Genomic DNA, 105,387 nt, shown 5'->3' with positions numbered 1-105,387 from the left:
GACGACGTGAGGTTGAGTTTCGGGTGGGGGTGGGTGGGGGGGGGCGGCGCGGGGATTTTACGCCCCCGCCGCCCCTACCCGTCCCATCCCTGGGGGCTGCCGCCCCCAGACCCCCGCTTCGGCCCCGAAAGGGCCTCGTCCTCAAACGCCGGACGGGCTGAGACATAGCGGCCGGCGTTTGAAAGGCGCCGGACGCGGGCTCAGTTTGTGCACCCTGATCACCGACGCACCGTCGGCAAAGGTGCCCCTGAGGCGGGCGTAGCGTAGACGGCATGACGACGTACGGATCCTTTCCCGGCTCGCGCCCCCGGCGGCTGCGGACCACCCCCGTCATGCGACGCATGGTCGCGGAGACCCGGCTGCACCCCGCCGACTTCATCCTCCCGGCGTTCGTGCGGGAGGGTGTCAGTGAGCCGGTGCCGATCTCCGCGATGCCCGGGGTCGTGCAGCACACGCGGGACAGTCTGAAGAAGGCGGCTGCGGAGGCGGTGGCGGCGGGGATCTCCGGGATCATGCTGTTCGGGGTGCCGGAGGAGAGCAAGAAGGACGCGCTCGGGACGGCGGGGACCGACCCGGACGGGATTCTGCAGGTCGCGCTGCGGGACGTGCGGGCCGAGGTCGGGGACGAGCTGCTCGTCATGTCCGACCTGTGTCTGGACGAGACCACCGATCATGGGCATTGCGGGGTGCTTGATGAGCTCGGGCGCGTGGACAACGACGCCACCCTTGAGCGGTATGCCGAGATGGCTCAGGTGCAGGCCGACGCGGGTGCGCACGTCGTCGGGCCGAGCGGGATGATGGACGGGCAGATCGGGGTCGTCCGGGACGCGCTCGACCAGATCGGGCGCGAGGATGTCGCCATCCTCGCCTATACCGCCAAGTACTCGTCCGCGTTCTACGGGCCGTTCCGCGAGGCCGTCGGTTCCTCGCTCAAGGGGGACCGCAAGACGTACCAGCAGGACCCGGCCAACGTACGGGAGTCCCTGCGGGAGTTGGCGCTCGACCTGGAGGAGGGCGCCGACATGGTGATGGTCAAGCCGGCCGGGCCCTACCTCGACATCCTCGCCAAGGTCGCCGAGGCCGTGGACGTGCCCGTCGCCGCCTACCAGATCTCCGGCGAGTACTCGATGGTCGAGGCCGCCGCCGAGAAGGGCTGGCTGGACCGGGACCGGGCGATCTTCGAGACCCTGACCGGGATCAAGCGGGCCGGGGCGCGGAACATCCTGACGTACTGGGCGGTGGAGGCGGCGCAGAAGCTGCGCGACTGAGACGCCGGGGTGCGTTGGTGGGGGCCCGGCCCTCGGCCGGGTTGTCGTTCCCACCCGCACCACCCGTGACGGGTTCGTCCCGTCGGTCGGCAACGCTTCGAGATCGGTCCGGCGTCGGCATGATCTCGGTTCGGGGTGTGAGGGGGCGCTGGCGCGAAATCGCCGGTGATCATGGGTGGTTGTGCCCCGAAAAGCCTGCTTGTGTCGCGTACTTATGCGAATTTGACGCGTCCGCATCAGTGTCCTTACCTTCTGCGCCTGGCCTGATCCGTTCCGGACGGTCTGGACGTCGATCCCTGGGGGACACCATGAGCTGGTTCGTAGAGGTGCTCAAGAAGTACGCGGTATTCAGCGGGCGGGCGCGCCGCAAGGAGTACTGGATGTACGCGCTGTTCGTCGTGATCATCTACGCCGTGCTGCTCGGTATCGGCATCGCGATCAAGGCGCCGGCCATCGCGATCGTCTTCTACGTCGCGATCCTGCTGCCCAGCCTGGCTGTTGGCGTCCGTCGACTGCACGACATCGGCCGCTCCGGCTGGTGGCTGCTCTTCGGCATCGTGCCGCTCGTCGGCGGCATCACCCTGCTGGTCTTCGCCTGCACGGACAGCCAGCCGGGCGCCAACCAGTACGGCCCGAACCCGAAGGAAGCCGACGCGGTTCCGGCGCACGTCTGATCGCACGCGCTACAAGGCCCGTCAGGGCGTGGACCCCGTTGAGGCGGGGGTCACGCCCGACGGGCCTTCGTCGCGTACGCCCATGCCGTCCTTGCAGCCCGTGAGCAGGAGCGCGGCGAGTACGGCTGCCGCGGTCGCCAGGATGCGGATGCGGGTGGTGCGGACGGGCATGGGTTCCCCCTGTCGAAGCGAAGCGTCATCGGGTGCAGCTTGGGCGGTCGCGGGGTCCGGGCGCTACGGCCGACGCGGGATTCGGGACGCCGGAACCGTCCCGTAGGCGCTGACCTGCGGGGATGTCGTCCCTTCCGGGCACGTCGCGGGACGCGGGGAAAGCGCGGTCACCTGTCCCCGGGACTTGGGCACCATCAAGTCCCGGCGGGAGTTAGGTTGTTGACCACTGCCCTGGTTGTCCGTTGAATGACCCACTCTTCTGGGAGACGCGCATGCCCGGTGACGCCCTCAGTCAAGATCCCGCCGAGCTGCGAAGGAGGATCGACAGCACCAAGGCGCACCCGGCCCGCGTCTACGACGTCTTCCTCGGCGGCAAGGACAACTACCCCGTCGACCGCGAGGCCGCCGCCGCAGCGCTCGCCGCCAACCCGCGCGGCTACCTCGACGTACGGCACAACCGGGACTTCATGCGCCGCGCTGTGACCCGGCTGTCGCAGGAGCACGGTGTCCGGCAGTTCCTCGACATCGGCACCGGGCTGCCCACCGCGGAGAACGTGCACCAGATCGCCCAGGGCATCGAGCCCGAGTCGCGGATCGTGTACGTCGACAACGACCCGGTGGTCCTCGCGCACGCCCGCGCCCTGCTCACCAGCAGCTCCGAGGGCCGTACCGACTACATCGACGCCGACCTGCGCCGCCCCGACGACATTCTCGAACAGGCCGCCAAGACCCTCGACTTCAACGAGCCGATCGCCCTGCTGCTGGTGGCGATCCTGCACTTCGTCGAGGACGAGGAGGCGTACCCGCTGGTGCGCGAGCTGGTGGATGTGTTGCCTGCGGGCAGCCATCTGGTGCTCAGTCATCTCACCGACGAGATGCATCCGATCCCGACCCGCGCGGTGCAACGGACGTACACGGAGCGGGGGTTCACCTTCGTGTTCCGTACCAAGGACGAGGTCGAGCGGTTCTTCACCGAGACCCCGGGCATCACCCTGGACGAGCCCGGCGTGGTCCCCGCCCACCAGTGGCACCCCGGCCCGGCACCGGCCCCGCCGACGGTGGACCAGGCGTACTTCGAGAGCCTCGACGACATCGAGAAGATCACCTACCGGGACATCAACGACGTGACGGACGACGACATCAACGTGTACGGGGCGACCGGTAAGAAGGCCTGACCCGCCGGGGGCCGTCCGGATCGCGGAAACCTGCCTGTAGGTGGCACGCACCTTCCTAGGCTGGTGGCATGACCGTCACCGAGCCCGTCCCCGCCCCTGCCCACGCCCCTGTGCCGCCGCTCGCCGCGCGGGCCCGCTCGATCGGCGGTTCGCCGGTGCGGGACATCCTCGCCGTCACCGCCCGCCCCGAGGTGATCAACTTCGCGGGCGGGCTCCCGGCCCCCGAACTCTTCGACGCCGCCGGTATCGCCGCCGCCTATCAGGCGGTCCTCGCCGAGACGCCCGCGCGGGCGCTCCAGTACGCGACGACCGAGGGCGAGCCGGGGCTGCGGGAGGCCCTCGCCGAGCGGACCTCGGCGCGCGGGCTGCCCACCGGGCCCGACGACCTTCTCATCACCACCGGTTCGCAGCAGGCGCTCTCGCTGCTCGCGACCGCGCTGCTGGAGCCGGGGGACGTCGTCCTCGTCGAACGGCCCTGTTATCTGGCGGCACTTCAGGTCTTCGCGTTCGCCGGGGCGCGGATCGTCGGTGTGCCGGGGGACGCGGAGGGGGTCGATCCCGAGGCGCTGGGCGAGCTTGTCGTGCGGGAGCGGCCCAAGCTGTTCTACACCGTGCCGACCTTCCAGAACCCCACCGGCCGTACCCTGCCCGCCGACCGCAGGGCCGCGGTCGCCGCCGTGGCCGCGCGGCGCGGGCTGTGGATCGTGGAGGACGATCCGTACGGCGAACTCCGCTTCGAGGGCGAGCGGTTGCCGTGGATCGCGGCTCAGGAGGGTGCGGCCGACCGTACGGTTCTGCTCGGGTCCTTCTCCAAGGTGATGGCCCCCGGGCTGCGGCTCGGCTGGCTGCGCGCGCCCGGTGAGCTGCTGCGGGCCTGTGTCGTCGCCAAGCAGGCCGCCGACCTGCACACCCCGACCGTCAACCAGCTCGCCGCCGCACGGTACTTGGCGGACAACGACCTCGACGCGCATGTGGCCCGGGTGGCCGCCGTGTACCGGGAGCGGCGGGACGCGATGCTCGGGGGGCTTGCCAACTCGCTTCCCGAGGGGTCCAGTTGGGAGCGTCCCGAGGGCGGCATGTTCCTGTGGGCCCGGCTTCCGGAGTCGTACGACACGACGGAGCTGCTCGGACAGGTGGTGGAGCAGGAGGTCGCGTACGTCCCCGGTGCGCCTTTCTACGCCGGGGAGCCCGACCGGTCGACCTTGCGGCTGTGCTTCGTGACGCAGACGCCGGCGGAGATCCGGGAGGGGCTCAGGAGGCTGAGGGAAGGGCTGAGGGCAAAACCCTGAACCTCCTTGGTAATGGGTCGAGTTGACCTCTGGAATACTTGATCACGCAAGAATAGAGTTGATCGCCACAGCGCTGCTGATGTCATCACCCTCTGGAAGGAAGTGCCATGGCACCGGTGCTCGTCGGACGCGAAGGTCTGCTGGCGGGAGAGCGCATCCCGATCGTCGACACCCGCGTCACCTTCGGACGCAACGCGGGGAACACGGTCGCCATCGCCAGCCCGAGTGTCTCGCGCTTCCACGCGGAGATCGTCTTCGACCAGGACACGGGATACGTCCTGAGTGACCTCGGCAGCAGCAACGGCACGCAGGTCAACGGCGAGGAGGTGGAGTCCCGGCTGCTCCAGCCCGGTGACGAGATCACCATCGGGGACCAGGAGTTCCGCTTCGAGGTCGCCGACGCCATGCAGACCCTGATGGCGCTCAACCTGCCCCGGTCCGTGACCCACCCGGAGGAGAGCGACGGCTCCGTGCTGCGGGTCACCGTCGTGGGCGGGGGTCCCGTCGGGCTGTCCATGGCGCTGCTTCTGGAGCACTTCCTGGGCGCCCAGGTGAAGGTCACCGTCTACGAGGGCCGGTGGCGCAGGGCGGGCCGTACCGTCGTCTGGAAGAGCCAGGAGGAGGGCAACGTACGGCGCCAGCAGGTGGTGACCGTGCAGAGTCGCCAGTACCTCGCCTGGCCGCAGTACGTCCAGGACCGGCTCTTCGACCCGGAGCACTACACCGAGATGTGGCCGTCGGGCCCGGACTCGATCGGCGACCACCACCCGCGCAACATGCGGATCGCCTACATCGAGGACAAGCTGCTGGAGCTGGCCAACGAGAAGCGGGACCGCATACGGCTCATACCCGCCAAGTTCGACCCGGCCGAGCAGCGCGACGAGCTCGCCTCGCAGCACGTCCTCGCCATCTGCGACGGCGGGCGGTCCCGCACCCGGGACCACTTCGCAGGCCGCTTCGGCAAGGCCGACGAGTCCATCTACTCCCTCGACGGCGTCCATCTGCGGGACGTGGTGCTGGGGTTGAGGGTGAAGTCGGAACTGCCCGACCCCATGGCGATCCTGCTGACGGTGGCTCAGAACCGGTTCCTGCTCAACTCGTTGCGCGGCGAGGGCTTCCTCAACATGCGGCTGACCGACGCCGAGTTGACGGAGGTCATCGGCATCGACCCGGTCCGCCGCGTCTTCGAGGAGTGCATCGCCTCCCGGCCGTGCCTGATGAACCGCGACGAGCACGGCGACTTCCAGTGCGCCACCCACGGCACGCTGTTCCTGCCCGCCCTGATCAAGGGCTCACCCCTCTGGAAGCGGGTGCACGAGGGGCTGCGGCTGTTCGACGTCTCGGACCAGGACCTGAGCGCGGTCACCAGTTTCCGCCTGGACATGGTGCAACGCCCGCGGTTCTCCGCCGAGTTGCTGCCCCCGACGGTCAACTCGCCCGGCACCTACGGCTTCCTCCTCGGTGACGCGGCCAACGCCATCCACTTCTGGCCGGGCCGCGGCCTCAACAGCGGCCTCGCGTCGGCGATCTCGCTCGCCCGCTCCCTCAACAGCGCCTGGAACGGACGGCCGTTCCGGGACGCGGACTTCCTACGGCACGAGGCCGCCATGTCGATGCTCCAGTACCGGCACAAGAGCCGCGCGTGGAAGGCGATGGTCACCACCGACGACCAGGGCGTCACCTGGGCGATCAAGGACATCATCGACCACGGCATCGACGGGATCACGGAGGAGCCCGACCGTGAGGCGGACACCGCGACCCTGCTGGAGCGCATGGGTGCCATCCGCGACCGGCTCGCCCCCCGCCTCCCCGGAATGCCGGACGATGAGGCGATCCTCGAACGCCTCCGGACCCTGGAGTCCCGCACCCTGCGCATGCTCGTCCTCAGCGGGGCCTGGGACACCCTGACCATGGGCGGCGAGGAGGTCGACATCGACATCTTCTACGGCCAGGACTCGTCGGCGGCGGCAGCGGCCGTGGAGGCACTGGAGCCGGCCACCCAGCAGTGACCGGGGTGCACCCGGTGATTCCGTAGGGTGGGGGCATGTCCGACAGAGATGCCTTCGACCTGGACTCCTACCTCGCGCACATCGGCTGGGAGGGGGAGCGGCGGGCCGACACGGCGACGCTGCGCGGTGTGCACCTCGCGCACATGCGGGGCATCCCGTTCGAGAACCTGGACGCGCTCCGGCGTACGGCTCCCTCGCTCGAACTGCCGGACCTGATGGCCAAGTTGGTGCACAGTCGGCGCGGCGGCTACTGCTACGAGCAGAACACCCTGCTCGCTGCCGCGCTGAGGGCGCTGGGCTTCGGGGTGACTCTGCTGACGGCGAGGGTGGTCGTGGGCGCGGACCGGATCGAGAGCCGCCCGCGCACCCACATGGCGCTCCTCGTGGAGGTGCCGGGCGACCCGCAGCCGTATCTGGCCGACGTCGGCTTCGGGGCGATCGGCGCGCTGCTGGAACCGGTACCGCTGCGGGTCGGCGCCGAGTTCGAGGGCGCGGGGCGCCGGCACCGGTTCGTCCGGGCTCCGCACAAGGGGCCGCTGGAACTGTGGGTGCTTGAGGCGTACGGCAACGGCTCCTGGGCAGCGCAGTACGCCCTCACCCTGGAGCCCTTCGAGCACGTCGACTTCGACGTCATCAACTGGCACATCGCCACGAACCCGCGCTCCCCCTTCACCCAGCGCCTCTTCGTCCAGCGCGTCACCGCCGAACGCCATCTCCTGCTCCACGGACGCGTGTTGACCCAGACGCGGGCCGACGGTGCGGTGAGTGAGCGGGAGTTGACGGACGAGGGGGAGGCGCGGAGGGTGCTGGAGGCGGAGTTCGGGATCGAGGCGCCGGAGGGGATGACGCTGCTGAGCTGAGCCGACGGCTCAGCTCTGGGTGGTCTTGCGTCGGCGTACCGGCAGGTTCAGCAGGTCCGTGCCCAGCATCATCGGTCCGCCGAAGCCCGCCGTGCGGGCGCTGTCGCGGAGCAGGCTTCGCCAGGTCGTGTCGGAGACCGCGGTCGACTGGCCCGGGCTGATGTGGGTGGCGAGCAGCGTCCGGACTCCGGCCTCGGCGGCGATCCGGCCGAGATCGGCGACGTCCGTGTGGACCGAGAGGATGTGGTCGATCAGCGCCTGGGGCAGGCCGAGAACCGCGAGCCCCGCCGGGTACAGGGCCTCGTGCACCAGGACGTCCGCCCCTGCCGCGAGCGTGATGATGTTCGGGGTCGGCGCGGTGTCTCCGGAGAAGACGACGCTGCCGTGGTCGGTGTCGAAGCGGTAGGCGTAGGCGGGGAACACCGCGCCGTGCGGGACCAGGACGGCGGTGACCTTCATGTCGTCGTTCTCCATGACGGTGAACGGCGCCATGGCCGGCGCGGAGTTCGTCGCCGAGGCGCCGACACCCGACGGCGGCAGCACGTCGTGGACGTTGAGCATGGTCGCCGGGTCGATGCCGGCGTGCTCGGTCATGAAGAAGGTCGGTGAGGCCGCGTACGCCTGACCGGCCAGCTTCGTCATCTCGACGGTGCCCGGCAGGAGTCCGGGAGCCCCGGCGACGGTCGAGGCGATACCTGCGGAGCCGGGGCCGTACACGTCGATCGGGCTCTGGAAGCCCTGCACGCCCGCGACGCCCGCCGACAGCATCGGGAACGAGTAGTAGTCGACGATGTGGTCGGCGTGCAGGTGGGTGAGGAAGATCCCGGACAGGGCCGGCATGGACAGTCCGGCGCGCAGGTACTGGGTCACCGCTCCGCGCCCGCAGTCGACCACATACGTCTTGCCGTTGACCGTCAGCGCCGACGCTATGCCGTACCGGGTCGCCAGGGGCGGTGGGCCGCCGTTGGTGCCGAGCAGGGTCACGGACAGACCCGTCGAGGAGGCCGTCGTCGACGTCGCCGCGGCAGCCGGCGAGCTGCTCAGCAGCGGCACGGCGGCGGTTACGGCGGCTGCCGCGGCCGCGACCGCCAGCACACTCCTGCGGGATGTCGACGTGGTGGTGGATTCGCTGGTGCAGTTACACATGACGGGTAAGTCCCTTTGTCGCTCGGAGGGTTGTGCGTGATCTGCTCGGTGACGGATGCTGTCCTGGCGATCAGCCGTCCGTGTCGCAGTAGATGTGTGCGGTGTCCGCGTTGCCCTTGGTCACCAGGCGGACAGTGACGCGTGCGATCTTGTTCTTCTCCTCCTTGCGCAGGAGGCCGAGCGTGTGGGTCACCGCCAGGGCGCCCAGGTCCTGGACCGAGTTGGACACGGTCGCCGAGAACTTCCCGCTCTTGAGCGCGGCGAGCCCCGGATCGGTCCCGTTGGCGGTCACGATCTTCACGCTCTGCGCGCCCGCCGCGTCGAACGCCTGACGCGCGCCGAAGGCCATGTCCTCGTTGGCGACGAACGCGTACTGGATGTCGGGGTGGGCCTGGATCAGCTTCGCTGCGGCGGCCTTGGCCGTCGGCTGGTTGTACATGCCCAGCTCTTCCCCCACCACCTGCACGTTCGTCGGCAGGTTCTTGGTGAATCCGGCGACCATCATGTTGGACGACGTACTCCCGTCGCCGGAGATGACACCGGCCTTGACGGACTTGCCGGCGGCGTCGTCGCCGACCCATTGGGCGTCCAGCTTGCCGATACCTGTCAGGTCGCCGACGGCGGCGCCGAGGATCTTGCTGTCGTCCGCGGGCATCAACGCGATCAGGAAGATGGGTACGTGCGCCTTTCGCGCCGCGGTGATGTCGGCGTTCAGGGCGCTGGCGTCCACGCTGATCAGGATGATGGCGTCGACCTTGTCCGCGATCATGCGCCGCACATTGCTCAGTTCCGCCGACTTGCTCCCGTGCGAGTTGGCGGTCACCACTTTCGCCAGGTTGTTCTTCGTGGTCGACGTGACCGCCGTCTGCAGGCAGGTGTGGTACGGGTCGGTGCCTCCGTTGATGAACCCCAGGACGGTGGGTCCTTTGGAGGAGACGGTGTTGTCCTGGACCAGGGAGCATCCGGTGGCCAGGAGGGCGAGTCCTAAGGCGGCGGTGAGAACAGGTCTGCTGGATCTGGGCATGCGAAAGGAGCCTTTCTGCCGTGCGCGACGTGGAAGTCGGGACCGGTACCGCCCTGATGCGCAGCCGTGCTCACGAGGCTCACCTTCATCGGCGTCGTGTCCGTCACGCTACTGGATCGTTTTAGTGGAGAGCGGGGAAATCCTATGACGCATGCGGGACTTGAGGATGCGGAAGTGCAAACTCTGTGTTCGTTCCCTGCGCGCTCGCGTCAGGACAGCAGCTGCTGTCCGCCGTCGATGTCGTACGTCGCGCCGGTCAACGCCTCGTTGCGCATGATGTGTACGGCCAGAGCGGCGACGTCCGCCGGGCCGACGACCCGGCCGATCGGCAGCGAGGAGCGGAGCTCTTCACGCCGTGCGTCGATCTGGTCGCCCAGGAGGGAGGCGGACAACGGGGTGTCGACGAATCCGGCGGCGATGAGGTTCACGCGGACCGGCGCCAGTTCGAGGGCCAGGTTCGCGGTGAGGGCGGGAAGCGCGGCGGTGAGCGCCGCGGTGACGGACCTGCCGATGCCGGGGCGACGGCCGCCCGTGCCGCCGATGAACAACAGGGTTCCCGCGTCCCGGACCCTGCCCCGGCTGTACTTGGCGATCCCGAGCGTCATGGCGAGGCGTTCGCCGATGTGCCGGCTGGTCTCCGCCACGTCCATGTCGGCCAGGGGCGCGTACAACGGACCGCCGGCCGTGGAGATGACGTGGTCGACCGTGAAGGGCAGGTCACCGAAGAACTGCTGGAGCCGGTCCGTGTCGGCGGCGTCGAAGGTCGCGGTGCTCCGCGGCCGGACCTCCGCAGCGGCTCGCTCCAGCCGCTGCGGATCCCGCGCCACCATGACCACCTGGCCACCGGCGGCCCGGACCTGACGCGCGGTTTCGAGTCCGATTCCCGAGCTCGCGCCTATCACCACGACGGTCTGGTCGGCCAAGTCCAGCTGTGGGGTTGGGTTCTTCGGCTCGCTTCCGCTCATCCTCGCCTCCGGTGGGCTGTGTCTCCCCGGTGCGTCAGACCCGTGATCGCCCGCCGCGCAGTTGTGGATACCTTTCCCGCAGGGCGTTCGAAAGGCCGTTTCGAACGTACCCCGGACGGCTGTCCCCCACCACCTGGACTGCGGCTACGTCTTTACGTCGCAGGTCAGTCCCACCAGAAGGACCAGACCCGCTGGTTGAGCACCTCGTGCTGGGCGTACGCACGCAGTATGTCGTCATCGCCCTGGGTGATGTTGTCGGGGCAGAAGGCGAAGTGCTCGACGGCCACCGCCTCGGCCTCCTCCTGTGTTGTCGGCGGGGCCGCCACCGACAGCACCAACTGGTCGAAGGTGAGGGCCACGACCCGTATGCCGAAGCGGTCCTCCCAGGAACGCAGCACGGCGCACAACCGGGCCACGTCATCCTCGTAGTTGACCGGACCCGACCAGCCGATCGCCGCCGGGATGTCCGCACTGCGGCGGGCCGGTACCAGCGCGAGGCGCGGTTCCTTCAGCCAAGTGCCGCTGTCCGCGAGGGAGTCGGCGATCTCGGCGGCGCGGGCGTCGGGGTCGACCGCGGGCTCCTGCTCGGTGGCGGGTGCGAGTCCCGGCCACTCATGACCGTAGTCCTCATCCGGGGCGAGTTCGTCCGGCGCGTACTCCTCCCAGAACTCCTCCAGCACCTCTTCGGCGTCGTGATCGCCGGGATACGACACCTCGTCGGGCCGCAACTCCCATTCGTCCAGGCCGCCTTGGATGCCGCCCACGTCCAACAGCACCGGGAGCAGCCCCGCGGCCCGGCGTGCGGGCCGGAGCGCGTCGTAGTCACCGGGCCTCGCGGGACCGTCCGCGCACCACAACAACGGTTCGTCCGACGGGCCTTCGGCGGTCACGTCGATCAGTCTCCCGGCAGGGAGTTCAAGCCCGAGCGTGCTGCCACTCGGGTCGGCCGCCAGCTTCGGCAGCGGGTTGGGAAGGGTCGCCATGACCGTGACTTTAGAGGCGACCACTGACACTCACCGACTGGCGGTGAACGCGGCCCAGGCGGTGGGGGTGAGTTGGAGCGTGGGTCCGCCGGCTTCCGGGTTCTTGGAGTCGCGGATGTGGATGGTGTGGGGGCAGGCGGCTACCTCGACGCACTGGCCGCCCTCGCTGCCGCTGTAGCTGGACTTCCGCCAGGTGTAGGCGACTTCGAGGCAGGCGCCGCCCTCGCTGCCGCTGTAGGTCGACTTGAACCACTGAAGTGCGGTGCTCATCGGTCTCCTAGCGGGTGGCCGAGTGAGTCGTGAACGCGGTCCAGGCGGTGGGTGAGACCGTGAGGGTGGGGCCGCTGGTTTCGGGGTTCTTGGAGTCGCGGATGTGGATGGTGTGGGGGCAGGTGGCGACCTCGACGCACTGGCCGCCCTCGTCGCTGCTGTAGCTCGACTTCCGCCAGGTGTAGGCGACTTCGAGGCAGGCGCCGCCCTCGTCGCTGCTGTAGGTCGACTTGAACCACTCAAGTGCGGTGCTCATTGATCTCCTAGCAGACGGTCCAGCAGGCCCCTGGACTCCTGAGGTGACAGGGCCTGTGACCGCAGCATCGCATATTTGCGCGCCAGGATGGACACCTCATCCAGGTCGGAAACCCACTGGCTTCCGCGTTGGCCCTCGGTGTACGCCAAGTGCTGGTGGTCCGGTGTCTCCAGGAGAATGAAGGGGCCTGCCAGCCCCGCATGCGAGGACGCATTCATCGGCAGGATCTGGAGTGCGAGGCCCGGGAGTTCGGTGCACTCGCGCAGGAATCGGAGCTGCTCGCGGCGGGCCTCCGGCGTCCCGATGCCGAGGTGCAGCACCGGCTCCCAGATGACGAAGCTCATCGTCGGCGGACACTTGCGTTGCAGGATCTCCTGCCGTTCGATGCGGCCCGCGAGCTTCGCCGCGATCTCGTCCTCGTCGTAGGCCGGAATGCGTTCCGCCAGGACCGCGCGGGCGTACTCCGTGGTCTGGAGCAGGCCCGGGATGACCGCGTTGTCGTACCAGGACAGGGAGATGGCCTCCCGTTCGTGCAGCATGTACTCCTCTGCGTAGAGCGGGAATTGGTCGATCTCCGGCAGGTTGTCGACCCCCGCCTCGAACGTCCCCTTCGTATCGAGGGTGACGTCCAGCGACCTGGCGAGATTGACCATCAGCCGTCGCCTGCCCTGTTCGATCGACGCGATGGTCTCCTCGTCCACCATCGCCAGCTCGGCGAGTTGCCGCTGGGTGTAACCGGCCGCCGTACGGGCCGCCTTGAGCTGTGCACCCAACATCCGCATCGTCGAGCGGTTCTTCTTGGAGTTCATGCTGTGGTGCTCCCCACATCCACCCGTTTCGGACCCCGCACGGACCCGTACTCCACCCGTACAAAATCGGGTGCAGGGCTCACGCCCTGTCAACACTAGTGACGCTACGCAACTCTTGTCCCGTGAACCCGAGTGAGAAGTTCTTCCGGCGCGAACGCCGGTCCGTTCCCGCCGCCAGGCACTTCGCTCACGCGTTCCTGGTCGAGTGGGGACTCGCCGACGTGGAGCGCAGCGGCGATGTGCTGTTGTGCGTAAGCGAGTTGGCGACCAACGCGTTGGTCCACGGGGTGCCGCCGGGGCGGCAGTTCCGGGTGTTCCTGCGGTACGACGGCCAGGTACTGCGGGTCGAGGTGCACGACAGCGGCGGCGGCAGCCCGCATGTCGGTGCCGCCGACGACGGTGACGAGGGCGGGCGCGGGCTGCTGCTCGTCGCGGCGCTGGCCGACAAGTGGGGTGTGGCGGAACGGGACTTGGGCAAGGTGGTGTGGGCCGAGTTCTGTCAGTGACGTCCGCCGGTGGTCAGCCGGAGGGCGAGGTCGTGGGCGGTGGCGCTGGTGAGGTCGCCGACGAAGGCCCCGACGATTTCGAGACGGCCGCCGGTGAGCGAGGAGGTCACGCTGGGGTTGCCCCAGAGCTTGCCGTCGATGACGATGGCGAATTCGTTGCGCGGGGGCGGGGCCGAGGCGATGGAGCCGGTGAGGGCGGCGAAACGGGTCCGGTCGGCGGAACCGAGGGTCACGTCGACCTGCCAGGTGCCGTCGAGGGTGCTTCTACCGGCCTTCGCGGAGGCGACACGGACGTCGGTCATGCCCCTGGCCCGGTCGGCGTGGATGCAGTACGCGGGGTGGGTCGCGCTCGCGTCCACGGTGTAGCCGCCGCTGCCGCGGGTGCAGGTGGACTCCGTGGACGAGGTGACCGGCAGGATGGAGAGCAGGGCCACCTTCTTGGTGTTCCCCGTGTTCCCTGTGGCGGGCTGAACCACGTGCGCGCGCTGCTGGGTTGCGCCGTCCGCGACGGCGACCGCACCGACGGCGACCACAGCGGCGACGGCGACGCCGGCTCCGGCGCGGGCCAGCCGTCGCCGCCGCCGGGCGACCCGCAGTGCGCCGTCGGCCAGGCCGACCAAGTAGGGACCGGTGGCGGTACCGCCGTTCTCCCGGACGTGAGTGTGCAGGGCGTCGTGCAACGACGTTTCGTGCGGCGGGTGTTCGGTCGAGTCGTTCATGCGATGACGCCCCTTCCGGAAGCGGGGGAAGAGGTGGTGGCCGACTGCTCCGCCTCGGCGAAGGCGGCGCGGAGGGATGCGAGGGCCTTGTGGGTCTGGCTGCGGACCGTCCCCTGGGCGACGCCCAGGATCTCGGCGATCTCGTGGTCCGGCCGGTCCTCGAAGTAGCGCAGCACGATCACCGCGCGCTGGCGCTTGGGCAGTCTCCGCAGCGCGGCCATGATGTCCTGCCGCTGGATCACGATGTCGGCCCAGTCGACGGTCTGCCCGGGCGGGTCCGGCAGCCTGTCGGTGACCGTTTCCTTGCCCCAGCTGAGCAGCCGGAAGCGGTCCACCTGGGCGTGGTACATCGCCCGGCGCACATAGGTCTCCGGCTGCTGCCGGTCGCGCAGCCGTGACCAGCGCCGGGCGGTGGATGCGAGCGCGGTCTGGACCAGGTCGCGGCCCTGTTCCCAGTCCCCGGTCAGCAGGTAGGCCGTGTGCAGCAGCGATCTCGACCGCGCTGCCACGAACTCGCGGAACTCGCGTTCCTCGTCGGCGTTCAATGCGCCCTCCCTCGTTCCCCCGTAAAGACGGGTACGGAGGGGGGTTCGACTGCCCTGCCGGTCGGACTTTCTCGACCGGACTCGGGCAGGGGGATGTCAGTAGCGGGCCCTACAGCCCCAACCACCGCCGTACCCGCCGCACTTGGCGGTTGTCGGCCACCGAGTCGACGGCCCGGCGTCCGCCGCCGGCCTCGTACGCCGGGCCCTCCAGGCGGAGCACGGTGCCGTCGCGGACGACGGCGTACGCGAGCGGGTTGGCCGTCTTCGGGAGGTTGACCGGGTGGCGGCCGGAGGGGAGCTTCAGCCGGGCGGGGAGGCGGAGTTGAGCTGTCGTGGTCCCGGGGGCCGGGAGCAGTTCGGCTTCCGCTCCCTGGGTGGCCACGGTGACCTTCAGGCGTACGGGGGTGCCGTCCGCCGTCGCCGCCAGGTACGGCAACGGGAGTGAAGTCCCCTCGCCCCGCTCGGCGTTGGCCACGGCAGCGGCCTGAATGTCCTGTCCCAGCTTGCGCTGCCGCTGGTCCACGTCCAACGCCAGCTGACCGCTGCCGGTCCAGTACGGGAGCACCAGCCTGCCGCCGGTCAGTGCCGGACCCGCCGCCGGGCCGCCCGCCGTACCGTCGCCCGTCACGCGCACCATCCGGTCCACGCCCAGGAGTTGGACGTACGCCCACACGTCGTGGACCCCGCGCTCCAGCGGACGCCCGCCCGCCAAGTGCTCCGGGTCCAGGCGCAGTTGTCCGGAGGCGACGACCTGCGAACGGCCGTCCCCGAGGGGCCGTAGGCGCATGTCGAGGTCGCCCTCCGGGTACCACCAGTCCTCGCGGTCCCGGTCCTTGACCACCAGCTCCGCGTACGCCAGCCGGAACGGGTCGGGGACCTCCCAGCCGTCCTCGGTCTCCGGCACTCCGGCCAGCAACTCCGGGTCCAGGTACTGCTTTCCGTCCCGTTCGACGAGGACGAGCGGTTCGCCGTCCCCGCGCAGCAGGTCCAGCGTGACGTCGGCGACCAGGCGGCCGTCCTCCCAGCGCAGGTCGCTCACCTCGCTGTGGGCCTTCACCTCGCGGACGCGCTCCGCGAGCGCCACCGCGCCGTCGAAGTCGCCGGCCTCCAGCAGCTCGGCGCGCAGGCGGGACACCGCGGGCAGGCCCTCCCGTACGGCCGCCGGGAACTCCTCCCGGGCCACTTCCCGGGCCGCCTCGAAACGCTGCCGCTGCTCGGCCGGGTCCTCGCGGAGGATCTCGGGCTCACGGGTCCGGGAGAGGATTTCCACGTGGTAGAGGCGGTGCAGGAGGCGGTTCTGGAGCGCGTCGATGTCGTCGGACGGGGTCGTGCCGTCCTTGATCTGGCGGGCGATCGTGCGGGTGTTGGCCCAGAAACCGTGCTTCGGGTTGAAACGGTGCTGGGTGTTGTTGCCGCCGTCGTCGCGCTTCATCCAGTAGTAGACGGGATAGTCGGCGAGGACCGAGATCCGCTCCGCCTTCAGATAGGCGGCGCTGACGAAGGCCAGGTCCTCCAGGATCCACGGCCCCTCGGGGAAGCGCAGCCCGTGCTCCTCGACGAACGCCCGCCGGAACATCTTGTGCGGCGACATGCTCTGCATCAGCTCGTCGTTCTCGATCGTGCAGGCGTCCACGGTGTGCCGGAACAGGCGTCGGGGCCGCACCATCGTGCTGGACATCTTGCCGAGGACGACGTCGGCGTCGTTGCGCTTCGCGTGCTCGTACAGCCGCTCCAGTGCCTCCGGCCCGAGGGTGTCGTCGTGGTCGACGAACTGGATGTACTCGCCCTTCGCGTGGCGCATGCCGAGGTTGCGCGGGGCGCCCGGCCAGCCGGAGTTGGGCTGCGTGTGCACCTGGACGTTCGGGTGCCCGGCGGCGATCTTCTCCAGCCGGTTCAGTGTGTCGTCCGTCGAGCCGTCGTCGACGTAGACGACCTCGTACTCGTCGGCGGGCAGGCTCTGCCCCAGCAGGGACGGCGCGCACTCGTCGACGTACTTCCCGGTGTTGTAGACGGGAACGATCACGCTGACTTTGACTCGGGGCATTCCAGGACCCTACACAGCTATCTCACACGCCCGTCAAAACATTCCTTTCTTCCGCCCGCCGCGGGCTGGAGGCAGGCCCGGACCACGGTTCCCGGGGCGGTCACGGACATGAGCGTGTAGACGTACGACTCCGCGTCCACGGCACTGCCCACCTCGGCCCCGTGCACCCCGCCCACCCGGCCGGGCACGCTCATCTCGATCCGGTCCCCGACCCGCCCGCCCCAGGTGCGCGCCCAGGTCGTCCCGCACTCCCTGCTGTGCCGCAACTCCATCCACGCCCCCGAGGCCATCCGGTGCCGCGCCACAGTGTCCGGCTGCGGGGCGCAGCGCATGCCGATGGGACTACGCCCCTCACAGGCCGCACCGTGACAGCCCGGACCGGGGGAGGTGACGGCGGTCGGGGCCAGCGGGGTCGAGGAGTGGGATTCGGGGAGCAGCAGCAGAGCGACGACCACAGCACTCACGACCACGGCACAGACGGAGGCGAGGACCGCCAGGGCAGCTACGGTGCGGTGCTCTGGGAGGGGCGGTGGGGTGGCGGCGGGGGTCGGCTGGGGGGAGATGCGCGGGGTTGTCTGTGGGGAGGCTGCCGGGGCCATTTGTCGGGAGGCGCCGGGGGCCGCTTGTCGGGAGGTGCGCGGGACTGCTTGTGGGGACGTGCCCGGGGCCGCCTGTCGGGACGCGCGCGGGGCGGCTTGTCGGGACGCTCCCGGGACCAACTGTGGGGAGGTGCGTGGGGTTGTCTGTGGGGAGGCTGCCGGGGCCGCCTGTCGGGATGCGACGGGGGTCGGCTGTGGGGAGGTGCGTGGGGTTGTCTGTGAGGAGGTTGCAGGAGCCGCTTGTGGGGTGGCGCCCGGGGCCGCTTGTCGGGAGGTGCGCGGGACTGCTTGTGGGGAGGCGCCCGGGGTCGCTTGTCGGGACGCGCCGGGGGCGGCTTGTTGGGAGGTGCGCGGGACCGGCTGTGGGGAGGCTGCCGGGGCCGCTCGTCGGGACGCGCCCGGGGCCGCCTGTCGGGAGGTGCGCGGGACTGCTTGTCGGGACGCGCCTGGGGCGGCTTGTCGGGAGGTGCGTGGGGTTGTCTGTCGGGAGGCTGCCGGGGTCGCCTGTCGGGACGCGCCCGGGGCCGGATGCGGGGAGGCCCCCGAGGCCGGCCGTGAGGAGGTGGCCGGGCAGGGTGTCGGCGCGGATGCCGACCGGCCGCTCGTTTCCGCCTCCGCGAGTTCCCACAGCGCCACGCACCTGCCCGCCGGCTCCCCGGCGAGGCGGCACAGCTCCTCCACCGCCTCCCGTGGCGGTAGTGTCCTGCCGTTGAGATAGCGCTCCCAGGACGACTTGCTGTACGGCGTCTTCGCGGCCAGGCCCGCCATGCTCAGACCGGTGGCGGCCCTCAACTCCCGTAGCGCGGCAGCCAGTTGCCTCATCCCCTGAGTGCCTTCCAGGTGTGCGGTCCGACCATGCCGTCCACGACGAGACCGGCCCGCTTCTGGAACTGCTTCACCGCGTGCTCCGTCAGCGGACCGAACATCCCGTCGATACCGCCCGGCGAGATCCCCGCCCGTCGCAACAGACACTGCGCCTCGGCGACATCGGGCCCGGCGTTCCCCACGGCCAGATTCTCCTGCTGGGTACGGCTGTTGCCCGCATACCAGCGCCCGTCGACCCGCTGCACCCGACAGGCGTACGCCGACTCGGACGCCGACGCGGCGAGCGGCGCCGTCGACGACCGTGCCGTACGGCTACCGCTGTTGCCGCCGTCCATGATGCGTACCGTCACCAGCACCGCCGACGAGACCGCCAGCACCAGGGTCACCGAGCCCGCCACGAGCGCGATGCGCAGATAGCGCCGACCGGGTGGCCCCGGGGGTGCCTCCGCCAACAGGATCTCCGGCCCCGGGTCCAGCTCCGGGTCCGGCTCCGGGTCCCGTACGGTCGTCCACGCCTCGGCCGCCACCTCGCGCAACGCCAGCAGCCGCACCGGATCGTCGCCGGCGATCCGGGCCAGCGCCTCCACGGCCGCCGCGGGCGGCAGCGAACGGGCGCCCAGATATCGCTCCCAGGACTTCGGGCTGTACTCCGTGCGTGCCGCCAACTGCCGCACGCTCAGCCCGCTGTGGTCCTTCAGCCGACGCAGGCGCACCACCAACTGCCGTACACGCGGATCGAGTTCCGCGGGCAGCACTTTCCAACGCGACATGTGTTCCCCCCACTTCGCGTTCAGGGACCGGGGTCAGCGGTCCCTGCCGCGTCGCATTCTGCATCACCGACCCCTTCTCGCACGGCTATTCGGTTCCAGAGCGTGAAGAGAATCGGCCAAGGTCCACAACGGACGGCCACACGTCCCGTCCCACCGTCACCGGCACCCGTGTCCCCGCAGCTCAGAGGGGGTGGCGTCCCGTCGGGACGTCACTTGTACGCCGACGGTGGCGGGGCGCCCCGAGCGGACCGCAGTCTCGTTCCAGCACGCCGACCGACTACCCGAAAGAGGAACGCATGCGACCGAATGTCGTGGCCAGGACCCTCGTCAGCCTCACCGCCGTCGCCGGCATCGCGGTCGGGGGCGTCGCGTTCGCCGCCCCCAGCTTCGCCGCGCCGGCCGCCTCCGTACAGGCCTCCGACGTCTCGATCCAGGCGGTGGAGAACTTCGGCCTCACCACCGCCGAGGCGAAGAAGGTGCAGACCTGGCTCAAGACGTACTGGAGCTACACCGACACCATCGACGGGCAGCTCGGCCCGAACAGCTGGAAGGCGTTCCAGCGCAACCTCAAGACCTACTGGGGCTACACCGGCGCCATCGACGGCGACCCCGGCGTCAACACCATCAAGGCCCTCCAGCGGCTGCTGGCCAACAGCTGGGGCTACACCGGAGCGATCGACGGCGACGCGGGCTCGGGCACCAGGGCCGCGTTCGAGCGGTTCGCCAATGGCTGACGTCAACGGCTGACGTCAACGGCGTCTGAAAAACGGTGTGTTGACGACCGCGGCCCGTCCTCTCGGGGGAGAGGACGGGCCGCGGTGCGTCACCTTGAGCGCTTGAGCGAGGGTGCCTACAGCTTCTCGGGCGTCCTGATGCCCAGCAGGTCCATTCCCCGGTGCAGGGTGCGGGCCGTCAGGTCCACCAGGAGCAGCCGGTTCTCCATCTGCTCCGGCGTCTCGGCCTTGAGGACCGGACACTGGTCGTAGAACGTCGTGAGCAGGGACGCCAGGTGGTACAGGTACGCCGTCAGCTTGTGCGGCGCGTACTCCTTCGCCGCCTCCGCGATCACCTCGCTGAACTGGTCCAGCTGCAGGCCCAACGCCCGCTCCGCCGGGGCCAGTTCGAGCTCCGGGTGGGCCAGCGGCCGGGCCTCGCCCGCCTTGCGGAGGATCGACTGGATACGGGCGTACGCGTACTGGAGGTACACGGACGTGTCGCCGCTCAGCGACACCATCTGGTCCAGGTCGAACTTGTAGTCCCGCACCGCGGACGTCGACAGGTCGGCGTACTTCACCGCGCCGATGCCGACGTACCGGCCGTTCTCGACGATCTCCTGCTCGGTCAGGCCCACCTTCTCGGCCTTCTCCCGTACGACCGCGGTCGCCCGCTGCACCGCCTCGTCGAGGAGGTCCTCCAGCTTCACCGACACGCCCTCACGCGTCTTGAACGGCTTGCCGTCCTTGCCGAGGATCGTGCCGAAGGCCAGCTGGAACGCCGTCACGTCGTCGTTCAGCCAGCCCATCCGGCCGGCCGTCTCGAAGACCATCTTGAAGTGCAGGGACTGGCGGACGTCCACCACGTACAGCAGCGAGTTCGCCTTGAGGTGGAAGACCCTGTCCCTGATCGCCGACAGGTCCGTCGCCGCGTAGCCGTAGCCGCCGTCCGACTTGCGGACGATCAGCGGGACGCGGTTGCCGTCAGGGCCCTTGATGTCGTCGAAGAACACGCACAGCGCGCCGTCCGAGATCTCCGCGACGCCGGACTCCTCCAGCAGGCGGCACGTCTCGTCCAGCATGTCGTTGTAACCCGACTCGCCGACGATGTCCGCGTCCCGGATCTCCATGTCCAGCTTCTCGAAGACGGAGAAGAAGTAGATCTTCGACTCGTCCACGAACTTCTGCCAGGCCGCCAGCGTCTTCGGCTCGCCCGCCTGGAGATCGACTACCCTGCGCCGGGCCCGCGTCTTGAACTCCTCGTCGGAGTCGAAGAGTTTGCGCGCCGCCTTGTAGAGACGGTCGAGGTTCGACATCGCCTCCTCGCCGGTGACCTCCGCGTCGGCGTGGTCCAACTCGCCCGGGTGCTCGTCCAGATACTGGATGAGCATGCCGAACTGGGTTCCCCAGTCGCCGATGTGGTGCCGCCGGACCACCGACTCGCCGGTGAACTCCAGGAGTTGGACGAGCGCGTCGCCGATCACCGCGGAGCGCAGGTGGCCTACGTGCATCTCCTTCGCCACGTTCGGCTGGGCGTAGTCGATGACCGTCGTGCCGGGGTGCGCGGCGAGGGGGACGCCGAGGCGGGCCGCGTCCGCGTGGCGCTCCGCGAGGTTCCGGGTGATCGCCCCGTCGCTGATCGTGATGTTCAGGAAGCCGGGGCCGGAGACCTCGATGTCCTGGATCACGTCACCGGTCGTGATGTGCGAGACGACCTGCGTCGCCAGCTCCCGGGGGTTGGCCTTGGCCTTCTTGGCGAGGGCGAGGATGCCGTTCGCCTGGAAGTCGGCACGGTCACTCCGTCGCAGCAACGGGTCCGCGTCCGCCTCCGGCAGGGTGGCCGAGAGGGCGTTCGCGAGGTGCTGGTGGACTTGGTCGGTGAGCGACGTGACCGGAGCCATGGGGTGGGAGCCGTTCTCCTCGTGGGTTTGGTAGACACGGTCAGTATCCCACGGGGGGTGAAGCGGTTTTTTGGCCGCGGGCCGGTGGGGGCTGGTCGCGCCCCGCGGCGGAGCCGCATATCGATACAGCCCCGCGCCCCTTGAAGGCGGCTGCGCCGCCATCCAAGGCTCAGCCCCGCGTCCCTGAATAGGCGGCTGCGCCGCCTATCAGGTCTGGGACAATGTAGGTGTCAGTCGTGCGACCGTACCGGCTGCCCCGTGTCAGAAAGAAGGACGTGCCGATCGTGGCTCAGAGCACCGAGACCACCGACTGGGTCTCCCGTTTCGCGGATGAGGTCATCGAGGAGTCGGAGCGTCGAGCCCCGGGCAAACCCGTCGTCGTCGCGTCCGGGCTGTCCCCCTCCGGTCCCATCCACCTCGGCAACCTGCGCGAGGTCATGACCCCGCACCTCGTCGCCGACGAGATCCGCCGCCGGGGGTACGAGGTCCGGCATCTGATCTCCTGGGACGACTACGACCGGTACCGCAAGGTGCCGAACGGGGTGGAGGGGACCGACGCGAGCTGGGCCGAGCACATCGGGAAGCCGCTGACCTCCGTACCGGCCCCGGTCGGATCGCCGTATCCGAACTGGGCCGAGCACTTCAAGGCCGCGATGGTCGCCTCCCTCGCCGAGCTGGGTGTGGAGTTCGACGGGATCAGCCAGACCGCGCAGTACACCTCCGGGGTGTACCGCGAGCAGATCCTGCACGCCATGAAGCACCGCGGCGACATCGACGCGATCCTCGACCAGTACCGCACCAAGAAGGCCCCGCCGAAGAAGCAGCAGCAGAAGGCCGTCGACGCGGCCGAGTTGGAGGCCGAGGCGGGTTCCGGCGCGGCCGAGGAGGACGACGGCAGCTCCGGTTCCGCCGGCTACTTCCCGTACAAGCCCTTCTGCGGCAGCTGCGGCAAGGACCTCACCACCGTCACGGCGTACGACGACGACACCACCGAGCTGACGTACGTCTGCACCGAGGACGGCTTCACCGAGACCGTCCTGCTCAGCGAGTTCAACCGCGGCAAGCTGGTCTGGAAGGTCGACTGGCCGATGCGCTGGGCCTATGAGGGAGTGATCTTCGAGCCCTCCGGTGTCGACCACTCCTCTCCCGGCTCCTCGTTCCAGGTCGGCGGGCAGATCGTCGGGATCTTCGGCGGCGAGCGGCCCATCGGGCCCATGTACGCCTTCGTCGGCATCAGCGGCATGGCCAAGATGTCCAGCAGCAAGGGCGGGGTCCCCACCCCGGCCGACGCGCTCCAGATCATGGAACCGCAGCTCCTGCGCTGGCTCTACGCCCGCCGCCGCCCCAACCAGTCCTTCAAGATCGCCTTCGACCAGGAGATCCAGCGCCTCTACGACGAGTGGGACAAGCTGGACGGGAAGGTGGCGGACGGGTCCGCCCTCCCGGCCGACATCGCCGCCCACTCCCGTGCCGTGCGCACCGCCGCCGGTGAACTGCCGCGCACACCCCGCCCGATGGCGTACCGGACCCTCGCGTCCGTCGCCGACATCACCGCGGGGGACGAGGACCAGTCGCTGCGCATCCTCAGCGAACTCGACCCCGCCAACCCGCTGTCCACCCTCGACGAGGTCCGGCCCCGGCTCGACAAGGCCGAGGCCTGGATCAACACGCACGTCCCCGCCGACCAGCGGACCATCGTGCGGGACGAACCCGACACCGACCTCCTCAAGTCCCTCGACGAGGCCGCCCAGCAGTCCCTGCGCCTGCTGAGCGACGGACTCGCCGACCACTGGTCCCTGGACGGCCTGACCCACCTCGTCTACGGCGTTCCCAAGGTCCAGGCCGGCTTCCCCGCCGACGCCACGCCCAAGGAACTCCCGCCCGAGATCAAGGCCTCCCAGCGGTCCTTCTTCGCGCTCCTCTACCACCTGTTGGTAGGACGCGACACCGGCCCGCGCCTGCCCACCCTGCTCCTCGCGGTGGGCCAGGAAAGGGTGCGCAGGCTGCTCGGGGAGTAGATCTGGACCCGGTCGGCTCTACGACGACGGGGGCGCCCGGTGCTCAATGGCACCGTGCGCCCCCGTCGTCGTAGGAGAAGCGCTTACGCGATGTGGTCTTCCTGGAGTTCCGCGGTGTGACGGTTCGTGAAGCGGTTGGCCATGCGGTCGGCCTCGCGCTGCGGGAGCAGGATGCCGTACGTGGCCTCCACGTCGCCCCTGAACTGGCCCCCGGTCGGATAGCTGCCGTCTATCGACTTCTTGAAGATGAGGTAGTAGTCGTCCTCGGTCGGCTCCGTACCGCCGCCCGCACCCAGCTCACGGGTACGACCCGGGCCGGCCGGGATCGGGAAGGTACCGGTGTCCTCCGGCGAGGGCTCCGGCTCGGCGACCGGCGGCTCCTCGTACTGCTGTTGCTGTTGCGGGAACTGCTGCTGCTCGAACCGCCGTTGCTGCTCGAACCGCTGCTGTTCCTCCTCGTACTGCTGGAACTGCTCGGCCTGCTGCTGCTCCGCGTACCACTCCCGGTACGCCGAGTCCGGGTCGTACGTCGGGTCGTAGCCGCCCTGGTACGCGACGGTCTGGGGGTCCCGGGCCTGGAGCCACTGGCTCTGCTGCTCGGCGAAGCCCGGCTGCCCGGGGGGCTGGTTCGCCCCGGGAGCGGGAAGCTGCTCCCGGGCCGGTGCCGGGTTGTTCTGGAGGGCGGGTGCCTGCTGCTCCGGTTCGCGGGCCGGCTCCAACTGCGGGGCGGGGGGCAGCAGTACGGGTTCGATGCCCGCCGCGGCCAGGCCCGAGGGGGCCGTTTCCGCGAGGGGGACGCCGTAGCGGGCCAGGCGCAGCGGCATGATCGACTCCACCGGGGCCTTGCGGCGCCAGGCGCGGCCGAAGCGGGAGTGCAGGCGGGCCTGGTAGACGAGGCGGTCCTGCTCCAGCTTGATGACCTGCTCGTAGGAGCGCAGCTCCCAGAGCTTCATCCGGCGCCAGAGCAGGAACGTCGGGACGGGGGAGAGCAGCCAGCGGGTGAGGCGGACGCCCTCCATGTGCTTGTCGGCGGTGATGTCGGCGATCCGGCCGATCGCGTGCCGGGCGGCCTCCACCGACACCACGAACAGGATCGGGATCACCGCGTGCATACCGACACCCAGCGGGTCCGGCCAGGCCGCGGCGCCGTTGAACGCGATCGTCGCGACCGTCAGCAGCCACGCCGTCTGGCGCAGCAGCGGGAAGGGGATCCTGATCCAGGTCAGGAGCAGGTCGAGGGCGAGCAGGACGCAGATGCCCGCGTCGATGCCGATCGGGAAGACGTAGGCGAAGTTCCCGAAGCCCTTCTTCAGGGCGAGTTCGCGTACGGCGGCGTACGAACCGGCGAAGCCGATACCGGCGATGACGACCGCACCGGAGACCACCACGCCGATGAGCACCCGGTGCATACGTGTGAGCTGAATGGGCGCGGACACCCGGACTCCCCTCCCCTTACATGTTGTTGCGCGCAACAGGGTGGCACATGTGTGCGGCGTCCTGGGTGCCGGTCTGCCAGGAGCCCGGTCCGCGAAGGGACCGGGCTCCGTCAAAACGCTTCACTGACCTGCGAGTTGAGGCTCGAACGTGACTTGTATGTGACGGTCAGCTCTTCTTTGTGGCCGAGGGGGAAGGAGAGGCGCTCGCGCCCTTGGACGCCGACTTGGAGGGGGTGGGGGAGGAGGGGGAGGCGGAGGCGGAGGTACTGGGGGCCGTGGTGCCCCCGCCGCCGGTGCCGTTGGCCGACGTGACCGCCGCCACGACCTCCTTCACGGCCTTCTCCGCCGCCTTCGTCAGCGTGTCCGCGCTCGGCGCCTTCTCGCCCGCCAGACCCGCGCCGTTGTAGTCGAGCGTGACGACCACGTTCTCCACCCGCGCCACCACCGTCTGCTGCTTGAAGGCGCCTTCCTTCTTCTTCAGGTCGTAGCGCACCGCCGTGGCCTCGTCGCCCGCGCCCGCCACCGGCTCCGACTTGGCGTTCTTAGCACCGGCGACGGACTGCGCCTCCCGCACCTGCTTCGTGTAGTACGCCGCGGCCAGCTTGTCGCCCTCGCCCTGCGTCTGCGACGAGTCGAACCGCAGCAACGACACGTTCAGCCAGCGGAACTGCGACCCCTTGACCCCGTTGTTGTCCAGGCTCGTCCAAGAGCAACTGCCCCGCGACGCAACGTCGCTCGACGCGCCCTCCTTGCCCGACGTGGCGCCCTTCGGCACCAGATCGGTCAACGTCTTCTTCGACAGCACCGCACACGGCTCGGGCAACTTCTTGTACGCCGCCGCCTGCACGGGCGCAGCGGCCGTCGCGTCGGCGGACGTCGTCGCACCGAGGCCGGCCGTGTCCTTGGCCGAGCTGTCGCCCGAACCGGAGTCCGAGGAGCAGCCGGTCGCGATCAGCATCACCGGGACGGCGGCCGCGCAGACAAGGAGGCGGCTCAGACGCTTCGCCCGCTGCTGGTCACTGTGCTCTCGCTGTGCTGGTTGATGCATGGTTCCTTCACTCATGACGCTCGTGGTTCCTGCCGTCGGATCGGGTCCGAGGGGCCACGGTACGCGGTGAGCCAGCTGTGCGGTCTCCGTTCACGGCCTTTGCGCGGCCCCTCGAAAGCCGTCCCCGAACGCCCTAACCGTTGAGCGAGTCGGCCAGCTGAACGGCCAGTTTCCGCGCCCTGTCCTGCATCTTCTGGCTGTCCGGCACGACGCCGACCGTCGCCGGCTGCTCCTCGTACTCGATGGTCACAATGACGTTGGACGTGCGAAACACCACAGTCACCGTGCGCTGCTTGGCCGTCGAACCGGAGCTGCTCAACCCGTCGTCGAGGAACGCGTCGTCACCGAGATCGGAGAGGGCGCGGGGCTGGAGGCCGGTGGGGGAGGCGGAGGCGGAGACAGAGGACGAGGAGGTGGCTGAGGTGGAGGAGGAGGGCGTCGCGGAGCCCGATGCCGACGCCGATGCCGACGCGGAGTTGGACGCGGACGCCGAGTCGGACGCCGTGGCGCTCGTCGTCGGCTCCGGAAGATCCGCCGCCGTCTCCTTCGTCGCGAAGATCGTCTGCGCCTGGCTGGCGTCGCTCACCGCGTTGTCGTAGGACACCACCCGCTCGAAGTCGACCAGCAGATGGTCGGTCGCGTCCGTGGACTCCACCTTCCACCGGCAGCCCACCTTGCGGTCCGTGTCGTACGTCAGCGTCGCCTCGCCCGCGTACGCCGCGTCGCGCTGCTCCGTGTCCGTGATCTGCTTGATGCCCGGCAACAGGGAGTCCAACGTGCCGTGGCCGACCGCCCCGCAGGGTTCCGGAAGCGTGCGGTACTTGCCCGGCTGGGCCACCGCCGTCGCCGTACCGGCATCGCCCGGGTTCGCGTCGTCCGTCGTACCGCTGTCGGCCGAGCCGCTCGTGCAGCCGGCCAGCAGCGCCACGAGGAGCGCGGCGGCGCCGGGTACGTACGCCTTCCGCTGCACGGTCGGGCTCCTCTCGACGGGGTGTCGGTGAGTAGGTGTGTGCCGGGGTGTTCGGTGTCCCCGACCCCTTGAACGATCCAGGGTCTGCCAGTGTCCCCGCTGGTTAATCGCTTGCCGCACCGGGGGACCCCCTGGAGACAATGTGTATCGCACGCACAGCCGTGGATGCCGGTCCGCTGTCCCATTCGTTGACCTTGGCGCCGGTTTTGCGATTTAAGGCTTCTGTTGTTTTTCGGGGGAATGAGGACGATATGTCATACGTGGAGATGCCGGGCGCGAAGGTCCCGATCCGCATGTGGACCGACCCGGCGACGGTCGAGGAGGGCGCACTCCAGCAGCTGCGCAACGTGGCGACCCTGCCGTGGATCAAGGGCCTGGCGGTCATGCCGGACGTGCACTACGGGAAGGGCGCGACGGTCGGGTCGGTCATCGCGATGCGGGGTGCGGTGTGCCCTGCCGCGGTGGGGGTCGACATCGGCTGCGGAATGTCCGCCGTGAAGACGTCCCTCACGGCGAACGACCTTCCCGGTGACCTGTCGCGGCTGCGGTCGAAGATCGAGCAGGCGATTCCGGTGGGGCGGGGGATGCACGACAGTCCTGTGGAGCCGGGGCGGTTGCACGGGTTCGCCACTGGGGGGTGGGACGACTTCTGGGGGCGGTTCGAGGGGGTTGCTGATGCGGTGAAGTTCCGGGAGGACCGGGCCACGAAGCAAATGGGCACACTTGGCGGAGGAAATCACTTCTGTGAGGTATGCGTAGATTCGGACGGTTCGGTCTGGCTCATGCTCCACTCCGGCTCCCGGAACATCGGCAAGGAACTGGCCGAGCACCACATCGGCGCGGCCCAGAAGCTCCCGCACAACCAGGGCCTGGTCGACCGTGACCTCGCCGTCTTCATCGCGGACACCCCGCAGATGGCGGCGTACCGCAACGACCTGTTCTGGGCGCAGGAGTACGCGAAGTACAACCGCACGATCATGATGGCGCTCCTGAAGGACGTGGTCCGCAAGGAGTTCAAGAAGGCGAAGCCGACCTTCGAGCCGGAGATCTCGTGCCACCACAACTACGTGAGCGAGGAGCGGTACGAGGGCATGGACCTGCTCGTCACCCGTAAGGGGGCGATCCGCGCCGGCTCCGGCGAGTACGGGATCATCCCGGGCTCGATGGGTACCGGTTCGTACATCGTGAAGGGCCTCGGCAACGAGAAGTCCTTCAACTCCGCGTCGCACGGCGCCGGTCGGCGCATGAGCCGTACCGCGGCCAAGCGTCGCTTCTCGACGAAGGACCTGGAGGAGCAGACACGGGGTGTGGAGTGCCGTAAGGACTCCGGCGTCGTGGACGAGATCCCGGGCGCCTACAAGCCGATCGAGCAGGTCATCGAACAGCAGCGGGACCTCGTGGAGGTCGTGGCGAAGTTGAAGCAGGTTGTGTGCGTGAAGGGCTGATCTCCGAAACCCCTCTGAGAGCGCTGTGAATTCAGAGCCCATTACTGTGAATTCCGGCCGCCGTCGCACGTCAAATGCATGTGCCATTTACGCGCCCCATTCGTGAAAGCATTGATTGCACGCGCCCCTCATTGCTGGCCCCGAAATTCACTGTGATGCTGCGCGGGAGTTGATCCGACCCCCACCCGCAGCGTCTTGGAGGACAGCACATGCTTGAGCGACAGCAGAATCGGAGCGAGTTGAGCCGGCGGGCCGTGGTGGCCGCCGGGGCGGTCACCGCACTTGCGGCGACCGCCCTCGGTACTGCCACCTCGGCCCGGGCGGCGACCGAGTCGGCGGGCGGGCTGAAGGTCGGCGTGGGCAAGGCCGCGTTCACGCCCGCGGCCTCGCTGCTGCCGTTGGACAACTTCACCGCCGTGCACGACGACCTCAACGTCCGTGTCCTGCTGGTGGAGTCCGGCTCCCGCCGGATCGCCCTGGCCGTGCTGGACCTGACCTCGATCAGCGCGGAGGCGATCTCGCTGATGCGGGACGCCATCACCGCGGCCTCGGGTGTGACGACCGCGAACATCATGGTCACCGTCACGCACTGCTTCTCCGCGCCGCACGTCCAGGCGAGTTCGTCCTCGGCCGGTGCCGCCGCGTACGTGCAGAACATCGTCGCCGCCACCAAGTCCGCGGTCGCCGACGCCGTCAAGAACCTCCAGGACGCCGAGGTCGGCTACGGCTCCGGCAGGTCCGACGTCAACGTCAACCGCAACGTCCTCACCGCCGACGGCTACTGGCTCGGCGTGAACGAGCAACTCCCCTCGGACAAGGGCGTGTACGTCGCCCGCTTCAACGACCTCGACGGCAACCCGATCGCCGTCCTGGCCAACTACAACGTGCAGTCCTGCGTGATGCAGGACTCCGTCATGGCCGACGGCACCCTGCCGATCACCGCCGACCTCGCCGGCGCGGCCGTCGCGCACGTCGAGACGCAGTACCCGGGTGCGATCGGCTTCTGGCTCGTCGGGGCGTGCGGCGACCAGTTCCCCGCCTACCGCTCGAAGCGGTACACGATCGACAGGGACAAGGGCTGGACCTACGGCGTCGATCTGCACGACGCCGGGTTCGCGCTGCTGACCGCGCAGGGCGAGCGGCTCGGGAACGAGATCGTGCGGGTGGCGCAGGGGGTCAGCAAGTACGAGAGCGGCAAGCAGGTCGTCGTGCGGCTCGTCACCGACGACATCACCACCACCCAGGTCACCGGGCCCCAGGCCAGTGCGCCTACCAAGACCGTCACCTTCACCCCCACCGGCACCGCCCAGGTGCCGATCTGGGTCTTCCAGGTCGGCAAGGGCGTTTTCGCCGGTGTGGAGCCGGAGTTGTCCACCACGACCGCGACCGCGATCCGTGAGAACTCGTCCTTTTCCAGCACGTTCGTCATGTCGATGTTCGAGGGCGGCGCCAAGAACATGCCCGACAAATGGAATTTCGACCACGTCACCTATGAGGCGGTCGACGGCTTCTACATCAAGGGCACCGCGGAGAAGGCCGTGGCGCGAATCGATCGCATCATCAAGTCCCTGAACTGAACTGAACTGAATCGAGGTGATGAAGGCAATGGCTACACGGCGTGCTTTTTAGGGCGGGGCGGCGGCAGATCAGGGCACCGACGGCACGTGCGTCATCGTCGAGCTCTTTCCCGACGACGACAGCGCGCTGCTGTGGGGGATCGGCCTGAACATCAAGTACCCGGACCTCTTCGCGGCCTCGTTCGTCGTCGCCGGTCAGTGGCCGGCCGCCCAGGCCGCTCCGCTCGCCGGGAAGAACCTCTGGATCACCGTCTCCCAGGGCGACACCAAGGCCTACCCCGGCGAGAACGCCCTCACGAAGGTCATCGAGAAGGCCGGTACGAAGGTCGGCCGTGCGACCTGGAACGGCAGGTCCACGGCCGCTCAATTCGCCGCGGACGTCAAGGAGATGGAGGACGAGGCGACGACGGTCAACTACTCGGCCCTCCTGAAGGGGACGACCCTCACCGAGGCGCAGGCCAAGCAGAACCCCAACGCCCTTGAGCACAACTCCACTTGGCCGATCGCCTACACCATCGAGGAGATCCGGGCGTGGATCTTCAAGCAGCGGAGGGTCAAGGAGTGAGGCGCTTCTCCATGAGTGTCACCGCGTACGGGCTTCCCAACCCGCCGTCCTTCGCCCGCTGTTCGCCTACGACCGTGTAGCCCGCCGACTCGTAGTAGGCGCGCAGGCGGGGGTTGGAGGCGAGGCAGTCCAGGCGGGCGAAGGCGCGGCCCGAGGCCGCGATGCGGGATTCCGCCTCCGTGAGGAGCCGGCGTCCGGTGCCCGGTGGTGCCGTGTGCGGGGTGGTCATCAGGCGGTGGACGTAGCCCGCGTCGGGCGGGCGCGGGCCCCACGCCGCCGGGTCGTGCCACCAGAGCTCGCAGGCACCGGCCAGCGATCCGTCGGCGTACGCCAGCCACACCTCGCCCTCCGTGACGCGGCTGCGGAAGTGGGCCTCGTCCTTCTCGCCGGGCTTCCACTGGTCGATGCCGCGGGCCAGTTGCCACAGGGCGGCCGTGTCCCGGAGGCGGACGAGGGTGCCGGCGTCGGCTGCGGAGGCCTTGCGGTACGTCAACCCGGGCCAAGTGGTGGGTCGTTGCTCAAGCAGCCTGTCCCGCAAGGTCGTTGAGAGGGTCGGCGCGTCCAGGGACAGGGCTTCGGTGACGTACCCGTCGATCGAGCCGTAGCGGCTCGTCAGTCCTGCGAGGAACAGGCGCATGACGGACTCGGGTGCCCTACCCCAGGCCGGCCAGGTCGGGGTGCGGCCGTCGTGGCGGGCCTGCCAGGCCGACAGGAGGGCGGGGGTGGCCAGTTCGGTGAGGGTGAAGTCCTCGATGATCGTCGGTTCGGGTACGCCCAGCAGGCCGAGGATTAGTGCCGCGAGCAGGCCGGTGCGGTCCTTGCCCGACGCGCAGTGGAAGACGAGGGGGGTGTTCTGCTCGGCTGCTGCCGCCACCAGTTGCAGGGCCCGGCCGATCTCCGCCCTGCCGTCCTCGGCGACCTCCGCGAACCGTTCCGCCAGGTACGGTCCCGGGTCGATGTCGGGGGTCAACACCGCCTGGTCGTAGGGCCGGTGCTCGATGCTGAGGTTGTGGTACGTGAACGACGCGTGCTCGGGGACACGGCCCCGGCCCTCGATCTCCCAGGGGTACCGGAGGTCGATCACCGTGCCGATGCCGAGGGAGAGGAAGCGGGTCCAGTCGGGGGTGCCCTCGGTCAACTTGCCCAGGGAGTCGGCGCGGTAGAGGAGCCCGGGGCGGACCCGGCGGCCGTCCGGGGTCGGATAGCCGCCCAGGTCACGGAAGTTGGGCAGGGTCTCGAACGGCGGGTGTCTGTCCACGGGGCCCTTTGTCTGTGCGAGTCCTGCTTGTTGCTTGTTACTTGTTCGGCGCGTGCATCACCGCGTAGATCATCACGAACGCGACGAGGTGGATGCCGAAGAGGAAGTAGCCGAGGAAGTACCAGACCTTGCGTTCGTTCCTGGTCTCCTGGGCCAACCGGCGCTGGTCCATGGCCTCTTGGGAGTTGTCCGGGCCAACCGCACTCTCGGTGCGGTCCTCTTCGTCGGGCATCACAGCTCCCTGTGGACCTTGGTGTTCGACGCCTGGGCGCGGGGGCGGACCACGAGGAGGTCGATGTTCACGTGGCTGGGGCGGGTGACCGCCCAGGTGATCGTGTCGGCCACGTCGTCCGCGGTGAGGGGCTCGGCGACGCCCGCGTAGACCTTCGCCGCCTTCTCCGCGTCGCCGCCGAAGCGGGTCAGCGCGAACTCGTCCGTCTTGACCATGCCGGGCGCGACCTCGATGACCCGGACCGGGGTGCCGACGATCTCCAGGCGCAGCGTCTCGGCGAGGACGTGGGCGCCGTGCTTGGCGGCGACATAGCCCGCGCCGCCCTCGTACGTGCCGTGTCCTGCGGTGGAGGAGACGACCACGACCGTGCCGTCGCCGCTCGCGGTGAGGGCGGGGAGCAGGGCCTGGGTGATGTTCAGGGTGCCGAGGACGTTCGTCTCGTACATCGTGCGCCAGTCGGCGGGGTCGCCGGTCGCGACCGGGTCGGCGCCGAGCGCGCCGCCCGCGTTGTTGATGAGGACGCCGATCTTCTTGAAGGCGGTCGCGAACTCGTCGACCGCGGCCCGGTCGGTGATGTCCAGGGCGTACGCCGTGGCCTGACCGCCGGTCGCGTTGATCTCCTCCGCCAGCGCCTCGATGCGGTCCTTGCGGCGGGCGGTGAGGACGACGCGGTAACCGGCCGAGGCGAGCTGCCGGGCCGTGGCGGCGCCGATTCCACCGCTCGCCCCGGTGACGACCGCGATGCGGGAGGCGGCGGAAGGTGCGGCGGTGGCCATGGGCTGCTCCTCGGGACGGATCAACGAGTTCGTATGTACGACTCCGTCCAGGATAGGGGGGTGCGGTTTCGGGTCAGTTCCCCCTGGGCGCCCACATGATCACGGCCATCCCGGCCAGGCAGATCAAGGCGCCGGTGATGTCCCAGCGGTCGGGCCGGTAGCCGTCCGCGACCGCGCCCCAGGCCAGTGACCCGGCGACGAAGATCCCGCCGTACGCCGCGAGGATGCGGCCGAAGTGGGCGTCGGGCTGGAAGGTGGCGACGAAGCCGTACACGCCGAGGGCCATGACCCCGCCGACGGCCCACAGCCAGCCGCGGTGTTCGCGCACCCCCTGCCAGACCAGCCAGGCGCCGCCGATCTCGAAGACGGCGGCGACGAGGAAGAGGGCGGCGGAGCGGAGGACGAGCATGGGCGCCATCACATCACGTGGGCCGTCACCCGCATGCGGGTGTCACCTGATGGACGGCGCCTGCGGTGCGCTCGGCGTGGGATACATCCGTACGACCACGGTGGTGTGGTGCAGGGGCGTGGCGTACTGAGGAGCGGATGGCATGCGGGTACTACGGGTACTACGGACTCTTGCGGTAGGGGCTGCCGCGCTGGCGGTGACGGGCGCGGCCCCCGGGCACCCGGATCTCCCGGGCCCGGAGGCGGACCTCGCCTATCACGGTGCCGTGTCCATGGCCGGCGGGCAGGTCGACGTGCGGTTCACCCCGCGCAACCACGGGCCGGCCGCGGTGCCGGACGCGACCGTACGGCTGCGCTGGTCGAAGCCGCTCGCGGACCGGCAGACGCTGCCGGAGGGGTGTGCCCGATCGGGGGAGCGGGTGGTGGTGTGCCGGACGGGGGCGCTGGCCGCGGACGGGGCGGGCGAGCGGATCGAGCTGCGGGTACGGCTGCGGGACGCGTCCTCCGAGGTGCTGCTGGAGCTGGACACGGTGTGGGGCGGGGGCGCGGTGGACGGGAACCGGGCCAACGACCAGCAGCGGGTGCTCGTCCTGGACACCGGTGACACGTACTACTTCTGAGGCACACCCGTAGTACCGCGGAGCCACGTCCGCGACCGCGTCGTACGATCTCGATCTCCGCACGGCATCTCCGCACGGCACAGGCGACGAGGGGTACGACATGTCCGGGAACGCGCGGGCGCGGCTGCTGGACGAGTTGTCCTCCGTCTCGCGCCGGTACATGGCGTCGTACGCCCTGTTCAACCAGGCCGTCGCCGACCGCCTCGGGCTGCACCCCACCGACCTGCAGTGCCTGAACCTGCTCACGCTGGAGGCCGGTCCGGTGACCACGGGTCGGATCGCCGAGCTGACCGGGCTGACGACCGGATCGGCGACCCGGCTCGTGGACCGGCTGGAGCGGGCCGGTTACGTCGTCCGGGAGCGGGACGCGGTGGACCGGCGCCGGGTGCTGGTGGCGACCGTGCCGGAGAAGATCACCGAGTTCGGGCGGATGTGGAACCGGCTGGGCGGCGGCTGGTTCGCCCTCTTCGACGACCTCGACGACTCCCAACTGGCCGTGATCGTCGACCACATGAGGCGTACGACCGAGTTCAGCGCGGGGCAGGTGGCCCGGTTGCGGGCCGGGCCGGACCCCTTGGCTCTCGGGTCGCTTGAGATCCCGTAGCGGCGGGTGTGAACGACCGGTCCCTGGTGGCGACGGTCCCCGGACGGTCCCTGAGCTGCCCCTAGGGGGAGGCTCCACCTTGCGTCTCCACCCGGATTTCCACCCGTGGGTCCGGGAGCTTTCGCGGCGTCGGCGGGAGAGTCGGTCTCAGGAAAACGCGTGGCGGGAACACCGCCGGAGACCGAGGAGTGCGACGTCATGACGGACATGGAGCAGGCGCTGACGATCAGCGGGGGCATCTTCGCGGTGATGATGCTGACGCAGTACGGGCGCCGGAAGTACGACCTGCACAAGGTGCTGATGCCGATCGGCACGGTGTCGGCGGTCGGCTACTTCTATCTGAAGGGGATGCCCACCCAGCACGTCGACGTGGTGGTCTATCTGGTGGGCGCCGCGATCGGGCTGGCCTGCGGTGTCGTCGCCACGTTCACGACCGGCGTGGAGCGGGACCCGGACTCGGGACAGGTCCACACCCGGTGCGGCGCCGGGTTCGTGGCGATCTGGACGGCGGTGGTCGCGCTGCGCGTCGCCTTCATCTACTTCGCCGAGCACAACACCTGGTTCCGCGACCACCTGGGCACGTTCATGACCGAGCACCAGATAGTGCAGGACGCCATCGCCCCGTTCTTCGTGATCATGGCGCTGGCGATGGTTCTCACCCGGGTGTTCCTACTGCTGGCCCGGGTGCGGTTCCTGGCTCCGGCCGGGGCGGCCCTCAGCCGGGAGTCTTCACCAGTCCGTGGATGAACGCGTACTTCACGGCATGCGCCCGGTCCCGCAGATGCGCCTTGGAGAAGAGGTTGTTGATATGGGTCTTCACCGTCGCCTCGCTCACCACCAGCCGCTCGGCGATGCCCCGGTTGGTGAGGCCCTCGCCGATCAGCGTGAGGACCTCGACCTCCCGGGGGGTGAGATCCGGGGCGAGTCCCGTCCCCGGCCGCTCGGCCGGGGCGCCGCCCCGCGCGGCGGCGGCGACGAGCCGGTCCCGTACGGCGGGGTCGAGCACGGACTGCCCGGCCGCCGCCGCCCGCACCGCGCGGGTGATGTCCTGCCGGCCGGACTCCTTGGTCAGGTAGCCGCGGGCACCGGCGCCGAGCGCGGCGAGGACGTACTCCTCGTCGGCGAAGGTGGTGAGCACGACGACGGCGACCTGCGGGAAGCGTTCGGTGAGCAGCCGGGTGGCCTCGACCCCGTCCACGCGCGGCATGTTGAGGTCCATCAGGATCACGTCGGGCGCGTGCTCCTCGGCGGCCCGCACGGCCTCCCCGCCGTCCCTCGCCGTCGCCACGACCTCGACGCCGGGCTGCAGATCGAGCACGGTCGCCAGCGCCTCACGGACCGCGGTCTGGTCGTCGGCCACGACGACCCGTACAACGGGCTGCTGTTCGTCGTTCATGCGGGGATCACCACGCGCACTCGCCATCCTCCTGCGTCGTCGCCGTCCACGATCGGCCCGGCCGTGACCGTGCCGCCCACCAGGTCGAGGCGCTCGCGCATCCCGACCAGCCCCATTCCGCTCCCGGCCCCGGCCAACGGCCGCGAACCGGCCGGCGGTTCGGAGTTCACCACCTCCAGGACCGTCTCCTCCGGGAGGTGTTCCAGGTGCTCCAGGTGGATGCGGACCGGGGCGCCGGGCGCGTACTTGTGCGCGTTGGTCAGCGCCTCCTGGGCGCAGCGCACGATCACCTGGGTGAGACGGACGGGCAGTTCACGCGGCGGCCCGTCGACCGTCAGCGTACCGGCGTCGGACAGGGAGGCGAGCATGGACCGCAGCGTCTCCACCAGTGGCAGCGCGTCCTCACGCAGGTCCCCGACCGTGCGCTGCACCTCGGTCAGCCCCGAGCGGACCAGGCTCTGCGCCCGCTGGGCCGCCTGCCGGGCCCGGTCGATGTCACCGGACTCCAACAGGGCGTCGGTGACCTCCAGTTGCATGTTCACCCCGGCCAGCGAGTGGGCCAGCACGTCGTGCACGTCCCGGGCGATCCGGGCCCGCTCGGCGAGCGCCTCGGCCCGCGCCTCGGCCCGCGCGGCCAGCTCGGCCTGCTCGGCGGCGGCCCGTGCGGAGCGCAACGCGTCGGTGTGGGCGCGGTTGGAGATGCCGACCAGCACACTGACACCGGTGAAGGCGCCCACGATCCACGAGGTGTCATGGCTGCCCCACGGCAGGAGCAGCACGCCCGCGCACAGGGCGCTGGTGATCGCCGCGAAGGGCAGCGAGCGGCGGCTGTCGAGGCGGTATCCGGCGTGACCGGTCGCGAAGTACGCGAACAGGGCGGACGCCCCGGAGTGCTCCAGGCCCATCAGCGCGGCGGCACCGGCCGACCAGACGCAGAGCACGGCGAGCTGCGGGCCCGGCGCCAGCCGTCCTTCGGGGATCAGCCGCGTGCACATCATCAGCGAGACCAGGACGAGCAGGCACAGCACCGCGAGCCCGGTGCCGGACATCCCGATCGGGCGCACGGCGACCGCGCACACGGTGATCCCGGCGACGGTGCCGAAGATCTGGATGGGGTTGTTGTCCGCCGTGGACCAGCGGATCAGGGCCTGCGTACGGTTCACCGGGGCTCACTTCCGCTGACGGTCGGCCGCAGCGAAAGCTACCAGCGCGCCCGGCGGCGGTCAGCGCACGCCCTGTGCGTACGCCGTCGGTGACACCCCGACCGTCGCCGTGAAGTCCCGGACCAGGTGGGCCTGGTCGGCGTAGCCCAGGTCGGCGGCCAGGCCCGCCCAGTCCACGGGTTCCTCGGCGCCGGCCCGCTCCAGCGCCTCGTGGATGCGGTAGCGCAGGATGACCCACTTGGGGCCGACGCCGACGTACGCGGCGAAGAGGCGCTGCAGCAGTCGTACGGACAGGCCCTCGGTGTGGGCGAAGTCGGTCACGCGGCGGATCGTGCGGTCGGTGCGGATGCGGTCGACCAGGGTCGTCGCCAGCTCGGCCTGCGGGTCCGGGCGTGGGTCGAGAGCCAGGACGAAGGCGTCCAGGGCGGTGATGCGGGCGGTCTCGTCGGGTGGGTCGAGGATCGTGGCGGGGTCGGTGTCCGGGAACACCTCCGGCTGCCGGATCCGTAGGCCTGTCCACTCCGACACCGGGCGGTCCGGGGTGACGGCACGGAAGGCGCCGGGCCGGAACTTGATCCCGCAGACTCGCCCCCGCCCTTCCAGTTTCTGCGCGAAGAGGCCGTGCGGGATGCCCGCGACCTCGACGAAGGCGTCCTCGCCGGCGAGTCGCTGGAAGACGATGTGCACGGCAGGGTGCGGGACGACGTGGGAGACGTAGGGCTCGGTCAGGTCCCAGTCGATCAGCCAGTAGTGCTCGATGTAGGGGCGGAGGGGTTCGGCGGGTTCGGGGCGGCGGAAGTGCACGCGGGCGAGGAGTTCCGCGGGGTCGACGATTCCTCGGGTGTCACGGCGTGCGGCGGCCATGAGGGGATCGTAGGACGAGCCACTGACAGCGGGCGGCGGACGGCGTCCGCGGTGCGTGGAATATGTGCGCCGGGGTGGCCGTTGGAGGGTATAGTTGAATAATCAACAACCTGGAGGGTGAACGACCATGCAGTTCGGGATCTTCAGCGTCGGCGACGTCACACCGGACCCGACCACCGGACGGACGCCGACCGAGCGCGAGCGCATCAAGGCCATGGTCGCCATCGCGCTGAAGGCCGAGGAGGTCGGGCTCGACGTCTTCGCGACCGGCGAGCACCACAACCCGCCCTTCGTGCCCTCGTCGCCCACCACGATGCTCGGCTTCATCGCGGCCCGGACCGAGAAGCTGATCCTCTCCACCTCCACCACCCTCATCACCACCAACGACCCGGTGAAGATCGCGGAGGACTTCGCGATGCTCCAGCACCTGGCCGACGGCCGGGTCGACCTGATGATGGGCCGCGGCAACACCGGCCCGGTGTACCCCTGGTTCGGGCAGGACATCCGCCAGGGCATCAACCTGGCGATCGAGAACTACGCCTTGCTGCGCCGCCTGTGGCGCGAGGACGTAGTGAACTGGGAGGGCAAGTTCCGCTCCCCGCTCCAGGGCTTCACGTCGACACCCCGCCCGCTGGACGGTGTGGCGCCGTTCGTCTGGCACGGCTCGATCCGCTCGCCCGAGATCGCCGAACAGGCCGCCTTCTACGGCGACGGCTTCTTCCACAACAACATCTTCTGGCCGGCCGACCACACCAAGCGGATGGTCGAGCTGTACCGGGAGCGGTACGCGCACTACGGCCACGGCACGCCGGAGCAGGCGATCGTCGGGCTCGGCGGCCAGGTCTTCATGCGGCGCAACTCGCAGGAAGCGGTGCGCGAGTTCCGCCCGTACTTCGACAACGCGCCGGTCTACGGCCACGGGCCCTCCCTGGAGGACTTCACCGACCAGACCCCGCTGACCGTCGGCTCCCCGCAGGAGGTCATCGAGAAGACCCTCGCGTTCCGGGACTACGCCGGTGACTACCAGCGCCAGCTGTTCCTGCTGGACCACGCCGGGCTGCCGCTCAAGACCGTCCTGGAGCAGCTCGACCTGCTGGGCGAGGAGGTCGTGCCGGTACTGCGCAAGGAGTTCGCGGCGAACCGCCCGGCGGACGTACCCGAGGCGCCGACGCACGAGTCGCTGCGCGCGGCGGCTTCGGAAGAGGCTTCGGAAGGGGTGACCGTCGCATGAAGCTCGTAGTCGTCTCGGCGGGACTGAGCGTGCCCTCGTCCACGCGGTTGCTGGCCGACCGATTGGCGACCGCCACGGCGGGCCGTACGTCGGCGGAGATACAGGTCGTCGAGCTGCGCGACCTCGCCGTGGAGATCGCCCACAATCTGACCAACGGCTTCCCCGGCAAGAAGCTCGCGGAAGCCCTCGACGCGGTGACGCAGGCGGACGGGCTCATCGCCGTCACCCCGGTGTTCTCGGCGTCGTACAGCGGACTGTTCAAGTCCTTCTTCGATGTGCTGGAGAAGGACGCGCTGACCGGAAAGCCGGTGCTGATAGCGGCGACCGGCGGCAGCGCCCGCCATTCCCTGGTACTGGAACACGCGATGCGTCCGCTCTTCGCCTACCTGCGCGCCGTGATCGTCCCGACCGCGGTGTACGCAGCCTCGGAGGACTGGGGCGCGGAGGGGTTGTCGGAGCGGATCGAACGGGCGGCGGGGGAGTTGGGGACGCTGATGAGGGGTTTGTCGACAGCACGCCCGGCGAAGCAGGCGAAGGTCATACCGTTCGCGGAACAGCTGGCAGCACTGTCTCCACCCAGCCCGTCCGGCGTTTGAGGACGAGGCCCCTTCAGGGCCGAAGCGGGGGTCTGGGGGCGCAGCCCCCAGGGACAGCAGCCCAGCCGACCGTGAGAAGACGGTAGGAGCTGAACCCAGGTTGCGTCCACCACGGTGAGAGCCAGGTAAAAAGGGTGATCGTAGACCTGCCCTCACCGCCCTACCGCCGGAGGCCTTGGCACACTGGGGGACGTGCCCCAGACTGTGCTGCTCGCCGAAGACGACCGTGCCATCCGTCATGCCCTGGAGCGGGCCCTGACCCTGGAGGGCTACCAGGTGACCGCGGTCGCCGACGGTGTCGAGGCGCTCGCGCAGGCCCACCGCACCCCACCGGACGTGCTGCTTCTCGACGTGATGATGCCCGGCATCGACGGCCTCCAGGTCTGCCGGGTGCTGCGCGCCGAGGGCGACCGCACCCCGATCCTCATGCTGACCGCTCTCGTCGAGACGGCCGACCGGATCGCGGGCCTGGACGCGGGCGCCGACGACTACGTGGTGAAGCCCTTCGACGTGGAGGAGGTCTTCGCGCGCCTGCGCGCCCTGCTCCGCCGCACCAGCCCCGTCCCGGCGACGTCCGTCCCCGGCACCCCCGTCGACGGACTGAGGGAGAACCCGCAGCCGTCGTCGTCCTCCTTCTCTCCGTCCGCCGCGTTCCCCGACAAGCAGATCTCGGCGGCCGGCCTGCGCATGGACCTCCAGGCGCGCCGGGTCTGGCGCGCGGACCGTGAACTGGAGCTGACCCGGACCGAGTTCGAACTCCTGGAACTGCTCGTCCGCAACGCGGGCATCGTCCTCGACCACTCCACGATCTACGACCGCATCTGGGGCTACGACTTCGGCCCCGGCTCCAAGAACCTCGCCGTGTACGTCGGCTATCTGCGCCGCAAGCTCGACGAGCCCGGCGCACCGCAGCTGATCCACACGGTGCGTGGCGTGGGTTACGTGCTGCGGGAGGACTGAGTGGGCCGCCTGCGGCGGCTGGTCGCCACCCGGCGACCCAGACTGGTCTCGCTCCGCACCACGTTCGTGCTGTCCTTCGCGGCCGTGACCGCGGCCGTCACCCTCCTCGTCGGCGTGCTGTCCTACGGCGCGGCGGCCCGGCTGGTCCGCGTCGACCAGGAGTCCGTGTTCGACCAGGTCGTACAGGACCTGCAGGACGAGGTGCGGACGCACCAGATGACGACCGACGACTTCTCCTCCTCCGCGCCCGGCCACGACATCGTGCGCCCGGCCCGTACGGATGTGCAGGTGCTCGGGCGGGACGGCACCGTCCTCGACAGCGGCAGCCCGGCGCTGCCCGTCACCGGCGACGACCGGGCCGTCGCGGGCGACAAGGTGGCCGGGAAGACGGTGGAGCACAAGGACGTCGCCGTCGACGAGGACGTGTACCGCATCGCGACCGTCTCGCTCGGCCGCGGGCGGGGCGCGGTGCAGGTCGCGCAGGAGTTCAGCGACACCGAGGACCTGTTGCGGGCGCTGCAGCAGCGGACGTTCGTGCTGATGGCGGCCGTCGTGGTGCTGGCCGGCCTGTGCGGCTGGTGGCTGGCGCGGCGCATCACGCGTCGCCTCATCATCCTCACCGCGGCGGCCGAGGACGTGGCCCGCACCCGTCGGCTCGGCGTCCAGGTCCCCGTCACCGGCTACGACGAGGTGGGCCGCCTCGGCCGCGCCTTCGACCGTATGCTCGGCCGGCTCGCGCAGTCGGAGGAGGACCAGCGCCGCCTGATCCAGGACGCGGGCCACGAGCTCCGTACCCCGCTGACGTCGTTGCGCACGAACATCTCCCTCCTGCGGCGCATGGACGAACTGCCGCCCGGCACCCGCGAGGAACTGGTCGCGGACCTCTCTCAGGAGGCCCGCGAACTCACCGATCTGGTCAACGAGTTGGTGGACCTGGCGGCCGGCCAGTCCGACACCGAGCCGCCCCAGCAGGTCGACCTCGCCGACATCGCCGAGGACGTCGCGGGCCTCGCCCGGCGCCGCACCGGACGCGACATCACCGTCCGCGCGAGTGGCGACACCACGACCGACGGCCGCCCCGGCATGCTCCAGCGCGCGATCTCCAACCTGGTCGAGAACGCGGCCAAGTTCGACCGCGCGGGCCGGACCCCCATCGAGATCGCGGTCTCCGGCCCGGCCCGCCCGGGAACGGTCCGAGTCGAGGTCCTCGACCGGGGCCCCGGAGTCTCCGAAACCGACCTCTTCCGCATCTTCGACCGCTTCTACCGCGCGGCGGACGCCCGTTCCCTCCCCGGCTCGGGCCTCGGCCTCTCGATCGTCCGCGAGGTGGCCCTGGCCCACGGCGGAGCGCCGTTCGCGCAACGACGGGACGGCGGCGGCTCGGTCATCGGGTTCACGGTGGGCGGCGTGACCGGCCCGGGAACCGGGCCACGCGGCCGAGGCTGACGGGCTCGGGGCCGGGGGAGGGTAGGTGTCCTGGAAAAGTGTGACACATTCTGAAAAAGTGTCACACTTTTCTGGAGAGGGTGTGGGGGAGCGGCGGCTGTCGGTCAGCCGGACGCCGACCCCGTGCGCCCGAAGCAGCGCTCCAGCTCGTCGAGGTCGTAGAACTTGCTGCCCTTCGAGACGGGACGGCAGCCGGCCTTGAACGCCGTCTCCTTCTCGTTGTAGAGCATGCGGACGAGGTAGGTGCTGCCCTTGCGGAACACGTCCCACTGGATGTTCGAGCCGAGCGGCGCCACGGACGCGCCCCGCCACGGGTTGTCGGCGTAGGTGTACGGTTCGTCGGCCGTGACCCCCTCGGTACTCCCCGGCAGGCCCATCAGCGCGGCCAGCGGGATGATCTCCTCGGCGTGCGTGAAGCGGAGTTCGGCGCCCAGGTCACTCGTGCCGTCGCGCTTGGCCTCGACCTTCTTGAAGAAGTCGTCGAGCAGGACGTCCGCCATCCTGTACGTGATGTCGCTGTCCGCGAAGCCCGGCCCCTTCTCGTAGAAGTCCTCGGCGTCGGAGAGGTACCCGAACCAGTCGGCGTCGCGCGCGGAGATGTACCGGTCCATGCCCCAGCCCTTGCCGCCCGGGCTCTCCTCGCTCATCGCGGGGGCGATGGCGTACAGGTTGTAGACGGCGGTGGCGGCCTCGACGTCCGTGCCGATCGACGAGAACTCGCCCGCCGTGATCCGGTCCACGAACGCGGACTTGAACAGCTTCTTCAGTACGTCACGGGCGGCGCGGTGGGTCTTCGGCTGGTCGGTGACGGACGTGAGGGTGGCCGCGAGCCGCTTGTCGTTCGCGATGTAGTCGCGGTACGCGGCGCCCCCGGCGGCCTTGTGGAAGTAGAGCAGGTCCTTGTCGGTACGGGTCGCGCCGATGAGGGAGGTCAGATCGGGGTCGGTCTGGGCGAGCGCGGCGCCGTAGAGGTTCGCGCTGTCGACGGCACGTCCCTGCCCCGAACTGACCACATCTATGGGCTCCTTGTCCTTCGCGATCGACGCGAAGAGAGTCGGCAGCCGCTTCGCCATCCGTACGGCGGTGTCGTGGATCTCCTCCTTGCCGCGCGCGCTGAGGTCGCCGTACCCGACGGTGCTCATGGCGGCTTCGAGGGCCTGCGCCTTGGGCCCGAACTCCCGCCCCTTCGCGGTGAGTTGCCCCTCGTCCTGCGCCTTGTCCAAGAGCGCGAGGATCAGGTCGCCGTCCGAACTGTCGGTAGCGGAACGCGATCCGTGCCGGGACACGTTCTCGGTGAAGACGGGGGCGAAGCCGGCCGGGACCTTCTGGTACGAGCGGGGGTTCTGCTCCGGCTCGTAGGTGGCCTTCGTGCCGAAGCTGTCGGTGCGGGCGTTGCCGCCGGGGGCGGCCTGGGCGGCGAACGGGGTGGCCAGCAGCGCGGCCATACCGAGGACCAGGGCGGGGGTGACACGTCTCATGGGGCGCATGGTTCGCGGAGGACGTGAACGCCGGGTGCATTTCGGGTGACTCCGGGGACTCCACTCGCGGGTATCCGGTGTTTCCGGGTCGTACGGCGGAATGCCCTCCCGGAGGCACTGCGCAACACGAGTACCGTGCTGGGCTTCTCGTTGCCGGGCCGGGAGGGCGGAACGGTGACCGTCGGCTACTGGCGGCCGGTCGTCAGGCGTCCTTGCGGGCCACGCCGCCGTAGATGCCGATCGGTGCGGCGGTTGGGTCGGGAGTTTCCTCCGGGTGCCAGTGCGTTACCCGGACCAGGCCCGGGTCGACGAGGGTGAAGTCGCCGAAGAAGTCCAGGACTTGGGCGTGCGTGCGGAGGTTGAGGGTGGCGGTGGCCCGGTTGTAGACGGACGCCGCGTCGTGGCGGCCGTCGTCGTGGATGTCGCCCGTGGCGTGCGACAGGACGAGATAGGAACCGGTCGGCAGCGCGTCGCGCAGGGTGGCGACGATGCCGTACGGGTCCCCGTCGTCGGGGAGGAAGTGCACGACGGCCACCAGCAGTACCGCCACCGGCTGGTCGAAGTCGATCGCCCTGCGCACCTCGGGGTGGTCGAGGATGGCGCGCGGATCGCGCAGGTCGGCCAGGATGACGGAGGTGTCGGTGTCCTCCATGAGTGCCATCGAGTGGGTGCTGACGATCGGGTCGTTGTCGACGTAGACGATCCGGGTGTCCGGGGCGACGGCGTGCGCGATCTGGTGCACGTTCGGCTCGGTGGGCAGGCCGGTGCCGATGTCGAGGATCTGCCGCACCCCGCCTTCCTCGACGACGTGCCGGACGGCCCGGTGCATGAAGTGCCGGTTGGCCCGGACGCCCTCCCGCACCTCGGGCGCCGCCTTGATGAACTGCTCGGCGGCCTCCCGGTCGACCTCGTAGTTGTCCTTGCCGCCGAGGAAGTAGTCGTACATCCGGGCCGGGTGGGGCTTGCTGGTGTCGATGATCAGTGGCTGGGTGCCGCTGCCGTCGCCGCTGGGAGGGGTCATGAGGCCGGGCTCCGTCTTGGTGAGTGGCTGTCAGATCATCATCCTGACATGCCGCCTCCGCGTACGGGGGCGGCTTCACCCGCGGCTCCGACATCGCCTCCTTCGGCGGCGACCCGCGTGAGGTGACGGCCGGCGGCAACGCGACCTACGTCCACGAGTTCGGCCACCGGCCGGCCGAGGCACATCAATCCACTTTCTTGTGACTGGCCCTGTCCTCGGCGTGCGGGTGCCCGTTGGGATGGAACGGAGTGGGGGTGGACCGGCCTTCGCCGCAGCCGCCTGAAAGGACCTTGATGACCATGCCGCGTACCCGCGCGTTCGTGCAGGTCGACGTGTTTTCCACGAGCCCCTATTCCGGCAACCCGGTCGCGGTCGTCCTGGACGGGACGGACCTGAGCGACGAGGAGATGCAGCGGCTGGCGCGGTGGACGAACCTGTCCGAGACCACGTTCGTGCTGCCGGCCACCGTCCCGGAGGCGGACTACCTGTTGCGGATCTTCACTCCCGACGGTGAGCTGCCGTTCGCCGGGCACCCCACCCTCGGCTCCGCGCGCGCCTGGCTGGACGGCGGCGGCACACCGCGGCACGCCGACCGCATCGTGCAGGAGTGCGCCGTAGGCCTGATCACCGTGCGCCGTGGCGAGGACACGCTGTCCTTCGCCGCCCCGCCCCGGGTGCGTGAGGGCGCGCTCGACGAGGACCAACTGCGGGGAATCGTGGCCGCGTTCGGGATCACGCGGGACCGGGTCGTGGCGCATCAGTGGGTCGACAACGGTCCCGGGTGGGCCGTGGTGCAGTTGTCCACGGCCGAGGAGGTGCTCGCCCTCGAACCCGACTTCTCGCTTCTTCCGGACGCGATGGTCGGCGCGCTCGGGGCCTGTCCCGACGGGTCCCGGCACCGCTACGAGCTGCGTACCTTCGCTCCTGGCGCCGGTGTGCCCGAGGACCCGGCGTGCGGCAGCATGAACGCCGCCGTCGGGCAGTGGCTCACCTCCACCGGCGCCGCGCCCTCCTCCTACCGGGTCTCCCAGGGCACGCGGCTGGGACGGGCCGCGAGCATCGAGATCACCGCCGACGCGGACGGCACCGTCTGGGTCAGCGGCGCCGCCGTCGTCTGCATCCGGGGCACGATCACGCTCTGACCGCCTCACCCCGTCATGGGGTGTCGGGGTCGGCGGTGAGTGTCTTCATCGTGACGTAGCTGGTCACCGTGGCCACGCCGGGCAGGGTGGCCAACTGGTTGGCGTGGAAGTCCTCGTAGGCGGGCAGGTCGGCCACCTCGACCTGGAGGAGATAGTCGAAGTTGCCGGTGATGTGGTGGCAGGCGACCACCTCGGGCAGCCGGGTCACCCCACGCTCGAACGCGACCACGTCCGCGCGGGTGTGCCGCACCAGCCGTACACCCGCGAAGACCCGCAGGCTGCGGCCGACCGCGGCGGGGTCGATCAGCGCCCGGTAGCCGCGGATGACCCCGGCCTCCTCCAGCTGACGCACGCGCCGCAGGCACGGTGACGGCGACAGCCCGACCCGGGCGGCGAGCTCGTTGTTGCTGATACGGCCGTGCTGTTCGAGCACGGCCAGAATCGACCGGTCCACCTCATCCATGGCGGCAGATTATTGTGCGGATGGCTCGACTACCACAATTCTGCGCCTGCCCTGCACGCAATTTGCTGCCAAAATTGCCGAGATCCGGTCACATCGGACCGCCGGTCGGCCACGCTTCATGGAGTCACACCTCCTGGAGTCACACCGACGGTCCAGGTCCACGGAAGGGCAGCCATGCCGGGCAAGAGCACCATCACCGTCCACGCCGATCGCGATGTCCACCCCAGCCGTGCCGTGGCCCCGCCCATCTACCAGACGGCGGCGTTCTCGGCCGAGGACGCGGAGACGTTCGCGCGGGGCGCCGTAGAGCCGCGGGGCAAGGACTTCTACACCCGCTTCGGCAACCCGAACCACGCCCAAGTCGCCGCAGTCGTAGCCGAGTTGGAGAACACCGAGGCGGCCATGGTCACCGCGTCCGGGATGGCCGCGCTCACCACGGCCGTACTGGCCCTGGTGTCCGCCGGTGACCACGTCGTCGGGCAGCGGTCCACCTACGGGGGTACGGCGTCGGTGCTGCTGAACCTGCTGCCGCGCCTCGGGGTGACGACCACGCTGGTGGACCAGACCGACCCGGAGGCGTTCGCGAGGGCGCTGACCCCGCGGACCCGCCTGATCCTGGTGGAGACCCCGAGCAACCCGCTGCTGCAGATCACCGACCTGCGCGCCGTAGCGGAACTGGCCCGCGCGCACGACGTGTTGACCATGGCGGACAACACCTTCGCCACCCCGCTCAACCAGCGGCCGACGGACTTCGGCATCGACCTGGTCTGGCACAGCGCGACCAAGTATCTGAACGGCCATTCCGATGTCTCCGCAGGAGTGCTGGCGGGGCCGGCGGAGATCCTCGACCGCATATGGGACGTCGGGCTCCTCACCGGTGCCACGCTCGGCCCGATCGACGCGTGGCTGCTGCTGCGCGGCATGCGCACCCTGCCGTTGCGGGTGCCGCGGCACAACGCCAACGGGCTTGCCCTGGCGGAGGCGTTGAGCTCGCATCCGGCGGTGGCGAAGGTGCACTATCCCGGGCTGGCGACCCACCCCCAACACAAGCTGGCCGTCGGCCAGATGAGCGGTTTCGGCGGGGTGCTCGGCATCGAGTTCGCCGGTGGGTTCGAGACGGCCGACGCCTTCCTGGGCCGGCTGCGCTACCCCCGCCGGTCGGCCAGCCTCGGCGGCGTGGAATCGCTGGCCGTGCATCCGGCGTCCATGTGGCGCGGAATGCTCAGCGAGGAACAGCTCGCGGAATCCGTGCCGTTGGGGCTGGTGCGGTTGGCGGCGGGGACTGAGGACACGCCGGATCTGGTCGCGGACGCGCTCGCAGCGGCCGACGCCGTGCTGACCGAAGCGGCCGACGCCGTGCCGACTGAAGCGGCGACCACCTGAGCGGGCGACGACACCCCCACCCCCACTAGTGAGGAGCTCCTCCGATGACGAAGAAAACCCTGCTCACCGGCGGCACCGTGGTCAGCATGGACCCGGCTGTCGGCGATCTCGAACGCGGTGACGTACTGATCGAGGACGGCGTGATCGTCGAGGTGGCCGAGCGCGTCGACGCGCCGGACGCCGAGGTGATCGACGCGACCGACCGGATCGTCCTGCCCGGCTTCGTCGACAACCACCGCCACTCCTGGCAGACCGCGTTCCGAGGCGTCGGCGCGGACTGGACGTTCCCCGAGTGGGCGCTGGCCATGCACGGCACCGTCAAACCCCACTACCGGCCCGAGGACGTCTACGCGGGCACCCTGCTCGGCCGCCTGGAGGCGTTGCACTCCGGCGTGACCACGATGCTCGACTGGTACCACGTCGCGCAGACCCACGCGCACGAGGACGCCGCCGTCGCCGCGCTGCGGGACGCGCCCGGACGGTCGGTCTTCTGCCTCGGCGCGGGCTGGGGCACCCCCGACTCCGTGGACGCCGACATCCGCCGCGTCCGCGCCGACCTGACCGGAGACGGGCTGTCCGGCGACGGCCTGGTCACCATGGCGTTCGGCCTGCGCGGACCCGACGACACCGGCATGGACACCGTCGCCCGGGAACTGAAACTGGCGGCCGAACTCGGCCTGCGCACCAGCCTGCACATCGAGGCCGCCGGGACGGTCACCGACCTCCACGAGCACGGCCTGCTGCGGGACACCACCACGTTCGTGCACGCCAACGGCATCAGCGACGAGGAACTGCGGATGCTCGCCGACGCGGGCGCTTCGCTCTCGATCAGCCCGGACGTCGAGCTGAAGATGGGCTTCGGATCCCCCGTCACCGGCCGCGCGTTGGCGGCGGGTCTGCGCCCGACCCTCTCCATCGACGACGTCCCGTCGGTCGGCGGCGACATGTTCTCCACGATGCGTACGGCCTTCGCCGTGCAGCGCGGCCTGGACGGCGGCCTGCGCTCCCGGGACCTGCTGGAGTTCGCCACCGTCGACGCCGCCCGGTCGTGCGGGCTCGACACCCGCACCGGCAGCCTCACCCCCGGCAAGGACGCCGACCTCGTCCTCCTGCGCACCGACGACCTGACCGTGTTCCCCGTCACCGACCCGGTCGCCACCCTCGTCAGCGCCGGCCACCCCGGCCTGGTGGACACCGTCCTCGTCGCCGGCCGCGTGGTCAAACGTGACGGCGTGCTGGTGGGCGTGGACCTGCCGGCGCTGAGGGCCCGACTGCTCGCATCACGCGACCGGATCGCGGCGGCCGCCGGCATTCCGCTCGACGGCACGTGGCGCCCGCGGCCACACAACAGAATGGGAAATTGACAGAGGCGGAATGATATGCCCTCGGTAACCCGCTGAAACCAGCTCCCTTTTCGCGGCAGTCAATTGACAGCAGGGTAGCGACATGCCCTCGATAACTCGCCGAAAAAAGCCGCGAGTTCATGGCTGCTCGGCGATTGACAGGGGCATTTTGATTGCCTACGGTCCCAGCCGTCAGGTCTTTATCGATCGCTCGATCGCACCCGAGGGTATTCATGACCACGCCTCCGACGTTGCCGAAATTCAGGCAGCGGTTGATCCTCGTCGTTCTCATGTCGTGCTCGCTGCTGATCTGGCTGGACAACACCGTCCTGAGTACGACCCTGGAGACCCTCGCGGACCCGGTCCGTGGACTGGATGCCAGTCCCGCCGAGCTCCAATGGGCGACGGGCTCGTACACCCTGGCCTTCGCGACCTTGATGTTCACCGCGGGTGCGCTGGGGGACCGCTTCGGTCACCGGGCCCTGCTCGTCACGGGACTGGTGGTCTTCGCCGGGTCCTCGGTGTGGGCGGCGTACGCGGGTGACGCGGGTCAGCTGATCGCCGCACGGGCGGCGATGGGCGTGGGCAGCGCGCTGATCATGCCCGCCGACCTGGCCATCCTCATGTGGACCTTCACCGGCCCCGCGCGGACGAGCGCCATCGCCGTCTTCTCGACATCCGCCGGCGTCGGAATGGCGGTCGGCCCGGTGCTGGCGGGGGTGCTCCTCGACCATTTCTGGTGGGGCTCGGTCTTTCTGGTCAACATCCCGGTCGTAGCGCTGACGTTGGCCGGGATCGCCGTGCTCGTGCCGAACTTCCGCAGCCCTGTCCGGCGACCGTTGGACCCGGCCGGGATGGTGCTGTCGATCAGCGGACTCGCGGCGTTGGCCTACGGGCTGATCCGTGCGGGGCAGGTGGCCGCCTGGAGCCGTACGGACGTCTGGGCGCCGATCGCCGTCGGACTGGTTCTGCTGGCCGTCTTCGTCCTCGTCGAACTGCGCATCAAGGTGCCGAGCTTCGACCCCAGACTGCTCGCGCAACGCACCTTCGGCGGCGGCAACGTGGCGCTCGGACTACTGCTCTTCACCGTGGCGGCCATCACCTTCTACAACGCGTTCTACCTACAGGGCACACGCGGCTTCTCGCCGACGGAGGCGGGCCTGGCCAGTCTCCCGACCGCGTTCGGCGCGATCGTAGGGGCACCCCTCGGCGCACGTCTGGTCCGTCGCTCGTCGCTCCTGGCCGTCACCCCCGCGTCGCTGGCCTTGGCGGCGCTGACCATGGGCGCGTACGGGTTCCTCGGACTGGACACCCCCCTCGTCCGGATCGAGCTCCTGCTGCTGGCCCAGGGGCTCTCGATCGGCATGGTGATCGGCCCGGTGACCGCGGCATTGATCAGCTCCCTGCCGTTGGAACGGGCCGGCGCCGGGTCGGCCGTCACCAACACCGTGCGGCAGACCGGCAGCGTGATCGGGATCGCGGCCGGCGGCACGATCATGTCGCTCGTCTATCGGCGCACGATCGAACCCGCGCTGACCGACCTACCCGGCCCGGTGCGAGACCGGGCGCGAGTCTCCGCCGAACAGGCCCGCCACGTCGCCACGGCGATCCACCGGCCCGCTCTTGCGCACGCCGCTGATGACGCGTTCATCCACGCGATGCACGTCGGTGCGGTCTGGATCATGCTCGCCGGACTCCTGGGAGCGGCTGTGCTGGTGCTCGCCTTGCGGCCGGGCGGAAGTCCCGGGGAGCCGGAGCCGGTGGCGGAACCGGAGCTGGAGCCGGTGACGGAGCCGGTCGACGATCGAGGAGGCAGCCGCGCCACGGCCGAGGCGCCCTCCCGTTCCGGGGCGGACGACCGGTCCGCCTGCGAGGGCGACGACGTGGGCAGCCACTGACACCATCGAGGAACGTCTTGGCGCGGTGCCGGTCCGCTGACTCCGCGACCTCGGCCGGCGACGGTGCGGGCGCCTCCGGAGCCCACGCCGTGGGAGTCGATCGCGTTCCGTGCGGTGGCCTGCGGTGGCCTGCGGAGCTGTCTGGAATGCCGTGCGATCTCCAGGAACTCACGCCTGAGCGCGGCAAGCTGAGCGGGGCTGTTCCGTCGCCACTTCATAAACGCCCCGGTGAATTCTGATCCTGCACACAGAAAGGGCCGCCCGATCGGTGTAGCCGTCCGGCGACCCCTCCGGGGACATGAAAAAGGCGGGGTCCGAAAACCCCGCCCACACACTACGGAACCTCAACTCACGGCCACACCAAGCAATAAGGCTGATGCCCCGCCTCATGCAACCGATGGCTGAAGTCCTGCCATTCGTGCAGCGATTGAGGGCGGGAGGGCGCTGACCTGGGGTTTCTTGGCGATGTGTGCGCTGACCAGGGGAAACGTCTCTCGGTAGTTCTCACTGGTCTACGCCGTTTCCCGGGCTCATGTGCCCTGGATGTGCCCTCGGGCTCTCACCAAAGGGCGCCCTGCTCGGCCGACGGGTTGGTGGTGGGAGGTGTCGCCGTCAGGGTCACTCGTGTCTTGACGTTGATGGCACGAGGATCCGTCGTCACGATGCCAGCGTCACGGAGTTGGCGGACGGTACTGATCACTTGGGCGGGCCGGTAGACGGTCTCCAAGAGGGCGTATTGCTTGAGCTCCGGGATCGTGAGCCCGTTGGGCGCCTCGGAGATGAAGTCGCGCAGGATCCGACGCAGCGGAGCCGTATCCGGTTCGAATTCGAGATCCAGCATCTGCTGTTGGGTGTCCCTGGGGTCGCGGTATCGGACGCCGTAGGAAGGGTCCACCTTCCACATGGCGTCCTTCATCTTCTCCAGCCCCCGTTCGTGCCGGGTGCCGAAGATCAGGTAGAGCTTCCGGCCGCCCTCGTCGACCATCTCGAAGTACAGCGTGTGCGTGAAGCCGGCCTGGCGCAGCGTGTCGCGGTAATGCTCGCGCAGAAACGTGAACTTGTGTGAGGAAGGCTGCTGGAAGACGGCTTGCCACTCCCGGTTGCCGAAGGCTTCGTCGCCGAGCTGACGGTGGCCGTCGTGGTTCTCGGCGAACCGGGTGAGGAAGCTGGGCTCGAAGGTCACCATCACTTCGGTGCTGGGATAACGCCCCAACTCGTGCAACAGCGAGTAGGGGATGTCGGGGCCGCCGAAGCTGTCCAGCAGGACGAAGAGAGGCTTCCCCAACGCACCGATGCTCCGAAGCTTCTGTATGAGGGCTGGGTGGAAGTCTCCGTGGCGTATGTCCACGGCCAGTCGGTTGGTGATGTCGTCCGTTTGCCGAGAACGGGCGAGTGCCATCTGGCGCTGTAACTCCTCGACGCGTCGGGCATCCTCTTCCATGAGGATTACGCGCATACGCTTCGGTGACCTGTGCAGAGCGTCGGCGAAGACGTCGTAGGCGATTACTGGGGACCCGGGCTCGCCCTGCCTGTAGACGCCAGCCCCTGCGAAACCTTCGGCGTAGCTGATCACGTCATGCCGTGACAGGAGAATCGGCGTCCATGCCTTTAAGTACTGCTTCAGTAAGTCATGTTTTGCCGCCGTGTGCGGATCGCGATCCCACACGGCATCCTTCGGTACAGCCACGACCGCTCCCCCTGCTCCTGTCGGCCCCGCTGGGGAGAGGGTCACACACTGTTGCCATAGGTCACCAGAGTGCGTACGGGTGTCTGCCGGAATTTGGCCGTTAATGTGCCGCCGCAGGCAGCCGAGGAGGCATCTCGTCCCAGGTCATTCCACTGAGCTCGCGGCCCCCTGATTTTGGGGTGCGGCCGCCCCATTGCTTGAAGAAGAACGGCACGTCTGCGTCGTTGCAGGCATTCCGGATGTCCACCAGCCACTCCTCTTGCACCGGCCGATGGCGGGGGCCCGACTCGCCGCCGGCGATGACCCAGCCGATGCCGTCCAAGCGCAAACCGCTGAGTGGGCCGAGCAAGGGTTCGCAGGACAAGAAGCGCACTACGGCGGGAACTTGTCGCAGGTCATCGACGCGGTCCAGATGATCTGCGTTTTCGACGGAGACTCCCATCCACAGGTTGGGGGGCCAGTCGAGTTCGTTTGCCACCCGTCGAAGCCTGCGGGCTCTCTTGGTCAGTAGCTGGTAGGTGTGCTGGGGTGTCTCCGCGATCACTTGGAAGACCTGCCGGACGAAGTCCAAGGGGACCTTGGCGTGGAAGAGATCGCTCATGGAATTGACGAAGACCATCCGTGGGGCCTTCCATTGGCGGGGGATGGCCAGGGCATCTGGGTGCGGGGTGAGACCGAAGCCTGGGCCGGATGTCCTTGGATCGCCGTCCGCCTGGTACTTGGCGACCCCCATGGCTTTCAGGCGCCTGGATAACGTCAGGGCGTAGCAGTTGTCGCACCCGGGGGAGACGCGGTCGCATCCTGTGGTGGGATTCCACGTCGCCTCGGTCCATTCGATCGAGCTGCGATCGCCCATGGGTCCCCTCCCGTAGCGGGCGGACAAGAGCCATCAGCGCTTGCCCACTCGGCGCTTCGACTGCGCTGCCTAACGAGCGACGTGCCGAACTGGCACGCGATCGCCCCCATCCTTCACGTCGAACGTATGTTCTGTGAAGGGGGTGTTGGGGTCGGGGGCGGTCATATGGTCGGCGTTCTTGTGTTCGGCCGGTGCACGCGGAGCCGACGCTGGGCCCGTACGAGCCGCTGATTGAGGCCGAGTATCCGCATTAGCTGCAACTGGGAAGGCTGGACCCCGGACGGGAACGCACAATGGTTCCGGCAGGCGCGCTCCGAGACGGGAGGCAAGGCCCATGGCGAGGAAGGCTGCCGGACAGGGCGGCGGGAGACGAGCCATCCCGGCGCCTGTGCGCTTGGAGGTGTGGGTGCGCAGTGGTGGTCGGTGCGCGATCTGCAACAGGTATCTGCTCGACGGTGGGATGACCGGCCGCACGGTGCGGCAGGGGGAGTTGGCGCACATCGTGGGCCAGCAACAGACCGCAGGCTCCCCGCGCGGTGAACACGACTTGGTGGAGCGCGACGCTGCTGACAACTTGATGCTGGTCTGTGCCGACGAGCACGACGAGATTGACGCTTCCGGCACCCTGGACGTTTTCACCGTGGAACGGCTGCGCGCGCTCAAACGCGCTCACGAGGACCGCATCAAGCATGTCACCGGGCTGACCGACGACCGGGCGACCACAGTGCTGCGGATGGTGGGCCGGGTGCGTGGCCAGGAAGTCGAGCTGACCCGACAGACCGCCGCTACTACGGTGATCACCTCTGGGGATCGGTTCCCGCTGTTCCTGGAGTCCTATGAGCGGCACGGCGTGGAGATCGACCTGCGCCACGTGGCCGGCGAAATGACGATCGATCTGCGTGACATCCCCGACGAGGAGACTGGAGGCTCGCCCTATTACCGGGCAGCGACCGCCGCTATCGACGAGGTCATCGACAACCAGCTCAACCGCGGCATCGCCCGCGACAAAGTCGCGCACTTGAGCGTCTTCGGTTTCGCCCGGCTGCCATTGCTTGTCTACCTCGGATCCCGTTTGGACGACACCGTGCCCACCGACATCTATCAGCGCCACCGCGAGGACGAGTCCTGGTCGTGGTCTTCGACAGCGCCGGTGGTCGGCTTCGCGGTCCACCTCGACGTAGACCAGCCGCCCGCGCATGAGGCGGTGCTCGTGCTGAACCTCTCAGGCACGATCCAGCCTGAGGAGGTTCCGCACCAGCTCGCCGGACTGCGCCGCTACCGCATCAGCCCTGTCGGTGCTGCCGCCGCGCCGGACGTGCTGCGCAATCGCGCTTCCTTGACTCAGTTCCAGGAGGTGTTGCGGTCGCTGTTCGCGGATCTGGAGGCCAGCGCGAAGCAGGTACGGCGCTTGCACGTGCTGTTCGCGGTGCCGCTCTCGGCCGGGGTGAGCCTGGGACGAGTACGCGACCGGCAGGTGCACCCGGCGCTCGTGCTCTACGACCGCACGCCGAGCGGATATCGACGGGCCTTGGAGATTCCCTGACGTACTGACACATCATGGCGAGCCGATAGCTCGTTGCTGCGTTCACCTTGGTGACAGCACAATCGGCCCAGTGCACGGAGGGCGGGTCAGGGCGCGGCCGGTGTCACGTCGTGGGGCAGGAAACGGTGGTGGGGCGATCCGGCGGCGTGAGGGAGCGCGACCAGATGCGTACCCGAGCCGGGAGTCATCAGGTGCATCCCCAGGAAGGACGTAAGTGTTCCGGCGATAGCGGCCAGGTCGGCCGATGACCCGTGGAAGGTGGGCACCGAACAGCCGCGGGTCGGTACAAGTTCGTCGCCGTCCGGGGTGTCCTGCCACAGGCGGTGGTAAAGCTCTAGGGCGGGGTCGGCCAGTACGATCTTCCCGGCGGCAGTGTCGATGCTGCTGGGCCCCTGTGCGGTGGTGGGCGCGGAGACGCTCAGCAGGCCCAAGGTGCCAGTGCGGGTGTCGGTGGCTACCTGAGCCAGGACCGGGTGGGGTCCCCCGTTAGCCGCGAGACGCTCCAGAATGTGGCCCATGGCAATGCTGACGGTCGCGTCGATAATGACTTCGGCGGCCGCCAGAGCGGCAGCGTCGGGCAGTACGCCGTCGTGGACGTGGATCGCGACGGTGTCATCCACTGCTCGCAGCCGTCGGGCCAGGGCCTGGGCTTTGGAGGCTCCGACGTCAGCCTCGACGTAGTTCTGCCGGACCAGCAGTCCGCCAGTGACTGTTCCGGGGTCGCAGACTGCCACCTGTGAGGCGCCGGCACGGACGACGAACTCGGCGATCCAGGAGCCAAGGCCGCCACAGCCCCAGACATGCACGTGTTTCCCCAAGAAGCCCCCGATGAGGCTCCCGTCATCGCGACGTGTGGTCACGGCAGGTCGTTCATCGGACACAGGGCACCATTCGATCAGTAGGTCCGAGCGGATCCGGGAGGCGTCGATGTTCAGCGCGGAACCCTGCTCGTGGGCCATGCGCCGCAGCGCATCCGCAGCGGGCGCCGGAAGACGTGCACCCAACAGATGGGGCGGGCCGCCCGCAGGGTGCGGGACCGCCAGGATCAGGTACTGCGGCGAGCCATCGGGGTTGCGGGCCGCACTGGCCGCGAGCGTGGTCAGGATCGCCGGAGACTGGGCGACCGCCTGTGGCAAGGTTCGCCGTTGGCGATCGAACGGAGGGTTGTCCACATAGGTCAGTAGCTCGGCAAAGGTGGAGCCGCCGCCGAGCGGCAGCGCGCCCGCAATGGTGATTACTGGCACCCGTACGGCCCCACCTTCCGGGGGCGGACTGTAGGCCAGGTCTAGGCGGTGCTCGGTGCGCGCGATCAGGTAGCCAGCCTGGATCCGCTGGTCGGGGCCCGGAACGCGTACGACCAGAGTCGGGGTGCCGGGCGTGTGGTGAAGTACTCCGCCGACGGCGTGGTACATCGCCTTCGAGGCGTCGAACTGACCCGCTGCCGCGTCCTTCAACCAGGACCACAGCCGGTTTAGATACGCCCGCATGCCCCCGCGCAGCGGATCCCACTCGCGGGCGGGGTTCAGGAAGATACACAACCGGCGCCCCTGGAGGACGTGCGGGTAGCCGGCGAACCTCCAGTGCTCGACTTCGACGGTGATTGCGGACAGCGGTGAGGCAGGCAGGGTCAGGACGAACTCCTCGTGCTCCTGCAGAACCAAGCCACCGTCAGCAGTGGCCAAGGAACCGGTTTGAAGCCGCAGCGTCACCCGGAGCACACCGTTCTGGCCGCGGGCCGGAACCCCCACCAGATGCAGCACGTCCGGCTGCTCGGCCGCCGCTTCGCGCAGCTCGGTCAGGGCCTGTTTCTGCCAGTCCGTCGGTGCGGGTCGGTTCCTGCTATTACTCACCCGGCGCGACCGGGCCGCGCGACGGCGGTGACCGAGGCGGCAGCCATAGGGAACTTGGCGCTGCTGGTTGCCGTGACCGGGGCCTTGAACTCGGGGCCGAAAAGGTCCTGCCACAGCCGCAGGCTCGTGTCCTTGTCCTCGGCGTGGTAGGCGTCGTCGATTTCGGCGGCGTGCTTGTGGATGCGGTCGCGGAAGTAGGAGTACGTGTTCTGCTCCCAACGGTGGTCGTAGGTCAGCCCAGACCCGGAGGGATCGGCGACCGAGGGCTTGATCTCGTTGGCCTGCAGATAGGCGTCCAGGTCACCGACGATGTGCAATAGAGCAGTGGGCACATCACGGTAGTAGCCCGGATCGGAGAACTTCTTGTAGGCATGGACTTGGTTGCCGAGCAGCGTCGTCAGAATCACCGACCGCGTCCCGGTGAACGATCCCTTGTGATCGCGCAGGAACTTCATCAGCCGGATGACCTTGCGCAGATTCCCCTGCGCGATCTGGTCCTGAGCGCGCATCCAAGTTGTGAAGCCCTGCGAGTCGGTGTTCTCCCAGGTGTCCTCGTCGCGGTTGACGATGACCTCTCGGCCGTCGACCAGCACCACGTAGGGAACGATGTCCACGTGCATGGAGTTGCTGTAGACCAGCCGCACGCATCGGCACTTACGCGAGTGCGGCATGTCCTTGTAGATGCTGTGCCGATGCAGGGCCGCATACACCTCCTCGATATACGTCTTGGGGCTCTGCGACCAGTCCGGGTTCTCGGCCATCAGCAGCATCACGTCAGCATCGAACTCCGTCCCGCCGACCGGGTCGATGATCGTGCGATGCGCCCATGAGCCCTGCGGAATCTTGCCCAGGATCAGCGAGCCGATCTCCTCATCCGCCTTCAGCGCCCGGTAGATCGCCTCCACCCGGGTATCGAGAAGGTCGAGTTTGACTTGGCCCAGGTTCACCGTGGTGCGCAGGAACTCATTGAAATGGTCGGCGAGCTGCATGGTTGTCCTCGGATTCGAACGGGCCGACCGCCCCGGACCACAACAGAGGAAGGGAGCTGACGGCGTAACACACTTGCCTCATCCAGCCTAGGCGTCACCACTGACATCACGCCGTCGCCAGCCCCAAGCGTCCCCGACGCCGTCGTCAACGAGAGCACAGCCGCGAGCATGGCAAGTTCAGCCGAACGCGACTCTGTGCCCTGGAGCCGCCCCCGTCGGGCGGCTGGGATCAGAGCCACACGCTCCAAGCGGTAGCAACAACAGCCGCCAGGAGGGCGATCGAGACCGTCCATGTAACTGCTGCTCGCGGGAAGGTCTGTTGTGATCCTCCAGTGATCTCAGCTCGGGCTGATCCGTGACGATGCGCGACGGCGACGGGCGCAGTGACGGTCACGGAGGAGTTGTCGCCAGTCGCGATGTTGATGTTCTGGAGGGCCTGCGCGACTTGGGCGGGCGTCGGATCGTGCTGGCCATCAGACATCGTGGCACGCAGTTCCCCGACCAACTGAACGAGTCGGGTACGCACCTGGTCGAGAACGCCTTCCAGCGCCGACGGGTGGACAGCCCAGTACAACTGGAGCACCTGGCGACGGGAGTTCTGGCTCATGAGCACGGCGAGATCGGCAGCCATGACGTCCCCGAGCTGCACGGTCTGGCCAGCACTTCTGGCAATGAGGGCCTCGATCTGGCCGACACCTTTTCCGAGGCGGAGTTCATTGCCCATGTCGTCGCGGGCGAAATCCGGGAGGTCGAACGTACTCACCGGTTGTTCCTTGAACTGGTACATACCGGCAAAGCCGTCCATCACCAGAGGGGCCGATATGCGTCGATAGTCGGGAATTGGTACGTCGCTACCCTCGTAGCCCCGGAGTTCGCGCAGCGCCCAGGCCCTCAGGGGGTCGGAGTGAGCGTGCCCGCCCAGGGCGATCACTTGGCGCAGGACCGGGGCGAGTGGACGTCTCTCGTCTAGGACATCCGCCTCCAGCCGGTCGAGGCGGCTTCTGCGGAGTCTCATTTCACGATCACGGTGGCAATGACGCCGGCGACGGCCGCGAGCGCCGCGACGGCGCCCCAGATGACAGTCGTGCGGTGCCACCAGGGCTGGGGAATCGTGGGCGCGGGCTCGTTGACGTTGGCGTTCGCGGTGCTGCCACCATCCGCCTTCGCGTTCGGCGCGACGATGTGGAAGGTGGAGTTGTCGCCTCCCGTGATGTTGAGGGCCTGCTGCGCGGCCGAGTCGATCTGGTTGGGGTCAGGGTTCTGCTGGCCAGGGGGCATGGCTGCTCTCACTTCCGCGACGAACTGGGTCAGACGGGTTCTGATGTGATCGAGGACGCCCTCGATGCTGGCCACGGAGACATCCCAGTGCAGAGACGTGATGTCGGCGGCTTCGTTGCCGAGACGATGCTGCTCCTGCGTCATCTGCAGAACGTACTCGGCGGAGCCGGGCGGGCTGAGGCGTACCACCCGGTCGCCGTGAGCGACTACGGCTTCGAGTTCTCGGACGCCTTGCCGAATCGGTGCGCTCTCCCCGATGCCGCGATCACGAGCAGGCTGGGGAAGTTGATGCGTGCTGATTCGCCGGGTGTTGCCCTGAATGATCTGGCCCGGAAGGTTGAGATCCACCACGACCTCGAGTGCTGCTGGCACCTTGCGGTACGGGGGCAGTTCATCCGTCGTCGTGTACCCTTCCAACTCCTTCAGCGCCCAGGCACGCAGTTCCGCATGGTGGGCGTAGCCAGCGAGCATGAGGCACTGACGGAGGGCGGTCGCGAGAGAGGCGGTGTCGTCCAGGACGGCGCGCTCAAGCTGCTCCAGCCCTCGGACGTCGGGTGTCGTCACGACATCCAGTCTGCACTGCCCCGCTGACAACGCCGGTTGACGGCGTTGTCCTGGTGCCACGTTCCCCTTTGGGCTGGTCAGCGGATGGCGCGGATCATCACTGTGAGGACCGGCGAGGCAGGTGACGGCTGGCTCTGCCCGATGTCCTCGTATCCCCACGACATATACAGCGTATGGACCTTTCCGTCGCCGGCGGCCGAGTTGACCATGAGCGTCACGTACGGCTCGTCACGGGTGGCGAGGAGGGCGCCATGGATACGCCGGGCAGTGCCAGTCTTCCGCCAGGTCGGCCGGACGCCGATCTCCTTCAGGGCCACGGCCGGTCGCTCGGTGTATTTCTCCGCCGGTGCGGGACTGGTGCGCTGCCAGTACCGGTCGCCGTGCTCGATGGTGTTGCCGTAGGCGTAGCCGACCGGATGTCCGTCCGCGTACGCGAGGACAGCAACGAACCCCGGCTCGGTGGCGTGCCGGTCCAGGCGCTCGCCGAACGCGGTGACCGCGTAGTTCGGCAGGTGCAGGAGCGGGGCGCGCACCTCGGCGTACACGTCGAGGAGGTCGCCTCGGACGGTGTCGAGGGTGGTGAAGGTGCGTAGTTCGATGGCGGGCGCCGTGGTCATGCGGCCATCCTCCAGGTGGCGGCGTGCTCGGTCCACGTCTGCACAGTGGTACTGCCTGGTGCGGTGGCTCGCAGTGCTGCGCCGAACTCCTGGAGCATGCGCGTTACTCGGGCGTGCTGGGTGGCGGCGTCGGTGGGGACCTTCATCGCGGTGGTCGTCGCGGCTTCCGGCGCGCCCTGGGCGAGTTGGGCGTGTGCGAGTCGGGTCGTGGTGATGGCCCTGGACCGGGCCATGTGGGGCCGGAGGGCCGACAGGCAGCGGTGGGCGTGGAACTCGGCGGTCGGGTAGTCGCCGAGCGCCAGGTACGCGGACAGCGCCAAGTGGTCCAGTTCGGCCTGGTCGTAGAAGGCGAGCATCCACACCGGGCGGTAGTCGGCGGGGTCGGCGCGCAGCATGGCGTCCTGGGCCTGTTCGAAGGCGCGGCGGGTACCGGTGGGGTCCTGTGCCGCGCCGTGGATGGCGCCCTGTCGGGCCAGGCCGAGGGACGCGAACAGGGGGTCGCGGCGGGTGAGGTGGAGGTTGCGGGCGACGTCGTTGGCGGCGAACGCGTCGGCAGGGCGACCCATGTGCCGGTACATGGTGCCCGCATGGCTCCAGATGCGGAACTTGATCGCTTGGTCGCCGGACATCTCGGCGAGGGCCTGGGCCTCGCGCATGTGCGCCTTCGCGTCGTCGTAGCGGCGGCCGTCGATGGCGGCCCACATCGCCGAGGAGCGGAAGGCGGCTGCGGAGGCGTAGAGGTTGCTGCGCACGCGCTGGGTGGCACTGCCGGCGTTCTGGAGGTTGAGCGCTTCGTCGGCGAGTGCGGCGGCCCGGTGCTCGATGCCGAGTTGGCCGCCGTGACGGTGGTCGCTGGCGATGAGTTCGGCGAAGCGCTTCTGCAGGCGGTCGACGTCGCTCATGCCGATACGGCGGGGAGAGGCGGTGCCGGGGGCGGCTGCTGCGGCGGCAGCCGCCGCGATGCCGCCGACGAGGGTACGGCGCTTCATGTCGGGGTCCTCCTGCTGCGGTGGGGCTGGGGTGGGCCGAGCCCGGCCCCATGGCACGAACCCTAGAGCGACGGCGGGCAGACCGCTGACGTCCTCAAGTGCCTTACGGGTAGCCGACTTTGGCCACTTGACCCGGCCCGATTTCCAGGCCCGGATCGACGAGCCGTCCAGGCCGCCAGGTCTCCCGGTCAGTCGCTCTAAAGCCCTGTTCACGGTGTCAGCAAGGCTGTTGGAGCTGTGGCCGTGTTCGGCCATCCACGCCTCAAGAACGGTGTTGCGCGTGGTGTCCATGTCCGCACGGTAGCTCTCACCTCCCCGCACCCGCCAGGTAAACGGAAGGTCAAATCGCCCTAGGTGGCTCCGTCGGGAGACCAGCTGATCGCCCTAACCAACCTGCTGTGAAAGGGAGTTGTGTGGTTGCTGGTTGCCCGTCACCCAAGTGCGGGCGGCTGTTGACCGGCCCGGGCCGCCCCTGACACCTGCCGAGGGGGCGAGCCGGGCGCCGAGACAACACGAAGGCCCCACGCCCAATGACGAGTCTCAGTACGCCAGTTCAGGCCGCCCCCACCGGCCACCCCGCCTACAGCCAGACCTTCCCGTGCGAGCCGTCCACGGCCGAGATCGGCCGCAAGCTCGTTCGTGACGCCCTCGGCGTATGGCACCTCGACAACCTCGCCGACCGCGCCACGCTGATCATCTCGGAACTGATCGCGAACGCCGTCAGGCACACCTCGTGCCACTCGATCCGCCTGATGGTCGGGCGGCCGAGCCCGGAACGGATACGGCTCGGGGTGGTGGACCGGGCACCTTCACGCCTGCCGGTCCTTGGTCCGCCCGATTGCGACGACGAGTCAGGGCGTGGCCTGCTCCTCATCGACACCGTCGCCGACCGCTGGGGCTACGACCTGCACGGCTCAGGCAAGTGCCCGTGGGGCAAAGAGGTCTGGGCCGAACTCCTCATCAAGGGCGACGAGTGAGCACCCCGGCCGCGTTGACCCAGCCTCTCCCGGACATCGCCCGCCTCCGGCCCCGCCAGCAGATGGCGATGGAGTGCGCCCACTGTGCCCGGTACCTGCGCGCGAACGGGCGAGTCCTGGGTGACGTGCGCCATCTGGGCCTGCCGTTCCGGCTCTGGGTCTGCGCACCCGACTGCCGGACGGTCGGCTGACCAGACTCCCGCCTCCGGTCGTGCGGTTCTGTGCCGTGCAGCCGGAGGCGGGCGCCACCACAACATCACAACCATTCAGAGGAGTTGGCATGACGCGCAGCACCGTAGTACCGAGCACCACCCTGGTGAGCCACCAGACCCCGGCGGCAACGGACGGGTTCGACCTCGACGTCTCCCTCGTCGAGATCGCCGACCCGGCGGGCCTGGTCAACCTGACCGACGACAACTGTGGCTCCACCTGCGGCGCCTGCACCACCAACGTCGCCTGACCCGAGGCTTCGGGCCTCTCCGGTCCGGTGCCGTCGCGCTCTACGGCGTGACGGCACCGCCCGTCCGTGCCTCGCCCAAGGAGGTAGTGGTGGCTGCTCCGCCCTCAGCGTTCCGAACCGGCACGACCGCTCTCGTACGAGCCGTTGCCCGGCCGACGCTGCCGTGCCCTCCGTTGCCTGACCTCGACGATCGCTCGTCCAACGGGTCGGCCGCCGGTATCGCGTGGCTGCGCGCGGTCTGGTCGGACGACGACGTCGTTGAAGCCCTGCGACACGCCAGCCCAGTCCTGGCCGCACAGGTACGGGGCGTGTGCACGTCCGGGAAGCCGTCTACGCGCGACGTGCGGCGTACGGCGCTGTCCGTGGCCCGCTACCTGCTGCGGTCCGAGCATCGGGCAACACCCTTCGGCTTGTTCGCCGGCGTGGCCACCGCGCAGTTCGGTCCGCAAGCGCGAGCAGGTTGGGGAGTGAAGCACGTGGCCGTTGGCCGCGCGGGGGCTGAGTGGCTGTACGCCCTGATCGAGCAGTTGGAGTCGTGCCCGGACTTGCTTGAACGGCTGCCTGTCGTCCTCAACAACACCGTGACGAGCCGAGGAGACCGGCTCGTCGTGCCGTTCCAGCCCGATGTCCAGGGTGACCGTACTCGCGCGGTCGAGGCGTCCGTGGCCCTGACCGCCCCTGTGCGCGCGGTCCTTGCCGCGACGCGGGCGCCGATCCGCTTCGGCGCGCTCCTGGACAAGTTCCGGGCGGATTTCCCAGAGGCCGGGCACGTGAAGTCGCGTGCTCTGCTGGGGGAGTTGATCCGGCGGCGGGTGCTGATCACGAGTCTTCACGCACCGAGCACCGAGACCGACGTACTCGGGTACCTGCTTGACCAGCTCGACGCGATCGACGCCGGAACCCTGGCCTCGGTCGCGGAGACAGTGCGCGAGCTGCGCGCTGTTCGCGAAGGTCTGGAGGAGTGCGCCACGCGGGGCGGCCGGGACAGCGTCGCGGATCAGATGCGGGAACTCGTGCCCGGACTGCGTCGCCACCCCGTTGCGCTCGACCTGCGCCTGGACTCGCAGATCGTTCTGCCGCACGCCGTAGCCCGAGAGGTCGAGCGCGCCGCCCTCATCCTGACCCGGGTGAGCACCCGCCCGTACGGGACCGCCGCGTGGAACGAGTACCACCAGCGTTTCTACGAGCGGTACGGCATCGGCACGATGGTGCCGCTCGCGGAGGCCGTGGCGGACAGCGGCACTAGCTATCCCGACGGCTACCCGGGCACTCCGGCCGGCGCGCGCCGGCCTCGCATCTCCGCCCGGGATGACGCTCTCGTACGGCTCGCGCAGGCCGCCGCGCTCGACGGCTGCGACGAGGTGCTCCTCACCGACGAACTAGTTACGGCCCTGGACACGGGTCCCGACGAGCCGCGGCTGCCACCGCACTTGGAGATCGGGGTGCGGGTACACGCAACCAGCCTTCGTGAGTTGCAGCGCGGGCGGTTCCGGCTGGAGGTCGTGAGCGTGTCACGCGGAGTAGGCGTCTCTACAGGCCGGTTCCTCAGCGTGCTGGCCCCCGGCGACCGTCAGGCCCTGGCCGCGGAGCTCGCTGATCTCCCAGCTGCGGACGGCAACACCGTGCCCGCACAGCTCTCCTTCCCACCGCTGCTCCCCGAGAGCGCCCACGTCACCCGCGCCCCGCAGATCCTGCCCACCGTTATCAGCCTCCAAGAACACCGAGCGCCCGGCGACGAAATCCTCAACCTCGAAGACCTGGCCGTGGCGTGCGACGGCCGCCGTATGTACCTCGCCGCACCCGAGCGCGGCCAGCGCATCGAGGCCGTCGGGATGCACGCGCTGAACCTGCGCACGCACACTCCGCCCTTGGCGCGGCTCCTCACCGAGCTGTCCCGCGCCCAGTGCGCGCAGGTCACCGTGTTCGACTGGGGTGTTGCAGCGGCGATGCCGTTTCTTCCGCGTCTGCGGTACGGGCGCACGGTGCTGGCCCCGGCCCGGTGGCGCCTGGAAGCACCCGAACTGCCCAGCCGTACACGCCCTCGGGCCGAGTGGGACACCGCGCTCACCGACTGGCGGGCCCAACGGCGGCTCCCCCGGCGGGTCTTCCTCGTTGAGGACGACCGGCTGCTGTTCCTCGACCTCAACCAGGCCGGCCACCGGACGTTGCTGCGCCAGCATCTCGACCGTACGCACCTGGCGGTGCTCGTCGAAGCCCCGGAACCCAATGCATATGGCTGGTGCGATGGCCGTGCTCACGAGGTGGTGGTGCCTCTCAAGGCGACCCGGCCTACGGCGTGGCCACCCTTGCCCGCTCCCACCCAGGCCCGCGCCCTCTCACCGGCCCAAATCCAGACACCGGCCGCCTCGTCGGTACTCTTGGCCACCCTGTACGGAGACCCCCGCCGCCAAGACACCCTGCTCTCCCGCCACTTGCCCGAACTCCTCGAACGACTCGGCGCCCCACCATGGTGGTTCATCCGCTTCCGGGATCCCGAACAGCACTTGCGCCTGCGCATCGAGCTCCCTGCTCCGGAGGCATTCGCCGAGACGGCTCGGACGGTGAGCGCATGGGCCGACGAGCTACGCGGCATCGGTCTGCTGGCCGACCTGCGCTACTCAACCTCCTATCGGGAGATGGGTCGTTGGGGCTCCGGTGCCGCGTGGGACGCGGCTGAGGAAGTCTTCCGGGCGGACTCGCGCGCAGTCATGGCCCAGCTCTCCCAGCCACGGCGGCCACACGAGCGCACGCTGGTGGCCGCCCACTCCGTCGCCATCGCTTCCGCGTTCCTCGGCAGCACTCAAGCCGGGATGCGCTGGTTGATCGACCACATCCCGCCCAGAGCCCCCTCGCCTGTACCCCGACCGCAGTTCACCGACGCGGTACGTCTCGCCGACCCTCGCGACGACTGGGCGGCCCTGCGCGCAACCCCCGGAGGAACAGCCATCGTGTCGGCGTGGGCCGACCGCAACGCAGCGCTCGCCGCCTACCGGACACACCTGCCCGGCCCGGACACCAAAGGCATCGCCATCGACGACGTCCTGACCTCCCTGCTGCACGTCCACTTCGTACGGCACATCGCGGTGAACTTCCCCGAAGAAGCGGTCTGCCTCTACCTCGCCCGCGCCGCTGCCCTGGCCTGGACAGCACGCGCCACCGGGAGGACATCGTGACCACCCACACCGCGCTCGACCTGGCAGCAGCCGTCGCCGACCAACTCGCAGACCCCCACACAGCACACCTTGCGCCAGCGATCGCCCATCGGCAGCACCTCGCCCATGGCCTTCCCGGCATCGCCCTCCTGCACATCGAGCGGGCCGCAACCGGACTGGGACCGTGGCAGCGCGCCCACGGCTGGCTCGCCGCCGCCTCCCGCGAACCGCTCACCAGCGGCCCCGACAGCCACCCCTTCTACGGCGCACCCGCCTTCGCCCACGCCCTGGCCCGCGCCGCCGATCACCTGCCCGGTGCCTATCAGCGCGCCCTCGACACTCTCGACCACCAGATGACGACCGATGTGAACCTTCGCCTCGACGCCGCACACCGCCGCATCGAGGCAGAACTCCTCCCGGCACGCGCCGAGTTCGACACCATCCGTGGCCTGGCCGGCTACGGCGCCTACCTACTGCGCCGCAACCCAGACGCCACCGTTCTCCGCGCCGTACTCGACTACTGCGTGCGCCTCACCCAACCGCTCACCCACAACGGCGAGTTGCTCCCTGGCTGGTGGACGGCCACGGGACCTTCGGGCCGCCCGGACGACCGTTTCCCCGGCGGGCACGCCAACAACGGCATGGCACACGGCATCGGCGGCGTGCTCGCGCTGCTGGCGCTCGCCGCCCGGCAAGGCACCCTCGTCAACGGCCACACCGAAGCACTGGGACGGATCCTGGCCTGGCTGGACCGCTGGCGAGAGAACACCGGCCGAGGGTCGACGTGGCCGTACTGGATCACCCGAAGTGATCTGAACGCAGGCCGACTTGGTCCGTCCGTACCCCGGCGGCCGTCATGGTGCTACGGCACCGCCGGTCTCGCCCGCGCCCAGCAACTCGCCGCGCTCGCCCTCGGTGACGTCGGCCGCCAAGTCGAAGCAGAGAACGCGCTCGTGGCCGCCCTCACCGATCCCGACCAGTTGAAAGCCACGACGGACAACGGCCTGTGCCACGGTTTCGCCGGTCTCGCCCACGTCGCCGCCCGCGCGGCCGACGACGCCCACCCCTCGACCGTCGGACGGCTCCGCGCTGCAATCCCCGCGCTCCTGGCCGTAGTTCACCCACCGGGAACCGACCCCGCACACGCCGCCTCGACGCTCATACGGGACGAGGAGCGGGGCCCCGGTTTCCTCGACGGCGCCGCCGGTATCGCCCTGGCCGTCCTCGCGCCCAGCACCGCCACACCGCCCCAATCCGCCTGGGACGCCTGCCTGCTCATCGCCTGACCGCATCGACCGAAGGACCTCCGCATGCCCCCGGACCGCGCCGACCGCTGGCAGCAACACAACATCACCTTCGCCGACCGCGAGGGCGCCCAGCGAGCCATCGCCGAGCGCTTCGCCCCCGTGCTGCTTGCGGCTGAAGCGGACGGCCATCTCACCGGCTGGTGGTTCATGAACAAGCAGCCCTGGCCGCTGCGATACGTCGCTGATGAGCCCTCACCCATCGTCGGAGCGCTGCTGAGTGAGCTCATCGACGACGGCACGGTCGTGTCGTGGCTGCCCTCCGTCTACGAACCCGAGACCGACGCCTTCGGCGGGCCCGAGGCCATGGACATCGCCCACGATCTGTTCCACCAAGACAGCCGCCATCTGCTCACCTACCAGCCCGGCCCGGAGCACCTGGGGCGTAGGGAGACCACCGTGCTGCTGGTGAGCGCGATGATGCGGGCGGCCGGTCTGGACTGGTTCGAGCAGGGTGATGTGTGGGCGAAGGTCGCCGCTCTCCGGCCGGCCACCACTCCTCCGCCCATCTGGCGGGTCGCCGAACTGGTGCCCACGATGCGGACGTTGATGACCGCCGAAGCCCGCGGACTGTGCCGCCCCACCGGCCCACTCGCAGGGCACGACGACTGGGTCTCCGCCTTCGAGAGGTCGGGCGCCGCACTCGCTTCCCTCGCCGCGCATACCGGACTCACCCGCGGCCTGCGAGCCGTCATCGCCCACCACGTGATCTTCCACGCCAACCGCGCCGGTCTCCCCCGGGACGACCAGAGCGCACTGTCCAACATCGCACGAGAGGTAGTCATGGGAACGAGTGACAACACCGCGTCGACCGACGCGGCAAACGCCGGCGTCGATAGCGTCAGCGCGGTGAACACCGACACGATCGCCACCCCCGCGGCGAATGCCGAGCGCCTCCGCAACGCTCTGGTCGACCAGCTTCGCGCGGACGGTCACGCCCGCACGCCCGCCGTCGAGACCGCGTTGCGGACCGTGCCCCGTCACGTGTTCGTGCCCGACGCATCACTCGAAGACGCCTATGCCAACGCACCGGTGCACATCAAGTACGACACCGACGGCACATCGATCTCCTGCGCCTCCCAGCCGGGCGTCGTCGCCCTCATGCTGGACCAACTCGACGTCCAGCCCGGCGAGCGCGTCCTCGAACTCGGCGCCGGCACCGGCTACAACGCCGGACTGCTCGCCCACCTGGTCGGCGAGAGCGGACACGTGACCACCCTCGACGTAGACGACGACCTCGTGGAAGGCGCCCGCGCGCACCTCGCCGCCGCCGGGATCACCAACGTCGAGGCTGTGACCCGCGACGGAGCACTCGGCTACGCCGAGGGAGCACCGTACGACCGGATCATCGCCACCGTCGGCGCACACGGAGTACCGCACGCCTGGCTGCAGCAACTCGCCCCCGGCGGACGGCTCCTCGTCCCCCAGCGACTCAAGGGCACGGTCTCCCGCTCCATCGCCTACGAGCAGCGCGACGGCCGATGGGTCTCCCTGGGCAGCGAGATGAACACCTTCATGCCGCTCAGGCGGGGCATCGCCGACGACGACCGCCGAACCATCCCCCTCAGCACCGACGGCACCGTACGGCTTCAGGCCCCCGCCAGCCAGCACGTCGACGCTGACGCCCTTGCCGGTGTCCTCGACCAGCCGCGTACCGAGGAATGGACCGGCATGACGGTCCAGGCCATGGAGTCGCCGGAGTGGATGGAACTGTTCGTCACCTGTTCCCTCCCCTCCGGCCTGATCCGAATGCTGTTCCCCCAGAGCGCCAAGGGCGCCCTGCTCACTGAGGACCCCTACCCCTCCTCCACCGCCGTCGTCGACAAGGGCGCCGTCACTTACCTGGCGCGGCGCCCGTCGAAGGAGAAGACCCCTGAGGGCGGCAAGCTCTGGGAGTTCGGGGTCATCGGCCACGGCCCCGGCAGCGACGAGCTGGCCGCGAAGGTCGCCGACGCCATCCGCGCCTGGGACCGTGAATACCGCAGCCGCGAGGCCAAGTTCGAGATCCAGCCCCTTGACGCCTCCGCCATCGAGCAGCGCCCCGGCCTCTTCTCTCTCGACACCCCGCTGAACCGCATCGTCGTCGACTGGCAGTGATGCCCAGCACGTAGCGGAAGGTGGCCGCCGGCGTACGGCTGGCGGCCACCGTCTCCTCACCAGTTCTCACTCACTCCCGGGGGAGTCGATGGACCCGCACGGACCCATAGCCCAGCGCTTCCCGCTCGTCGCCCGATTCCGGCCCGCCTGCCTGCCTCTGCCTCAGCGTGTACGCGCGCTCACCGACCTGGCCGACACCGCAGCGAACAAGACCGACCAGGGCCTCGCATCAGCCGTCTACAACCAGGCCGCGCTCATCGCCTCCGACCTCGGCCTCCCCGACCTCGCACGCAAGATGTGCCACCAGCACGCCGCCGCCTACCTCGACGCCTACCCACTGCCCGGCATGAGCGCGATCCGGGGACTGGAACCGGTCGTCAACCTCGCCCGCCTCCAGATCCGCGCCGGCCACGGCGACGACGGACGTCAACGACTGCTCGACCTGTACGCAGCCGTCGAGGCAGGCGCAGCGGCTCGGTTCGAGGGCGTCGCGGTACCGGCGGACCTCACTGCGACCGACGAGGACCGCCAGGAAGTCCGGGCGTGGCTGTGGCGCGTGCTCCTCGCCGACGGCACGCGGACCCTCACCACCGAGGGACGTTGGGCCGAGGCCCTGACACACATCGAAGCTCACCGTGGCGTGGGCAAGCGGATGCTCGACGGGCGCCAAGTCGCCGTACTGGCCGCCCTCGTTGAGGGTGACACGGCGCGAGCCACTGATCTCCTCACCGCCACGGTGCCCGGCGATCCATGGGAGCAAGCCGTCACCACAAGCCTTTCCGTCCTGTGCCACCGCGACACCGGGCAACCGTTCGACGGCCACCTGACGCGCCTGCTGACGACCTACTCCGAGCGGCAGAGCGAACCTGGGATGACCGTCTTCGACACCCGGCTCGGACTTACCGTCCTCGATGCAATCGGTTCCGCCGAGGCACCCGCCGCTCACCGCATCGTCGACGCCCTTCACCGCAGGATGACGGACGCCCAAGACGGTTACGCAGCCCGCGAGAACCTGGCGCACCCTCTGTTCACCATGATCGCCACGGACCGGCAAATACAGGACTGCCATGCACTGGTGCGTGTCTGTGCCCTGGGCGCAGGGATCATCCCGGACGGGCTGCAAGGAGAGCTGACGGCGGCTCTGCGCGCGAGCGACAGTGTGATCCGGGGAAGCCTCGCGCGCCTCTCCGAGCCCGGATATGCAACCTCTATGGAGAGAGCCTGATGGACGTACAGACTGGCAACCCTTTCCTCCAGATCGTGGTCTGCGCGGCTGGTGTCGCCGCCGATGTCGACAAGCTGATCACCGCAGCGCACGAGCGGCACTGGGACGTCGGCGTCGTGGCCACCCCGCAAGGGCTCGGCTTCCTCGACGTGGAAGCGGTCGAGGCGCAGACCGGCCCCCCTGTCCGCTCGGCCTGGCGATCCCCGGGCCAACCGCGCCCAGTTCGGCCTGCGGACGCGATCGCGGTCGCCCCGGCCACCTTCAACACCATTAACAAATGGGCCGCCGGAATCTCCGACAACCTCGCACTGGGCATCCTGTGCGAAGCATCCGCCATGGGCGTACCGCTCGCCGTGCTGCCGTACCTGAACTCGGCCCAGGCCGCCCACCCCGCGTACCAGCAGAGCCTGGAACGGCTACGCGGGATGGGCGTTCTGATCGGCTCGTACGACCCGCACAAGCCCAAAGCAGGCGGCGGGGCCGACCGTTACCGCTGGGAGGAAGCGCTGGAACTTCTCGCTCCCCGGTTGTCCGCGTCGGCGTAGTCAGCGCACTACTCCTTCAAGGACTCCGGAGACAAAGCTGATGGGGTCATGTGGGGCGGAGCAGTGGGGCGCTGCACGGTGCGCCGGGCGCTCCAGGCACCCAGGCTTCACGCTGCGGACGTACACGCACCTGCTGCCGTCCAGCGAGACCCGCACCCGCAAGGCGATCGACGACGCCTTCACGGAAACGGAAGCCGAGGCGGAAGACAACGGCGACGACCTGCCCGCCGACCAGGGCACACCAGCGCCCCCAGCGAAACTCATGTGCCCTCAATGTGCCCTGGCCGCCTGACGCCCCCGCCGGGCACATGAAAAAGGCGAGGCCCGAAGACCCCGCCCATCACCCACGAACCCCCAGCTCAAGGCCAAACAAGGCAATAAGGCTGATGCCCCGCCTCATGCAACCGGTGGCTGAAGTCCTGCCACTCGTGCAGCAGTTGGTACACATTGAACGCGTCCCGAGGCCCGCCCCGGTCCGGGACCGTCGACCAGATGAACGCTGCCGCGCCCACCGCTTCCTCGCCTATGCCGCGCAGGGGGTCGACGACCGTCATGGGGAGTTTGACGACGGCGTAGTCGGGGTGGAGGACGACCAGTTCCAGTGGGGGCACCTTGTTGAGGGGGACACCCTCGATGCCGGTGAGGACCATCGCGGCCATCGTCTCCGGCTTGATCTTGGTGAACATGCCGTTCATCCCGAGCTCGTCGCCGCCGAGTTCCTCGGGGCGCATCGAGATCGGGACGCGGGCCGCGGTCGCGCCGTCGGGCGCGCCGAAGTATTTGTAGGTCACCCCCACCCGACCACCATTCCTGCTCCCCGCCCTCAGCTGATCGATCCGACGTTCGATACGTCGCTCGTCGCGTTCCGACTCACCGGAACCCGAACCTGCGCCCGAACCCGAGCCCGAACCCGCATTCTGCCCCTGCCCGCCGTGCCGTGCCTCGGCGGCCTCCTCCGCGTCGCGCCGGTGCTTCCCCCGTTGGGCACGCCGAGGACCCAGGTCGTCAGTCCCCTCGCCCAGTCCGCCACCGCGATGCATATCTCCACCCGACTGCTTTTCCAGGACGCGTGACCCTCGCCGCGCAACCCGATCATCGTGTCAGTGACCTCCCCCACGGCCGCCCGCCGAAACGTGCGCTGAAACACCTGTCCGCAGGATCTGCGCAAGCCCTGAACACCGGCGCCCGCATGAGCTGTGTGTGTCTGTGTGTATCAGGTTCCAGTCTCGCAGATGACGGGGGCCCGGCGACTGGTTGTCCCGCCGGGAACGGGCCCGGGGCTCGTCCGTGACCCTGGCCTACCCTGAGGAGGTCACTGAGTAGCCGGAGTCCGAGAAGTCGGAGAAGTCGCAGGTCATGAGCGAAACGCCAAGCGAAACGCCAAGCGAACTGGCAAGTGCGTCGCCAAGCGCACTGCCCTATCCATACGAAGCGCCCGTCTCGCAGGCTCTTTTCGACCGTGCGTCGGTCGTCACGCCGGGCGGCGTGAACTCCCCGGTGCGCGCCTTCCGTGCCGTGGGCGGCACGCCCCGGTTCATGGTCTCCGGCGACGGTCCGTACCTGACCGACGCCGACGGGCGCGAGTACGTCGACCTCGTGTGCTCCTGGGGGCCGATGATCCTCGGGCACTCCCAGCCCGACGTGATCGCCGCCGTGCGGGACGCCGTCTCGCGCGGGACCTCCTTCGGCACTCCCGGTGAGGGCGAGGTCGCGCTCGCCGAGGAGATCGTCGCCCGGGTCGAGCCCGTGCAGCAGGTGCGGCTCGTCAGCAGCGGTACCGAGGCAACCATGTCCGCCATCCGGCTCGCTCGTGGGTTCACCGGGCGGCCCAAGGTGATCAAGTTCGCCGGGTGTTACCACGGTCACGTCGATGCCCTTCTTGCTGCCGCAGGCAGTGGCGTCGCCACCTTCGCGCTGCCCGACACCCCCGGCGTCACCGGCGCCCAGGCCGGCGACACGATCGTCCTGCCGTACAACGACCTCGAAGCCGTGAACGAGGCCTTCCATCGGCATCCCGGTGAGATCGCTTGCGTTATTACGGAGGCTTCTCCCGGGAACATGGGCGTCGTGCCGCCTGCCGCCGGGTTCAACCAGGGGCTCAAGGACGCCTGCTCGAAGAACGGTGCCCTCTTCATCTCCGACGAGGTCATGACCGGCTTCCGGACCAGCCGGGCCGGGTGGTTCGGGATGGATGGCGTTGTGCCCGATCTCATGACCTTCGGGAAGGTCATGGGTGGCGGCTTCCCCGCCGCCGCGTTCGGCGGGCGCGCCGACATCATGGGGTACCTCGCTCCCGCCGGGCCCGTCTACCAGGCCGGCACCCTCTCCGGTAACCCCGTCGCCACCGCCGCCGGCCTCGCCCAGCTGCGACTCCTCGACGACGCGGCCTACGACACGATCGACGCCGTATCGGCGCAGATCCAGTCGCTCGTCACCGAGGCGCTCAGCAAGGAAGGTGTCGCGCACCGGCTGCAGAACGCCTCCAACATGTTCTCCGTGTTCTTCACGGACCGCAGCGTGCGCAACTACGAGGACGCCAAGGCGCAGGAGTCGTACCGCTTCACCGCCTTCTTCCACTCGATGCTGGCGAGCGGGATCTATCTGCCGCCCTCGTCCTTCGAGTCCTGGTTCGTTTCCACGGCCCACGACGAACGGGCCATCCAGCGGATCGCCGACGCCCTCCCGGCGGCGGCCCGAGCGGCGGCGGAGGCCACCCGATGAGCAGCAGCGCCACCAGTGACATCACCGTCGTGCACGTGATGCGGCACGGTGAAGTCGCCAACCCCGACGGGGTGTTGTACGGGCGCCTGCCCGGCTACCACCTCTCCGAACTGGGGCGGCAGATGGCCGACCGGGTCGCCGAGCACCTCTCCGCCCGCGATGTCACGCACGTCGTCGCCTCCCCGCTGGAGCGCGCGCAGGAGACCGCCACGCCGATCGCCAAGGCGCACGGGCTCGACCTCGCGACCGACGGGCGGCTCATCGAGGCCGACAACGTCTTCCAGGGCAAGACCTTCGGGGTCGGCGACGGGGCGTTGAAGAAGCCGGGGAATTGGCAGTATCTGGTCAATCCGTTCAAGCCGTCCTGGGGTGAGCCCTACGTCGACCAGGTGGTGCGGATGATGGGGGCGCTGGACGCCGCCAAGGACGCCGCCCGCGGACACGAGGCGGTGCTGGTCAGTCATCAGCTGCCGATCTGGATCGTGCGTTCGTACGTCGAGCGGCGGCGGTTGTGGCACGACCCGCGGAAGCGGCAGTGCACGCTCGCGTCCCTGACGACCTTCACCTACCGGGGCGACAAGATCGTGTCCGTCGGCTACACCGAGCCGGCCCGTGATCTCGTCCCGGCCCATCTCCTCGCCGGCGCGAAGCCCGTGAAGGGGAAGGACAAGGCGTTCGGCGCCTGAGTATCACGGTCCGATCACTCGTCCGGGCCAAACGTCGAGACAGCTCTGTGACATTTGTTTCGGAACCCGGATGGTTCCCGGCGAACTTTCCCGCCCGTCGCGTCCTCTCACAGGTAGACCACAGAGGATGCGACGGATGGGGAAGCAATGCGGAGTCTCACTCGACGGGGAGCGCTCGGAGTCGGTGCGGGCGCCGCGGCGGCCGTAGGACTCGCGGGGTGCGGGACGCTCGGCTCGGGCGGGTCCGGCTCCTCCGGCGGTTCCGGGAACGGCTCCTCCGGTGGTCCCACCAAGTCCCTGGAGCCCCGGGCCAAGCCCATCGGTGACGGCTCCACGTCCTTCACCGGCAAGCAGCCGGGGCAGCCCGCGAAGCCCGTGCCGCTGGAGGCCGGGCAGACCCCGCCGCAGTTCGTGATCTTCTCCTGGGACGGCGCGGGCGAGGTCGGCAACGGACTGTTCCCGCGCTTCCTCGACCTCGCCAAGCAGCACGGCGCGAGCATGACCTTCTTCCTCTCCGGGCTCTATCTCCTGCCCGAGTCGAAGAAGCGCCAGTACAACCCGCCGAACAACGCGCGCGGCGCCTCCGACATCGGCTACCTCACCGACGAACACGTCAAGGCCACGCTGACCAACGTCCGGCGCGCGTGGCTGGAGGGCCACGAGATCGGCACCCACTTCAACGGCCACTTCTGCTCCGGCTACGGCACCGTCGCCAACTGGACGCCCCAGCAGTGGCGCAGCGAGATCGACCAGGCCAAGTCCTTCGTGAAGGAGTGGCGCACCAACACCGGCTGGACGAACCTGCCGTCCCTGCCCTTCGACTACGAGAAGGAACTCGTCGGCGGCCGTACGCCCTGCCTGCTCGGCCAGGACAACCTGCTGCCCACCGCCCGCTCGCTCGGCTGGCGCTACGACGCCTCCTCGCCCGGCGGCCGTCAGGTCTGGCCCGTGAAGCGGAACGGGGTGTGGGACTACCCGCTCCAGGCGGTCCCCTTCCCCGGGCACAGCTTCGAAGTCCTCTCGATGGACTACAACATGCTGGCCAACCAGTCGGTCAACACCACCAACGCGCCCGCCTACAACTACCCCGGCTGGCGTACCCAGGCCGCGCAGGCCTACATCTCCGGCTTCCAGCGGGCGTACGAGTCCAACCGCGCCCCCTTCTTCATCGGCAACCACTTCGAGCACTGGAACGGCGGCATCTACATGGACGCCGTCGAGCAGGCCTTCAAGCACATAGCCCAGTTGAAGGAGAAGGGCGAGGACGTACGGCTCGTCTCCTTCAAGCAGTTCACCGACTGGATCGACGTGCAGAAGCCCGAGGTGCTCGCGAAGCTGCGGACGCTGGATGTCGGCCAGGCACCGGCCGGCGGCTGGAAGTCCTTCCTGGCCGCGAGCCCCAGCAGTTCCTCCAGCGCCTCCTCGACCGCCGGCTGAGACGCCGCCTGAAATGCGGGTTTCCGCCCGCTGGGCGCCCTTGAGGGGGGCGCGCAAGATCCCCAGAACGGGCATGCGAAACTTTTCACATGAGTGCCGCCAGTCGCGCCCGTAGCCGCGCCGCCCTGTCGACCGCCGGTGTCGCCGTCGCCGCGTTGGTGCTTTCCGCGTGCAGCTCCGGAGGTACCTCCGGAGGCTCGGGCAACACCAACTTCATCACCGGCTCCGACGGCATCGCGACCGTCAAGAAGGGCGACCGCCAGGCCGCCCCCGACCTGTCCGGCAAGACCATCGACGGCAAGACGCTCGACACCGCCGACTACAAGGGCAAGATCCTCGTCGTCAACGTGTGGGGCTCCTGGTGCTCCCCGTGCCGCGCCGAGGCGGACAACCTGGTCCAGGTCGCCAAGGCCACCGCGGACAAGGACGTCCAGTTCGTCGGCCTCAACACCCGTGACACCAGCACCGAACCGGCCGTAGCGTTCGAGAAGAAGTACGCCGTCCCGTACCCCAGCCTGTACGACCCGACGGGCAAGCTGATGCTCCGGTTCAAGAAGGGCACCCTCAACCCGCAGGCCATCCCGTCCACGATCGTCATCGACCGGGACGGGAAGATCGCGGCACGCGCACTCCAGGCACTCAGCGAGGACAAGCTCCGCGAGATGCTCGACCCGGTCATCGCGGAGAAGTGAGCTGACGTGCTGCTCGCGGCATCAACAGGCCTGAACCACACGGTCTACAGCGGGGCCCTGCTGCTCGCGCTGCCGATCGCGGTGCTCGGCGGACTCGTCTCCTTCTTCTCGCCGTGCGTCCTGCCGCTCGTCCCCGGCTACCTCTCCTACGTCACCGGAGTCAGCGGCACCGACCTGGGCGACGCCCGGCGCGGACGGATGGTCGCGGGTGCCTCCCTCTTCGTCCTCGGCTTCACCGTCGTGTTCGTCTCCGGCGGGGCGCTGTTCGGCTACTTCGGGCAGACGCTGCAGGAGCAGCAGGGGGTCATGTCCAAGATCCTCGGCGTGTTCATGATCGCCTTGGGCATCTTCTTCATGGGGCTGATGCCCTGGCTGACCCAGCGTGAGTTCCGCTTCCACAAGCGACCGGCCACCGGACTCATCGGAGCCCCCGTGCTCGGCGCGCTGTTCGGGATCGGCTGGACGCCCTGTATCGGCCCCACGCTCGCCTCCGTGATCGCGCTCTCCTCGCAGCAGTCGAGTGCCGGTCGCGGCGCCATACTGACCGTCGCGTACTGTCTCGGCCTGGGTGTCCCCTTCGTCCTCACCGCGGTCGCGTTCCGCAAGGCCCTCGGTGCCTTCGGCTGGGTCAAGCGCCACTATGTCTGGGTGATGCGCGTCGGCGGCACCATGATGATCGTGACCGGCGTGCTGCTGCTCACCGGCGCCTGGGACGCGCTGGTGCAGGACATGCAGGGCTGGTCCGACGGCTTCACTGTAGGGATCTGATCGATGAGCAAGACGACCACGGAAGCGCCCGAGAACCCGGCAGGTGAGGACCAGGACCTCGGCGCCGCCGGCTCCCAGCTCTCCACGGCCCCCGTCGAGACCGCCATGCCCGGCTCCTTCGGCGGCAACCGCAGGCCCGGCCTCACCGGCTGGCTCGCCTGGACCGGTCGCGAAGTGCTCGGCTGGGCGCGCTGGTTCTGGCGCCAGCTGACCTCGATGCGGGTCGCGCTGATGCTGCTGTTCCTGCTGTCGCTCGGCGCGGTCCCCGGCTCGCTGATCCCGCAGTCCGGCACCGACGCGCTGAAGGTCTCCGAGTTCCAGGACGCGCACAAGACGCTCGCGCCGATCTACCAGAAGCTCGGCCTCTTCCATGTCTACGGCTCGGCCTGGTTCGGCGCGATCTACGTCCTGCTGTTCGTCTCCCTCATCGGCTGCATCATCCCGCGCACCTGGCAGTTCGTCGGCCAGCTCCGCGGCCGGCCGCCGGGCGCGCCCAAGCGGCTCGACCGCCTTCCCGCGTACGCCACTTGGCGCACCGCCGCCGAGCCCGAGCAGGTCCGCGAGACCGCGCTGGCCGTGCTGAAGAAGCGGCGCTTCCGTGCGCACGTCGACGGTGACGCCGTCGCCGCCGAGAAGGGCTATCTGCGCGAGACCGGCAACCTGCTCTTCCACCTCGCGCTGATCGTGATGCTGATCGCCTTCGCCTGGGGCCAGCTCTTCAAGTCCGAGGGCGACAAGCTGATCGTCGAGGGCGACGGCTTCTCCAACACCCTCACCCAGTACGACGACTTCAAGTCCGGCAACCTCTTCAGCGACGACGACCTGGTGCCCTTCAGCTTCAACCTGAAGAGCTTCACCGGCACCTACGAGCGCACCGGCCCCACCCGCGGGACCCCCCGCACTTACCAGGCCGACATCACCTACAGCGTCGGCGCCTACGGCAAGGCGGAGAAGCACACCATCAAGGTCAACGAGCCGCTGGAGATCGGCGACTCGAAGGTCTACCTCGTCAGCCACGGCTACGCCCCGGTCGTCACCGTCCGGGACGGCAAGGGCAACGTGGTCTACCACCAGGCCGTGCCGCTGCTGCCGATCGACTCCAACGTGACCTCGCAGGGCGCGATCAAGGTCCTCGACGGCTACAAGAACGCCCAGGGCGTGTCCGAACAGCTCGGCTTCGCGGCCCTGTTCGTGCCGACGTACGCCAAGGGCAGCGGCACGATGTTCTCCCAGTACCCCGGCCTCGACTACCCGGTGCTCAACGTGACCGGCTACCACGGTGATCTGGGCGTCAACTCGGGCATCCCGCAGAACGTGTACCAGCTGGTCACCAAGAACCTGAAGCAGTTCAAGGACGCCAAGGGCAACATCCTCAAGGCCCAGCTGCTGCCCGGCGAGACCATGAAACTGCCCAACGGCGCCGGGTCGATCACCTTCGACAAGCAGATCAAGGAGTGGGCGGGCTTCCAGGTCGTCCAGCAGCCCGGCACCACCTGGGCGCTGGCCGGCGCCCTCACCGCGATCTTCGGCCTGGCCGGCTCCCTGTTCATCCAGCGCCGCCGCGTCTGGGTGCGGGCCACGCGCGGCGCCGACGGGGTGACGGTCGTCGAAATGGCCGGGCTCGGCCGCAGCGAGTCCGCGAAACTCCCCGAGGAACTCGGCGACCTGGCCGCACTCGTGCACGACCGGGCCCCGACGAAGACGGACGGGGGCTCGACGAAGTCCGACACCGGCTCGCCCACGCCCGGCACCGCCTCGGCGAAGTCCGACCAGGACTCGGCGAAGTCCGACGAGGCCCCGACGAAGTCCGACGGGCGCTCGCCCAAGCCCGACACCGGCTCGACCACGTCCGAGACCCGCTCGCCCACGCCCGGCACCGGCTCGACGAAGACCGACGACGACCCGAAGACCCCCGACTCCGACGCCGACACCCACGACTCCGACTCCGGCGTCGAACCGCCCGTACCCGCCGAAGGGGCTGAGAAATGACTCTCGCCGCCGCAACCGACATCGCCTCCGTGACCAATCTGGCCGCTGCCACCAACGAGCACCTGGCCAACCTCAGCAACACGCTGATCTACTCCTCGATGGCCGTCTACACCCTGGCCTTCTTCGCGTACATCGCCGAATGGACCTTCGGCAGCCGCAGCAAGATCGGCCGTACGGCCGCCGCGCTGACCGGTGCCGCCGCGAAGAAGGCGGACGCCCCCGCCGTCACCGTGCAGAACGCGGGCGGCACCACCGTGCTGGAGCGGCCGAAGGTCGTCGTACGGGCCGCGTCCGGTTCGCGCGACGTGCCGGACGGTCCCGGCGCGCACGGCGGGGACGAACAGGGCGACCTCTACGGCCGTATCGCCGTGTCCCTCACGGTGCTTGCCTTCCTCGTGGAGCTGAGCGGCGTCATCGCCCGTGCGGCCTCGGTGGAGCGGGCGCCCTGGGGCAACATGTACGAGTTCAACATCACCTTCTCCACGGTCGCCGTCGGCGTGTACCTCACGCTGCTGCTGCTCAAGAAGAACGTGCGCTGGCTCGGCCTGTTCCTGGTCACGACGGTCCTCCTCGATCTCGGTATCGCCGTCACTGTCTTGTACACCGCCAGCGACCAGTTGGTTCCCGCCCTCCACTCGTACTGGCTGTACATCCACGTCTCGACGGCGATCATCTGCGGCGCGGTCTTCTACGTGGGCGCCGTAGGCACGCTGCTCTACCTCTTCAAGGACTCGTACGAGAACAAGCTCGCCACCGGCGGCAAGCCCGGCGCCTTCGCCACCTCCGTGATGGAGCGGCTGCCCGCCTCGGCGAGCCTCGACAAGTTCTCCTACCGCGTCAACGCGGCCGTCTTCCCGCTGTGGACGTTCACGATCATCGCGGGCTCGATCTGGGCCGAGTCGGCCTGGGGCCGCTACTGGGGCTGGGACCCGAAGGAGACCTGGGCGTTCATCACCTGGGTCGCCTACGCCTGCTACCTGCACGCCCGCGCCACGGCCGGCTGGAAGGGCCGCAAGGCCGCCTACCTGGCCATGATCGCCTTCGGCTGCTGGATCTTCAACTACTACGGCGTCAACATCTTCGTCACCGGCAAGCACTCCTACGCGGGCGTGTAAGCCGCGCCCCGAAGCCGCAACTCCCTTACGGCGAAGGCCGGTTCCGTGTGACATGGGTCACCGGAACCGGCCTTCGTCGTCCGGACAGGTAGAAGGGTGTGGATACGAATCCGAGGTTTCCGAGGTTGAGGAAACGCATCCGCGCGGGGGACCACGACGCCTTCGGTGAGCTCTTCGACGCGTACGCACGCTCCGTCTACAACCACGCCTTCCGGCTCACGGGAGACTGGGCGCAGGCCGAGGACATCGTGTCGCTGACCTTCCTGGACGCCTGGCGCCTGCGCGGCAAGGTCGACGAGGAAGGCGGTTCGCTGCGGCCCTGGCTGCTCGGCATCGCCACCAACGTCACGCGCAACACCCGCCGCGCCGCCCGAAGACACGCGGCTGCCGTGTCCCGGTTACCGCGTGACGAGGTCGAGCGCGACTTCGCCGACGAGGTCGCCGCCCGCCTCGACGACAAGGCCGAACTGGCCCTCGTACGCACCGCGTTGGCCACGCTCCGCCGCGCCGAGCGCGAGGTGCTCGCCCTGTGCGTGTGGTCCGGGCTCGACTACCGGGCGGCGGCCGAGGCGCTCGGGGTGCCCGTGGGGACCGTACGGTCGCGCCTCTCGCGGGCGCGCGCAAAGCTCGCGAAACATCTTAAAAGTGCGGAACTCCCCTTGGGGGACGGACAGATGAAAGGTGACCGCGGCAGTGCGGTCGGGCCCCTGAGGGAGGACAAGCGATGAACCAGCTCCCGGAACTTCCCGAGAGAGACCTTCCGCCGGGCCGTCACCGACTCCTCAAGGAGCATCTGATGACCGAGATCCGGCACGAGACCGCAACCATCGGGGAGGGTGCCCCCGTGCGGAACAAGTGGCTGCGGCCCGCGCTCGCCGCGACCGCCGTCGCCGCCGCCGCGGCCGTCGCCTTCGTCGTCCTGCCGTCCTCCGACCCGGGTACGCCCGCGCGCCCGCCGAGCAGGTCGACGGCGGCGCTCCTGGAGGACATCGCGCTCGCGGCCGAGCACGAGAAGTCCTACGGCACGGTCCGCGACGACCAGTTCGTCTACGTGGAGAGCAAGGTGTCGTACACGAGCTCCGGGGAGGGAACGAAGACCACGATCGAGCCGCTGCACCGCCAGGAGGTGTGGATGTCGGTGGACGGCCTGCACACCGGGCTGGTGCGGCAGGCGGGCATGGGGGAGCACTCCGTGCCGCCGGACGTGAAGCCGGGCAAGGCCGGCTGGGACGTCTCGTCCTTCTACAACCACGTGAGGACACTGCCCACCGACGCCGACGCGATGTACGACTACCTGGCCACGACCGCCCCGAAGTACAGCGGTCAGGACAAGAATCAGGCCATGTTCGTGCTGGTCGGCGATCTCCTGCGGGACTCCATCGTGCCGCCGAAGCAGAGCGCGGCACTGTTCCGGGCGGTGGCCAGGATTCCCGGCGTGACGACGGTCGCGCACGTGACGGACGCCATCGGCCGGCCCGGTGTTGCCATCGCCCGCACCGACCCCGACAACCCGCTCCGGGACGAGTGGATCTTCGACGCGAAGACCCATGAGTTCCTGGGCGAACGCGAGGTGGCCACCAAGGACAACGCGGGCGTGAAGAAGGGCGCGGTCACCGCCGACACCGCCATCCTGCGCCGAGACGTAGTCGACAAGGCGGGCGAACGCCCGTAAGCGGAGCCGCAGTTCTGCCGCCGGCTCAGGCCGGCGGCAGGCACTCCTTCGCCGGCGGCTTCCCCTTCGGCCAGGCGATCCTCACGAAGCGCGAGCCGCATCGCGTCGTAGGCAGGGGGAGTTGTTTCGGACCAGGTCGGGTGGTGTCCGTTGAGTTACGAAAATGTCGGAACGTGCCCGGGTTTTCGGCTCAGTCGACGGTGATCGAGTCCAGCTTCTCCCGCAGATAGACATGCGAGTCGACGGCCTCGTACGCCACCCGCCCGACCGGCGCGGGCAGGGACTCCACGAGTGTGCCCGGGGTGCACTCGCCGAAGTAGACCAGCGACATCAGCTCCTCGGCGGGCGCGTCTGCGGGCGGCGGCAGCACCCGGTGCCGCCCGGACCGCCACCGGTCACCGGTCCAACGGGCCATCAGATCCCCGATGTTGATGGTGAACGCCTCCGGATCGAACGGCGCGTCCTCCCACCCTCCCTCGTCGGTGAACACCTGAAGTCCCCCCTTCCCGGCCTGCCGGTCGAGGATCGTCACCGTCCCGAAGTCGGTGTGCGGCCCGATCCGGAACTGCCCCGGCTCCGGCTCCCCGACGACCTCCGTCCCCGGGTACCAGTTGATGTTGAACCCGTACGTCGGGTGGTCCATGTGCTGGGAGAAGAAGTCGGGTTCGAGCCCGAGCGCGACCCCGAGCAGCGACAGCAGCTGCTTCTCCAGCTCGCCCATGCGATCGAGGTACTCCTCGCAGAGCGCCTGAAGCCCCGGGATCTCCGTCGGCCACACATTGGGCGCGTACCACTCGGCGTTGATCGCCGGGTCCTCGAAGGGCCGGTGCGTGGCGAAGGTCAGCGACTCCTTCAGGTCGGGCGGGGTCTCGGTCCCCTCCGAGTACCCGTTGGCCTCGGCCCCGGGCCCGAGCCAGCCACGCCCGCCGACCTTGGCGGAGTAGGGCTCTTTCACGTCGACGGGAAGCGCGAAGAAGGCACGCGAGGCCTCCCGGATCCGGGACCGCAGGTCCGGGTCGACCCCGTGCCCGGTGACCAGCAGGAACCCGGCCGTCTGGAGGGCGTCGTCGACGGTACGGGCGATCTTCTTGCGCGTCTGCTCGTCCCCGTCGATCCAGGGCCCGAGATCGATGGTCGGGATGCGGGGTTCGGTCTGGGGCTCAGTCACCAATGTCCTCGTTCCACAGTGCCGGATGGTTCTTGATGAAGTCGCGCATGAGCGAGGTGCACTCCTGGTCGTCCAGCAGCACGATCTCCACACCGTGCTCGGCCAGCCAGTCGTGCCCGCCGTGGAAGGTGGCGGCCTCGCCGACGACGACCCGCGAAATACCGAACTGCCGCACCAGACCGGAGCAGTACCAGCACGGCGAGAGGGTGGTGACCATGGTCGTCCCTCGATACGACCGCTGCCGTCCCGCCGCCCGGAATGCGGCCGTCTCCGCGTGCATCGAGGGGTCGCCGTCCTGGACGCGCCGGTTGTGGCCGCGCCCCAGCAGGGTGCCGTCGGCGCCGTAGAGCGCGGCGCCGATCGGGATGCCGCCCTCGGCGAGCCCGGCGCGGGCCTCCGCGACGGCGGTGCCGAGCCAGGCGTTCGCCTGGGCCTGATCCAAAGGCTTCATGTCTTCACTCTCCAGTGGGCGAAACACGAGGGCAACGTGCGGAAAGTACTCTCCCCGCAACCCGTACCCGGACGAACTGTCAGCGCCCCTGGAGGTTCCCGTGCCCGCACTCACCCTCCGTGAGGTCCTGGCCCTCGACCCGGTCCGCGCCACCGAGCCCGAGCTCCTGGCCGGCGAGGCAGCCCTCGACCGCCCCGTGCGCTGGGTCCACTCCAGCGAGGTCTACGAGGGCGCGAACTTCCTCGACGGCGGCGAACTCCTCCTCACCAACGGATTCGGCCTCACCGACACGGACGCCGAGATCCGCCGCCGCTACGTCCGCGAACTGGCCGCCCGGGGCGCCTCCGGCCTGGCGGTCGAGATCGGCCGCTCCCTCCCCACGATGCCCCCGGAGGTCACGGACGAGGCCCGCCGCCTGGGCCTTCCCCTACTGGCCCTCCACCGGGTCGTCCCCTTCGTACGGATCACCGAGGCCGCCAACCGGGCGATCGTCGCCCGCGGCCTGTCCGGCCGTTCCGTCGTACGACCGTGGGGCGACGACCACACGGCAGCCCTCCTCGCCGACCTCGCCGACCGCGCCGCGCTGAACCAGCCGGAGGTCGAGGCGCGATCCGCCCTGGCCGGCTTCCACCCCGGACCTGGCGCCCGCCTGATCGGGGTCTCGGTGCACGGCGCACGGGAGGTGGTGGCCGTGGACCGGGCGGTACGGCTGCTGGGCGGGGCGAGCGTGCTGCGGGCCGCGTTCCCGGGCGACGTCCTGGCCCTGCTCGCGCTCCCCGGCACCGTCTCGGGCGACCCCATCCGCACGGTCCAGGAGGCCTTCCGTACGGCCGCGGACCCCGGGCTGACCGTCGCGGTCGGGCACGCGGTCGAGGCGGGGAGCGGCTGGCTGCGCTGGAGCGACACGTTGAGGGCGGCCCGTACGACATTGGAACTGGCGCTGACGGTCCCGGCCGCCGAACCGGCCGTACCGGAGGGCCCGTTGGTGACGTCGGCGCGGGCACTGGCACTGGAACGGGAGCTGACGCGGGGCGGTGTCGACGCGAACCGCGACCGCCTGGCCCGCCTGGTCCAACACGCGCTGGGCCCCCTCCTGTCCTGGGAGGCGGCCCACCCGAGCGACCTGGTACGAACGCTGGAAGTGCATCTACGACACGGCTGCTCACCCACCCGGACGGCGGCCCTGCTGCACATCGGCCGCCAGTCGCTCTACCAGCGGCTGGAGCGGATCGAGTCACTGCTGGGGCTGGAGATAGACGATCCGGATCTGCTGGGGGAGTTGCTGGCGGCGGTCTGTGCGCATCGGGTGGTGCGGGGGATGGGGGCGGCTTCGGTGCGGGGGCTGCGGACCGTCGCCTAGACGGTGCTGGGGCGCAGGGTGACTTGGCTGGGGCCGTTGAAGGGGGCGTAGCAGGTCACCGTCGGCGGGGTGCGGAGGATGTCGTCCTCGGCGAACAACTTCCGTACGGCGTCGAAGGAGACCTCGCCGCTGACGACCGGGGCGACACGGTCGTAGAAGAGGCGTGACGCCTCCGGCAACGGCTCCCCGGGCTTGCCCTCGTCCTCGCTCCAGACGTCCCAGAGCAGGGTCTCGACCTTGTTGAGGGCGGCGAGGTCGAGGCGGATGTTGCCGGCGACGAACCGCTCGCCCCAGAACGGGCCGTCCTCCGGCGGGTGCAGTCCGAAGGTCGTCGGGTCGGCGCCGCCCGTGCGGATGGCCTGCCAGGCCTCGCCCGCGACGAGGAAACGGTCGCGGGGTACGTCCATCGGGTCGAAGTCGATGTTCCAGTGGTCCGTGATGACGGGGTCGGTGAGCTGGGCGTCGGCGAGGAGCCAGCCGCGGTCGTCGTGCCAGTACTCGGTGACGACGTGATCGCTGTGGAAGCGGTCGGAGCCGCTCTCGCTGAAGTAGTCGGCGAAGCCGGAGCGGGTGCGGGCCGGGATGCCCTGGTGGCGCAGGAACGAGCAGTGCAGCAGCGAGAAGTCCCGGCAGGTCCCGACGAACCGGTCGCCGACCTCGCGTCGTCGGGTGAGCGGGGCGTCGTTCCGGTCGACGAGGATGCGGAGGATGTCGTCGATGTAGCGGGTCTCGGCGTCGTTGTGCAGGCGGTCGGTGGGGTGGACGTGGTCGTAGAAGCCGGCTTCCAGGCGGTGGACGATCAAGTCGCGGGTGATACGGGCGAGTTGGCCGGGGTCGCGGGGAAGACCGTCGTAGCGGCGGGCGAGAGCGCCGGGGTCGGAGTACGTGCTCTGGGTGGCGTAGAAGGTGCGGAAGTCGAGGGGCATGACACCGCACCGTGTCAAAATTCGCCCCGGATTGTCCAGGGTCCAGGGGCACTTCACTTCGGGTCGGCGGCGACCGAACGCCAGATCCGTGTGGATTGGATCCAGAGAGCGAACACCGGCAGGGCAGGTCTGCGGCGATCCAGACTGGGTGGCAGCTGGGCCCGTGTCCATCCGTTTCGGGGGATACGGATGGCCGTGGGTCCGGTGGGCGGCTGTTGGTAGGTGAGCGTTGGGCCACTCGCTTCTTTGTCAGTGTCGGGCTTCCGCGGCCCGAGTAAAGGGCGCTCCCTGCGGTCGCGTCGGCTACGCCGATTCCGCTGCGCTCCACCCTTGACTCGGTCCGCTCCAGCCCGTTTCAGAAGCGAGCGAGCGGCCCGGAGGAATGGGGGGCCCAGCCATGAACTCCCTTGCCTGTACTGCGTTCCGGGCCGGTGTTCGGGGGCGCGCTCGCGTCTCGCCTGCACGCCGGGCCGGCTCAGCGGCCAACCGCGAGTGGGTGGGCTCCCGGAAGTTGGGGGTGCCGCTATGTCGGCGGTCCGGGCAGCATGGCGGGGTGAGCGACCTGTTGTGGGATGACGTGAAGTGCTTCTTCGACTTGGACTTGATGGGGTCGTTGCCGGACGTGCGTGTCCCGAATGCCTCGGTGGAGGACTGGCAGGCGGTCCTCGACCTTGTCGCGGAGAAGGGCTGGAAGTGCCAGTACTCCGAGGGAGAGAGGGTGCTTCCGGTACCCCGGGCGGAGGCCGTGCTGTCTCGTGCGGCGGATGCCGAGTGCCCGGAACTGCGGGTCTGGCCGACCGCCGATGTGTTGGCGATCTTCCGTTTCCTCGCCGACGACGAGGTCGACTTCGACGTCGACCTGCGGGAGTTGCAGGGCCAGGACCGACTTGATGTGCTCTGCGGCTTCCTTCGGGAGATCGGGTGGCGCTTGGGCAAACCGGTACTCATGGACCCGGAGGGTGAGTACGGCCATCCGGTGCTCGGCTTCGACGTCGAGGCTGATCGAGTCGTTCTCCTCGCAGACCCGCAGGCCAGGTGAGGGGGTCCAAAAAAGTGTGTCACTTTCCCATGAAGTGTCACACTTTTACGACACCCACCCCACCCCCCCAACCGGCCGTTGGCCGCTGAGCCGGCCCGGCGTGCTGGCGAGACGCGGACGCGCCCCCGCCACCCCGGCCAGCAAGGCAGTACAGGTAAGGGGCTGGCGTACCTCGGCCCCCCATTCCTCCGGGCCGCTCGCTCGCTTCTCGAACGGGCTGGAGCGGGCCGGGTCAAGGGTGGACCGTAGGGCCATCGCCGCAGGCGACGCGAAGCGCCCTTGACGCGGACCGCGGAAGCTCGACACTGGCCAAGAAGCGAGTGGCCCAACGCTCACCTACCGGCAGGCGCCCACTGCACTCACCCCTGAACCTGCGCTTCCAGCACCGCGTAGTCGGCGAAGCTACGGCGGTAACGGGTGTGCCGGGTCTCCTGGGTGTGCCTGCGCTGCCACTCCTCGACGGACGCCGGGTCGTCACACGGTCCGGACGCGGCATCACAGTCGTCCTCGTCGCCGGAGACGCAACGGGCCTCGTACTCCGGTTCCGCGCCCGGGTCCTGCACGATCACGTACGGCACGAACCGGAAGACCCGCCGGTGTCGGATCTCGTGGTCGCGGTGCTGGTGCCGGCGCAGCAGGACGTTCGCGTCGGTCTCGGCGGTGCCGTCGTTGCGGGCCTGGGCGTCGTACCGGAGTGCGGCGAGGTCCGCGCAGGACGGGCAGTCAGGGACGGGCGAGGGTGGCGTACCGATGTCGTAGGGCACCGAATTGCCTTCCCCCGAACGTGAGTTGGCCGCCTTCACGCTCGCAGTCAGCCGTTCCTCCGGCGTCGCCGGGCGTACGGCCCCCGGGTCGGCCTCCCACTCCCGGCCGCCGCCGACGGGGCGCAGCATCGCGTAGGGGCCTGCCTTGCCCCGGTACTCACCCACCTTGTTCGTACGGGCGTCGTAAACGAGCGTTCCTTGTTCGATTCGCTTCGCGATCGGCTCAACCATGTTCACTCCGGGGCCACTTCATCACTCTGGGTGTATTGAGAGTCGCCCAAGGGAACAGTGCGCATCAATGCTTGACGCGTGCCATTGGGCCATTGCCACGGAGAGGGGGGCGAGTTCTGTGACCCAGCGAAATGCGGAGGCCACGGGCGGAGTCAGTAACGCGGTGCTGTTCGGCGACCTGTTACGCCACTACCGCGAGGCCGCGCTGCTCACCCAGGAGGCGTTGGGGAGGCAGATCCCCTGCGACCGTTCGCACGTGGCGAAGGTGGAGGCGGGGACGCGGGTCCCGCAGGAGTCGTTCGTCAAGAAGTGCGATGAACTCCTGGGTACGGGTGGGGTGTTGCTGCGGATGTGGCGGCACATCGACTGGTACCCCGAGGTGCAGCACCCCGATTGGTTCGAGAAGCGTGCTGAGATGGATGCGCAGGCGGTGGCGCTGAGGGAGTATCAAGAGCGCGTGATTCCGGGCCTGTTGCAGACGCCGGGCTATGCGCATGCCTTGTTCTCCCGGATCGCGAGCGGTGACGAGGTGGACGAGCGCGTCCGGGCGAGGCTCAGTCGCCAGCCGCGCTTCTTCGCTGAAGAGGGCCCTCTGTACGTCGCTGTCCTGGACGAGAGTTGCCTGCGTAACGCCGTGGGCAGTCCGCAGGTCATGCGGGACCAGTGCGCACACCTGCTGGCTGTCGGACGGCGCCCCAACATCCGTATCCAGGTGGCTCCTGCGGTTCTCTTCGGGCTACTTCGCCCCAGCGGTTCGATGTCGTTGATCAAGCTGCCCGACGGGCATGAATGGGTGTACTCGGAGTCGCTGGACCGGGGGCATTTCAACGACGATCCAGCCGTCTTCGCGGGCCACAGTCAGGCCTATGATGTGCTCAGGGCGGACATCCCGTCAGCCCGCGAATCCGCCGCTCTGATCAGCGACGTGATGGAGGGTTACGAGCACCATGGACAGGCACGGACTCGGCGCGGCGACCTGGATCAAGAGCAGCTACAGCGACAGCAACGGCGGCAACTGCGTCGAAATCGCCCCCGTTTTCCCCGCCGTGGTGCCGGTGCGTGACAGCAAGGTCTCCGAGGGCCCGGTGCTGATGATCACCCGTTCCGCTTGGTCGGCGTTCACGGCTGCTGTTCGCTGACCGAACTCCCCCTACCCAAGCAGTAGTTCATGCCTATGCTGAACGCTATGGACAGGCATGAACTGCGCGCGGCGACCTGGGTCAAGAGCAGTTACAGCGGAGACAACGGCGGCGACTGCGTCGAAATCGCCCCTGCTTTCCCCGTCGTGGTGCCGGTGCGTGACAGCAAGGCGCCCGAGGGGCCGGTGCTGATGCTTACCCGTTCGGCGTGGTCGGCGTTCACGGAGGCGCTCCGGTGACCTGGGCCAAGAGCAGCTACAGCGACAACAATGGCGGCAACTGCCTGGAAATCGCGCTCGACGTGCCCGCCGTCACCCCCGTCCGCGACAGCAAGGTTCCGGACGGTCCGGTGTTGGTCTTCGCCCGCTCAACCTGGTCGGCTTTCGTGTCGACCGTCCGCGACAACGCGCCCCTTTAGGGGCGCGGGGCTGAAACATTTGCGGCTCCGCCGCGCGGGCGCGACCAGCCCCCACCGGCCCGCAGTGCACAACCCTCAGTCCGCCACCCTGAGCAGCAACTTCCCCGTACTCGTCCGCGCCCCCATCACCCGATGCGCCTCCGCCGCCTCCTCCAACCCGAACTCCCCAGTCACCGGCAAAGACACCGTGCCGTCGACCACCGTCGCGAACGCCCGCTCGGTCAGGGTTCGTAGGGCTGCCGGGTCGTTCTGGGCCAGGGTCAGGATCGAGAAGCCGGAGACGGAGAGGGCGCCGGGGTACAGCTCGGGTTGGCCCACCTGCCACGGTGTCGCCGAGCTCGCGTTGCCGAAGGAGACCAGGCGGCCGTAGGTCGCGAGGGAGGCGAGGCTGCGCCGGAGGGTCTCGCCGCCCACCGGGTCCAGGGCCAAGTCGACTCCGCGCCCCGCCGTCGCCGCCCGCACCGGTGCCTCGAACTCGCCCACGAACACCTCGTCGTAGCCGTACCCCCGCGCGAACTCCGCCTTCGCCGCGCCCGATACGACCCCGTACACCGCCCCGGCCCCCGCCGCCCGCGCCAACTGCCCCACCACCGTGCCGATTCCGCCCGCCGCACCCTGTACGAGCACTGTCTCGCCGGGTTGCAGTCGGCCCACCGTGTGGACGAGGGCGTACGCGGTCGGGAGGACCGTGGGGAGCGTGGCCGCCGTGCGGAGGTCCACGCCCTCAGGGAGGGGGAAGACGGTCGTCGCGTCGGTGACGGCCACCTCCGCGTACGCGCCGCCCGCCGTCAGGGCCGCCACCTCCTGGCCAACGGTGAGACCTTCGACGCCGGCGCCGACCTCCCGTACCCGGCCCGAGACCTCAAGTCCCGGTACGAAGGGGAGACTTGGCACCCGGTACCCCTCGGCCCGCGCCTTGAGGTCGGCGAAGTTCACCCCGGTGTACGTCACGTCCACGCTCACCTGACCGGGGCCGGGGCGCGGGACCTCCGTCTCCACGACCTTCAGGACCTCGGGACCGCCGTACTCCTGGACCTCGACCGCGCGCATGCCGGACTCCCCGCTCGACTGTTCAATGAAAAGCGAACACCCGCGAGTGTATGGTTTTCATCGAACAGTCGGCAAGGGAGAGCAGGAGGCGGGCATGGCGCAGCGGACCGGCACCACCGGAAGTCATCGGGCCGCCCCCGAACACACCCACCCCGACGACGTCCCCGTGCAGCTCGCCCTCGCCGCGCTCGCCGATCCCGTACGCCTCACCCTCGTAAGGGAGTTGGCGGGGTCCGACGACTGGTCGCGCAGCTGCGGGAGCTTCGACGTGCCCGTCGGCAAGGCCGCGCTGAGTCATCACTTCGCCGTGCTGCGGGGCGCCGGGATCGTGGAGCAGCGCGACGAAGGGCCCAAGCGGGTCAACCGGCTGCGAAGGGAAGAGTTCGAGGGTCGTTTTCCCGGGCTGCTGGGCCTTGTGCTGCGGGCGGACTTCCGGTCCTGAACCCTTATGAAACGCTGGGACGGCACCTTCCGGATGCGCGAAGTCGGCGTGGATGAGCGGGGGTTCAGGCGTCGGCGCTGGTCGGTTGAGGCTGAACCCCGGTCTTCGGGCCCAGTACCTTGCGCAGCACCACGTACAGCACCGCGCTCAGCACGAACCCCACGATCGGCGTGCTGTCGCCGAAGGACGGCCAGTGCTTCGGGACGTAGCCGACGTAGTCCTCCTGGTTGGAGAAGAGCGGGACCGAGACTCCGATGCCGATCAACAGGGCTGCCAGGCCGGGCCAGTTGGTGAAGGTGGGGTCGGTCAGGCGGGGGGCCAGTTCCTCGGTGGGTGTGCGGGACTGGTACCAGCGCTCCACCAGGACCACGCCCAGCCACGGCGCCACCCAGTACGCGATCACCAGCAGGAACGCCTCGTACGCCGAGCCCGCGTCGGACAGTGACGCCCACGCCGCCGCCGTACCGGCGACCCCGGACACCACGACCAGGACGCTGCGGTTCAGCCACGCGGGGAGCTTCAGGCCGAGCGCCGTGAGGGAGATCGCGCCGGAGTAGACGTTCAGGGCGTTCGCCGAGATCGCGCCGAGGATGATCGCTAGTAGGACCAAGTTGCCGAGCCAGGACGGGAGATGGCCCGTGAAGGCCGCCGTGGGCGTGGCGTCCTTGGGGGCGAGGAGCGTTGCCGAGGCCGCGCCCATCACGGCCACGAACGTCACCGACACGAACAGGCCCAGCGCCGGGTAGAGGATCGTCTTGAACTTGTTCGCCGTGCGCGGGAGATAGCGCGCGTAGTCCGTGGCGTACGGGTTCCAGCCCGCCGCGTAACCCCAGGCCGCGCTGAGCGCGAGGAGGAAGCCGCCCAGTCCGCCGCCTGTGCCGCCCCCGCCGAGGTGTGCGTCCTTGAAGGTCCAGACGCCGGCCAGCAGGAAGATCACCGCGAGCGCCGGGAACGCGTACTTCTCGAAGGTGTGCACGAAGTTGTGGCCGATGAAGCCGATGAGGATTTCGGCTACGACTACGAGCAACAGCGACGGGAGGGGACGTAGGCCCGTCAGCGTGTTCAGTGCGAACGCCGCGCTCACGCTGTTCACCGCGAACCAACCGACGCCCGCCACAAGGCCGTTGGCCGCCGACGGGAGGATGTTGCCGCGGAAGCCGAAGGAGAAGCGGCCGATCACCATCTGCGGGACGCCGAAGCGCGGGCCGTCCAGGGAGAGGAAGCCCTGGGTGATCGCGCCGAGGCCCGTGCCCAGGACGATCGCCCCGGTCGCCTGCCAGAAGCTCAGGCCGAAGAAGAGGACCGAGATCACGCCGATGTAGACGGTCGCGAACTCGATGTTCGGGGAGGCCCAGGTCCAGAGGAGCTGGAGCGGGCTGCCGTGGCGTTCGGCATCGGGGATGGGCTCGGCACCGGCCGTCTCTACGGCGATGACCTTGTCACCGTATTCGGGGGCGAGGGTGCCGGTCGATTCGGCGGGAGCAGTCGTCATGCGAGGTAAGTGTCCGGTTCCTGCCGGTGCGGGCCCAGAGGCGCATTGTCCGTACCGGGCCGCTCACCGACGTACAACCTGCACGTATCGCGTCTCTTCTACTCGGTCTTGGGGTCGTCCTTGAGGTCGTCCTTGTTCAGGGACTTCAGGAACTCGGGGTTGTCGTCCGGCGCGATCCACCGGCCCGGTGCCTCGGCCGCCTCGCCCGCGGGATGCCGGACCTTGCCCGCGATCAGCCACGCGGCCGGACCGACCACCACCTCGCCGAAGAGCAGGATGACGATCACCCACACCACCTTCGGCATGCCGCGTACGTCCTCCTCGGGCGTGTTCAGGCAGTCCACGAAGGCGTAGATCCACAGGGCCAGGACCAGCAGGAAGGGCAGATACCTGAGCATGGCGGCGAGATTCTCCTGAGTGGTGGGACGGCCCCGGTGACGGGGTCAGGTTAGCGGGTGGCAGATACTTGGACACATGGCTTACGACGATCTTCGCTCCCTGCTCAGGGCACTGGAGCGCGAGGGAGACCTCAAGCGCATCAAGGCCGAGGTGGACCCGTATCTGGAGGTCGGGGAGATCGTCGACCGGGTGCAGAAGGCCGGCGGCCCCGCGCTTCTCTTCGAGAAGGTGAAGGGGTCCTCGATGCCCCTCGCCATGAACGTCTTCGGGACCGACCGGCGGCTGCTGAAGGCCCTGGGGCTGAAGTCGTACGGCGAGATCTCCGAGAAGATCGGCGGGCTGCTGCGGCCCGAACTGCCGCAGGGGTTCGTGGGGGTGCGGGACGCCTTCGGGAAGCTCGGCGCGATGACCCACGTACCGCCGAAGAAGGTCAAGGACGCGCCGGTGCAGGAGGTCGTCCTCGAAGGGGACGATGTCGACCTCGACCTGCTGCCGGCCCTCTTCACCTGGCCGCAGGACGGCGGGTCCTTCTTCAACCTCGGGCTCACGCACACCAAGGACCCGGAGAGCGGGGTCCGCAATCTCGGGCTCTACCGGCTCCAGCGGCACGACAAGCGCACCATCGGCATGCACTGGCAGATCCACAAGGACAGCCGGAACCACTACCAGGTCGCGGCCAGGAAGGGCGAGCGGCTGCCGGTCGCCATCGCCTTCGGGTGTCCGCCCGCCGTGACGTACGCCTCCACCGCGCCCCTTCCCGGTGACATCGACGAGTACCTCTTCGCCGGGTTCATCGCGGGCAAGCGGATCGAGATGGTCGACTGCAAGACCGTGCCGTTGCAGGTGCCGGCGCAGGCCGAGGTCGTCATCGAGGGGTGGCTGGAGCCCGGCGAGATGCTGCCGGAGGGGCCGTTCGGGGACCACACCGGGTTCTACACGCCGCAGGAGCCGTTTCCCGCGCTGACCATCGACTGCGTGACGATGCGGAAGCGGCCGTTGCTTCAGTCGATCGTCGTAGGGCGGCCTCCGACGGAGGACGGACCGCTGGGACGGGCGACCGAGCGGTTCTTCCTGCCGCTCCTGAAGGTCATCGTGCCGGACATCGTGGACTACCACCTGCCCGAAGCGGGCGGATTCCACAACTGCGCGATCGTCTCGATCGACAAGAAGTACCCGAAGCACGCCCAGAAGGTGATGCACGCGGTCTGGGGTGCGCACATGATGTCCCTGACCAAGCTGATCGTGATCGTCGACGCTGATTGTGACGTCCACGATCTGCACGAGGTCGCGTGGCGGGCCCTCGGCAACACGGACTACGCCCGGGACCTCTCGGTCGTGGAAGGACCCGTCGATCATCTCGACCATGCCTCCTACCAGCAGTTCTGGGGCGGCAAGGCGGGGATCGACGCGACGAGGAAGTGGCCCGAGGAGGGCTACACGCGGGACGGCGGCTGGCCCGAGATGGTCCTGTCCGACCCGGAGACGGCGGCGAAGGTCGACCGCCGGTGGAAGGAGTACGGACTTTCGTGAGCAGCGCATCAGCCGCGATCCCGCAGCCGGGGCGCACCAAGGCGTTCCTACGTCTCGTGATGATCGAGCACTCCGTCTTCGCCCTGCCCTTCGCCTACATCGCGGCGCTGACCGCGATGTTCGAGCTGGACGGGAACATCCACTGGGGGCGGCTGCTGCTGGTCACCATCTGCATGGTGGGCCTGCGGACGTTCGCGATGGCGGTCAACCGGATCATCGACCGCGAGATCGACGCCCGTAACCCGCGCACCGCGCACCGCGAACTGGTCACCGGCGCGATGTCGGTGAAGCACGCGTGGACGGGCGCGCTAGTCGCCCTGGTCGTCTTCCTCGGCTCGGCGGCCCTCCTGAACCCGCTCTGCCTGGCACTGGCCCCCATCGCGGTGATCCCGATGGTGGTCTATCCCTATGGCAAGCGGTTCACGAACTTCCCGCAGGCCATCCTCGGTCTCGCCCAGGCGATGGGCCCGGTCGGCGGCTGGCTCGCGATCACCGGCGAGTGGTCCTGGGACGCGGTGATCCTCGGACTCGCCGTCGGCATCTGGATCGGCGGCTTCGACCTGATCTACGCCTGCCAGGACATCGAGACCGACCGCGAGATCGGTGTGATGTCGGTACCGGCGCGCTTCGGTATCCCGGCGTCGATCTGGGGCGCGCGGGTGTGCCACGCCATCACCACGGCCCTCCTCGCCTGGTACGGCGCGGCGACCGGCGCCGGTGCCTTCTTCTGGTTCGGGCTGCTGATCGTCGCGGGCGCGTTCGTGTACGAGCACTCGATCGTCCGGCCGCATGATCTTTCGCGGTTGAACAGGGCGTTCTTCAGCGTCAACGGGTTCATCGGGATCGCCCTGTTCGTGTGTGCGCTTCTCGATCTTCTGGTTCGGGGTCTGACCGTGTGAGTAGCGTGCGGCCTACTATCGAGGGCAGGACCCCAGGGAGGCCACCGTGACCGTCTCGGACCTTGACCGCCTGCACTCGCAGCTCAGCAAGCTGGAGGACATGTTCCCCGGCTACCTGACGGAGATTGTCGAGGGCAGCATCGTGATGAACCCGGTCAGGCCGTTCCACGGGAAGACGATCCTGAGGGTGTCAGCGAGCCTTGAGGGACAGCTTCCGCCGGAGTGGGCGCTGGTGAGCGATGTGGCGTTCCCCTTCGACGAGGCCAACGAGTTCTGCCCGGACATCGCGGTCATCCCGGCCGAGGCCGAGGCCGAGAACCGCAGCTCCTATCCGGCTGATCTGATCGAGTTCGTGGCGGAGGTGGTGTCGCCGGAAAGTATCCGTCGTGACTACGAGATCAAGCCCCGCTGGTACGCCTCCCGAGGCATCGCCAATTACGTGATCCTCGACCCCTTGCAGGGCCACGCGGTCACGATGTGGAACCCAGGCCTCGACGGCTACCGAGGCCGTGACACCGCGCCCTATGGCCCCGACCTGACCGTCGACTCCCCGCTGGGCAAGCTGACGATCCCCACCGCTCACCTCCCGGTGGACCCGAAAGCCCGCCGTCAGGCCTGAAGCACCCCACGACCGACGACCCGTCGCCGGAACACGAACGCCGCCCCCACCCCCGCCGCCAGCCCGATCAGGTGCGCCTGCCAGCTGACGCCCGACTGGGTCGGCGCCAGGCCGAACAGGATCGAGGTGCCCCACACCGCGCCGAGGAGCAGGCTGACCACGATGCCGAGTGGGCGGCGCTCGACGAAACCGCCGACCAGCAGGAAGCCGAAGAGGCCGAAGATCAGGCCCGACGCGCCCGCCGTGTTCGTGTGGGCCGGGGCTATCAGCCACACGCCCAGGCCGTCCGCGACGATGATCAGCGCGCACATCAGCACGAAACGACGGATGCCGCCCAGCGCCGCCAGGAAGCCGAACACCAGCAGCGGCACGCTGTTCGCGGCCACGTGGGCGAAGCCGAAGTGGATGAACGCGGCCGGGACGATGTCGATCAGCTCGGACGGCTCGCGCGGGATGATCCCGAGGCTGTCGAGGGCGTGGCCGCTGACCACGTCCACCACTTCGAGCAGCCACAACAGCGCGACCCAGCCCACCATCAGCTTGGCCGCGGCCTTCGCACGGTCGCCCCGCGACCACTCCCACTCCGTACCGGACATGGCACCCCCCACCGCTCACTCGTCCCCACCGAAGAACGCCCCGGCCCCCTTGGCCGGTTCCCGCCCCGCGACGCCAGCTAGGCTCGGTGTCGTGAACCCAGTCAAGCCAGGAGAGACGCCGCGTACGCCTTGGATCGTAGGGGTGTCCGGCGCTTCCGGCACCCCATACGCGGCTGCCGTGCTGCGCGCGCTCCTCGACGCCGGCGAGAGTGTCGATCTCGTCGTGTCCCGCGCGTCCCGGCTCACCCTCCTCGACGAGACGGGGATCGCCTTCAGGGACGCGCACTGGCAGGACGACCTGCGGGAATGGCTGGCCCGCGGAGCCGACGGCAAGCCCAGCACCTTCGACGTCGGCATCGAGGGCGTACGGCACTGGAGCGCGGGTGACCTCGCGGCGGGGCCGTCCTCGGGGTCGTACCCCGCGAAGGGGATGATCGTCGTGCCCGCGTCCACCGCCTGTGTCGCCGGGGTCGCCCTCGGGCTGAGCAAGGACCTGTTGCAGCGCGCGGCGAGCGTGACCCTCAAGGAGGGGCGCAAGCTGGTGGTCGCCGTACGCGAGACGCCGTTGAACGGGCAGACGCTGCGGCACCTCGTGACCCTGGACGACCTGGGGGCGGCCGTGGTGCCCGCCTCGCCCGGCTTCTACGCCGGAGCGACCCACATCCAGGACCTGGTGGACTTCGTCGCCGGGCGGGTCCTGGACTCGGCGGGCGTCGGACACGATCTGTACCGGCGCTGGAAGGGCGACCTCGGCGCCGGCTTCCGCACCACCGACTGACGTACGGCACCCACTTATTCATCGTCATCAATCGTCATCACCGGAAGGCAATCGATCGCATGGACGCGGTGGACAGGCAGCTCATCCAGGCCCTGAGAGAGAACGGCCGGGCCTCCTACGCGGAGCTGGGGCGCCTCGTCGGCCTGTCGGGACCCAGCGTCACCGACCGCATCAACCGGCTGGAGGCGGCCGGTGTCATCACCGGCTACCGCGCGACCGTCGACTCGGCCTCCCTCGGCCTCGGCGTCATCGCCCTGATCGGCATCTCGCTCTCCGACGCCGCCGACCACGAGGACGTGGCGCGCCGTATGAAGGACCTCAGTGAGATCGAGGACTGCTGGTTCATCGCGGGCGAGGACTCGTTCATGCTGAAGGTGCGGGCACCGGACGTGGACGGCCTGGAGAAGACCATCCGGCGGCTCAGCGGGACCAAGGGCGTCTCCCGGACCCGTACCACCATCGTGCTCTCCACGAAGTGGGAGAACCGGGTCGGAGAGCTGCCCGAAGAGGCGTAGGCGTACCGTTTAGCAAGCTGTCTTAGGAAGAGGTAACGGCATGGATGTCGGGCTCAAGCGCGAGCTGGAGCAGAAGGTCCGCTCCGGTGAGCGGCTGTCCCGCGAGGACGGCATCGCGCTGTACGAGTCGGACGACCTGGCCTGGCTGGGCGGGCTGGCGCACGAGGTGCGGACGCGGAAGAACGGCGATGTCGTCCACTTCAACGTCAACCGCCACCTCAACATGACCAACGTGTGCACCGCGTCCTGCGCCTACTGCTCGTTCCAGCGCAAGCCGGGCGAGAAGGACGCGTACACGATGCGCATCGAGGAGGCCGTCCGGCTCGCGAAGGCGATGCAGGGCGAGAACCTCACCGAGCTGCACATCGTCAACGGCCTGCACCCGAACCTCCCCTGGCGCTACTACCCCCGGTCGCTGAGCGAGCTGAAGAAGGCCCTCCCGGAGGTCTCCCTCAAGGCCTTCACGGCCACCGAGATCCACCACTTCGAGACCATCTCCGGGCTGAGTGCGAGCGAGATCCTCGACGAGCTGATCGAGGCCGGGCTCGAATCCCTCACCGGCGGTGGCGCGGAGATCTTCGACTGGGAGGTCCGCCAGCACATCGTGGACCACCGCACGCACTGGGAGGACTGGTCGCGGATCCACCGGCTGGCGCACGAGAAGGGCCTCAAGACCCCGTGCACCATGCTCTACGGCCATATCGAGGAGCCGAAGCACCGGGTGGACCACGTGCTGCGGCTGCGTGAGCTGCAGGACGAGACCGGCGGTTTCCAGGTCTTCATCCCGCTGCGCTACCAGCACGACTTCGTGGACATGAAGGACGGGAAGGTCCGGAACCGGCTTCAGGCGCGGACGCAGATGGCCACCGGCGCGGAGGCCCTCAAGACCTTCGCGGTCTCCCGGCTGCTCTTCGACAACGTCCCGCACGTCAAGGTCTTCTGGGTCATGCACGGCGTCCAGACCGCCCAACTCGCCCTCCAGCACGGCGCGGACGACATGGACGGCTCGGTCGTCGAGTACAAGATCACGCACGACGCCGACAACTACGGCACCCCGAACAAGCTCACCCGCGACGACCTCCTCGACCTGATCCGCGACGCCGGTTTCCAGCCGGTCGAGCGGAACACGCGGTACGAGATCATCCGCGAGTACGACGGCCCGGACCCGGCGCGGCGCGAGTCACCGCAGCCGATGCGGGTGTGAGCACGGCACGATGGCGCTCACTTTTGAACTGGACCCCGCGATAACCCCTGCCCTGCGCGAGGAGATCCTCACCCTCTGGGCGGACGTCTCCAACGCGGGCGGCTCGGTCGGCTTCGTCGCACCGGTCACGGTGGACGAGATACGGCCAGAGCTGATCAAGCACTTCGTCTCCATGGCGGAGGGCCGGACCCGGCTCCTGGTCGGCCGGGACGAGACGGGCACGGTCGCCGCGACCGTGTTCCTCGCGTTCAACACGCACCGCCTGATGCTGCACTGGCTGTGGCTGTACACGGTGATGGTCCACCCCCGCCACCAGGGCAGGGGTTATGGGCGGGATCTGCTGGCCGCCGCCGAGGAGGCCGCCCGCGGCATCGACGGCATCGAGGCGATCCGCCTCACCTGCCGGGGCGGCCACGGCCTGGAGCGGTTCTACGGCTCCTGCGGCTACAAGGAGGTCGGGCGGGTGCCCGGCGCGATCCGCGTCGCCCCGGGGGACGACCGGGACGACATCTTCATGTTGCTGCCCCTGCTGTGAGCCACGCACCCCGCCGGAAGATCGGGGGCGGCGCGTGCTTCACTGGATGGCACTGTTCGGATAAGTCTGTTCGTTACGGAAGAGTGGATTGAGATGTTCCGCTACACACTGTGGCGCCTCGGAGTCTTCGCGGGCTGCCTCGGAGTCGTCTGGGGCCTCGTCTACCTCGGCGTCTTCCCGCGCGGCTTCGGCGAGTCCAACGGCATGTGGATCGTGCTGCTTGCGCTGGTGATCTCGGCGCCGATCAGCTTCGTGGTGCTGCGCGGGGTGCGGGACCGGGCCTCGGTGCAGATCGTCGAGCGGGTCGACCGGATGAAGGCCAACCTGGACGCCAACCGCAGCCAGGAGGACGAGACGGTGGACGCCGCCCAGCCGCAGGGCAACGCCTCCTAGAGGTCCTGTCAGCGGCTGGACGCCCGGGCCCAACTACCCTTGCCCCATGGGTGCCGTGAAGACCAAGCGGATGCCGCGGGCGGTCCGTGAGCAGCAGATGCTCGACGCCGCCGTGCAGACCTTCGGGCAGCGCGGCTACATGGCCGCGTCGATGGACGAGATCGCCGAACTCGCGGGCGTGTCCAAGCCGTTGGTGTATCTCTACCTGAACTCCAAGGAAGACCTGTTCACCGCGTGCATCCGGCGCGAGGGGCAGGCGCTCACCGAGGCGGTGCGGGCCGGGGTGGACACCGCCTCGCCCGCCGACCGCCAACTCTGGGACGGCCTGCGGGCGTTCTTCTCCCACACCGCGCGGCACCCGGACGGCTGGTCCGTCCTGCACCTCCAGGCCCGCACCCACGGCGAGCCCTTCGCGGCCGAGGTGGCCGCGATGCGCGCGGAACTCGTCGCGTTCGTCACCCAGTTGATCGTGGTCGCCGCCCGCGAGGCGCATCGCGACCCCGACCTCGCCGAGCGTGAGGTGGCCGGTCTCGCCGAGGCGTTGGTCGGGGCCGCCGAGTCCCTGGCCGCCTGGGCCAACGCCACCCCGGGCGTCACCGCCAGGCAGGCGGCGGCGACCCTGATGAACTTCGCGTGGGCGGGCCTCGGCCAGCTCATGGAGGGACGGCCCTGGTCGCCGCCGGCCGACAACGAGGACCACCGTTAGAAACCCGGTACCGCCCCGCTCACACGGCCCCCCACTTGCGCAGGGTGGGCGCGACCCGCTGGTACCCCACCCGGTACACCGCCTTGGCGCCGCGCCGGGCGACTCGTCGTACGGCCTTCTTCACGCGGCCGGAGTCACCTGCGCCCAGTGGGTCGGCCAGCGGGCGGCCCTTCTCGTCGAAGCCGTTGCGGGTCAGCAGGCCGTCGAGATAGATGCCGGCGCGCTGCGGCGAGTAGTAGGGGCGCAGCGTCGGGAGCGGCCCCGCGGCGCGCAGCGCGGCGACGCGGGTGCGGGCGGCGGCGTACGGGTCGCTCTTGCCGATGCCCTGCGCGTCCGCCCAGGCGGGGTCGGGCAACGGCCGGGCGCCGGCGTCGAGTTCGTCCCAGGAGGCCAGGCAGCCGGAGTGGATGAAGTAGTGGTTGCCGTGTGCCTCGCGGACGCCGAAGTCGGTGAGGATCGCGGTGGGGATGCCCCGTTGCATCGACTCCAGCGCGGCGGTGGAGCTGACGGTCACCAGCAGGTCGGTGCGGTCGAGGACCTCGCCCATGTTGCCGTAGACCAACTGGAGGTTGGCGGGGGCGGGTTCGGCCAGGTTCTCGATGAGGAGCTGGTACGGGTCGGCCTCGACGTGGGTGGTGTGTTCGCCGGGGAGGCTGCGCAGTTTCATCAGCACCAGGCGGTCGGGGTGGCGCCGGGCGTGTGCGGCGGCCCGCTCCAGGAGCCGTAGCCGGTCCTGCTTGCTCTTGGGGACGGACGGCTGGACGGCGAAGGTGAGGGTGAACGGCCGGTCGGTGGACGGCTGGTAGGGCTCGCCGCCGAGGAACGGCAGCGCGCACTCCACCACCGAGTCCGGGTCGACGCCGACGCTCGCGAACGCGGCGCCGAACCGGCGTGCGTCGTAGGCGGAGTTGGCGAGGACGATGTCGCTGCCGGCGCGGGTCAGCAGTCCGTCGACCATCTTCTCGTAGACGACGCCGACGTATCCGGTGACGGTGATCGGCCGGTGCTCGCGGCCCGCCCAGGCCAGGCCGAGGCTGTGGGTGAGGGCGAGGACCGTGCCGCCCACGAGGGCCATGACGACGATGTCGGCGTTCGCCAGGTCCTCGTCGTCGACCAGTTCCGCGGCGGGGAGTTCACGCCGGGTGTCGGGCTCGATCCCGATCTCGATGAGCTGCCGCTCGGTGGGGGTGGACCGGCCGCGCAGGAAGTACGCGTCGAGGGCGTGCTCGGGAGCGATCTGCCGCGCCACGGACGCTCCCCACTTCCAGCGGGTGTCCGAGTCGGCGAGTACGGCGATGCGTCTGGGGGGCATGGCTCAGGGGCCCTTCCTGGCGGGTCCGGTGAAGTGAGCCGAGGGTAAGAAGAGTGTCTGAGTGTCGTATGAGTGATCCCTTGAAAGCACCTTGGGCGGGCTGGGTGTCTCCTGTGCGGAATGTGCCGACTGCCCCTGCCCACCTGGGACTTCGTGATTCGGTGAAAGGGGGCGGCCATTGCTTGTTCGCCCACTGTTCACGTGTGCTCAGCCAACGGCCGGGTGCACAAGTCCCTCCACGTGGACCCGCCCGGTTCCGTCCCGCAGTTCGAAGCGGCCGTCCCGTGCCGCGTACTCCACGGTGCCCGGCAGCAGTACCGGTGCCCTGAAGTGGGCCCGCACGCTTGCCGATTCGGGGGTGCCGTGGGCGGCGAGGCAGCGGGCCGCCGTCCACATGCCGTGCGCGATGGCGCGGGGGAAGCCGAAGAGGCGGGCGGTGAGCGGGTACAGGTGGATGGGGTTGCGGTCGCCGGACGCGGCGCCGTAGCGGCGGCCGACGTCCTCGGCGAGCCGCCACTCGGCGACGACGGGCAACGGGTCCCGCGCTTCCGGGACTTCGGGCGCGCGTGTGTCGGCGCGGTGGTGCCGGGCGAGGTAGGTGCTCCGCGACTCCCATACGACCTGGCCCGCGGCCCGCATCTCCGTGGTGACCGTGGCTTCGGTGCCGCGTCGGTGCGGGGCCAACTCGTCGATGTACACGGTGAGTTCGTAGGTCCCGGTGGCCGGTACCGCGGTGTGGCGGGTGATCTCCACCGAGGTGTGGACCAGGCCGAGGAGGGGGAGCGGGAAGGCCCGGCAGCTCATCAGGCGCATGGCGAGGGGGAAGCCGAGGACGTGTGGATAGGTGATGGGGAGGGCGTCTTCGCCGGTGGCGAAGCCGCAGACCCGTTCGTAGGCGGCCAGCTTCGCCAGGTCGACACGGACGCCGGGCAGGACGAGCCGGGTGCGGGGGAACTCGGCGTCGGCGCGGGGCCGTTTGAAGGGGGAGAGCAGGGCGCCGCGGAGGAGGAGCGGGGCGAGCGCGGGGGTGTCGGTGAGGGTCGGATAGGGGTCGGCCATGTCCCACTCCCGGGTGGCGTCCTGGGCGGCTCTTTTCGGCTTACTTCGCAGTAAGGTTACCGCAGGTAAGGCCAAGCGGGACGAGCTGGACGCGCCATGGCGGGTGCATGGGTGACGCAGAGGCGGCGCACGGCTGACGTATGGCTGACAAAGTGCTGCGAACCCGCCGAGGTTGCACAGGCCCGGCCCCGTACCACCCCCGAACCCGCACGAAGTCCCCACGAGGGCCCCGTACGATCTTCGACCTAACCCGAGGTAACACCCCGGCCGCGGGCCGGGATGAACGCCTCGGTACGCACCATGCGTACCTAATGCAGCAGAGCGGTACAAGCTGCACGCCACAGGAGCTGCCATGTCCCTCGTCTATCCGTCCGGCTACGACTACGACGGCGCGCCCGTGCTCGTCGAGCCCGAGATCCGGCGGCTGGACGGCGTGGTGCGGGAGGTGTCCGTACCGGCGCTGGTGCCGCCGGCCACCCACGGCTCGCTCGCCGACCTGCCGTTCGAGAACGCGACGGCGGCCCCCGAGCACCTCGTCCTCAGCAGGCAGGACCAGGACGGCAACTGGCACGACGTGACGGCGGTGGAGTTCGCCGAGCAGGTGCAGGCCGTCGCCAAAGGACTGATCGCGGAGGGCCTCGCGCCGGGCGACCGGATCGCGGTCATGGCACGGACGTCGTACGAGTGGACGCTCCTCGACTTCGCCGCGTGGGCGGCCGGTCTGGTCACCGTCCCGGTGTACCCGACCTCCTCCCTCTTCCAGGTCCGCTGGATCCTCCAGGACTCGGGAGCGGTGGCGATGGCCGCCGAGACGGTCGCCCAGGCCGCGGCCCTCGGCCCGGAGACACCCCGGCTCCCGGACCTGCGCCACATGTGGGTCTTCGAGAAGGGCCACCTGGACCGGCTGGCCGAGCTGGGCCGGACCGTCCCGGACCAGGAAGTCTCCGTACGGCGTGGGGTGTTGCTGCCCGACACGCTCGCCACCGTCATCTACACCTCGGGCACCACGGGCCGCCCCAAGGGCTGCGCGATCACGCACGGCAACTTCCTCGCGGAGGTCGACAACGCGATCGAACTCCTCTACCCCGTCTTCAAGAACAAGCCGAACGAAGAGCCCTCCACGCTCCTCTTCCTCCCCTACTCCCACGTCTTCGGCCGCATGGTCGCCGTCGCCTGCATCCGCGCCCGGGTCCGCCTCGGCCACGCCGCGAGCCTCAAGTCCGAAGACCTGCTTGCAGACTTGGCGAGCTTCCAGCCGACCTTCCTGCTGGCCATCCCGTACATGCTGGAGAAGGTCTTCAACAACGCCCGCGCGAAGGCGGAGAAGGGCGGCCGGGGCAAGGTCTTCGACCGCGCGACGAACGCGGCCCGCCGCTACGGCGAGGCCCTGGAGGCCCGCCAGTCCGGAAAGGGCTCGGGCCCGAGCCGCCCGCTGAGGACGGCCCGCGCCTTCTACGACCCGCTGGTCTACCGCAAGATCCGCAACGCCCTCGGCGGCAGGCTCCGTTACGTCATCTGCGGCGGCTCCCCGCTGGGCCGCCGCCTCGCCGCGTTCTACGCCGGCGCGGGCATCGAGATCTTCGAGGGCTACGGCCTGACCGAGACGACGGCGGCGGCGACCTGCACGCCGCCCCTCAAACCTCGGCTGGGGACGGTGGGTTGGCCGATGCCGGGCACCAAGGTGCGGATCGCGTCGGACGGCGAGATCCTGCTCTCCGGCGGCCAGGTCTTCCGCGGCTACTGGGACCCGCACGGCGACGGGGTGATCCCCGCGTCCCCCGACGGCTGGCTCGCCACCGGCGACATCGGCAGCCTGGACGACGAGGGCTACCTCACCATCACCGGCCGCAAGAAGGAGATCCTGATCACCGCGGGCGGCAAGAACGTGGCCCCGGCCCCGCTGGAGAACTGGCTGCGCTCCCACCCCCTGATCGCCCAGTGCATGGTCGTCGGCGACCGCCGCCCCTACGTCGCCGCCCTCATCACCCTCGACCTGGAGGGCATCACCCACTGGCGCCAGATGAACGGCAAACACCCGGTCCCGGCCGAACTCCTCGTCAACGACGACGAGTTGAGGGCGGTCCTGCAGCGCGCGGTCGACGACGCGAACAAGCTGGTCTCCCGCCCCGAGTCCATCCGCCGCTTCGGCATCCTGCCGGTGGACTTCACGGAGGCGGCGGGACATCTGACGCCGTCGATGAAGCTGCGGCGCGAGGTCGTCATGCGGGACTTCGCCCAGGACATCGAGGGGCTGTACGCGAACTAAGCGCGGTTCAGGGCAATTTGG

The 105,387-nt window shown here is 69.3% G+C and carries 104 protein-coding genes and 2 pseudogenes; 59 read left to right on the top strand and 47 right to left on the bottom strand.

Translation table 11 applies throughout. From position 1 onward, the window contains the following. Positions 1-272 precede the first annotated feature (272 nt). Both hemB and AB0I69_RS34825 read left to right on the top strand, forming a co-directional pair. Positions 273-1,268, top strand: coding sequence for a porphobilinogen synthase (hemB, locus tag AB0I69_RS34830; protein WP_363099719.1), 996 nt, complete (start codon positions 273-275; stop codon positions 1,266-1,268). 308 nt (positions 1,269-1,576) lie between these two features. After that, complete coding sequence (locus AB0I69_RS34825) at positions 1,577-1,942, top strand: DUF805 domain-containing protein (protein ID WP_363099718.1); 366 nt, start codon at positions 1,577-1,579, stop codon at positions 1,940-1,942. Positions 1,943-1,963: 21 nt separating this feature from the next. Here AB0I69_RS34825 and AB0I69_RS34820 read toward each other — a convergent pair whose 3' ends face one another. Further along, positions 1,964-2,113, bottom strand: a complete 150-nt coding sequence (locus AB0I69_RS34820; protein WP_363099717.1) for a hypothetical protein — start codon at positions 2,111-2,113, stop codon at positions 1,964-1,966. Positions 2,114-2,385: 272 nt separating this feature from the next. Between AB0I69_RS34820 and AB0I69_RS34815 the strand changes: the two genes are divergently transcribed. From AB0I69_RS34815 to AB0I69_RS34800, 4 genes are all read left to right on the top strand, one after another. Then, the gene (locus AB0I69_RS34815; protein ID WP_363099716.1) at positions 2,386-3,288 is read left to right on the top strand and encodes an SAM-dependent methyltransferase; all 903 of its coding nucleotides are present in this window, start codon (positions 2,386-2,388) and stop codon (positions 3,286-3,288) included. 68 nt (positions 3,289-3,356) lie between these two features. Next, positions 3,357-4,577 (top strand): PLP-dependent aminotransferase family protein, encoded by a 1,221-nt coding sequence (locus AB0I69_RS34810; RefSeq protein ID WP_363099715.1) that lies wholly within the window; start codon positions 3,357-3,359, stop codon positions 4,575-4,577. Positions 4,578-4,684: 107 nt separating this feature from the next. Beyond that, positions 4,685-6,586 (top strand): FHA domain-containing protein, encoded by a 1,902-nt coding sequence (locus tag AB0I69_RS34805; protein WP_363099714.1) that lies wholly within the window; start codon positions 4,685-4,687, stop codon positions 6,584-6,586. A gap of 35 nt (positions 6,587-6,621) precedes the next feature. Beyond that, the gene (locus AB0I69_RS34800; RefSeq protein ID WP_363099713.1) at positions 6,622-7,446 is read left to right on the top strand and encodes an arylamine N-acetyltransferase; all 825 of its coding nucleotides are present in this window, start codon (positions 6,622-6,624) and stop codon (positions 7,444-7,446) included. A 9-nt stretch (positions 7,447-7,455) separates the two neighbouring features. Here the strand turns inward: AB0I69_RS34800 and AB0I69_RS34795 are convergent, their stop codons facing one another. The 7 genes from AB0I69_RS34795 to AB0I69_RS34765 form a co-directional block, all read right to left on the bottom strand. Beyond that, positions 7,456-8,592 (bottom strand): MBL fold metallo-hydrolase, encoded by a 1,137-nt coding sequence (locus AB0I69_RS34795; protein ID WP_363099712.1) that lies wholly within the window; start codon positions 8,590-8,592, stop codon positions 7,456-7,458. A gap of 70 nt (positions 8,593-8,662) precedes the next feature. Further along, the gene (locus AB0I69_RS34790; RefSeq protein WP_363099711.1) at positions 8,663-9,616 is read right to left on the bottom strand and encodes a substrate-binding domain-containing protein; all 954 of its coding nucleotides are present in this window, start codon (positions 9,614-9,616) and stop codon (positions 8,663-8,665) included. Between the two features lie 209 nt (positions 9,617-9,825). Continuing rightward, positions 9,826-10,581 (bottom strand): SDR family oxidoreductase, encoded by a 756-nt coding sequence (locus AB0I69_RS34785; protein ID WP_363099710.1) that lies wholly within the window; start codon positions 10,579-10,581, stop codon positions 9,826-9,828. A 164-nt stretch (positions 10,582-10,745) separates the two neighbouring features. After that, entirely contained in the window at positions 10,746-11,564 is an 819-nt protein-coding gene (locus AB0I69_RS34780) for a DUF4253 domain-containing protein (RefSeq protein WP_363099709.1), read from the bottom strand. 30 nt (positions 11,565-11,594) lie between these two features. Then, positions 11,595-11,834: a DUF397 domain-containing protein gene (locus AB0I69_RS34775; RefSeq protein ID WP_363099708.1), complete on the bottom strand. Its 240-nt coding sequence runs from the start codon at positions 11,832-11,834 to the stop codon at positions 11,595-11,597. 7 nt (positions 11,835-11,841) lie between these two features. Further along, positions 11,842-12,090 carry a DUF397 domain-containing protein gene (locus AB0I69_RS34770; protein ID WP_363099707.1) on the bottom strand — a complete coding sequence of 83 codons (249 nt, stop codon included), beginning with the start codon at positions 12,088-12,090 and terminating at the stop codon, positions 11,842-11,844. Next, positions 12,087-12,899: a helix-turn-helix transcriptional regulator gene (locus AB0I69_RS34765; RefSeq protein ID WP_363099706.1), complete on the bottom strand. Its 813-nt coding sequence runs from the start codon at positions 12,897-12,899 to the stop codon at positions 12,087-12,089. The genes AB0I69_RS34770 and AB0I69_RS34765 overlap by 4 nt, the downstream gene beginning before the upstream one ends. A gap of 122 nt (positions 12,900-13,021) precedes the next feature. On the opposite strand from AB0I69_RS34765, the gene AB0I69_RS34760 reads away from it, so the two are divergent. Then, on the top strand, positions 13,022-13,405 hold the full coding sequence (locus AB0I69_RS34760; protein WP_363099705.1) for an ATP-binding protein: 384 nt from the start codon (positions 13,022-13,024) through the stop codon (positions 13,403-13,405). Here AB0I69_RS34760 and AB0I69_RS34755 read toward each other — a convergent pair. The 6 genes and pseudogenes from AB0I69_RS34755 to AB0I69_RS34730 all read right to left on the bottom strand — a co-directional run bounded on the left by AB0I69_RS34755 (position 13,399) and on the right by AB0I69_RS34730 (position 18,907). Next, positions 13,399-14,124: a hypothetical protein gene (locus tag AB0I69_RS34755; RefSeq protein ID WP_363099704.1), complete on the bottom strand. Its 726-nt coding sequence runs from the start codon at positions 14,122-14,124 to the stop codon at positions 13,399-13,401. The two genes, AB0I69_RS34760 and AB0I69_RS34755, sit on opposite strands and share 7 nt — an antisense overlap. Beyond that, complete coding sequence (locus AB0I69_RS34750; protein ID WP_363099703.1) at positions 14,121-14,669, bottom strand: SigE family RNA polymerase sigma factor; 549 nt, start codon at positions 14,667-14,669, stop codon at positions 14,121-14,123. Before AB0I69_RS34750 ends, AB0I69_RS34755 begins: the two co-directional genes overlap by 4 nt. Before the next feature lie 109 nt (positions 14,670-14,778). Then, entirely contained in the window at positions 14,779-16,713 is a 1,935-nt protein-coding gene (locus tag AB0I69_RS34745; protein WP_363099702.1) for a glycosyltransferase family A protein, read from the bottom strand. A gap of 17 nt (positions 16,714-16,730) precedes the next feature. Beyond that, complete coding sequence (locus AB0I69_RS34740) at positions 16,731-17,177, bottom strand: DUF2690 domain-containing protein (RefSeq protein WP_363099726.1); 447 nt, start codon at positions 17,175-17,177, stop codon at positions 16,731-16,733. Positions 17,178-17,900: 723 nt separating this feature from the next. Beyond that, positions 17,901-18,134: pseudogene (locus tag AB0I69_RS34735) on the bottom strand (helix-turn-helix transcriptional regulator); the annotation flags it as partial. Next, the gene (locus AB0I69_RS34730) at positions 18,131-18,907 is read right to left on the bottom strand and encodes a peptidoglycan-binding protein (protein WP_363099701.1); all 777 of its coding nucleotides are present in this window, start codon (positions 18,905-18,907) and stop codon (positions 18,131-18,133) included. The pseudogene AB0I69_RS34735 and the gene AB0I69_RS34730, both read right to left, overlap by 4 nt. 296 nt (positions 18,908-19,203) lie before the next feature. On the opposite strand from AB0I69_RS34730, the gene AB0I69_RS34725 reads away from it, so the two are divergent. Continuing rightward, positions 19,204-19,641, top strand: a complete 438-nt coding sequence (locus AB0I69_RS34725; RefSeq protein ID WP_363099700.1) for a peptidoglycan-binding protein — start codon at positions 19,204-19,206, stop codon at positions 19,639-19,641. A gap of 116 nt (positions 19,642-19,757) precedes the next feature. On the opposite strand, the gene argS is transcribed toward AB0I69_RS34725, so the two are convergent. Continuing rightward, a complete protein-coding gene (argS, locus tag AB0I69_RS34720) occupies positions 19,758-21,521 on the bottom strand; it encodes an arginine--tRNA ligase (RefSeq protein ID WP_363099699.1) in 1,764 nt (587 codons plus the stop codon). A gap of 275 nt (positions 21,522-21,796) precedes the next feature. On the opposite strand from argS, the gene lysS reads away from it, so the two are divergent. Further along, a complete protein-coding gene (gene lysS / locus AB0I69_RS34715; RefSeq protein WP_363099698.1) occupies positions 21,797-23,539 on the top strand; it encodes a lysine--tRNA ligase in 1,743 nt (580 codons plus the stop codon). An 83-nt stretch (positions 23,540-23,622) separates the two neighbouring features. Here the strand turns inward: lysS and AB0I69_RS34710 are convergent, their stop codons facing one another. The 3 genes from AB0I69_RS34710 to AB0I69_RS34700 form a co-directional block, all read right to left on the bottom strand. Then, positions 23,623-24,948 (bottom strand): DUF2637 domain-containing protein, encoded by a 1,326-nt coding sequence (locus AB0I69_RS34710; protein ID WP_363099725.1) that lies wholly within the window; start codon positions 24,946-24,948, stop codon positions 23,623-23,625. Between the two features lie 193 nt (positions 24,949-25,141). Further along, a complete protein-coding gene (locus AB0I69_RS34705) occupies positions 25,142-26,023 on the bottom strand; it encodes a DUF3558 domain-containing protein (protein ID WP_363099697.1) in 882 nt (293 codons plus the stop codon). Positions 26,024-26,156: 133 nt separating this feature from the next. After that, complete coding sequence (locus tag AB0I69_RS34700) at positions 26,157-26,993, bottom strand: DUF3558 domain-containing protein (protein ID WP_363099696.1); 837 nt, start codon at positions 26,991-26,993, stop codon at positions 26,157-26,159. Between the two features lie 251 nt (positions 26,994-27,244). Here AB0I69_RS34700 and AB0I69_RS34695 point away from each other — a divergent pair, with 251 nt between their 5' ends. The 3 genes from AB0I69_RS34695 (at position 27,245) to AB0I69_RS34685 (ending at position 30,580) form a co-directional block, all read left to right on the top strand. Then, a complete protein-coding gene (locus tag AB0I69_RS34695; protein ID WP_363099695.1) occupies positions 27,245-28,438 on the top strand; it encodes an RtcB family protein in 1,194 nt (397 codons plus the stop codon). Positions 28,439-28,647: 209 nt separating this feature from the next. Next, positions 28,648-30,015, top strand: a complete 1,368-nt coding sequence (locus AB0I69_RS34690; RefSeq protein ID WP_363099694.1) for a hypothetical protein — start codon at positions 28,648-28,650, stop codon at positions 30,013-30,015. Between the two features lie 388 nt (positions 30,016-30,403). Further along, positions 30,404-30,580 carry a hypothetical protein gene (locus AB0I69_RS34685; RefSeq protein ID WP_363099693.1) on the top strand — a complete coding sequence of 59 codons (177 nt, stop codon included), beginning with the start codon at positions 30,404-30,406 and terminating at the stop codon, positions 30,578-30,580. Here the strand turns inward: AB0I69_RS34685 and AB0I69_RS34680 are convergent. From AB0I69_RS34680 to AB0I69_RS34665, 4 genes are all read right to left on the bottom strand, one after another. Beyond that, positions 30,570-31,838, bottom strand: a complete 1,269-nt coding sequence (locus tag AB0I69_RS34680) for a GNAT family N-acetyltransferase (RefSeq protein ID WP_363099692.1) — start codon at positions 31,836-31,838, stop codon at positions 30,570-30,572. The two genes, AB0I69_RS34685 and AB0I69_RS34680, sit on opposite strands and share 11 nt — an antisense overlap. 37 nt (positions 31,839-31,875) lie before the next feature. Next, complete coding sequence (locus AB0I69_RS34675; protein ID WP_363099727.1) at positions 31,876-32,070, bottom strand: hypothetical protein; 195 nt, start codon at positions 32,068-32,070, stop codon at positions 31,876-31,878. Beyond that, entirely contained in the window at positions 32,070-32,846 is a 777-nt protein-coding gene (locus AB0I69_RS34670; RefSeq protein ID WP_363099691.1) for an SDR family NAD(P)-dependent oxidoreductase, read from the bottom strand. The genes AB0I69_RS34675 and AB0I69_RS34670 overlap by 1 nt, the downstream gene beginning before the upstream one ends. 73 nt (positions 32,847-32,919) lie before the next feature. Continuing rightward, complete coding sequence (locus AB0I69_RS34665; protein WP_363099690.1) at positions 32,920-33,255, bottom strand: YnfA family protein; 336 nt, start codon at positions 33,253-33,255, stop codon at positions 32,920-32,922. Positions 33,256-33,397: 142 nt separating this feature from the next. On the opposite strand from AB0I69_RS34665, the gene AB0I69_RS34660 reads away from it, so the two are divergent. The 3 genes from AB0I69_RS34660 to AB0I69_RS34650 all read left to right on the top strand — a co-directional run bounded on the left by AB0I69_RS34660 (position 33,398) and on the right by AB0I69_RS34650 (position 35,225). Continuing rightward, positions 33,398-33,874, top strand: a complete 477-nt coding sequence (locus tag AB0I69_RS34660) for a hypothetical protein (RefSeq protein ID WP_363099689.1) — start codon at positions 33,398-33,400, stop codon at positions 33,872-33,874. A 100-nt stretch (positions 33,875-33,974) separates the two neighbouring features. Next, complete coding sequence (locus AB0I69_RS34655) at positions 33,975-34,478, top strand: MarR family transcriptional regulator (protein ID WP_363099688.1); 504 nt, start codon at positions 33,975-33,977, stop codon at positions 34,476-34,478. A 159-nt stretch (positions 34,479-34,637) separates the two neighbouring features. Then, positions 34,638-35,225, top strand: coding sequence for a hypothetical protein (locus AB0I69_RS34650; protein WP_363099687.1), 588 nt, complete (start codon positions 34,638-34,640; stop codon positions 35,223-35,225). Here the strand turns inward: AB0I69_RS34650 and AB0I69_RS34645 are convergent. The 3 genes from AB0I69_RS34645 to AB0I69_RS34635 are packed head-to-tail and all read right to left on the bottom strand — an operon-like array spanning position 35,194 to position 37,901. Then, on the bottom strand, positions 35,194-35,874 hold the full coding sequence (locus AB0I69_RS34645; protein ID WP_363099686.1) for a response regulator transcription factor: 681 nt from the start codon (positions 35,872-35,874) through the stop codon (positions 35,194-35,196). The genes AB0I69_RS34650 and AB0I69_RS34645 overlap by 32 nt on opposite strands. Beyond that, complete coding sequence (locus AB0I69_RS34640) at positions 35,871-37,037, bottom strand: histidine kinase (RefSeq protein WP_363099685.1); 1,167 nt, start codon at positions 37,035-37,037, stop codon at positions 35,871-35,873. Before AB0I69_RS34640 ends, AB0I69_RS34645 begins: the two co-directional genes overlap by 4 nt. A gap of 60 nt (positions 37,038-37,097) precedes the next feature. Beyond that, positions 37,098-37,901, bottom strand: coding sequence for a helix-turn-helix domain-containing protein (locus AB0I69_RS34635; RefSeq protein WP_363099684.1), 804 nt, complete (start codon positions 37,899-37,901; stop codon positions 37,098-37,100). Positions 37,902-38,028: 127 nt separating this feature from the next. On the opposite strand from AB0I69_RS34635, the gene AB0I69_RS34630 reads away from it, so the two are divergent. The 4 genes from AB0I69_RS34630 to AB0I69_RS34615 all read left to right on the top strand — a co-directional run bounded on the left by AB0I69_RS34630 (position 38,029) and on the right by AB0I69_RS34615 (position 42,134). Continuing rightward, positions 38,029-39,132 carry an LLM class flavin-dependent oxidoreductase gene (locus tag AB0I69_RS34630; protein ID WP_363099683.1) on the top strand — a complete coding sequence of 368 codons (1,104 nt, stop codon included), beginning with the start codon at positions 38,029-38,031 and terminating at the stop codon, positions 39,130-39,132. Further along, complete coding sequence (locus tag AB0I69_RS34625; protein WP_363099682.1) at positions 39,129-39,728, top strand: FMN reductase; 600 nt, start codon at positions 39,129-39,131, stop codon at positions 39,726-39,728. Before AB0I69_RS34630 ends, AB0I69_RS34625 begins: the two co-directional genes overlap by 4 nt. Positions 39,729-39,920: 192 nt before the next feature. Then, complete coding sequence (locus AB0I69_RS34620; RefSeq protein WP_363099681.1) at positions 39,921-40,688, top strand: response regulator transcription factor; 768 nt, start codon at positions 39,921-39,923, stop codon at positions 40,686-40,688. After that, on the top strand, positions 40,689-42,134 hold the full coding sequence (locus tag AB0I69_RS34615; protein WP_363099680.1) for a HAMP domain-containing sensor histidine kinase: 1,446 nt from the start codon (positions 40,689-40,691) through the stop codon (positions 42,132-42,134). 104 nt (positions 42,135-42,238) lie between these two features. On the opposite strand, the gene AB0I69_RS34610 is transcribed toward AB0I69_RS34615, so the two are convergent. Both AB0I69_RS34610 and AB0I69_RS34605 read right to left on the bottom strand, forming a co-directional pair. After that, positions 42,239-43,612: a histidine-type phosphatase gene (locus tag AB0I69_RS34610; protein ID WP_363099679.1), complete on the bottom strand. Its 1,374-nt coding sequence runs from the start codon at positions 43,610-43,612 to the stop codon at positions 42,239-42,241. 202 nt (positions 43,613-43,814) lie between these two features. Next, a complete protein-coding gene (locus AB0I69_RS34605) occupies positions 43,815-44,633 on the bottom strand; it encodes an SAM-dependent methyltransferase (RefSeq protein ID WP_363099678.1) in 819 nt (272 codons plus the stop codon). A gap of 293 nt (positions 44,634-44,926) precedes the next feature. Between AB0I69_RS34605 and AB0I69_RS34600 the strand changes: the two genes are divergently transcribed. Next, positions 44,927-45,775 (top strand): PhzF family phenazine biosynthesis protein, encoded by an 849-nt coding sequence (locus AB0I69_RS34600; protein WP_363099677.1) that lies wholly within the window; start codon positions 44,927-44,929, stop codon positions 45,773-45,775. A gap of 13 nt (positions 45,776-45,788) precedes the next feature. On the opposite strand, the gene AB0I69_RS34595 is transcribed toward AB0I69_RS34600, so the two are convergent. After that, complete coding sequence (locus AB0I69_RS34595) at positions 45,789-46,238, bottom strand: Lrp/AsnC family transcriptional regulator (RefSeq protein WP_363099676.1); 450 nt, start codon at positions 46,236-46,238, stop codon at positions 45,789-45,791. A gap of 174 nt (positions 46,239-46,412) precedes the next feature. Between AB0I69_RS34595 and AB0I69_RS34590 the strand changes: the two genes are divergently transcribed. The 3 genes from AB0I69_RS34590 (at position 46,413) to AB0I69_RS34580 (ending at position 50,862) form a co-directional block, all read left to right on the top strand. Beyond that, a complete protein-coding gene (locus AB0I69_RS34590; RefSeq protein ID WP_363099675.1) occupies positions 46,413-47,621 on the top strand; it encodes an aminotransferase class I/II-fold pyridoxal phosphate-dependent enzyme in 1,209 nt (402 codons plus the stop codon). A 44-nt stretch (positions 47,622-47,665) separates the two neighbouring features. Further along, a complete protein-coding gene (locus tag AB0I69_RS34585; RefSeq protein WP_363099674.1) occupies positions 47,666-48,985 on the top strand; it encodes an amidohydrolase family protein in 1,320 nt (439 codons plus the stop codon). A gap of 212 nt (positions 48,986-49,197) precedes the next feature. After that, on the top strand, positions 49,198-50,862 hold the full coding sequence (locus tag AB0I69_RS34580) for an MFS transporter (RefSeq protein ID WP_363099673.1): 1,665 nt from the start codon (positions 49,198-49,200) through the stop codon (positions 50,860-50,862). Positions 50,863-51,421: 559 nt separating this feature from the next. Here AB0I69_RS34580 and AB0I69_RS34575 read toward each other — a convergent pair. Both AB0I69_RS34575 and AB0I69_RS34570 read right to left on the bottom strand, forming a co-directional pair. Then, on the bottom strand, positions 51,422-52,549 hold the full coding sequence (locus AB0I69_RS34575) for a three-Cys-motif partner protein TcmP (protein WP_363099672.1): 1,128 nt from the start codon (positions 52,547-52,549) through the stop codon (positions 51,422-51,424). A gap of 100 nt (positions 52,550-52,649) precedes the next feature. Beyond that, on the bottom strand, positions 52,650-53,405 hold the full coding sequence (locus AB0I69_RS34570; RefSeq protein WP_363099671.1) for a phage Gp37/Gp68 family protein: 756 nt from the start codon (positions 53,403-53,405) through the stop codon (positions 52,650-52,652). A 460-nt stretch (positions 53,406-53,865) separates the two neighbouring features. Here AB0I69_RS34570 and AB0I69_RS34565 point away from each other — a divergent pair, with 460 nt between their 5' ends. Continuing rightward, positions 53,866-54,948, top strand: coding sequence for an SAVED domain-containing protein (locus tag AB0I69_RS34565; protein ID WP_363099670.1), 1,083 nt, complete (start codon positions 53,866-53,868; stop codon positions 54,946-54,948). An 86-nt stretch (positions 54,949-55,034) separates the two neighbouring features. Here the strand turns inward: AB0I69_RS34565 and AB0I69_RS34560 are convergent, their stop codons facing one another. From AB0I69_RS34560 to AB0I69_RS34535, 6 genes are all read right to left on the bottom strand, one after another. Beyond that, positions 55,035-56,798 (bottom strand): ThiF family adenylyltransferase, encoded by a 1,764-nt coding sequence (locus AB0I69_RS34560; RefSeq protein WP_363099669.1) that lies wholly within the window; start codon positions 56,796-56,798, stop codon positions 55,035-55,037. Then, positions 56,795-57,787, bottom strand: a complete 993-nt coding sequence (locus AB0I69_RS34555; protein WP_363099668.1) for a cyclic GMP-AMP synthase DncV-like nucleotidyltransferase — start codon at positions 57,785-57,787, stop codon at positions 56,795-56,797. Before AB0I69_RS34555 ends, AB0I69_RS34560 begins: the two co-directional genes overlap by 4 nt. A gap of 229 nt (positions 57,788-58,016) precedes the next feature. Beyond that, a complete protein-coding gene (locus AB0I69_RS34550) occupies positions 58,017-58,802 on the bottom strand; it encodes a hypothetical protein (RefSeq protein ID WP_363099667.1) in 786 nt (261 codons plus the stop codon). Next, positions 58,799-59,629: a hypothetical protein gene (locus tag AB0I69_RS34545; RefSeq protein ID WP_363099666.1), complete on the bottom strand. Its 831-nt coding sequence runs from the start codon at positions 59,627-59,629 to the stop codon at positions 58,799-58,801. Before AB0I69_RS34545 ends, AB0I69_RS34550 begins: the two co-directional genes overlap by 4 nt. A 77-nt stretch (positions 59,630-59,706) precedes the next feature. Beyond that, positions 59,707-60,246: a GNAT family N-acetyltransferase gene (locus tag AB0I69_RS34540; protein ID WP_363099665.1), complete on the bottom strand. Its 540-nt coding sequence runs from the start codon at positions 60,244-60,246 to the stop codon at positions 59,707-59,709. Next, complete coding sequence (locus AB0I69_RS34535; RefSeq protein ID WP_363099664.1) at positions 60,243-61,526, bottom strand: XRE family transcriptional regulator; 1,284 nt, start codon at positions 61,524-61,526, stop codon at positions 60,243-60,245. Before AB0I69_RS34535 ends, AB0I69_RS34540 begins: the two co-directional genes overlap by 4 nt. A gap of 239 nt (positions 61,527-61,765) precedes the next feature. Here AB0I69_RS34535 and AB0I69_RS34530 point away from each other — a divergent pair, with 239 nt between their 5' ends. The 9 genes and pseudogenes from AB0I69_RS34530 to AB0I69_RS34490 all read left to right on the top strand — a co-directional run. Beyond that, positions 61,766-62,212 carry an ATP-binding protein gene (locus tag AB0I69_RS34530; RefSeq protein ID WP_363099663.1) on the top strand — a complete coding sequence of 149 codons (447 nt, stop codon included), beginning with the start codon at positions 61,766-61,768 and terminating at the stop codon, positions 62,210-62,212. Continuing rightward, positions 62,209-62,403 carry a hypothetical protein gene (locus AB0I69_RS34525; RefSeq protein ID WP_363099662.1) on the top strand — a complete coding sequence of 65 codons (195 nt, stop codon included), beginning with the start codon at positions 62,209-62,211 and terminating at the stop codon, positions 62,401-62,403. The genes AB0I69_RS34530 and AB0I69_RS34525 overlap by 4 nt, the downstream gene beginning before the upstream one ends. Positions 62,404-62,492: 89 nt before the next feature. After that, complete coding sequence (locus AB0I69_RS34520; RefSeq protein WP_363099661.1) at positions 62,493-62,672, top strand: FxLD family lanthipeptide; 180 nt, start codon at positions 62,493-62,495, stop codon at positions 62,670-62,672. A 218-nt stretch (positions 62,673-62,890) separates the two neighbouring features. Next, the gene (locus AB0I69_RS34515; protein WP_363099724.1) at positions 62,891-65,845 is read left to right on the top strand and encodes a lantibiotic dehydratase; all 2,955 of its coding nucleotides are present in this window, start codon (positions 62,891-62,893) and stop codon (positions 65,843-65,845) included. Then, on the top strand, positions 65,842-67,110 hold the full coding sequence (locus AB0I69_RS34510; RefSeq protein WP_363099660.1) for a lanthionine synthetase C family protein: 1,269 nt from the start codon (positions 65,842-65,844) through the stop codon (positions 67,108-67,110). Before AB0I69_RS34515 ends, AB0I69_RS34510 begins: the two co-directional genes overlap by 4 nt. A 24-nt stretch (positions 67,111-67,134) precedes the next feature. Further along, positions 67,135-69,225 carry a methyltransferase, FxLD system gene (gene fxlM / locus AB0I69_RS34505; RefSeq protein WP_363099659.1) on the top strand — a complete coding sequence of 697 codons (2,091 nt, stop codon included), beginning with the start codon at positions 67,135-67,137 and terminating at the stop codon, positions 69,223-69,225. A gap of 88 nt (positions 69,226-69,313) precedes the next feature. Continuing rightward, positions 69,314-70,450, top strand: coding sequence for a hypothetical protein (locus tag AB0I69_RS34500; RefSeq protein WP_363099658.1), 1,137 nt, complete (start codon positions 69,314-69,316; stop codon positions 70,448-70,450). After that, positions 70,450-70,995 (top strand): flavoprotein, encoded by a 546-nt coding sequence (locus tag AB0I69_RS34495; protein ID WP_363099657.1) that lies wholly within the window; start codon positions 70,450-70,452, stop codon positions 70,993-70,995. The genes AB0I69_RS34500 and AB0I69_RS34495 overlap by 1 nt, the downstream gene beginning before the upstream one ends. A 100-nt stretch (positions 70,996-71,095) precedes the next feature. Further along, a pseudogene (locus tag AB0I69_RS34490) lies at positions 71,096-71,287 on the top strand (site-specific integrase); the annotation flags it as partial. 67 nt (positions 71,288-71,354) lie between these two features. Here AB0I69_RS34490 and AB0I69_RS34485 read toward each other — a convergent pair. Then, entirely contained in the window at positions 71,355-72,035 is a 681-nt protein-coding gene (locus tag AB0I69_RS34485) for a hypothetical protein (RefSeq protein WP_363099656.1), read from the bottom strand. A 316-nt stretch (positions 72,036-72,351) separates the two neighbouring features. On the opposite strand from AB0I69_RS34485, the gene hemL reads away from it, so the two are divergent. The 9 genes from hemL (at position 72,352) to AB0I69_RS34440 (ending at position 82,075) form a co-directional block, all read left to right on the top strand. Further along, positions 72,352-73,716 (top strand): glutamate-1-semialdehyde 2,1-aminomutase, encoded by a 1,365-nt coding sequence (gene hemL / locus AB0I69_RS34480; RefSeq protein WP_363099655.1) that lies wholly within the window; start codon positions 72,352-72,354, stop codon positions 73,714-73,716. Then, entirely contained in the window at positions 73,713-74,402 is a 690-nt protein-coding gene (locus tag AB0I69_RS34475; protein WP_363099654.1) for a histidine phosphatase family protein, read from the top strand. The genes hemL and AB0I69_RS34475 overlap by 4 nt, the downstream gene beginning before the upstream one ends. A gap of 147 nt (positions 74,403-74,549) precedes the next feature. Next, positions 74,550-75,839: a hypothetical protein gene (locus AB0I69_RS34470; RefSeq protein WP_363099653.1), complete on the top strand. Its 1,290-nt coding sequence runs from the start codon at positions 74,550-74,552 to the stop codon at positions 75,837-75,839. A gap of 89 nt (positions 75,840-75,928) precedes the next feature. Beyond that, a complete protein-coding gene (locus AB0I69_RS34465; protein ID WP_363099652.1) occupies positions 75,929-76,531 on the top strand; it encodes a TlpA disulfide reductase family protein in 603 nt (200 codons plus the stop codon). 6 nt (positions 76,532-76,537) lie between these two features. Continuing rightward, positions 76,538-77,299, top strand: coding sequence for a cytochrome c biogenesis protein CcdA (locus tag AB0I69_RS34460; protein ID WP_363099651.1), 762 nt, complete (start codon positions 76,538-76,540; stop codon positions 77,297-77,299). A gap of 3 nt (positions 77,300-77,302) precedes the next feature. Continuing rightward, entirely contained in the window at positions 77,303-79,288 is a 1,986-nt protein-coding gene (locus AB0I69_RS34455; protein WP_363099650.1) for a cytochrome c biogenesis protein ResB, read from the top strand. Then, positions 79,285-80,403 carry a c-type cytochrome biogenesis protein CcsB gene (gene ccsB / locus AB0I69_RS34450; protein ID WP_363099649.1) on the top strand — a complete coding sequence of 373 codons (1,119 nt, stop codon included), beginning with the start codon at positions 79,285-79,287 and terminating at the stop codon, positions 80,401-80,403. The genes AB0I69_RS34455 and ccsB overlap by 4 nt, the downstream gene beginning before the upstream one ends. 125 nt (positions 80,404-80,528) lie before the next feature. Continuing rightward, positions 80,529-81,131, top strand: coding sequence for an RNA polymerase sigma factor (locus AB0I69_RS34445; RefSeq protein WP_363099648.1), 603 nt, complete (start codon positions 80,529-80,531; stop codon positions 81,129-81,131). Continuing rightward, complete coding sequence (locus AB0I69_RS34440; protein WP_363099647.1) at positions 81,128-82,075, top strand: CU044_5270 family protein; 948 nt, start codon at positions 81,128-81,130, stop codon at positions 82,073-82,075. The genes AB0I69_RS34445 and AB0I69_RS34440 overlap by 4 nt, the downstream gene beginning before the upstream one ends. A 190-nt stretch (positions 82,076-82,265) precedes the next feature. Here the strand turns inward: AB0I69_RS34440 and AB0I69_RS34435 are convergent, their stop codons facing one another. Together AB0I69_RS34435 and AB0I69_RS34430 are read right to left on the bottom strand one after the other, a co-directional pair. After that, positions 82,266-83,243, bottom strand: a complete 978-nt coding sequence (locus tag AB0I69_RS34435) for a 2-oxoglutarate and iron-dependent oxygenase domain-containing protein (protein ID WP_363099646.1) — start codon at positions 83,241-83,243, stop codon at positions 82,266-82,268. Beyond that, positions 83,236-83,694: a nucleoside deaminase gene (locus AB0I69_RS34430; protein ID WP_363099645.1), complete on the bottom strand. Its 459-nt coding sequence runs from the start codon at positions 83,692-83,694 to the stop codon at positions 83,236-83,238. Before AB0I69_RS34430 ends, AB0I69_RS34435 begins: the two co-directional genes overlap by 8 nt. A 100-nt stretch (positions 83,695-83,794) precedes the next feature. Between AB0I69_RS34430 and AB0I69_RS34425 the strand changes: the two genes are divergently transcribed. Then, the gene (locus AB0I69_RS34425; RefSeq protein WP_363099644.1) at positions 83,795-85,054 is read left to right on the top strand and encodes a PucR family transcriptional regulator; all 1,260 of its coding nucleotides are present in this window, start codon (positions 83,795-83,797) and stop codon (positions 85,052-85,054) included. On the opposite strand, the gene AB0I69_RS34420 is transcribed toward AB0I69_RS34425, so the two are convergent. Then, positions 85,051-85,980: a transglutaminase-like domain-containing protein gene (locus tag AB0I69_RS34420; RefSeq protein ID WP_363099643.1), complete on the bottom strand. Its 930-nt coding sequence runs from the start codon at positions 85,978-85,980 to the stop codon at positions 85,051-85,053. The genes AB0I69_RS34425 and AB0I69_RS34420 overlap by 4 nt on opposite strands. 553 nt (positions 85,981-86,533) lie before the next feature. On the opposite strand from AB0I69_RS34420, the gene AB0I69_RS34415 reads away from it, so the two are divergent. Then, entirely contained in the window at positions 86,534-87,019 is a 486-nt protein-coding gene (locus AB0I69_RS34415; RefSeq protein ID WP_363099642.1) for a hypothetical protein, read from the top strand. A 359-nt stretch (positions 87,020-87,378) separates the two neighbouring features. Here the strand turns inward: AB0I69_RS34415 and AB0I69_RS34410 are convergent, their stop codons facing one another. Continuing rightward, a complete protein-coding gene (locus AB0I69_RS34410; protein ID WP_363099641.1) occupies positions 87,379-88,014 on the bottom strand; it encodes a hypothetical protein in 636 nt (211 codons plus the stop codon). A 118-nt stretch (positions 88,015-88,132) separates the two neighbouring features. Between AB0I69_RS34410 and AB0I69_RS34405 the strand changes: the two genes are divergently transcribed. Genes AB0I69_RS34405 through AB0I69_RS34390 form a run of 4 tightly spaced genes read left to right on the top strand, consistent with a single transcriptional unit; the run spans position 88,133 to position 89,571 of the window. After that, the gene (locus AB0I69_RS34405; protein ID WP_363099640.1) at positions 88,133-89,077 is read left to right on the top strand and encodes a helix-turn-helix transcriptional regulator; all 945 of its coding nucleotides are present in this window, start codon (positions 88,133-88,135) and stop codon (positions 89,075-89,077) included. Continuing rightward, on the top strand, positions 89,040-89,153 hold the full coding sequence (locus AB0I69_RS34400) for a DUF397 domain-containing protein (protein ID WP_363099723.1): 114 nt from the start codon (positions 89,040-89,042) through the stop codon (positions 89,151-89,153). The genes AB0I69_RS34405 and AB0I69_RS34400 overlap by 38 nt, the downstream gene beginning before the upstream one ends. 47 nt (positions 89,154-89,200) lie before the next feature. After that, positions 89,201-89,392, top strand: a complete 192-nt coding sequence (locus AB0I69_RS34395) for a DUF397 domain-containing protein (protein ID WP_363099639.1) — start codon at positions 89,201-89,203, stop codon at positions 89,390-89,392. Then, the gene (locus tag AB0I69_RS34390; RefSeq protein WP_363099638.1) at positions 89,389-89,571 is read left to right on the top strand and encodes a DUF397 domain-containing protein; all 183 of its coding nucleotides are present in this window, start codon (positions 89,389-89,391) and stop codon (positions 89,569-89,571) included. The genes AB0I69_RS34395 and AB0I69_RS34390 overlap by 4 nt, the downstream gene beginning before the upstream one ends. A gap of 75 nt (positions 89,572-89,646) precedes the next feature. On the opposite strand, the gene AB0I69_RS34385 is transcribed toward AB0I69_RS34390, so the two are convergent. Beyond that, positions 89,647-90,621 carry a zinc-binding dehydrogenase gene (locus tag AB0I69_RS34385; protein ID WP_363099637.1) on the bottom strand — a complete coding sequence of 325 codons (975 nt, stop codon included), beginning with the start codon at positions 90,619-90,621 and terminating at the stop codon, positions 89,647-89,649. A 94-nt stretch (positions 90,622-90,715) separates the two neighbouring features. On the opposite strand from AB0I69_RS34385, the gene AB0I69_RS34380 reads away from it, so the two are divergent. Beyond that, on the top strand, positions 90,716-91,063 hold the full coding sequence (locus tag AB0I69_RS34380) for a transcriptional regulator (protein WP_363099636.1): 348 nt from the start codon (positions 90,716-90,718) through the stop codon (positions 91,061-91,063). A 64-nt stretch (positions 91,064-91,127) separates the two neighbouring features. Here AB0I69_RS34380 and AB0I69_RS34375 read toward each other — a convergent pair whose 3' ends face one another. Both AB0I69_RS34375 and AB0I69_RS34370 read right to left on the bottom strand, forming a co-directional pair. Beyond that, positions 91,128-92,555, bottom strand: coding sequence for a cytosine permease (locus AB0I69_RS34375; RefSeq protein ID WP_363099635.1), 1,428 nt, complete (start codon positions 92,553-92,555; stop codon positions 91,128-91,130). Between the two features lie 98 nt (positions 92,556-92,653). Beyond that, entirely contained in the window at positions 92,654-92,953 is a 300-nt protein-coding gene (locus AB0I69_RS34370) for a PLD nuclease N-terminal domain-containing protein (RefSeq protein WP_363099634.1), read from the bottom strand. A 76-nt stretch (positions 92,954-93,029) separates the two neighbouring features. On the opposite strand from AB0I69_RS34370, the gene AB0I69_RS34365 reads away from it, so the two are divergent. From AB0I69_RS34365 to AB0I69_RS34355, 3 genes are read left to right on the top strand one after another with little or no spacing between them, the layout of a single operon-like run. After that, the gene (locus AB0I69_RS34365) at positions 93,030-94,484 is read left to right on the top strand and encodes a menaquinone biosynthesis decarboxylase (protein ID WP_363099633.1); all 1,455 of its coding nucleotides are present in this window, start codon (positions 93,030-93,032) and stop codon (positions 94,482-94,484) included. Next, on the top strand, positions 94,481-95,383 hold the full coding sequence (mqnP, locus tag AB0I69_RS34360) for a menaquinone biosynthesis prenyltransferase MqnP (RefSeq protein ID WP_363099632.1): 903 nt from the start codon (positions 94,481-94,483) through the stop codon (positions 95,381-95,383). The genes AB0I69_RS34365 and mqnP overlap by 4 nt, the downstream gene beginning before the upstream one ends. Positions 95,384-95,429: 46 nt before the next feature. Continuing rightward, positions 95,430-96,002 carry a Uma2 family endonuclease gene (locus AB0I69_RS34355; protein ID WP_363099631.1) on the top strand — a complete coding sequence of 191 codons (573 nt, stop codon included), beginning with the start codon at positions 95,430-95,432 and terminating at the stop codon, positions 96,000-96,002. On the opposite strand, the gene AB0I69_RS34350 is transcribed toward AB0I69_RS34355, so the two are convergent. Continuing rightward, positions 95,993-96,598 (bottom strand): rhomboid family intramembrane serine protease, encoded by a 606-nt coding sequence (locus tag AB0I69_RS34350; RefSeq protein WP_363099630.1) that lies wholly within the window; start codon positions 96,596-96,598, stop codon positions 95,993-95,995. The genes AB0I69_RS34355 and AB0I69_RS34350 overlap by 10 nt on opposite strands. Before the next feature lie 91 nt (positions 96,599-96,689). On the opposite strand from AB0I69_RS34350, the gene AB0I69_RS34345 reads away from it, so the two are divergent. From AB0I69_RS34345 to AB0I69_RS34320, 6 genes are all read left to right on the top strand, one after another. Continuing rightward, positions 96,690-97,376: a UbiX family flavin prenyltransferase gene (locus tag AB0I69_RS34345; protein WP_363099629.1), complete on the top strand. Its 687-nt coding sequence runs from the start codon at positions 96,690-96,692 to the stop codon at positions 97,374-97,376. A 59-nt stretch (positions 97,377-97,435) separates the two neighbouring features. Next, a complete protein-coding gene (locus tag AB0I69_RS34340) occupies positions 97,436-97,891 on the top strand; it encodes an Lrp/AsnC family transcriptional regulator (protein WP_329255615.1) in 456 nt (151 codons plus the stop codon). A 40-nt stretch (positions 97,892-97,931) separates the two neighbouring features. Further along, a complete protein-coding gene (mqnE, locus tag AB0I69_RS34335; protein WP_363099628.1) occupies positions 97,932-99,095 on the top strand; it encodes an aminofutalosine synthase MqnE in 1,164 nt (387 codons plus the stop codon). Positions 99,096-99,105: 10 nt separating this feature from the next. Further along, on the top strand, positions 99,106-99,630 hold the full coding sequence (locus tag AB0I69_RS34330) for a GNAT family N-acetyltransferase (RefSeq protein ID WP_363099627.1): 525 nt from the start codon (positions 99,106-99,108) through the stop codon (positions 99,628-99,630). Between the two features lie 93 nt (positions 99,631-99,723). After that, on the top strand, positions 99,724-100,023 hold the full coding sequence (locus tag AB0I69_RS34325) for a DUF4229 domain-containing protein (protein ID WP_363099626.1): 300 nt from the start codon (positions 99,724-99,726) through the stop codon (positions 100,021-100,023). 46 nt (positions 100,024-100,069) lie between these two features. After that, positions 100,070-100,729, top strand: coding sequence for a TetR/AcrR family transcriptional regulator (locus tag AB0I69_RS34320; RefSeq protein ID WP_363099625.1), 660 nt, complete (start codon positions 100,070-100,072; stop codon positions 100,727-100,729). Between the two features lie 19 nt (positions 100,730-100,748). Here AB0I69_RS34320 and AB0I69_RS34315 read toward each other — a convergent pair whose 3' ends face one another. Continuing rightward, the gene (locus tag AB0I69_RS34315) at positions 100,749-102,041 is read right to left on the bottom strand and encodes a DUF6716 putative glycosyltransferase (protein WP_363099624.1); all 1,293 of its coding nucleotides are present in this window, start codon (positions 102,039-102,041) and stop codon (positions 100,749-100,751) included. Between the two features lie 207 nt (positions 102,042-102,248). Then, the gene (locus AB0I69_RS34310) at positions 102,249-103,100 is read right to left on the bottom strand and encodes a MaoC/PaaZ C-terminal domain-containing protein (protein WP_363099623.1); all 852 of its coding nucleotides are present in this window, start codon (positions 103,098-103,100) and stop codon (positions 102,249-102,251) included. 352 nt (positions 103,101-103,452) lie between these two features. On the opposite strand from AB0I69_RS34310, the gene AB0I69_RS34305 reads away from it, so the two are divergent. Next, positions 103,453-105,366, top strand: coding sequence for an AMP-dependent synthetase/ligase (locus tag AB0I69_RS34305; RefSeq protein WP_363099622.1), 1,914 nt, complete (start codon positions 103,453-103,455; stop codon positions 105,364-105,366). The last annotated feature ends 21 nt before the right edge of the window (positions 105,367-105,387 follow it).

Origin of the sequence: Streptomyces sp. NPDC050508, assembly GCF_040655155.1 — a bacterium.
GTDB lineage: Bacteria > Actinomycetota > Actinomycetes > Streptomycetales > Streptomycetaceae > Streptomyces.
Note: the sequence above shows the minus strand (reverse complement) of the source record. Positions and strands in the feature narration are given on the sequence as shown.

What these genes read in the sequence shown, in the direction of transcription:
- hemB (WP_363099719.1), top strand. Translation starts at nt 273, where the DNA reads ATGACGACGTACGGATCCTTTCCCGGCTCGCGCCCCCGGCGGCTGCGG.
- AB0I69_RS34825 (WP_363099718.1), top strand. Translation starts at nt 1,577, where the DNA reads ATGAGCTGGTTCGTAGAGGTGCTCAAGAAGTACGCGGTATTCAGCGGG.
- AB0I69_RS34820 (WP_363099717.1), bottom strand. Translation starts at nt 2,113, where the DNA reads ATGCCCGTCCGCACCACCCGCATCCGCATCCTGGCGACCGCGGCAGCC.
- AB0I69_RS34815 (WP_363099716.1), top strand. Translation starts at nt 2,386, where the DNA reads ATGCCCGGTGACGCCCTCAGTCAAGATCCCGCCGAGCTGCGAAGGAGG.
- AB0I69_RS34810 (WP_363099715.1), top strand. Translation starts at nt 3,357, where the DNA reads ATGACCGTCACCGAGCCCGTCCCCGCCCCTGCCCACGCCCCTGTGCCG.
- AB0I69_RS34805 (WP_363099714.1), top strand. Translation starts at nt 4,685, where the DNA reads ATGGCACCGGTGCTCGTCGGACGCGAAGGTCTGCTGGCGGGAGAGCGC.
- AB0I69_RS34800 (WP_363099713.1), top strand. Translation starts at nt 6,622, where the DNA reads ATGTCCGACAGAGATGCCTTCGACCTGGACTCCTACCTCGCGCACATC.
- AB0I69_RS34795 (WP_363099712.1), bottom strand. Translation starts at nt 8,592, where the DNA reads ATGTGTAACTGCACCAGCGAATCCACCACCACGTCGACATCCCGCAGG.
- AB0I69_RS34790 (WP_363099711.1), bottom strand. Translation starts at nt 9,616, where the DNA reads ATGCCCAGATCCAGCAGACCTGTTCTCACCGCCGCCTTAGGACTCGCC.
- AB0I69_RS34785 (WP_363099710.1), bottom strand. Translation starts at nt 10,581, where the DNA reads ATGAGCGGAAGCGAGCCGAAGAACCCAACCCCACAGCTGGACTTGGCC.
- AB0I69_RS34780 (WP_363099709.1), bottom strand. Translation starts at nt 11,564, where the DNA reads ATGGCGACCCTTCCCAACCCGCTGCCGAAGCTGGCGGCCGACCCGAGT.
- AB0I69_RS34775 (WP_363099708.1), bottom strand. Translation starts at nt 11,834, where the DNA reads ATGAGCACCGCACTTCAGTGGTTCAAGTCGACCTACAGCGGCAGCGAG.
- AB0I69_RS34770 (WP_363099707.1), bottom strand. Translation starts at nt 12,090, where the DNA reads ATGAGCACCGCACTTGAGTGGTTCAAGTCGACCTACAGCAGCGACGAG.
- AB0I69_RS34765 (WP_363099706.1), bottom strand. Translation starts at nt 12,899, where the DNA reads ATGAACTCCAAGAAGAACCGCTCGACGATGCGGATGTTGGGTGCACAG.
- AB0I69_RS34755 (WP_363099704.1), bottom strand. Translation starts at nt 14,124, where the DNA reads ATGAACGACTCGACCGAACACCCGCCGCACGAAACGTCGTTGCACGAC.
- AB0I69_RS34745 (WP_363099702.1), bottom strand. Translation starts at nt 16,713, where the DNA reads ATGCCCCGAGTCAAAGTCAGCGTGATCGTTCCCGTCTACAACACCGGG.
- AB0I69_RS34730 (WP_363099701.1), bottom strand. Translation starts at nt 18,907, where the DNA reads ATGTCGCGTTGGAAAGTGCTGCCCGCGGAACTCGATCCGCGTGTACGG.
- AB0I69_RS34725 (WP_363099700.1), top strand. Translation starts at nt 19,204, where the DNA reads ATGCGACCGAATGTCGTGGCCAGGACCCTCGTCAGCCTCACCGCCGTC.
- argS (WP_363099699.1), bottom strand. Translation starts at nt 21,521, where the DNA reads ATGGCTCCGGTCACGTCGCTCACCGACCAAGTCCACCAGCACCTCGCG.
- AB0I69_RS34710 (WP_363099725.1), bottom strand. Translation starts at nt 24,948, where the DNA reads ATGCACCGGGTGCTCATCGGCGTGGTGGTCTCCGGTGCGGTCGTCATC.
- AB0I69_RS34705 (WP_363099697.1), bottom strand. Translation starts at nt 26,023, where the DNA reads ATGCATCAACCAGCACAGCGAGAGCACAGTGACCAGCAGCGGGCGAAG.
- AB0I69_RS34695 (WP_363099695.1), top strand. Translation starts at nt 27,245, where the DNA reads ATGTCATACGTGGAGATGCCGGGCGCGAAGGTCCCGATCCGCATGTGG.
- AB0I69_RS34690 (WP_363099694.1), top strand. Translation starts at nt 28,648, where the DNA reads ATGCTTGAGCGACAGCAGAATCGGAGCGAGTTGAGCCGGCGGGCCGTG.
- AB0I69_RS34685 (WP_363099693.1), top strand. Translation starts at nt 30,404, where the DNA reads ATGGAGGACGAGGCGACGACGGTCAACTACTCGGCCCTCCTGAAGGGG.
- AB0I69_RS34675 (WP_363099727.1), bottom strand. Translation starts at nt 32,070, where the DNA reads ATGCCCGACGAAGAGGACCGCACCGAGAGTGCGGTTGGCCCGGACAAC.
- AB0I69_RS34670 (WP_363099691.1), bottom strand. Translation starts at nt 32,846, where the DNA reads ATGGCCACCGCCGCACCTTCCGCCGCCTCCCGCATCGCGGTCGTCACC.
- AB0I69_RS34665 (WP_363099690.1), bottom strand. Translation starts at nt 33,255, where the DNA reads ATGCTCGTCCTCCGCTCCGCCGCCCTCTTCCTCGTCGCCGCCGTCTTC.
- AB0I69_RS34660 (WP_363099689.1), top strand. Translation starts at nt 33,398, where the DNA reads ATGCGGGTACTACGGGTACTACGGACTCTTGCGGTAGGGGCTGCCGCG.
- AB0I69_RS34655 (WP_363099688.1), top strand. Translation starts at nt 33,975, where the DNA reads ATGTCCGGGAACGCGCGGGCGCGGCTGCTGGACGAGTTGTCCTCCGTC.
- AB0I69_RS34645 (WP_363099686.1), bottom strand. Translation starts at nt 35,874, where the DNA reads ATGAACGACGAACAGCAGCCCGTTGTACGGGTCGTCGTGGCCGACGAC.
- AB0I69_RS34635 (WP_363099684.1), bottom strand. Translation starts at nt 37,901, where the DNA reads ATGGCCGCCGCACGCCGTGACACCCGAGGAATCGTCGACCCCGCGGAA.
- AB0I69_RS34630 (WP_363099683.1), top strand. Translation starts at nt 38,029, where the DNA reads ATGCAGTTCGGGATCTTCAGCGTCGGCGACGTCACACCGGACCCGACC.
- AB0I69_RS34625 (WP_363099682.1), top strand. Translation starts at nt 39,129, where the DNA reads ATGAAGCTCGTAGTCGTCTCGGCGGGACTGAGCGTGCCCTCGTCCACG.
- AB0I69_RS34610 (WP_363099679.1), bottom strand. Translation starts at nt 43,612, where the DNA reads ATGAGACGTGTCACCCCCGCCCTGGTCCTCGGTATGGCCGCGCTGCTG.
- AB0I69_RS34605 (WP_363099678.1), bottom strand. Translation starts at nt 44,633, where the DNA reads ATGACCCCTCCCAGCGGCGACGGCAGCGGCACCCAGCCACTGATCATC.
- AB0I69_RS34600 (WP_363099677.1), top strand. Translation starts at nt 44,927, where the DNA reads ATGACCATGCCGCGTACCCGCGCGTTCGTGCAGGTCGACGTGTTTTCC.
- AB0I69_RS34595 (WP_363099676.1), bottom strand. Translation starts at nt 46,238, where the DNA reads ATGGATGAGGTGGACCGGTCGATTCTGGCCGTGCTCGAACAGCACGGC.
- AB0I69_RS34590 (WP_363099675.1), top strand. Translation starts at nt 46,413, where the DNA reads ATGCCGGGCAAGAGCACCATCACCGTCCACGCCGATCGCGATGTCCAC.
- AB0I69_RS34585 (WP_363099674.1), top strand. Translation starts at nt 47,666, where the DNA reads ATGACGAAGAAAACCCTGCTCACCGGCGGCACCGTGGTCAGCATGGAC.
- AB0I69_RS34580 (WP_363099673.1), top strand. Translation starts at nt 49,198, where the DNA reads ATGACCACGCCTCCGACGTTGCCGAAATTCAGGCAGCGGTTGATCCTC.
- AB0I69_RS34570 (WP_363099671.1), bottom strand. Translation starts at nt 53,405, where the DNA reads ATGGGCGATCGCAGCTCGATCGAATGGACCGAGGCGACGTGGAATCCC.
- AB0I69_RS34565 (WP_363099670.1), top strand. Translation starts at nt 53,866, where the DNA reads ATGACCGGCCGCACGGTGCGGCAGGGGGAGTTGGCGCACATCGTGGGC.
- AB0I69_RS34555 (WP_363099668.1), bottom strand. Translation starts at nt 57,787, where the DNA reads ATGCAGCTCGCCGACCATTTCAATGAGTTCCTGCGCACCACGGTGAAC.
- AB0I69_RS34550 (WP_363099667.1), bottom strand. Translation starts at nt 58,802, where the DNA reads ATGAGACTCCGCAGAAGCCGCCTCGACCGGCTGGAGGCGGATGTCCTA.
- AB0I69_RS34540 (WP_363099665.1), bottom strand. Translation starts at nt 60,246, where the DNA reads ATGACCACGGCGCCCGCCATCGAACTACGCACCTTCACCACCCTCGAC.
- AB0I69_RS34535 (WP_363099664.1), bottom strand. Translation starts at nt 61,526, where the DNA reads ATGGACACCACGCGCAACACCGTTCTTGAGGCGTGGATGGCCGAACAC.
- AB0I69_RS34530 (WP_363099663.1), top strand. Translation starts at nt 61,766, where the DNA reads ATGACGAGTCTCAGTACGCCAGTTCAGGCCGCCCCCACCGGCCACCCC.
- AB0I69_RS34520 (WP_363099661.1), top strand. Translation starts at nt 62,493, where the DNA reads ATGACGCGCAGCACCGTAGTACCGAGCACCACCCTGGTGAGCCACCAG.
- fxlM (WP_363099659.1), top strand. Translation starts at nt 67,135, where the DNA reads ATGCCCCCGGACCGCGCCGACCGCTGGCAGCAACACAACATCACCTTC.
- AB0I69_RS34500 (WP_363099658.1), top strand. Translation starts at nt 69,314, where the DNA reads ATGGACCCGCACGGACCCATAGCCCAGCGCTTCCCGCTCGTCGCCCGA.
- AB0I69_RS34495 (WP_363099657.1), top strand. Translation starts at nt 70,450, where the DNA reads ATGGACGTACAGACTGGCAACCCTTTCCTCCAGATCGTGGTCTGCGCG.
- AB0I69_RS34485 (WP_363099656.1), bottom strand. Translation starts at nt 72,035, where the DNA reads ATGCATCGCGGTGGCGGACTGGGCGAGGGGACTGACGACCTGGGTCCT.
- hemL (WP_363099655.1), top strand. Translation starts at nt 72,352, where the DNA reads ATGAGCGAAACGCCAAGCGAAACGCCAAGCGAACTGGCAAGTGCGTCG.
- AB0I69_RS34475 (WP_363099654.1), top strand. Translation starts at nt 73,713, where the DNA reads ATGAGCAGCAGCGCCACCAGTGACATCACCGTCGTGCACGTGATGCGG.
- AB0I69_RS34470 (WP_363099653.1), top strand. Translation starts at nt 74,550, where the DNA reads ATGCGGAGTCTCACTCGACGGGGAGCGCTCGGAGTCGGTGCGGGCGCC.
- AB0I69_RS34465 (WP_363099652.1), top strand. Translation starts at nt 75,929, where the DNA reads ATGAGTGCCGCCAGTCGCGCCCGTAGCCGCGCCGCCCTGTCGACCGCC.
- AB0I69_RS34455 (WP_363099650.1), top strand. Translation starts at nt 77,303, where the DNA reads ATGAGCAAGACGACCACGGAAGCGCCCGAGAACCCGGCAGGTGAGGAC.
- ccsB (WP_363099649.1), top strand. Translation starts at nt 79,285, where the DNA reads ATGACTCTCGCCGCCGCAACCGACATCGCCTCCGTGACCAATCTGGCC.
- AB0I69_RS34440 (WP_363099647.1), top strand. Translation starts at nt 81,128, where the DNA reads ATGAACCAGCTCCCGGAACTTCCCGAGAGAGACCTTCCGCCGGGCCGT.
- AB0I69_RS34430 (WP_363099645.1), bottom strand. Translation starts at nt 83,694, where the DNA reads ATGAAGCCTTTGGATCAGGCCCAGGCGAACGCCTGGCTCGGCACCGCC.
- AB0I69_RS34420 (WP_363099643.1), bottom strand. Translation starts at nt 85,980, where the DNA reads ATGCCCCTCGACTTCCGCACCTTCTACGCCACCCAGAGCACGTACTCC.
- AB0I69_RS34410 (WP_363099641.1), bottom strand. Translation starts at nt 88,014, where the DNA reads ATGGTTGAGCCGATCGCGAAGCGAATCGAACAAGGAACGCTCGTTTAC.
- AB0I69_RS34395 (WP_363099639.1), top strand. Translation starts at nt 89,201, where the DNA reads ATGGACAGGCATGAACTGCGCGCGGCGACCTGGGTCAAGAGCAGTTAC.
- AB0I69_RS34385 (WP_363099637.1), bottom strand. Translation starts at nt 90,621, where the DNA reads ATGCGCGCGGTCGAGGTCCAGGAGTACGGCGGTCCCGAGGTCCTGAAG.
- AB0I69_RS34380 (WP_363099636.1), top strand. Translation starts at nt 90,716, where the DNA reads ATGGCGCAGCGGACCGGCACCACCGGAAGTCATCGGGCCGCCCCCGAA.
- AB0I69_RS34375 (WP_363099635.1), bottom strand. Translation starts at nt 92,555, where the DNA reads ATGACGACTGCTCCCGCCGAATCGACCGGCACCCTCGCCCCCGAATAC.
- AB0I69_RS34370 (WP_363099634.1), bottom strand. Translation starts at nt 92,953, where the DNA reads ATGCTCAGGTATCTGCCCTTCCTGCTGGTCCTGGCCCTGTGGATCTAC.
- AB0I69_RS34365 (WP_363099633.1), top strand. Translation starts at nt 93,030, where the DNA reads ATGGCTTACGACGATCTTCGCTCCCTGCTCAGGGCACTGGAGCGCGAG.
- AB0I69_RS34350 (WP_363099630.1), bottom strand. Translation starts at nt 96,598, where the DNA reads ATGTCCGGTACGGAGTGGGAGTGGTCGCGGGGCGACCGTGCGAAGGCC.
- AB0I69_RS34340 (WP_329255615.1), top strand. Translation starts at nt 97,436, where the DNA reads ATGGACGCGGTGGACAGGCAGCTCATCCAGGCCCTGAGAGAGAACGGC.
- mqnE (WP_363099628.1), top strand. Translation starts at nt 97,932, where the DNA reads ATGGATGTCGGGCTCAAGCGCGAGCTGGAGCAGAAGGTCCGCTCCGGT.
- AB0I69_RS34330 (WP_363099627.1), top strand. Translation starts at nt 99,106, where the DNA reads ATGGCGCTCACTTTTGAACTGGACCCCGCGATAACCCCTGCCCTGCGC.
- AB0I69_RS34325 (WP_363099626.1), top strand. Translation starts at nt 99,724, where the DNA reads ATGTTCCGCTACACACTGTGGCGCCTCGGAGTCTTCGCGGGCTGCCTC.
- AB0I69_RS34320 (WP_363099625.1), top strand. Translation starts at nt 100,070, where the DNA reads ATGGGTGCCGTGAAGACCAAGCGGATGCCGCGGGCGGTCCGTGAGCAG.
- AB0I69_RS34315 (WP_363099624.1), bottom strand. Translation starts at nt 102,041, where the DNA reads ATGCCCCCCAGACGCATCGCCGTACTCGCCGACTCGGACACCCGCTGG.
- AB0I69_RS34310 (WP_363099623.1), bottom strand. Translation starts at nt 103,100, where the DNA reads ATGGCCGACCCCTATCCGACCCTCACCGACACCCCCGCGCTCGCCCCG.
- AB0I69_RS34305 (WP_363099622.1), top strand. Translation starts at nt 103,453, where the DNA reads ATGTCCCTCGTCTATCCGTCCGGCTACGACTACGACGGCGCGCCCGTG.